Genomic DNA, 115343 nt, shown 5'->3' with positions numbered 1-115343 from the left:
TCCTGTGGAATCAGACACAACATTCAGTTCCGCAGCACGCCCTAGTGTTACCGCGCCGCTGCCTGCCTGAAGAAAAACAGGGCCTTTACGATCATCCACCTGAATAGATGTTTTGCCTGTGCTGGTAATAGCCAATGGCATATTTGGTGCGGTGGTGAGTGTAAGATTGGTATCTGCCCGACAGTTTTGCCCTGTAAGGGATAGGCTGCCGTCTGCGTTGGTGGTCAGTTGAATGCCCGCAGGCCATTGGCCATTTTCCGGTTCAGGCCGCGTTACGCCTTTTTGGGCCCGGATATGCAGGCTGTTCAGGCAGGGTGCTGCAATATCAAGCGTTGGGCTTTGAGTGTTTTCTGCCCCACAGGCAACAGAGGGCAGAAAAACAGCTAGGCAAAGAGCCGTTGCAGCGCAAACTTCTGAACGAAAAAAAGAATACAGCATGCTTTCTTTCTGCCAGTGCCTGAGGGGTGCGTCTATCCTGTTTTAATGGCGTAGCCCACTACCACCTGTGCCACCCATAAGTGCATCGTGCATACGGTCCAATGCCTCAGTAAGGGTATCATGCGCGCGTTTGCCCTTGCTGCCCACAACAGTCACGGTGCTGGTCATGCCTGCGGCCAACTGGGTGCCGGGGGGAATGCTGTCTATTTGCACACGTACGGGAATGCGCTGTGCCAGACGCACCCATGTATAAACCGGATCAACCGATGGCAGGCCTTGTGTTGAGGTTGCCGCGTTGGCCGTTGCAATGCCACGCGTCAGGCTCACAACATGCCCCCACATGGGTTCACGATACCCCATAAGGTCTAGCCGCACGCGGTCTCCAACATGGATGGAGCGGATTTTGGTTTCCTCAAAATATCCATCCACCCAGTAGGATGAGGCATCAATCACCTCAATATTGGATTTACCAGCCGTTGCGTAATCACCCACACGCATGATGAGGTTGTTGACATACCCCGTTACCGTGCTGCGCACATACGTACGATCAAGGTTGATTTTGGCTTGGGAAAGATTGGCCAATGCCTGTGCATAAGCGGCTTTGGCAATATCTGCCGTGGCTTGATAAACCTGCTTTTCTTCCCGGGAGGCAGCGGCATCTGTCAGCTTGTCACGCCTAAATTCCTGTGTGTCTTTCAGCGCCATATCCGCCTTGCGCTGGTTGACTGCGGCTGTTGCTGTTGCCAGAGCTACCTTGAAGTCAAACGGATCAATTTCGTACAGAATATCCCCAGCGTGAACGAACTGGTTATCCCGCACGCGCACAGCAATAATCTGGCCCGAAACACGTGGGGCAATATCTGCAACCTGTACACGTACTTGTCCGTTTCGGGTCCAGGGGGCGGCTGTGTAGTAATCCCACAGTACGAAGCAAACAACGGCTGCAATGGCAAGAATGGTCCCCGTTGTGATAAACTGCAGGACGCGGCGGGCGCGCTCAAACACGGTCGGAAAGCCCTTTCACAACAAAATAGTGTAAAGGCCGATAAGGCATATAAGAATGCCAAATTCAGCCAGAGGCAGGTTCCATACCACGCGGCGGGCACGTACTTTGGATAGAACCGGGTTAAGAGCCAGCAGGGTGGCAATAGCCAATCCGGCATGGACAACAAAGGACGAAACAAGCAGCCCGCCTATGTCCAGAACAGGGCGTAATTCCATGTTAGCGGGCCTTCCATTGCTGATCTGGCACAGGGACAAGATCGTACAGATGCAAAGCGGAACGGTTGTGTTCCAGCAGATGTATGGCACCAACCATGGCAGATACGGCGGCAAGGGCCGTTGCCATCTGGCCGTGTGGCAGGTTGATGGAATGATCCAGCAAAACGCGTGCTTTGCGCTTCATGCGGTAAAGGGCTGAATCCACGTTATAGATAATGGTGGCGCGGTAGGCAGATTCCGCATCCAGCCGAATGGCAGGAATGGTGGCGGCACGTTGCAGATGGCGGCGTGCGCGTGCCAGTTCCACGTTCAACTCATCTAGGCTGGCAAGGCGGGAGAAAACGCGCTGCTTTGCCTTGTTGTTGGGGAGGTAGCGGTTCCATTCCAGAATGCGGCATAGCCGATCATAATGGCGGCTGATCAGGGCAGAACCGGCTTGTTCGCCATGTCCTTCAAACTGAAGCAGCAGATCGTGCCCAATGGTAATGCCAACCCTAAAGCGCCTGCCCGTAGCGGAAGGTGGCAGCAGCAGCACCAGTGAAATAAAGATGATAATAGCTGCAAACAGATACAGCACGTTGCGGTCTATAAAGGCTGAGGGTTCGTAGTTTTGCTGGTTGGCAACGCCCAGAATAACAAAGAAGAAAACGCCCGCGTTAAACCCGATCGTGGCTGTTTTGGGGTTCATTAACAGCAGGCAGCCCCCAAAGATAATTGGGAGAATAGCCATTGCCAGAAAAGGCATGTCTGCGCCGTGGGGCAACACGCCAAAGTTCAGCACCGCGGCCACGGCAATAGCCAAAGGTGTGCCGATAAGGGCCCCCATGCCAAAACCGCGCGCATTATAAGTGGTGGCCGCCAAAGTGAGAATAATGGCCACCTGAGAAAGCGCGCTGTAGGTGGCAGGAATATCAGAGATAATGCAAAGCCCGGCGGCAACGGAAAACCCAATCAGGGTTCTCAGGCCGTTGAGGAGGGCCGCAATAACATCATGATGCTGATCGATCTTGAGTTCCGGCGCCTGTGTGCGGGCCCGCTGCCCATGCTGGAGCGCATCTATACCATCTGCCGCCCATCGCGCGTCAGACAGAAGCGCCATGGAGCGCTCAATCAGCCACGCTTCATCCAGCGTTGGCCCAAGCGAGGCTTCCTCAGCATGGGCTTCCTTGGCCAGATCTTCCAGATCATGCACGGCCTGAAGTGGGGATTCTACTGGTGTACCATCCCCAAACGATGTGCGGATGTGTTTGAGTATGGGGCCGGAGATGTTGCCGCGGCGCAGCACGTTGGCAATGGCACGGCTACAGGTTAGCATTTCCAGTAGCGCCACCATGGCAGAACGTGCACCGGCAAGGCGCAGCTTGGCATCAGCAAGCTCGGTTTTGGCGAATGAGACCTGAGATGTCAGGGCAATAATTTCGCCCGCAAGGCCAGCGCATGTCATGTCATCCGGCACGCCGTGGCCGGCTACGGCATCACGCGCAATGCGTTGCACCATTTCACCTGTGCGGCGCAGGTTGGCTGCCAGTTTTTCAAACGCGGTGGGGGAGCCAAACACATCGTTAATGGCTGCCGTGGCCGCAATGCCCACCACAATGGCGGACACACGGTTAACGGTAACATCAAAGATGGAAGCCGGGTTATCAATGCAGCTAATGCCCACAATGGCTACGGTGTAGCCAGAAAGCATGGCCGCATAGGCACGGAAGTCTCGCTCCAATGTGCCCATAATGGTGCATAGGGTGAGCCATAGCGCCACACCGCCCAGAAACACCCCTCGTTCCTGATTAAAGCAGGCGGTTAGAAAAAGCGCGACAAACGCGCCAATAATTGTGCCAGCCAGCCGGTAAAGTGCTTTGGAGAGCACCTGCCCACGTGTGGGCTGTGCCAGAATCATAACCGTAACGGCAGCAGAACCGGGGGAGGAAAGCTGGAGCCAGAAAGCGGTAGAAAGTGCCAGAACAGCAGACAGCCATGTGCGCAGACAAAACAGAAACCAGCCATGTGCGAAGATGCTGCATGGCAGGGGAAGAAACAATGTCTTCCAAGATCCCATACGGAATGCTGCCGGTGTTTCTGTTGTCATGTCTGTGCTGTCTTTAACCTCTTTGCTTCACATCAGGGGCATGCCACTTCCAGCCAGACAGGGCGGGTTTAAGCGAATCTCGCAGTATCAGCATGCTTCTTAAAATAAAATATAATATTTGGCGTGATGCCACGAGTGACGAGGGGGGTTGCGCTTAACGCGGGGCAGGCCAGATGGCGAGGGTGTGAATTATATCTAACCTAATGATAAGATAAGATGAAGTGAGGTTAAGGGATGGCTGCTCACGATCTGGGTATGTCATGGAAAAGTGAAATTTTTCTGCCAGTTGCGTGATGGAGTGCACCAGAGTTCATGAAATTTATTCACACATCAGACTGGCAGATCGGCAAGACATTCAGTTTTGCAGATGATGATACCTTGGGCGCGCTACAGGCCGCACGTGTAGATGTTGTGCGTAATATTGGCACACTGGCCCGGCAGGAAGGTGCAAGTTGTGTGCTGGTGGCGGGTGATATTTATGAACACGAAACGCCAGAAAGGCGCACATTGCACCAGCCTATGGAGCGGATGCGGCAGTTCCCCGATGTGCAGTGGCATCTTATTCCCGGTAACCATGATGCAGATACGCCAGAAGGTGTGTGGGCACGTTTAAGGCGAGAAGATGCTGTGCCGGATAATGTGCATCTGCACACATGCCCGCAGGCGGTAGAGATAGATAAAGCCCATAATGCGTGGTTGTTGCCTGCCGTGCTCAAGCGCCGCCATACGCTTTCTGATCTCACAGATTACATGAATGATGAGGTAACGCCGCCAGATGCCTTGCGCATTGGGTTGGCGCATGGGTCTGTTGTGGGGTTTAGCAATGGGCAAGAGGCTGAGCATAATCCTATTGCGCTGGATCGGGCCAAACAGGCCGGGCTTGCCTATCTGGGGTTAGGGGACTGGCACGGCTTTTGCCAGATTGATGCCCGCACCTGCTATTCGGGCACTCCAGAAACAGATCGCTTTGTAACAGGTGGTGCAGGCGGTGGGGAAACACTGGTGGTAACAGTGGATGGCCCATGTGCGCAGCCCGTTATCTCCCGGCATCGCACGGGTAAATATATCTGGCGCAAGCTGGAAGACATTGTGCTGACCAATGATGAAGATATTGAAGCCCTGGAAGCGCGTGTAAGAGGCATAAACCCTGATAACCCCAGCGTTGTTATGGCATGGCTAGAAGTTTCTGGCCTGCTGGGTGTGGATGATTTGCGTAAATACGAAAGCGTTATTCTCACGCGCTTACAAAGTGCCGTGGCGTGTTTGCGCATAACCGGCGCACCTCAACTGGCCGCAGGAGCGCAGGATCTGGAGCGACTTGATGCCTCAGCAACCGTAAAAGTGGCTGCACAGGAACTGTTGCAGATGGTGGAGCAAGGGGGCGAGGAAGGTGTTGTGGCAAGGGAAGCCCTGCAAAGGCTGTTCCTGTTCTGGCATGAAGTAGAAGGTGGCGCAGCGTGATTCTGACAGATATCCAGCTTGAATGTGTGCGTCGGTTTACCTCTCCAGTGCGTCTGGAAGGTTTGGGCAAAGGGCTGAATGTGCTGGCTGCCCCGAATGAAGCCGGTAAATCCACTTTGCTGATGGCCCTGCGCGCTGCGCTAACCCTGCGTCATGGTTCCAAAGCTCAGCCTGTTAAAGAGATGCAGCCCTATGGCGGAGGTGCGCCCCATATTGGTGTGGGGTTTGAATGGAGCGGTAAGCCTTGTTGGTTGGAAAAACGCTTCATGAAAGGTGCTTTTGCGCGCCTTGATTTGGGGCAGGAACGTTTTGATGGAGACACGGCAGAAGAACGTCTGAACGCGCTGTTAGAACTGGAGAAAAACGGCAGAACTGAAGCAACGGGTTTGTGGAATGCCCTTTTGGTGCGCCAAGGGGAGAGTTTTGTTGCTCCGGTTTTAAACAACGCGGGCCGTTCGAGTATTCAGAATTGTCTGGAGCAAGGTGTTCAGGAAGTAACGGGCATTGCTGCTGCGGGGGCGTTGCTAGAGCGTGTAAAGGCGCGGTTGGGGCAGTTGCAAACAGCCGCGACCGGCAGACCGACAGGGCGTTATAAGCAACTTCTGGATGATCAGGCCCAAGCTGCGGAAAATCTGAAACATCTTCACGCCAAGCGTAAGGCGCTGGAAGAAGATCTGGTTCTGCTTGAGCAAACCCGCCGCATGTTGCGTGAGCAGGAAAACCCAGAACGGCAAAAGCAGGAAGAGCAGGAACTGCATAAGCTGCGTGAAGAGCGTGACCGCCTGCGCAATTTGGATGCAGAAGAAAAAGCTGCTCAAGCCAGAAAAGCCGCAGCGGTGCAGCAGTTCCAGAATATTCGGGATGAAGAGGAACGGCGAAAAGAATACCGGGCCGAATGTGCCCGGCTGGAGCAGTTGATTGCAGCCAGTAAGCAAGAGCTTGCAGAACTGGCAGAGCACGAAAAAGCTGCCAATCTGCGGTATCAGGCTGCACAGGCTGAATGCCAGAAGGCCGTGCAGCAGCATCAGGTGCGGCGTGCTGTTTTGCACCATGTCATGCAGCAGCGCGAAGTGCAGCACATGGAAGCAGCGCTTTTACGCCAGCGTGAAAATTTAAAGCATGTGCAGGAAAGCTTTGCCCAAATAGAGCAGGCACAGGCAGCGTTTGATGCGTTGCCTATGGATGAGGCCAAAATTCAGCGCCTGCGTAAGGCAGCCCAAAAAGTGGCAACGTTGGAGCAACAGTTGCAAGCGCAGGCAACTGTGTTGGAGATGGATTTGCTGCCACAAGCGCAGCAGCGTGTTGTGTTGAATGGCAAAGCCTGCGCATCGGGTAAAAGCCTGTTACATGCTCCTGCAGAAATTCAGATAGAAGGCATCGGCCGGTTTATTATTACCCCTTCCGTTGGCGGGGATACGGTTGAATTGCAGCAGGCGTTACAGACAGCTCAAGCTGCATTAACCGATCTTTTGCAACAGGCTGCATGCCTGAATGTAGAAGATGCCGAACAACAGTATGAAAAGCGCTGTTTGGCAGAACGTCAGCTTAAGGAAGCCAAAGCCGTTTTTGCCGCCACGGTGCCCAATAAAAAGGGCGTAAACCCGGATCAGGTTTTGCTGGAATTGCGGCATGTTCTGGCGAAGGAGGAAGCCGCTTACACGCAGAAAAAACAGACGCTGACGCAAAATCTGGCCAGCCAGATTGGAAGTGTTGATGAGTATGCCCTCAACCGCCTGCCAGAGGAAGCCGTACAGCAAGAGCAGGAAGCGGCAGTAGCAGTAGAGCGCGCCAGAGAAAAAGAGCGCGATACGCAACAGGTGTTTATAACGGCCAAAGCTGCATTGGATAAAGCCAATGCAGCCCAACAGCAGCAGGAAGCCGGGCTGGCCCGTGTGCAGCGAGAGTTGGCACTTTGGCAGGAGCGTGAGCCAGATGCGGCACTGGCCCAACGTAAGCAGCTATGCCAGCAGGAGCAGGACGCCGCACAGGCAGCCGTGGAGCATTGTGAGCACGCACGCCAAAAAGAACGGCCTTTGGCTGTGGTGGAAAGCGGTATTCAGCGGCGCGAACAGGCCCAGAAAACAGACGGAGAAACTATAGCCCGCCTGCGTGAAGATATACGTGAGCGCGAAACCCGTGTGCGTGGCGCAGAAGGTGAAGGGCTGGATGAACGTATAGCCGAGGCAGATCGGCTCCAGCAGCGCCTGAATATGGAAGTGGCTGCCTGCACGCGGGATAGGTCTGCCCTTGTTTTGCTAGATCAGGTTTTAAGCAAGGCAGAGCAAGAGCAAACAGCACGCTATATGGGGCCACTGGTAAAAACCATGCAGCCCGCATTTTCAGCATTGTTTCCCGGTGCTGAACTGGAAATGGATGCAGATTTCGGGGTGGCTGCTCTTTCACGCAATCAGCGCGAAGATGTGGTGGATCTTTCTGATGGTACGCGCGAGCAGATAGCTGTTCTGGTGCGTCTGGGCTTTGCTGAAATGCTGCATGGGCGCGGTGTGCCGGCCATTCTGGTGCTGGATGATGCACTTACTTTTGCAGATCCAATGCGGCTGGAACGTTTGTTTGATGTGATGGCAGAAGCTGCAACGCGCTTTCAGATTCTTATTTTTACGTGCCATGCGCAACTGTTCGCGCCATTGCGGGGCAGGATGTTAAGCCTGCGCCCGCAAGAAAGTTTTACATCACCACGTTAAACTGAAGCGCCATCACTGCGGCATCATGGAACACGGTGGAACCGCCCGGACGGTTGATATACTGGAAGTCTGGCTGCAAAGACATGCCATTGGCAACATGTGCGTTGTAAAACACTTCGTAGATGTTTTCGTGGGTCTGAATGCCCCATACCTTGCCCCACTGGTTATCGGGGAAGGGCACGCCAGCAGCTAATGCAGCTTCCTGCTGCAGAACAGAGGCGCGGCTCATGGTCATCCACTGGAACATGGCGCCAACGCTATCATTCGGGCGGCCCCATGCGGCACCGGTTTCCGTCATGCCGGCCCATACGTGGTGAGACATGGCGGTGGTTTTACCATCAGACCACATCCAACCCGCCAGAGCGATCAGGCCATTGGTGGGGCCATCACCATTCCGCATCAGCATCTGGTCAGCCATAAACCATGCGCTTGCACGGCCTGCCTCGTATTGCGGCTGTGCGCCTGTCTGCACCCATGCATTGCCGTTTACATCGTTCAGCAGGTTTTTGTATTTGGAGTTGTCGTAGCCAAACCCAGCCTTGTAGTGGCCAACCAGATGGTTGCGCCCAAAGGAAGGAAGCCAACCAATTTCCACCGGGGATGAGAACTTGCCCAAGCCATCCTGCGCCCATGCCCAGCCAGAAATGCCACCGTTATAAGCGTGCGGGGAAACAGCAAACAGGCCAGCCATAATATAGGTTTGTTTTGTGGGCATAACACGGGCAACAAAACCGAGGTTACCGGATGGCCAGTCTCGGGCGCCTTCTGTGTATTTGGTGGGGGCCGGGTTCCCGCACATGGCAACGTTCATGTACATACAAAACAGTGGTGAAGCGGCAAAAAAGCTGCCAACCGGAATCCAGCCCGCGCTGATATCTACATGATTGTGCAGAAAAGCGTGTTCACCATACAGGTAAACAAGATGGGCCACCACGTTACCACGTGCGCCATAAATCTGCTGCACGCCGCCCAGTGAATCCCCAATGTAATCTGTGCTCAGGTTACGGCCATGTCCGTTCACCACCATCATGTGGGTCCAGAACCCTTTCATGATGTCGGCATTGGTCAGCTTGCCCCAGTCCACATCCAGTTCAACACCCACCTGTCCGGCATTATCCACGCCTTTCCTGCGGCCACCACGAAAGTTGCCTGCAAGTTCTTCATGCACGTCTGCCAGGATATGGATGCCGTGGCTTAGCAGCCAAGGCTGTGCGCCCCACCAGTTTCCAAAGAAATGATCCTTGCCATACGGTGCAGAAAAAAAGGGGCCAGGATCTTCAACCTGATCGGCTTCATTATCCACCTGCAAGCTGGGCCAGAGGCCTACGGCGCTGTTTCCACCTGTCAGCAACTGTGCGTGCGCAGGTAAAACAACGAAAAGAGATAGAACAAGCAGGCAGGTCGGCCATAAGGCGCGAAAAGGAAAATGGAGGTGAAGGCGTTTAATCATGTTCCCTTAATTTTTATTTCTTTCGGCCACCTCATATTTCAGCAGAAAAAAGTGTGGCCTTGGGTTTCGGGATACTGCGGTTCCCGTTTTCTAAAGCATTTTTTATGCGATTGTAGTCGCTGTTGTGCAGTTTAATGGATTTTTTATATAAAAATAGGCCATTATTACGGCCATATGGTGCAGTTCTGCATCAGAATTATGGAGATAAGATTCTCTCAATGTCTAAAATCGATACCAACCTGCCGTTTCTTCCTGTTCGTATTGCAGTGCTTACCGTTTCGGATTCGCGCACGCTGGAAACAGATACCTCTGGCGCAGCGCTTGTTGCGCGGCTGGAAGGTGCGGGCCATGTTCTGGCTGATCGGGCCATTATCTCAGACGATGCAGACAAGATTTCCGCACAACTGCGCAAGTGGATTGCTGACCCGCAGGTGGATGTTGTTATTACAAATGGCGGCACAGGCGTAACCGGCCGTGACGTAACGCCCGAAGCGTTTGAAAGCGTGCTGGAAAAACGCATTGAAGGGTTTGGTGAGCTATTCCGTATGCTGTCTTACCGCAAGATTGGCACATCCACCATTCAGTCTCGTGCGTTGGCAGGTGTGGCTGGCGGCACGTATCTGTTTGCGCTGCCGGGTTCTACTGGTGCGGTGAAGGATGGTTGGGATGATATTCTGGTTTTCCAGCTTGATAGCCGCCACCGGCCCTGTAACTTTGTGGAGTTGATGCCGCGTTTGCGCGAAGGCTTGAAAGGAAACGGTCATCATGACTGATGATGTCAAACTGCTGATGCTGGCAGGTGATTACGTAGAAGACTATGAAATCATGGTGCCTTATCAGGCTCTGCTTATGGTGGGGTATAAGGTGGACGTGATCTGCCCCGGTAAAAAAGCGGGCGATAAGGTGCTGACGGCCATTCATGATTTTGAAGGCGCGCAGACATACAGTGAAAAGCCCGGCCATGCTTTTGTGCTGAATGCAGATTTTGATGCCATTGATACGGATGAGTATCTGGGGCTGATTATTCCCGGTGGGCGTGCGCCTGAATATCTGCGCCTGAATGCGCGGGTGTTGGAAATTGTAAAAGCATTTGCCGATAGGCCAATTGCCGCTATTTGCCACGGGGCACAGCTTCTGGCTGCTGCAGGTATCATTAAGGGGCGTGAAGTCTCGGCTTACCCAGCCTGCCGCCCAGATGTGGAACTGGCTGGCGGCACTTACGCTGATATTCCGGTTACTGAAGCCGTAACGGATGGGGAACTGGTAACGGCCCCAGCATGGCCTGCACACCCAGCGTGGCTGGCTCAGTTCCTTAAGGTGCTGGGTGCAAATGTGAGCATCTAAGGCCCAAAGGCTTTTTCTCTCCCATCATGATTGGATGGGAGAGAGTCTTCTTTTAGAATTCGCAGGCAGCAGGGCGGTTCAGCATCGCCATCAGCTCGCGCCGCGTGTCTGAGTTTTCCCGAAAAACGCCAAGCATGGTGCTGGTGACCATGGAAACACCGGGTTTGTGCACGCCGCGTGTTGTCATGCATTCGTGGGAAGATTCAATAATAACGGCAACCCCGTGCGGTTCCAGTTCATCATTGATGGTGTTGGCAATCTGGGCTGTCAGCCGTTCCTGAATTTGCAGGCGTTTGGCATAGGCATCCACCACACGTGCCAGTTTGGAAATGCCTACAACGCGCTGGCGCGGCAGATACGCAACATGTGCACGCCCGATAATGGGGGCCAAGTGGTGTTCGCAATGGCTTTCAAAGCGGATATCACGCAGCAGCACAATTTCATCATACCCTTCCACTTCGGAAAAGGTGCGGCGTAGCAAGGCTGCGGGGTCAATCTCATACCCACAGAAAAACTCGGTGTAAGCGCGGGCAACACGGGCAGGGGTATCGTGCAGGCCTTCACGGTCCGGGTTGTCGCCAGCCCAGCGCAGCAGGGTGCGTACGGCCTGTTCTGCTTCGGCTTGTGTTGGGCGTTTGGATGTATCAGACGGAGGCACGCTCATGCCACACTCCAGAAAAAGTATAGGGATATGATGGGGCGGATTAGTGGATCTGGCGGAGCAGAAAGGGGCTGTCCAGACTGAAAGCAGGAATGCTGACATCAAACCGTCTGCCGCTGCTTTTGTCCTGCATAAGATAATGCCCGCTCATAAATCCGCCCGGCGTGGCAAGAGATGCCCCGGAGGTATATTCATACAGCGCACCGGGCTGAATAACCGGTAGTTCTCCCACTACGCCAGAACCGTGCACATATTCTGTATGCCCGGCGGTATCTGTAATGTGCCACGTGCGTTCCAGAAGCTGCACAGGCTGTGTGCCATCGTTACCAATGCGGATACGATAGGCCCAGCAATAGGAATGCTCATCTGGTTCGGATTGGTCTGGCAGCCAGAACACCTGTACCTGCACGCGCACATTCTCCGTAACTGCCTCATAGACAGGTAGTGAGGAAAAGAGCTCGTTCATGGCTTCTTCTGGATCTTGCAAAAGGGGAGAAGTGGCCCAGTCGGGCATGGAATATCCTGTTTGTGGTACGGGATGGTGCTTGCACCTATCACGAACCCATCTGTTATGCCAAGCATTGCCTCTCCCGATACCTTAAAGGTGGCTTGGGAGAGGCAATGAGGGTTTTATTTAGATAGCCTGAAGGGCCGCAACACCACGGGCCAGATCGTCAATCAGATCTGCGCTGTCTTCCAGCCCGACGGAAAAGCGGATGGCGCCATCTGTAATGCCGAGTACGGCGCGGTCTTCTGCGCTCACCTTGGAATGCGTAGTTGTGGCTGGGTGCGTTACCAAAGAGCGTGCATCCCCAAGGTTATTGGAAATGGCAATCAGCTTTAGTGCATCCATAAAGGCGAATGCCCCTTTCTGGCCACCCTTTACCTCAAAGGCAATCAGGCTTCCGCTGCCGCTCATCTGGCGTTTGGCCAGTTCATACTGCGGATGATCGGCCCGGCCGGGGTAGCGCACACTTACAATACCGGGGGCAGATGCCAGATAATCGGCCACAGCCGCAGCATTGGCTGCCATGGCGTTAACGCGCAGGGAAAGTGTTTCCAACCCTTTAAGCATCACCCATGCGTTGAAAGGTGAAAGCGCATTGCCCGTATTGCGGGTGAAAGGCTGAAGCGTTTCCGTAATCCAGTCTTTGCGGCCCAGCACAGCTCCACCCAGCACGCGGCCTTGGCCATCAATGTGCTTGGTGCAGGAATAGACAACAACATCCGCACCCAACTGAAGAGGCTTCTGGAAAACAGGGGAGGCAAATACGTTATCCACCACCACAATTGCACCAGCCTTGTGGGCTAGGTCTGAAATGGCCTTGATATCCAGGATATCAAGCATGGGGTTGGATGGGCTTTCCAGCAGTACGGCGGCTGTGGGTTTGGAAAGTGCTTTTGCCCATTCGTCCGGGTTACAGCCATCTACAAAAACGGTTTCTACGCCATAACGGGGCAGAAGGTTGGCAACAATCCAGTGGCAGGAGCCAAACAGCGCGCGGGAGGCAACAACCCGATCTCCTGCTTTAACGTGGCTGAGCAGGGCGGAGGAAACTGCACCCATGCCCGTAGCCGTTGCTACGCAAGCCTCTGCGCCTTCCAGATCAGCCAACCGGCGTTCCAGAGCCGCAACTGTGGGGTTGCCAAAGCGGCTATACTGATAGTGCTCTTCTTCACCACGGAAGGTGCGGGCAGCTTGTTCAGCGTTGTCATAAACAAAGCCGGAGGTCAGAAACACGGCTTCGCTGGTTTCACCATATTCCGTGCGTTCCACACCAGCATGGAGCTGACGGGTTGCGGGGCGCCACGCTTCAGAAAATGCAATCTTGTTGTCACTCATGGGTCTTTGTATCCGGTTCTGGCGTGTCAGACCAAGCAGCAGACAGGCCCATGTGCCTGCCAAAGCAGCTCAATCTCTTAAATTGACCGTGGAAACCATGACAGCCGGCCAAATGCCGTGTCAGAGCCTCTTTAGCGCGTTTCTTTTACCTCGCCGCAAGCCGGCCTTACAAATCACGAGGGCAGGGCGCAACACCTTGCTGGCAGGCAGGGTAAGCCCGGATATTGGCTATCGTCAAGTTCTGTGCAAGCAGCCTTCACAAAACAGGCTTGCGGTGATTTAACTTGGATGAATATTTCAAAAATCTGATGGATTTATGCATGTCCGGCAAGAAAGAATCAGTCACTTCTGTTTATGTAGACAATGCGCAGGAGGTTGTGCCTGTTATTCTTTCTGGCGGTTCTGGTAGCCGCTTGTGGCCGGTTTCTCGCGGGAGCTATCCCAAGCAGTTCTGGCCGTTGCTGACAGAAAAAACCCTGTTGCAGGAAACAGCCCTGCGTGGTGTGACAGCCAAGCTGTGCGGCCCGGTGGTGATCTGCAATGCTGAACATCGTTTTATTATAGCGGAACAACTGAGGGATGTAGGCGTGCAGGACGCCCGCATTGTGCTGGAACCTGTGGGCCGCAATTCAGCTCCGGCTATTGCCGCCGCAGCTTTTTTGACAGCAGAAAAAGATTCCGATGCCGTATTGTGGGTTATGGCCGCAGATGCCGCCATAACGGATACGCAGCGGTTATATAAGGCATTGGAAAGTGCTGTTCAGGCCGCCCAAGCCGGATACGTTGTGACATTTGGTATGAAGCCCTCCCGCCCTGAAACAGGGTACGGATACATAGAGGAAGGCGCGCCACTGCCCGATCTTTCAGGCGTATGCCGTGTAGCGCGGTTTGTTGAAAAACCGGATGTGCAAACAGCGCATCAGTTTTTGGAAAGTGGCAAGTATTTGTGGAACTCAGGCATGTTTGTTACGCGTGCCGGTACGTTTTTACATGAACTCCAAAAATACGAACCCGAATTATATGAATGCGTGCGTCAAGCTGTAGAAAAACGCCAGACAGACATGGATTTTGAACGTCTGGATGTGGAGAGTTTTAAAAAATCTCCTGATATTTCAGTTGATTACGCGGTAGCAGAGCGCACGGACAAAGCAGCTGTGGTGCCTGCTGATTTTGGGTGGTCCGATATCGGAAGCTGGGATTCCTTATGGGAACTCAGCGCGAAGGACGAAAACGCCAACGCGGTTTATGGCAACGTGATGCTGGAGGATGTGCACAATTCTTACATTCGCACAGATGGCACGCTGACCGTAGCACTGGGTGTTGAAAATCTGACCATTGTGGTGACACAGGATGCCGTAATGGTTGCGCATAAAGATCGTGCGCAGGATGTTAGAAACATTGTCCAGCGCCTGAAGGCAGAAGGCCGCACAGAAGCAACAGATCATGCCCGCATATATCGGCCGTGGGGGTTTTATGAGGGCCTTACGCAGGGAGACCGCTTTCAGGTTAAGCGCATTGTGGTGAACCCGGCGCAGAAGCTTTCTTTGCAAAAGCATTTTCATCGGTCAGAACACTGGGTGGTGGTGGAAGGTACAGCGCTTGTAACCCGTGGAGATGAGGAAATTCTCGTGCGGGAGAATGAAAGCGTGTACCTGCCGGTTGGTATGCTGCACCGGCTGGAAAACCCTGGCCGTATCCCGCTTACGCTTATTGAAGTGCAGTCTGGCCCCTATCTGGGTGAAGACGATATTGTGCGTGTGCAGGATTTGTATAGCCGGGAATAGGCATGACAGGAGGCCTGCAGAAGGCCAAATCTGTTCCTGATAGTTTTTAAAGTAATGCCTGAAGCAGCGGAATAAACGGCAGGTCGGCTTCGGGCATGGGGTATTTGCGCAGATCCTGCGGGGCAACCCATGCCAGCTTTTGCCCTTCCTTGGGGATGGGCGTGCCTTGCCAGCGCCGACAGACATAAAGCGGCATCAGCAGGTTAAATGTCGGGTAAGAATGGGAGGCAAAGGTAAACGGCGCCAAACAGGCGCGGGACATATCAAGCCCCAGTTCTTCATGCAGTTCGCGTACCAAAGCGGCTTCTGGCGTTTCCCCTGCTTCTATTTTGCCACCCGGAAATTCCCATAGGCCTGCCATGCTTTTCCCTTCCGGGCGGCGAGCGAGCAAAATGCGGCCTTGTGTATCAATAAGTGCTGCGGCGGAAACCAGAACCAGCTTTTTGGGAGCAGATGATGTGGGAGTTGATGCTGAGGCGCGGCGTGCATCCTGCATGTGGCGCGTGGTTTCAAAAACCAGCATGGGCTGTTCGCTCCCGCGGGAGGCAAAAACCTGTTTGTCTGTTCCGATTTTCTGAAAACCCACATGTTCCAGCACACGGGCAGAGGCAACATTATCTACGGCCACATGTGCGCGGATACTGGAAATTTCCAGATGCGCCAGCGCCCAACTGGTAACGCGTTCGGCAGCGCGGGTGGCAATGCCTTGCCCCCAGTAGGGGCGGCCAATCCAATACCCCAACATGCCAATACGTGCAGAATTGGCTGGGGTTTGAATACCCAAGCCAATACAGCCAATAAAAGTGCCATCCTTATCCAGAATGGCAAAATGATACCCTTCTCCTTTTTGCTGCATCTGCTGTGTGGAAGCTATCCAGCTATCTGCCAGTTCTCGCGGGTATGGAAAAGGCAGACGGCTGAGCATCCGCACCACTTCCCAGTCATTCACCAGATGGTGGAGAGCAGGGGCATCCTGCGCACAAAGTGGGCGTAGGTGATAGGGCGGGGCTTCCAGTTCGGTCGGGGCAGTATCAGGCATTGGGTTTAGGCGTTTGCGCTGGTTCTGGGGGAATACCGCATTCGGTCAGAAGTTCACGCAGGGCATTGATAACGGGGAAAACCTCTACGTTGTGGTCACCACCCAGTTCGCGCCACGCGTTCTGCTCCAGTTCCACAATTTCGCGGTCTTCGGCAAAAATGCGGTTGGTAAAGGCTACAAGGAAAGGCCACGCAATATCCAGCAAACTACCAATTTTGGGTCGCTTGACGGAAAGCAGGCCAAAGGTACGGTTGGTGAGTTCATCTGCGCTTTGCGGCACATAAACAATCCACAAATCCATCACCGGATCTTCATCTCCGGTCTGGATGCGCAGGGTTTGATACGGATATTCCGTACGAATGGTCATGACATCGCGATGCTGGAACTTTTCCGAAGAATCGCGGCGTTCACCAAAAATCAGGGCTTCACCAAAAGGCTGCTTGCCGCCAGTACGGGCAAAGCTGTAGCGGGCTTCCACCAGCTTTGGCTCACGTTTCTGGCCCAAAAAGCGAGGCTTCATCTGCCCCATCTGTTTGGAGTGCATGAACTGATGATTCATATCCATCAGGTTTTCATGCATGAAGCTGTAATGGCACCCAATGGTAGTGCCAAAGTAACGGGTTTTGTAGGCCGGATTGCTGGCACGGGCCAGATGCGCGGGCAGGGGTACGGTGTCTGCTTTTTCCGGGTCACCGGGAAAAACAAAGATCATGCCGTCCTGTTCCCGGCAGGGGAAAGTGCGCACGCCGTTAGGAAGTTTGCCCTTGCCCAGATAGGGCACATCAATGCATCGGCCAGAGCGTCCATACGCCCAGCCATGATAGCAGCATTTAACAGAGGCGCCTTCTACCGTGCCTTTGCTAAGAGGCACCTGCCGGTGGGCGCAGCGGTCTTCCAGTGCAAATACGGGGCCTGCATCCGGGCGCACCAAAGCAATAGGTGTGCCAGCATAGCGCGTGCCAATGGTTTTGCCGGGCTTAAGCTCCCGAGACCACGCAACAGGGTACCAGTAGTCCGGGTTGGATCTGACGCGCCGCAGATCTATTTTACCCTTTCTGGCTTCAACAGCCAGTTCTTGGGTGGAGGAATCGGTCTGAGCGGTCTGATCCATTTCGCCTCAAATCACAAAGAATACCTGTGCGGCGCCGTTTTGATGCCGCTGTTGCGAATGCTATCTCAACTCATCGTGACGCAAGAAGCAAGACAGGAGCGCATGGCTGACAGAAATTAATGTTCTGCCAGCTCTGCCGTCAGGTCCTCAATAAACTGGAAAGCCACACGTCCGGAGCGGCTCCCGCGTGTAATTGCCCACTCATTGGCGCGGGCCATCAGGTCCGCATCGGCAATGGGCAGGTTACGTTCACGCGCATAGCTCTGCACCATGTCTGCAAACGTATCCTGTTCACAAGCATAAAAACCAAGCCAGATGCCAAACCGGTCTGAAAGCGAGACTTTTTCTTCTGTGGCTTCGGAGGGATTGATGGCGGTTGCGCGTTCATTTTCAATCATGTCCCGCGGCATCAAATGGCGGCGGTTGGATGTGGCGTAGAACAGAACATTTTCTGGCCGCCCGGCAATGCCGCCATCCAGAACAGATTTCAGCGCCTTGTAATCCCGGTCTTCCTTTTCAAAGGACAGATCATCGCAGAACAGAATAAAGCGGCGCGGGTTTTCCCGCAGCAGGCTGAGCAGCAGTGGTAGGGTTGCCAGATCTTCGCGCTGAATTTCAATTAGGGCAATCGCGCCCTTACCGGGGGTGCATGGTTTGCCATTAACCTGATTGGCCAAGGCGTGTGCGCCTTTTACCAATGAGGATTTACCCATGCCGCGAGCACCCCAGAGCATGGCGTTGTTGGCGGGCAGGCCACGGGCAAAGTGCTCTGTGTTTTCAATCAGGATCTTGCGTTGCAGATCCACCCCGCGCAGCAGATCAACCGGCACATGCGCAACATGAGGCACAGGCAGAAGGCGCCCGCGTTCTGGCAGCCAGACAAAGGCATCGGCGGTATCCACCCCTTCCAGCGTGGCTGGTGGAGGAGAAAGCCGCTCCAGAGCAGAGGCAATGCGTTCCAGAACAGGGAGTGTCGGTGTATCCATCTGGGTATCTATCCTGTTTGTCGCCGGTCGTTGGTTATAAAATTACGGGCCGTAAGGCGTTTTCATCCGTGCAGGTGCTTGACGCACGAGGATTGAAAATTATGGTCACTTTCTCTGTTTTCGCAACACGCCTTTCAGGAAAGTCTGCTTGATGTCCAATTTCCTTATTCCCGCCGCCTATGCCCAAAGCGCTGGAGGTGCTGGTGGGGGCTCTAGCCTGATGTCCTTCCTGCCGTTTGTGGCTGTTTTTGCGATTATGTATTTTTTGCTGATCCGTCCGCAGCAAAAACAGCAGAAGCAGCTTAAGGCAGAACTCAAAGCCCTCCGCCGTGGAGACCGGATTGTAACGGCTGGTGGCGTTGTGGGTATTGTTCAGCGCGCCAAGGAAGATTCGGAAGAAGTGGAAGTGGAAATCGCGCCAAACGTGCGTGTTATGGTGCTGCGCGGCACAATTTCCACAGTGCTGACCAGCACCGCCAAGCCCGCAAACGATACAGCAACCGCAAAAAAGTAAGCTTTTCTGGCTTAATGTGCAGAAACGTCAGAGAAAGGAAACGGGGTCTATATCTACGTCCACTTTGGCGTTTCTGTTCAGGTTTACCATACCCAGCCAGCGGCGCAGGATAGGTTGCACCGCAATATTACGATGTGTGCGTAGCAATAGCCGCCTGCGGTGCCGCCCACGCAATACGGCCAGCGGGGCTGGGGCCGGGCCAAGCACCTGTATACCCTCTCCATAAGGGGCGGTGCGGCCCAGTTGGGCGGCGGCTTCATCTGCTGCAACAGGTGTATCTGCACTTACAATTAAAGCAGCTAATCGCCCGTAAGGAGGCCAGAACCCCGGTTTACGCTGTGCGGCCTCCTGCTGCATGAAGGCATCAAAATCCCCCGAAAGCAGTGCCTGCATCACCGGATGTTCAGGGGCATAGCTTTGCAGAATAACCCGCCCGGGGGAGGACGCTCGGCCAGCACGGCCTGCCACCTGATGTAAAAGTTGGATCGTACGTTCTCCAGCCCGCAGGTCTGCCCCGCTAAGCCCGAGGTCTGCATCCACCACGCCAACCAGAGTAAGGTGCGGAAAGTGCCACCCTTTGGCAACAATCTGCGTGCCGATAATCAGGTCCACTTCCCTGCGCGAGATTTTGGCAACAGCTTCCGCTGTGGCGGCTGGGCCGCCAAGTGTATCGCTAGACATCACCAGCAAACGGGCATCAGGGAACAGTTGGCGTGCTTCTTCCGTAATGCGTTCAATGCCCGGGCCTATGGCGGTCAAACTGTGGTCAGATCCGCATTGCGGGCAGGTGGGGGGCATGGGTTCTGTGTGATCGCAATAATGGCAGGAAAGCACCTTGCGGTTGCGGTGCTCCACCAGCCATGCCGTGCAATGCGGGCACTCCATACGGTGCCCGCAGGATCGGCACAGTGTCAGAGGAGCATAGCCGCGCCGGTTGAGAAACAGCATAACCTGCTCCTGCCGTTCCAGCGTGGCGCCAATATCTTCCACCAGTTCGGGGGAGAGAAAAAGCCCTCTGGGCGGGGGATGATCACGCAAATCCAGCACGCGGGTTTCTGGCAATTCTGCCCCTCCGTGCCGGGTGGGCAGAACAAGGTGCCGATACCGTCCAGCCTCTACGTTTGCCAGTGTTTCCAAGCTGGGGGTGGCGGAAACCACAACCACAGGAAAACGCGCCAGCCGCCCACGCACTACGGCCATATCTCGCGCATTGTAGATGACGCCTTCTTCCTGCTTGAACAGGGCTTCATGCTCTTCATCCACAATAATCAGGCCGAGATTATGGAAGGGCAGAAACAGGGCAGAGCGGGCTCCCACAATGACAGAGGCAGAACCATCTGCTGCCCCAAGCCACGTAAGCCTACGCGCGCGCTGCCCGATTTCGGAGTGCCATACAGCAGGTTGCACGCCAAAACGGCGGGAAAAACGTTCCATCCATTGGGCGGAAAGAGCAATTTCGGGCAGAAGGATAAGGGCTTGTTTGCCCTGTTCCAGACATTCGGCGATGGCTTCTAGGTAGATTTCTGTTTTGCCAGAGCCGGTAACCCCTTCCAGCAAGGTTACGGAAAAACGATTTTCCGTAACAGTTTGGCGTAAGGCCACAGCGGCACTTTGCTGCTCACCTTCCAGCACAGGTGGGTTGTAGTGGGCATCGGGGTGGCCAAATGGGCGTTCTGGCCCAAGGGAAACAGGACGCAGCACGCCTGCATTGGCAAGCCCCTTTACCACGCCAGCACTTACGCCCGTGGCATTGGTAATATCTGTGGTGGTGCGGTGGTTGCCATCTGCCAGAAGGTCCAGCACCTTTTGGCGTGCAGGGGTAAGGCGCAGAGCGTTCAGATCAGGGTTTTCTGCCAAGGCCCAACCCATTGTGGGGGTAGGGGCTGCGCGCATATGCAACCGTAAGGTCATGGCCAGCACCATACCCGGAGGGGTAAGCGTATAAGCGGCCACCCAATCTATGAACTGGCGCAGTTCTGCTGATAAAGGCGGCAGATCAAGCCGGCAGACCACCGGGCGCAGGCGTGCCGCATCCACCTTTTTTTCTGTGGCTGGTGGGGCCAGATCGGCGGGAAGTGAAGATGTTGCATCCCATACCACACCGGTTTCCTGCCGCTTACCCAGTGGGGCGACAACAATATCACCGGGTTGCAAATCCATATCTGCTGGCGCGCGGTAATCAAAAGGCCCGGCAAAAGGCATAGGCAGCAGCACGGAAATACGTGTGGTGCTGCAAGCACTGGCCGTTAAGTTGCCAGAATCCTGCATAGGTATATTGGGGAAGGGTTTCTGCGCCATCAGGATTTGGTTGTAATGCTGCCCACAAGGAAAGAACAGGGGAGAAAAAGCGCATCAAGCTTTCTGCCCGACAGAGGAAGATCATGACTGCTGAAGAAGCTGTTCAGAAATTTCTGGAGTGGATGGCTGTAGAAAAACAGGCATCTCCCCTGACAATTGAGGCCTATCAAGGCGATCTGGCCCGTTTTTTAGGGTTTATGACCACGCATCTGGATGGCCTGCCGGATATGATCGGCTTGGGCTTAATAAGCCTGCGGGATTTTCGTGCATGGTTGGCTTATGAGCAGGCCGAGGCCAGCAAACCAACAGCACGCAAAACGTCATCAGATCAGGCCACCCGCACACGTGCACGCCGTGTTTCTGCCGTCAGGTCTTTCTTCAAATATCTGGCGCGCAGGCAGGGAGTAGAAAACCCGGCCATTCAATTACTCAGCACACCGCGCACCAAAAAGCCTCTGCCACGCCCTTTGGCTAAAGATCAGGCTTTGGCAGCCCCGGAAGATATTTCTGATTTGGCGCAAACACCCATGGAACAGCAGCGAAATGCCGCGTTGTTTCTGCTTTTATATGGGTGCGGATTGCGTATTTCTGAAGCTTTGAACCTGAATATTGCTGATCTGGATGTTATGCGCAGCAGCAATGTACTACGTATATTGGGCAAAGGCGGCAAGGAACGTCTTGTGCCGGTGCTGCCCGTGGTGCAGCAGGCGCTGGAAGCGTGGCGCACACGCCATCCAGCTCCAACCCCAGATGCCCCTTTGTTTGTAGGAATAAGGGGCAAGCGCCTCCAACCTGCTATTGCCCAGAAAGCCATGCGGGAATGGCGACATCTTTCTGGCTTGCCAGATTATGTAACACCCCACGCGCTACGCCATTCCTTTGCAACCCATCTGATGGAAGGTGGGGCGGATTTGCGCGTTATTCAGGAGTTGCTGGGCCACGCCAGCCTCTCCACCACACAGCGTTACACACTGGCAGATGAGGCCCGCTTGCTGGATGTCTGGACGCGGGCGCATCCGCGTGCACAATGAGGCCAGAATGCAAAATAAGGAACACACCGGCATGATACAGGCGTTGCGTGCACCGTGGCCCGAAATCGAACCCTATGCCCATGGTTATCTGGATACGGGGGAAGGGCATCAGATCTATTGGGAGCAGTGCGGCAACCCGGATGGTGTGCCGGTTGTGTTCCTGCATGGTGGACCGGGTGGGGGGTGCTCACCCTCCCAACGGCGACTGTTTGATCCGGCGCGTTACCGCATTGTGCTGTTTGACCAGCGTGGGTGTGGCCGTTCGCTGCCTCATGCTTCGTTGGAAGCAAACACAACATGGCATCTGGTTGCAGATATTGAACGCCTGCGTGAAATGTGCGGGGTAGAGAAATGGGCCGTATTTGGTGGCTCATGGGGTTCTACATTGGCGCTGGCTTATGCCGAAACACATCCAGACCGTGTAACTGCGCTGATGCTCCGCGGCATCTTCACCCTGCGGCGGGCCGAATTGCTGTGGTATTATCAGGAAGGTGCCTCCTGGCTTTTCCCTGATAAGTGGGAGGATTTTCTGGCACCGATTCCACCCGCAGAGCGTGGGGATATGATGGCTGCGTACCGCAAGCGCCTGACATCTGATGATCTTGCTGTTCGTCTGGAAGCGGCTCGGGCCTGGAGTTTGTGGGAAGGGCGCACATTAACCTTGCTGCCATGCCCGGAAATGGAAGTGCAGCATGATGAAGCCGATTATGCGCTCGCATTCTCTCGTATTGAAAACCATTACTTTGTGCATGGGGGCTGGCTGGAAGAAGGTCAGCTTATTCGGGATGTCGGGCGGATCCGCCATATTCCTACAGTGATTGTGCAGGGGCGTTACGATATGGCAACGCCGGTACGCACAGCGTGGGATTTGCACAAGGCATGGCCGGAAGCCGATTTCCACTTAATTGATGCCGCAGGCCATGCTTTGTTTGAGCCCGGTATTTTGACGGCGTTGCTGAATGCAACAGACCGTTTTGCGCGGGAACTGGCATGAAACGCCAAATAATTGCGTGCGTCCTCATAATAGGTGGCGGAGCCAGTGCGTCGCTTGGTGGTATTTCCGCAGCTTATGCTGCAGATGGATGCCATAAGCTGGTAGCACGCGTGGCGTTGCGGAATGATCAGGGCTTTCTGAACATTCCTGTTAGCGTGAATGGCCATGCTGTCAGTATGATTGTGGATACAGGTTCGGAGGGGAGCCTTATCTCACCTGAGGCTGCCTCACTTTTTGCCGCCCAGCGGGATAAAAGTGTGCACACGGTTGTGCGGGGCACCGGGGGTATTGGGCGGATTGTGCCCAATGCAATTGTCAGATCCTTTCGCGCGCAGAATGTCGAGTTTGGCCCTGTTTCCATTCCGGTGGATACATTGCCCGCAGTGCCTCAAACAGAGCCTGAAGTGGAGGGCCTGATGGGGGGAGATCTGCTCTCCCGCTATGATGTGGAATTTAACGTGGCGGGGGGCACTCTGTCTTTCTGGTCTGCCAATTCAGCAGATTGCACTGGGCCGGAAGGGTGGCGTTACATTTATCGTGCGGTGCCGTTGCAGGCAGCAGGCCAGCGGGTGGTGGCGGAAGTTACGCTGGATGGTACAAAGCTTAAGGCGCTGGTGGATAGTGGGGCACGTTCACGCATTGTCTCAATAGGTGCGGCGGAGCGTATTGGTGTTTCCCGCCAAGCCTTGGCGGCTGATCCGGGGGGAATGACAACCGGGGTAGATGGGCACCAGCAGATTTATCACTGGCATAAGTTTCATCTGTTCCAGATTGGGCAGGAACAGGAAAAATCTCCGGTTCTCACGGTTGCTCCCGTGCATGATACCGTAGATATGCTTTTGGGATCAGATTGGTTTGCTGCGCATCGTGTCTGGATATCTTACCGCACACATACGCTGTATGTCATGCCGGCACCGCAGGCGCACCGTTAATATAAAAAACAAAAGGCAGAAGAACATAATTTCTTCTGCCTTCTGAGCGTTAGATTATTCGCCTTTCAGGCGCTTGTTGCATTCGCTGTAATAACCGCCGCCTTTCTGAATCCATTTCATGTTGCCATTGGCATTGCTGGATTTGTTGGTGTGGTACTGATCCAGGCAGGTTTTCATGCGGGCTTTACCAGCACTCAGCTTGGAATACTGAGGATCGACCGCAGAAGGGAAGGTAGCGCCAGAAGCACTTACAGCAGCAGGTGCAGCCGGTTTGGCAGCTTCTGGTGTGGTTTCTGCTGGTTTGCTGGTGGCGGCAGGAGCAGCCTCTGCCGTGGTGGCATCACAGTTGGCGGCTTTAAATGCTTTAAATGTCTGGCCGTTAAGCGTGTTTTCCGCTTTGGCTTCCTTGAATTTTGCGTGGCATTCCTTGGCCGTCAGTGCATGGGCGCTAGGAGCGGTAAGAGCAGTTGCGCAACCAAGCAGTAATGCAGCCAAGCCGGTGCGTGCAGAAAAGTTCATAAAATAAAACCTCATGCAAAGGGGCGAATCAAAAAACGACCCGATGCCGTTTTTTACTCCCGTAAATAGTATCGCAAACTGTGGCAGCGAAATGAATGGGGGATGATATTTTTATGAGAAAAACAAAAACCCCCTCCCGAATAAACGGGAGAGGGCTTTGTATAACGGGTAGAACCCGACGTGTTTGAGAAGGGTTAGTCGTTAATACGTTCCCCATGCAGGGACATATCCAGACCTTCCAGTTCTTCATCGGGTGTAACGCGTAGGCCGATAACCAGATCAACCACTTTCAGGATGATGAAGGATACAACAGCACACCATACAATGGTCACCAGCACGGCTTCTGTCTGCACGATAAGCTGATGCACAGACCCCGTAATGCCGGAGGGGTTTGAATCTGTTGCAGAGAGCGGGCCATAGGCAAACAGGCCGGTTAGCAGTGCACCAACAATACCACCTACGCCATGCACGCCAAAGGCATCCAAGCTGTCATCATAGCCCATCATGTGCTTCAGAGATGTGGCACCCCAGTAGCAGACAACGCCTGTAATCAGGCCGATAATCAGTGCGCTGCCCGGCAGCACAAAACCAGCAGCAGGTGTGATAGCCACCAGACCACCAACAGCGCCAGAAATAACACCCAGCACAGTTGGTTTGCCAGAGCGCAGCCATTCAACCAGCATCCAGGATACGCCAGCACCAGCAGCGGCAATCTGGGTAGCGGCCATGGCCATACCTGCGCGCCCATTGGCACCTACGGCAGAACCGGCGTTAAAGCCAAACCAGCCAACCCATAGCAGGGAAGCGCCAATAACGGCATATGTCAGGTTGAAGGGAGAGAGATCATCCTGCCCGTAACCTTTACGGCGGCCCAGCACTAGAGCGCACACCAAGCCAGCAACACCAGCGTTAATATGCACAACCGTGCCACCGGCAAAGTCTGCTGTGCCAAGGCCACCCAGCCAACCGATAGGGCTCCAGACCCAATGTGCGATAGGGGCATATACGATTAGGGACCAGATGATGGAGAATACGCACATGGCGCTGAACTTCATGCGTTCAGCATAGGCACCGGAGATCAGGGCCGGGGTGATGATGGCAAATGTCATCTGGAACATCATGAAGATGCTCTCAGGAATGGTCATCGTTGTGGCGTTGGGGGAATCTGCACCAAGGGTAAAGCCGATATCCGCACCATTATGAATGTTGGCACCGATACCGTTCAGGAACATACGGCCCAATCCGCCAATCCACGGAGAGCCTGTGGTGAAGGCCAGAGAATATCCAGCGATCATCCAGACAATGGAAATAATGCAGCACAGCGCAAAAGATTGCATCAGTGTTGCCAGTACGTTTTTCTTGCGTACCATGCCCGCATAAAACAGGGCCAAACCAGGTATTGTCATCATCAGCACAAGGGCAGTGCTGACTAGCATCCATGCTGTATCACCGGTATCAATTGCTGGTGAGGAATCAGCTGCATGGGCTGGAAGAGCTATGGTACAACAAGACAGAGTAAGAACTGCTAATCTTGCCAAAGGGTTGCGTAAAAGCTTGGAACAATATTGCAGCATGCAGCGTTGCACTCCCGTGGATATAAACCTAGGCGATGGATAAGGTTATATAATGTTTAGAATTATGCGATTTTCTGCGTATATAAGCAATAACATATCGTGTTCGGAATAATTTATTTTCTGAGTTGGGATGTTGCTCGGAAATGTCATCAGTTCATTATAATGGTAGTAGTAAATTAGGGCTTGACCCAGTCTGCTGCGGCAGAGATGAGCATGACCGCGGGGAAGAGTGTTGCTGTTTTTTCGTATCTGGTTGCGATAGCGCGCTTCGCCTTAAGGCGAGGCTAGAGGTTCCCAGATCGTCCATGCCTCGTCCGTAAAGGTTGCCTGCTCTGTTCCCCCGACAATATAGAAAGAATTTCAAGATATAACAGGTCCTAAGGTTTGAGTAGTGGCGAAAGAAGTTTAATTTTCGACTTGCTATATGAGATTAACATGTTCGCGAAACGTATCGACCTTATGAATAAAGCATTCAATTCCATTCTTCTTTGTGTAAAGTGAGAAGCAGATATTGTTTTGGATTGTAGAAAATAATTTCTAGATTTTGACCGAAAGTAAATTTCTGTGATTACAGTGCTTTTCCTTTCTTTAATCTTGGCTCCGTCGCCTTGTTGCTGATGGGGGATACGCTGGTGGAAACTTGCGAGAATCCGCAGGAAGGAGAAGATAAACTGGTCGCTGGTTATTATGAAACGTTCATCATTCTCAAGGGTTTTATGTCCCTGATAACGGTGTTTGATAGTAAAAAAAGTACTTTATTTTACTTGGATCATGTTTATGCACCAATAGAAAGGTCGAGGTAACAATCAGAACTTCTTGAACTTGGCTCACCATTACATTTATCCACGCGCAGAATGCTGCGAAAAAGTAATCAGACTCTTTTTCGCAGGTGGGCTCTCAGGCTAAAGCTTCAGTTTTGCGCAAAGAAGTTTTCCCCTTATTTTACTAACTGCAGTAAAAAGGCGAGACACAGAGGCTCGTCAACCGGGCAAAAATCTGGCATATTTTGACGGCAGAAGATGCTAAGAAATGTGTAAATTAAATAACGGAAGGTTTTTGTTAGTGAACTCAATCGAGTTATCCGAATGAAGGTCGGTGAGACCTGAAATAAAGCTTTATAATATTTTGAGGTTTTGTTTTCTTCTCATTCTTAGGAATAAAGTGATTTTCCTGTAACATCATTGAGTTTATATAATACATTTAATAAAGAAAGCTAACATTTCTGTCAATCTTTAACGGGAGTTAACAATGGCTGTATTTGATTGTTTTTCGTTTTTTAATGAATTTGACCTTCTTGATATACGATTAGCAGAACTTGATGAAGTGGTTGATTACTTTGTTATCTGTGAATCATCTTATAATTATATGGGGAAAAAGAAAAATTTATTTTTTCAGGAAAATAATAGTCGCTATAAAAAATATGCTCACAAAATCATTTATTTACCTATACTATCATTTCCTGAAGGTTTAGATCAGTTTAAAAGAGATGCATATCAACGTGAACAAATGATGCGTATTGTGCAGCGTGCGCAGCCTGATGACCTTATCATTCATACAGATATCGATGAGATTCCAACACTTGATGCGATTCGTTTTGCAAAAAAATTTGATGGTATTACATATTTTTCAATGAATATGTATCAATATTATTTTAATCTTCTTGAGCGAAAAGGATGGTGGCATCCATATGCTATTCAGAAAAAATATATTAATATCTTAGATTCATTGAATAGAGAAAAAAATATTACAGAAAATGACTGGAATTTTTATTTATTTACTTACATGCGTTATACTCTACTACATGAGGCTTACCATTTATCGATTCCGGTTACGGTCAGAAATGACTCTGGCTGGCATTTTACCAATATGGGTGGGCTTGATGCTTTAGAAAAGAAATTTCACGCTTATGCACATTCAGATGATCCTTGGCCTAATCTCATGAAAGATCGGAACCGTCTGAAGCAGCAAATTGATATTGGCACTCGTATCTTTCGTTTCGATGAACTGGCGGAATATGTGCCAGTTGATAAAACATTCCCGAAATACATTCTTGAAAATGTCGAGTATTTTCAAAAAAATGGTTATATAAGAAATATTTATGATGCTCACAAAACTCTGCAAGAGTTATTCGTGAAAGTTCGTCGTTCTTATGCTCTTAGAGAGGTTGGAAACCCAGTTCCTCAAGAAGAACTCAATTATCTTTCGGCTTTGCGCTTCTTAGAGTTCGCTCTCTGTGATGAACATCCTATTCCTGTTGACCAAAATCGTTTACCTCAACCACTTCCCAAAGGTATGCTTGTTAGTGAAGGGAAGCAGGCAACTCAGAGTTCTATTTGCGCTTGGTCAAAAGGACGTACCTGTGCTGAAGATGCTACAAATGCCTTATCGGGTACTCCAACCGGTCTTTTTAGTTGCCATACAGAACAAGAACAAAATCCTTGGTGGATGGCTGATTTAGAAAGCATTTATGATATTTCGGAAATACGTGTGTTTAACCGTATTTTTCCAAATTCATCTGACCACGAAGTTTTGAAACGTTTGAGCACCCTTCAGATTTCCGTATCCGAAGATGGGAAAATTTTCAAAACTATCTATCTCCATCAAAGTGACTATCTTATTGGTGGGCTTGATGGAAAACCTTTAATATTTTCACCGAAAACGGCAACAAAAGCTCGGTTTGTAAAACTTTCCCTGAATGATTTTCAGTGCCTTCATTTAGATAAAGTTTATATCTACAAAAAAGTATAAGAAATTAGGTTTTGATATTAATTTCCCTTTTCTTGTTCACATTCTGTGGCAAGAAAAGGGAAAGTTAAAAAATATTTATTATTTTATTAGGAAAGTAAGATGTATTTATTGAATTGTATTATTTTTAAAAATGAAGGTTTCGAAAATTCTTCTGAGATTGATATCGTATCTGCGAATCGGACTTATCCCGTAATGATTGAAGTTCTGTTCAATCGGTTTAACACGATCTTGCGAAGTATCCATTACCTTCCGATGTCAAGACCATATGTTGCACGCAATATTGGTAGATGCTTCAAAAATATCGCAATACCAGTAGAGGAAAGATAGATTTCTGAATATAATATAATTCCTCGATCTTGGTGAGACAAAGACCTGTTTTTTCATGAAAATCTCGCTGCTCTTTGAGCGATGTTACTGTGTCTGCTCAGGCATCAGATGCAGTATTGCTTCGATCGAGTAGTCTCTCCTACAATGCGGCAATCAACGTTGCGTCCAAAATCTGATTCGACATCAGGATATAGTTCGGGTAATCCTTTGTTTCTCGGCCCATGAAACTAACGTATGATTGCATATTTCGGATCATTATCCATTCTGATAGCCTCTGGCCTGCCGCGCTACTCGATAATCTGTTCCAGACCGCAAGCAACCCGATAGGCAAGGCAGGCAAGGGAAAAACAACCACAATCGCCAGTCCTTCACGATTGAAGTCATTCAGAATGTCCAGGAACCGAAAAGCGCGACTATCCAAAAGTTTCTCCGTTATCAACTCTATGGGCCAGATCGTGTTGAGAAGGACTGGAACCGACAGCTTTCCAAGCTTTTCGCGAACCAGACGCTTGCAGGTTGAAATCCCGATCCCGATCCCGATCCCGATCCCCATCCTAATAGATCCGAAAACCCGCTAATGATTCCTGATATGTCCCTGCACATTGCGCAGATATACGGACAACATAAACCAAATCCCCATCTCCTGTGAGCTTGGGCCAATCGTACAACAAGATTAGAAATTCTGTCGTTTTCCGCTGTTAATCGCGGATGATAGCGAAAGCAGGTCTCAGATACCAAAAAAATCCAACAGGCCAGCGCAATGCTGACGCCATGATAGGCCACAGCTTGTGCGGCCAGTTCCCGGCGCTGGGCTGGTTGCTTAACTTTTTCCAAAGATTTTCTTCAAAACATCTATCTGCATGCTCCCAACACAGGTCAAAAAACAGAATACAGCCCTCAGCCTGGCGGATCACTCTATGATCAGGGCATCAGTAAAGCGATCATTCTTCATCAGAATCTCCTCATTCTTACGTTGAGAAAATTCTTATTCAAACGCCACTTTTTTGTGTGGGGATTACCATTGTGCGTGCTGCTGTTTTGATTTATTTTATCTTCAGTGAGATTTGAAAAAGTTGGTTTTATTATGAAGTTAAAGATTTTCAGGGTGACTCATTTTTTTGATGAACATGTAGATTATATGTCTAATGATATTTTTTCAGATTTTATCATAGGACAGAAATCTAAAGAAAATTGTTTTTTTGGAGACCTTGATCATGAGGATAATATAGCATTTGAAGATACTCATTCTGAAATGAGGGCACATTATTATATTTGGAAAAATCATTTGCAAAACTATGATTATATAGGATTTGAGCATTTTAGAAGGTTGTTGTATGTAGATTATCTTCCTTACTCTATTGTTAAGGATCAATATCCAAGTATTTTACTTTTAAGAAAAAAAATAGAAAAAGATCAATTAAAAGAAATTTTTCATGATAGTGTTGCGTTTGATAACGTAATGAAAGTAAGGCGAGAAAACAAAACGGAATACAATCATATTCTGAAACAAAAAGTTTCGGAATATGATATTTTTTGTGTAAGATCTCAAAATATCAGTACAAAAAGTGAATTTTGCGATGATAATATATTAGAACATGTTCTCACATCATGTTCTTATTTTTCAAACAAACCAATGTTCGTAGATTTTAACCATACAACCACAAATTATAGATGTTCGTTTATTATGAGGAGAGATTACTTTAATGAATATATGGAATTTTGGTACGAAATTGTTAAGAATTTAGGGAAAATACTTCACAATCATCCAAGAGAGTTAGGGTATTATTCTGAAAAAATATTCTCATACTATCTTTTTCAGAAAAAAATGGAAAATCCTCTTCTCAGGGTGAATTACGTACCAATGTTATCATGGTCCTAGCTTTAATTTAAAGAAAGCTAGGCGCTTCTTAGCGCTTGATATTTTCTATATATTGTATGGATGGCACACGAAAGTGAAACAGGCATTTTCACAGACGAGGCATGGGCGAATAAGGGATCAATGATTGAGGGTATCCGCCCATATGGCAAGTTCCATCATAAACTAAAGGGTTCGAAAAACATCTGATTTTGCGCTCGACAAACAGATTTTGATGGTTCTGCGTGATGACTTACGGTCTGCGTTGCGTCCAAGAAACGATCAAACAGAGCCTCAATCGTACTGGCCTTGTCAAGCACTCGCGAAACAGCCAGATTGTCGTGGCACACGATTCGATGACCCCAGACCTAGAAAGCGCATAAAATACAGGAGGCTATTAATCAGGCATTCTGTCCGTTCATAGGTCAAATTATTCAGCACCTGGATCATGTTGATCATCAAGACTGCTCAGGCGAGCTAGTCACTCTTAAACATTGAAGAAAGTAAATTGCTTCATCTCACCATTCTCTCCAATCAACGCTTGGAGAATAGAAGCAGAGATAGAGTCTTAGAACCAAAAGGTTTTTAGAACCCTTCAGTTTTGATCTGGACAATAAGGACTACTTTTTCTTATCTTGATTGCAATAATAATCAATCATAAATAGATTAAATTATAATAAGAGTTGGAGAAAAGTTGATGGGACGTTTGCACTTAAACAAAAAACAAATCTTCGATTTATTAACGCAGCAGCATTGGATATGGGGGGCTGTAAATCAACCTCCTATGACCACAAGTTTAAGGTTCGATCCAAGTGGAAAAATACTAGGATATGAACATCCAAATGAATGCTCATGGCGTATAAATGATGAAAATATTTTAGAAATACTTTCGCATGATGCTTCTCCAACATGGAAATTTGAAGCATTTTTCATATTTCAAAATAAAATATATTTCTTTAGTGGGCCGTCACAGGATCCTGAATGGGGAGTTATTTTTAATTTAATAGGAAGCAATAATAATATCATAGAAAAATCTGATATTATCCCTCCAGAATACGATTTGAATAACTTGGTTTTAACTGAGGATCAATATTTGTCTGGAAATATATTGAGTCGATTGTCTGAAGGGAAAAACCAGCAGCAAGAAGGCATTCGGCTGGTTATTTGGGATTTGGATGACACCTTCTGGAAAGGCACTCTCTCTGAAGGGGAAATCTCCCCCATTCAGCGCAATATTGATATTGTAAAAACATTGAATGCCCGAGGCATTGTGAATGCCATTTGCTCACGCAATACGTTTGAGGACGTTAAAGCGCGTCTGGAACAGCTTCGGATATGGGATGATTTTGTTTTCCCACGCATTTCATGGGGGCCGAAGGGACCACTAGTTAAGGACATTATCGAAAAAATCCAGCTTCGCCCTGAAACCGTGTTGTTCATTGATGATAACGTTACAAATCTGAACGAAGCCAAGCATTTTGTACCAGAGTTGAACGTGGCTGAACCCGCTGTTTTGGAAAACTTGCTGGATAATCCACGATTTAAAGGCAAAACAGACCCAGAGCATAGCCGCCTCAAGCGCTATCAGGTTCTGGAATCCAAACACAAGGATATGGCTGCCACTGGCGGCGATAATGAAGCTTTCTTGCGTAAAAGCGATATTCGCGTCAGCTTCCATTCCGATATTGAAGCCGAGTTCCCGCGTATTCATGATCTTGTGAACCGGACAAACCAGCTCAATTTCACCAAGAACCGGTGGCCAGAAGATATTGAAGAAGCACGCCTGCGCTTTAGAGAAGAAGTGGAAGCCGATTTTGATACAGACGTTGGCTATGTAAAAGTTGCCGATGCCTACGGGAATTACGGCATCTGCGGATTTTACCTTTCACGTAAAGGGGAATTTCTACACTTCCTGTTTTCCTGCCGTACAATGAACATGGGGGTAGAACAGTTTGTGTGGCGCAGACTGGGGGAACGCCGCGTTCCTATTCAAGGCAAAGTAGGCTCCAAACTTGAAGATCCGATTGTGGACTGGATTAATGTCGTTGAAGATGTAGATAAAGCAACAGACGCATCATCATTTTCTGCAAACCGTCTTAAAGTGTGTATTCGCGGCGCATGCGATATGATGATGACCTCCAATTTCTTGCGCACGAAAGTCGATACAGTTGAAGAATTTAATTATCCTTATGAGGGATGGGAAATCGTAACTACACCTCGTATTGTATATGTTGCTGGAGAAGATTTAAAAGATCAAAGAAATCGGGAGATAGTTGCTCGTTTTCCGGCTATGCCGCCTCATCGTTTTGATACAGATATTCTTGAGGAAACATCAGATGTATATGTTCTGTCTTTTTCTCAAGAATCTTTTCATGGTTTGTATCAATCCAAAACGACAGGCATGATTTTACCATTAGGGAATGTAGGGCTTCCATGGTACTATATGCCAGGTGGGCATGCGTGGGATCCATATTCCAAAAATGATTATACTAAATTAACATATCAAGAAGTCTTAGATTGGGGAATTACAACAGGTTGCACAAAGGATCAGTGGGAATTTTTTCGAGAAGAATTTATATTTTTTGGTGGGTTTAATAAAGAACTTTTTGAAAATGATATTCATTATATTTTTAATAGGTTAAGAAATGCTAATAAAAAAGTTATTATTTTGGGATTGAATTCTAAGATTGGTAAAGATATTGATCTTATGAAATTTAATGAGAAAATAAATATTATTGTCGAGCCTATTGTTGCAAAATATGGCTTCCATTATTTGAAAATGGAAAATTTTGTTAAATCAGAAGATGACCTTGCTAATGACGGTGCATTGGGTGGTGCGCATTTTGATCGGTTAGTATATAAAAATATTTCTGATAAAATTCTAAATATTACCATCAATTATTCGGAGAAATTAAAGAACAGTTGATTGATATTTAGGAGACTTGTGAAGGACGGGGCGGTCTTGTCGTAGCGGGTTGCGATGCTTGTAACGCAGCAGGTCTGTTTTTCGTGGAGTGCTAGAGCGTGTCGTCAGTTAACGGGTAGCGATACTGACCTTGTACATTGCCGCATTTTATGATGTTTTCTCCCTATTTTTCGAGGAAGTATATAGATGCGATAAGGTCTGAGTGGGAGCGGATAAAAAATCCTCTCCCAGGTCGCGAAGGTGGAGGGGTCGAAAAACTCTCTAGTTTTGAGACCTGCTCTGTGATTCCATTTCTTCTGCGTTGATTGGAAGGATAGATGATGAAGAGCGGCTTGCTCGGCTGAGTGGGCTTGGTGGCCAACTCGAAGCGTTTTTTCGGACTGTGGATTTTGAAGTGTGCCGCCCTGACCTGGACAAGATACGGGTGTATTCGGACGGGAGAGGCGGGCGTCCACCGTTTGATCCAGTGCTGATGTTTAAAATTCTGGTCATCCAGCCCCTGAACAATCTCTCCGACGAACGGACGGAATACCAGATCAACGACCGTCTCTCCTTCATGCGCGCTGGGCACTGAAGTTTACCAAAGCGAAGCATCAGGATGACGAAACGATTCCCGCAACGGATCTCGCCATCCCGTTCTTTGGCGGCAAATCGCATGTTTCCATCGACCGGAAGTTTCGTCTGATCCGCAAATGGAAAACAACCGATGCCGCCACCAGTGATGGAGCGCGAGAGAGAGAGGGACTTCTGTATAAAACCAATACAGCCTCAACGGTGTGGGCAGACACGGCGTATCGTTTAGAGGCTAATGAAGACTTCATGGAAAAGCAGGATTTGTCTCGAAAGTTCACAGGAAAAACCACATCTCAAGCCCACGCTCCGGCATGTCCAGAAATCAAATTCTGGAAAGTCGGTGATTCGATCCCGCGTTGAGCACCTCTTTGCCGGTCAAAAGTCACAAACGGGACTGTTCATCTGGATAGTAGGCATCACCCGGGCCGCAATGAGGGGCGGGCTAGCTAATATTGTCTACAACATGCGCCGCTTCTTCTTCATGGAGCGGATCAGCGCCACAGCATAGCAATCCAGTGGATGGCACCTTCCGATCTGCTCAAAACGCAGATCGAATGCCACCACGGCAACCATCAATCAAAACGCCAAAAGCCCAAAATCCAAAAAAAGGCGCATCAATCAACGGTTCTTCGATCCCTCCAGATTGTGATGCTTTCTCTGATGCCTGAACAAAGGACCGACATCACTGAAGCAGAGCCACTGCTTGATGAAGCCGATCCGCTCATTGAAAAGCGTGAATAACGATAGATCACACCGGTTATTCCTTCAAGAAAAAACAGACGCAATCCCCGTAAAACCCTATTCCCGCTTTATAAACAACGAAACATCATTGAACGGTTTTTCGATTGTAGATCCTTCGCATTTCCGAAAAAAAATCTCCAAGTTTCTGTCGAAATATATCTCAGTATGAGCACGACTTTTACTTCTCAATTAGTTCAGAGGGGTAGAACTTTATTAAATACAGAAAAACTTTTTCTGCGACGTTTTTCCATTTCTTCATGAGAAGAATAACGAAATCGACCAAGTATATTCAAAATAAAACTCCCGTTTATCAAAATTATGCTTAAGAAGGTATTTTAGAAAGGGATAATAATTTCCAATCTTTTCCTGTATAAATAGCTATAGCATCGTCATCCGTATCATATATTTCCATTCCCTTTTTAGGAAATGGGAATACCAGAATCTCACGTCGTGAGAAAAGGGGGAGTGTTGCAGGTGCTTGCGATTTTATTTGCCCATTATCGCTAATGGAAAAAACGGTTTTCCCAGAAACTTTGTAATTGAGCGCACCATTATCATAATCTAAAGTATGATTATTACGATGATCTAGGGCTCCATTACTACTAAAATCGATTGACTGTCCCTTACTCATTCTTAAAACGGCTGCTTCTTTAGCTAATGTCGCTAATGTAGAATCAATAATGGCATTTGATACGGTATTGTTTTTATCGACCGCAAGAATTGTATCGTATGTATCCCCACCGCTGAAAAAAATCCCAGATGAAACTGTCATGTTCAGTTCTTCACCAAATTGCCATATGACATCATTGTCATATATTCGAGGAGCAACATAAAAAGGCTGAAGATTATCAATTTCGCCTGAAAAATTTTCAAGTTCATACAATCCTTCTTTTCCTTTTATTCCTCTTATCTGTTTGTTGATTTTTACAGGCGTAACAGGTAGAGAGCCTGTGATATAATCGCCCGCGTTAATGTTGCCAGAAACGATCTTTGTAACTTTCATAATGCTATGATGCAATGTGGCGACAATTTTAGCTGGAGCTGGAAATAAGGGGGGATTTGTCCCAGTAGTCCCCGAAGATATTGCATACCATATATATTGCTGATGATCTGGTGCTGTCGTATTAATAACTTTAGGCACAGGTAGAGATCCTTGAATAAGAGGATCAACTTTAATCGGGGTAAGAGGTTTCCAGTCTGGCCACCCTAAATGATGAGCATTAATGAAGAAGATAGACCTGTGACCTGCCTGAGGAAGACCATAATTAGGATCCCACGTTTGAATATCACTACCATTTGCCCATACGTCATATTCATTCCACTGAGCGAATGCTCCTGGTGATTTTGCTGAAAAATCTGTCTGATCAATCACAAGTCCCCAGTTGGAGTTTTGCCCATACTTGCTCATATTAAGAGAAAGACCTACATCATATGAAGCACTAGGATTTTGACCGTAAGAATTCAAACTAGCAGTAATCGCACTGGTATTTCCAGAACTGACGGGACCACTAATGGCTCTGAAATTGGCGGGTGAATATTGTTGCCAATGGTAGTTCCATGGTCCAAGAAAATTAGGATCATCGTTCCAGAGGAAAAAATCTGCTGGATATAAAAAGTGTTTATTTTTTAAGAAACGTGAGCTAACTTCTAAGCCACTATTGTATTGTATTGACAAATCACCGTCCCCAGCAGGGGCTGGCCACCAGCCACTAATTTTGTCATCGAAAATCCACGAGATACGTTTTTGAGGTTCTGGTTTGGGTATATACCCATTCCAAGATAAATATTTTGGAATCTCAACGACGGAACCATCTGGTAAATCATCGTAAAATTTCTGTATTGAATCCGCATTAATGTTATTCTGATTGAAGACATCACCTAAATTCAGCAGATGTTTGGGGTGATCATAAATAGATGAAAAGTCTTGTGCTTCACATAAGGAGTAGGAAAATAAAAAAAAAGATAATCCTAAAAATATATCGTTTTTTATCTTCCGATAGGAGAAAAAATTTAATAGCATTTAAGCTTCCTTCTTATCAAAAGTGTTTTCCTGAAGATTTTTCACCAACTCTTTCAAATCATAAAAGAAAGAACAGTTGAAATAAAAAATCTTGATTTCAAATTTAAGATTATGTATTTAAAAATTGGTATATTTAATGACTTTTGAAGGAAAAGCAATGGAAAATTTTTATAAGATAATTGATCATTTTGGGCGAGAGATAGGCCTTAATACCGATGGAACGTTAGCGCCTAAAAAAGACAATAAGGATTGTAGCGATGTTTTCCTTTTTATTTCAAGTCGCAATCAGAATATTGGTTATATAATACCAGAAAGTAAAAGAAAAGTATTTTGCGCAGATGACCCTTTTGGGGAGTGTGTTTATTCACTCAATGTTTTTTACGCAAATGTTAACCAAGTTGCATTTACCGATGTGTCTAATGGTTTTTTTCTGACGAGTGTTGATTGGGGTTGGTTGACTTTTGAAGCACGTAATATGCAAGAGTGGGAGCTCTTTACATTACGAAAAATTGAATATTCTTGTATTGCGGAAAAGAAATATGTTGTTGAGGTCGTGCACTCCATAGAGAATTTTTTGGAAAATTATTCGTGCTTTTCAGAATTATCCAGTGAGCAAGAAAAAAAATCTATTATCTTAGGATTTTTTGCACATATCAGACATATTAAATTAGAAGAATTGGAACAAATATGCTCTCACATTTCAAGAGATACTGAGTGGGTTAATATTATCTGTGATCAGGATCAGTCGATTTGGAGTTCGTTTGGCCTGAAACCGTTAACAACCTGGCTAAATAACCGAAATACAAAACCTACATCCTATATTGTAGGTAAAGACTTTGATTTTCTTAGTGACGAAATTGTTCCGTTCGATGGTTATGGCACGCGATCTGCCTCTGCTACCGAAACGATTGTGCGCACGATACGTGCACTGGTCAAGCCTACGCATGATTTCTGTGTGTTAGCAACTGCCCGAAATGAAGGAATTTATTTGGCAGAATGGGTTTCTTATTACAAATCAATTGGATTTGATGGTATTTATCTCTATATTAATGATTGCGAAGATAACTCGAGAGGTATTCTTTCATCTTTAGAGCAAGAAGATTACTTGGAATTCTTTGAAACGGTATCCAAAGATGGTGTAAATGTTCAAGGTAAAGCTTATGCACACGCGTTGAGTTTTTTACCACAGATATTAAATTACCGTTGGGTTTTAATCGTAGATTTGGATGAGTTATTTGTTTATGATAAAAAACAATTTAAGGATCTCAAATCTTATTTCGAATTTTTAGAAAAAAAGCAGGTTGATACCGTTGCTTTTGACTGGATTAACATAGGAAGTAATAAACAAATAACTTGGAGTGAAGAGCCTTATTTTGATAGATTTTCAAATAAAGGATTTCTGGAGCATGAAAAATTAAAAACAATTTTTCGTCCGGCGAAGGCTGCAAAATCTTATCCTCATTTTCCAGTGGAATTTGATAATTATTCGTTTATCAGACGTAATAGTGTGGGTAATCTGCTTAAGACACGACAAAATGAAGAAAAACATGGACCTTTAGGAAAGCATCTGAATGACGCACCGGATTCACGTTTTGCAGTCATTTATCACTACTATTTTAAGTCTATAGAAGAATTTATTTGGAAGTCTGCTCGCAATCGTGGCGATCACCCCAAGAATACTGACTTTTTAAATACGTCTTTCAATGAAATACTAGTAACATGGTTTTTAGAACATTTTGAAGCGGAGAATACAGTTACATCTGATAGTTTGTCATTCCCAGATATATCTTTTTTACGTGATCATTTTTATGAAGAATATGAAAAAATGTTATCGATTCCTACAGTGAAATATGAAATATCAATCAATGTAGATATCTTCAAAAATAAACTTGATACCTTGTTGCAAAAAATCTCCCAAAGAAAAGAATTTTTGGGAGAAAACCAGATAAAAATGCTTTCTATGTTGGAGAAATAACACAGAGGTCGCGAGATCGAGGAAGTTTATATTGAAGTCTATTGAACATCGTCGGTCATTTGATGTGTCTCTGTAACGCTAACGGACTGTGTTTTTAGTGGAACTCGGTCGGCTACTAGCACTACTTTGGCAGAATGCGTTTTGCGGTCTGGCATAGAAGGTTTCTACAATGCGGACATTGCCCGGTGGGTAGTCGCAGGATGCGATCAAGGGAGGCCTGTCGTATTGCTGGCAGGATAGGCTGTAGAAGTGGGGCGGTGACTCTTTTTTCCGCCCGACCACTGTGAAGTGCCGGCACTGGAAAAAGGCGTAGGCCATCATGACATCAGTGCGTGTCGGTTCATGATCGCCCTTCAAAGTGATCAAGGTCCAAGTTCCCCTTTAAGTTGCTGGTGCGTCTGTTCGTAGACCCATCGGGTCTTGATCGCAGAGCAGCTAGTAGCCTGAGGGAGGTGCTTGCACATTAAGCATCGGATTAAAGGGTAGGATACCTATGTCGTTGCTTAGATAAGCAAGACTTGTTTTTACATCAAAAGTAACCCTCAATTATTCTCAAATTAGATGAAAAGAGAAAAATAATAAAAATATATAAATTCATAAACATTATTAAATAATACGTAAGTACATGGAGAGTTTTAACCCTCCATGTATAATAATATTTTTATTTAGTATTTTTTGTAATGTGCAACGGTATGAATGGAACTTCATCACTGTCCAAGACAAAAGTTCTCATATTGTTAGATGATAAAAGTTCTCGGAATCCAGTACGTAAATATACTTCTCGGCATGGAGTGTTGTCAGGAGTTTCTTTAAGCAGTGCGATAATATCTACGTTACCATTATGATCTGAACGGAGGAGTTGTACAGCTTCGGCAACAACAAATTCTTCAATTTCCATGCCCAACACACGGCAACTCATAACGTATTGAACAATCTCTGTGCCCTTGACATAGAGAACACCTACTAGCCCGTAGTCGGTGAATCTATCTTTTACGCGGAAGCACAGGAGCTTCCCGCCTGCTTTCAGGAAATCGGCAACTTCTTCAAAAGACCAACGCTTGCCAGTTGTATTGAACTGGTTGGTCTTGTTGGTCAGTTCCAGGGCGCGGCCAAATTCTGGCTGGTCCGTGTTGGTAATGATCGTAAAGCTAACCTCGCAGTTAAGAGAGGCCAGAAAGTCATCTCTGTCCATAGACGAGCGTGTTTCTTCACGGTCTATCTGGCTACGGATCATTTCTTCCCGACGGCTGGATTCCTCTGTAAGGCGCGCCACCTGTGTTTCAGCAGCCCACAAAAGAATGCGGCGGGTAAGATAAGGGTTACCCCCAATAGCTCTGATTTCGGGGAAGGCAGATGTAACAGCAGCGCGCTCAACAGGGTTATCATCTACAAACACAACACTTTTGGGCTTAATGTTGAATTCTTTGCAGATTTCAGAAATATTTTGCGCTTTCGGGGTCCAGTTGATTTTCACCGATGCAAAATCATCTAGTGAAACAAAGTTTGGATCAACAACGTCTGCCCATCTTTCTTTTACATAGTCATAATCATTTTTGGAGCAGATAGCGACCAAGATACCACGCGCGCGTAGGTGGTGGATTGTTTCCCATATTCCCAAGGGCCAGCCATCCGTACGGGGCCATGGGCGTGCTTCTGGGCGGTAGTGTTCGGCAATCTGCCCACGCCACAATGTATTATCCAGATCGAATATAACGGCCTTAACCTGATCAATCTGCTTTACGCTGCGGTAAGTGCACACGGCTTGGCGGAAAACCGCATCTACAAAAGCATCTCTTTTAATGGGGTAAGACTGTTCCAGCGGGGGAATGGGCTCATTTCTGGCAATGGATCCAAAATCATCCCAATCTTGATATGCCACAGCACCATGAGAGTAGAAGTAGATCATATCATCCAGCACAAATCGCTTTCCGATAGAACTGGCAACAGCATCTATATCTACAAGGTACGCGTTATTATATTCGGCAACTTTTGAGCTGAGATATTCATTGAGCCGGCGTACAAGGGCAGCAATATCGTTCATGCTACCGCGCCCGTGTATGCTGGAAGCGCTGTTCATCTGCGGCACAATGAAGTTGGATACAAAGGCCAACAGCCCATGCTGTTTATTATAGACCATTGCTGCATCCAGCATGACATCAATAACAGCAAAAGCATCTTGCAAGAGTGTATTTGCAAACCCCGCTTCATTAAAGCGGAAGCCCCATATGATACGATCTGTTATGACAGAGCGTAGGGGGATCTGGATGTATTGGAAGTCATATTCTCCAACAGGAGCTGGAGGAGCAGGAGGCAGCACGCTCACAAAGTTATAGGGAACGTAATCAAAGGCAGTGGCTGGGTAGCGTTTCTGAAACTGTTCCAGGTAAAGCGCAGTCAAGCATGAACCAATGAGCAGCACCTTTTTAACTTTTGTTGGTGTTACTTCTAGATCGGCAGGGAAAAGGTATTCTGCATCAGGAATGCCAGAAGGCTGTGCTTGAGCAGGTGCAGGTGCTGGCATAGCAGACCCGGCAGAAGCCTGTTCTGGCGCTGGTATTGGCGCGCTATTGGCCGGATTTTGCTGCAATATAAAATGTGTATTTGGATCTTCAGGCGTGTCTAACAACATTGTTAGAAGGCCGTCCTGATTTTTAACAACCTTTGCGGCACGCCACATCAGTTCTCCATTTTCTTTTAGAAGCAGGAGTTTGTGGTTTTCTATTCTCCAGAAAGATTCATTGGGATGAGAATAACCAACAATCTTTCCATCAGGAGTAAGTTTGAGAGTTGTCGTGAGAGGAAACTGTCCTTCCGCACCAAAAGTCCAAGTCATTTCAGTAAGTTGCGGTGACAGAATGGTAGATTGCCCGCGAAAAGTCTTAGTTTCTATCATGATAGTCTCGAGGTGCCTTGATAGTGGAATTTATGGTGATACTTTACGCCGCAGACGTAGGTAACAGAGAGAGAATTTTATCTGATATTGTTTTGTAGGCTGGACGGTCAAAATGAGCTCCGCCAAACATGCCATCTTTCGCTAAATCATCTTCAGACCGAACGATATCGTTTACATCAATGTAATCAAACTTATATTTTTCAGCCAGAGGGCGCACAATGGAATTGATTTCAGCAAAAAATTCCAAAAGCTTATGATCGCGCCCAACAGCCTGATTTAGCCCAATGATGATAACTTTCTTTTGCGCGGCCATCATGCGATTGAAAATATAACGCAAATCTTTCAAGAACAGATTTTTGTTAAAACCACCCAGGAAAACAAATTCTTTTCTAAAGAAGTCCCACTGTTCTTGCGAGACGTGTTCTACGCCATATTTATTCACAAGATCATCGTAGGAAACAGACGTGTAATCAAACTTATCTTTCGGCCCACCAGGCAGATGATAGGGCAGGCCAAAATGGCCCATTGGCACAATCATGCCTGTGGTTTTGGACTGATAAAGGCCGTGGAAAGATTCCTGAGAAAAAGACAGAACATACACATCTGATGTTTCTTCAAGAATATCGGTTTTAAAGCGTCCATCAGGCATGCCAGGAAGATGCGCAATAATTTCCCTGTTCCGATCGTCTTTCAGATCACGCGTGAGGGCAACAAAGCGAGGGGAGGCGATAATTTCCCAACCTTCGTAGGCGTAGTTCAGCTCTTCAAGCGTATCGACTTTTGTACGCAAGAAATTGGAGGTCATCATCATATCGCATGCGCCGCGAATACACACTTTCAGGCGCTTTGCAGAGGCTGATGATGTTTCCGTTGAAGCATCTACATCTTCAACAACTTTAATCCAGTCAACAATCGGATCTTCAAGTTTGGAGCCTACTTTGCCTTGAATAGGCACGCGGCGTTTCCCCAACTTCTGCCATACAAACTGTTCTACCCCCATGTTCATTGTGCGGCAGGAGAACAGGAAGTGCAGAAATTCATCCTTGCGTGAAAGGTAAAATCCACAAATGCCGTAGTTCCCGTAGGCATCGGCAACTTTTACATAGCCAACATCTGTATCAAAATCGGCTTCCACTTCTTCTCTAAAGCGCAGGCGTGCTTCTTCAATATCTTCTGGCCACCGGTTCTTGGTGAAATTGAGCTGGTTTGTCCGGTTCACAAGATCATGAATACGCGGGAACTCGGCTTCAATATCGGAATGGAAGCTGACGCGAATATCGCTTTTACGCAAGAAAGCTTCATTATCGCCGTCAGTGGCAGCCATATCCTTGTGCTTAGATTCCAGAACCTGATAGCGCTTGAGGCGGCTATGCTCTGGGTCTGGTTTGCCTTTAAATCGTGGATTATCCAGCAAGGTTTCCAGAACATCGGGTTCAGCCACGTTAAGTTCTGGCACAAAATGCTTGGCTTCGTTCAGATTTGTAACGTTATCATCAATGAACATCACTGTTTCTGGGCGAAGCTGGATTTTTTCGATAATGTCCTTAACCAGCGGTCCTTTTGGGCCCCATGAAATACGTGGGAAAACAAAATCGTCCCATATACCAAGCTGTTCTAGGCGCGCCTTAACGTCCTCAAACGTATTGCGTGAGCAAATGGCATTTACAATGCCTCGGCCATTTAATGTTTTTACAATATCAATATTGCGCTGAATGGGGGAGATTTCCCCTTCAGAGAGAGTGCCTTTCCAGAAGGTGTCATCCAAATCCCAGATAACAAGCCGAATGCCTTCTTCCTTTGCCTGAGTAGAAGAAGACGCATGATCTTTTTTAGCAGAACTAGGCTTCTTGGGCGCGGGAGCTGGAGCAGTAGATTTCTTAGGCTGTGCCGAAATAGCTGGTTTAGGCTCTACCGGAAGGGAGGGAGCAGGGAGTTCGCTCATTAAAACAAGCTGAGGCGGAATGTTTGCTTTTTCTGCCTGAAGCGCGAAGAAAACCCCCCATTTCGGATCGTTATGAGGAAAACTGATCAGGGTAATAGAGTCCTGATTGTTAAATATTCCTTCAAATTTCCAGATCATTTTCCCATGGATATCGAAAATCTCTAAAAGATCTCCAGTCAATTTCCATGAATGTTCGTTGGTATGTGTGTAATCTTTGATGAGACCATCAGATCCAAATCGAAGAGAAGTCGTGAGAGGGGGATGGTTAAGAGGTCCCCAAGTCCATGCTGTGGATTCAAGTAATGCTTTGGTTACCTTAAAATCAACTGCCACGGTTACCTCTCATCTAAACTAATTTCTTCATATTATCGATATTACAATTAGTATACTGTAATTCAGTAGAGACCGAAAGTTGCAAAAAAAAACTGCCCTCTTTTCAGAGAGCAGTTTTCTTGAAACTGGTGATACGGCAAGTTTATTGCCGTATCGATGGGTTGAAAGGACTTAGAAGTCCATGCCACCCATACCACCCATGTCAGGGCCGCCAGCCGGAGCAGCTTTCTTTTCCGGGCGTTCAGCAACCATGGCTTCCGTGGTGATCAGCAGGCCAGCAACAGATGCTGCGTCCTGCAGAGCCGTGCGGACAACCTTGGCCGGGTCGATAATACCGGCTTCAACCAGGTTCTTGTATTCGCCAGCCTGAGCGTCGAACCCGAAGTTGTAGTCGCTGTTTTCCAGCACCTTGTTTGCAATCACAGCACCGTCTTCACCAGCGTTGTGAGCGATCTGGCGCAGAGGAGCCTGCAGAGCGCGGCGGATGATGTCCCCACCAACGCGCTGGTCATCGTTGTGGTAGTGCAGGCCTTCCAGCTTCAGCGTAGCGCGGGCTAGAGCCGTGCCACCACCCGGAACAATGCCTTCTTCCACAGCAGCGCGGGTTGCATGCAGGGCATCGTCAACGCGGTCTTTGCGTTCTTTTACTTCCACTTCGGTGGAACCACCAACGCGGATCACGGCAACGCCGCCAGCCAGTTTGGCCAGACGTTCCTGCAGTTTTTCGCGGTCGTAGTCGGAAGAGGTTTCTTCGATCTGTGCACGGATCTGCTTGACGCGACCCTTGATGTCATCGGCTTTGCCAGCACCATCAACAATGGTGGTGTTTTCTTTGTCGATGTGCACCTTCTTGGCGGTGCCAAGCATGTTCAGGGTAACGGTTTCCAGCTTGATGCCCAGATCTTCGCTGATGACCTGACCACCCGTAAGGATAGCAATGTCTTCCAGCATAGCTTTGCGGCGATCACCAAAGCCCGGAGCCTTAACAGCAGCAATTTTCAGGCCACCACGCAGCTTGTTGACAACCAGAGTTGCCAGAGCTTCACCGTCAACGTCTTCTGCAATGATCAGCAGCGGACGGCCGGACTGAACAACAGATTCCAGCAGCGGCAGCATGGGCTGCAGGGAAGACAGCTTCTTTTCATGGATCAGGATGTAGGGGTTTTCCAGATCTGCTGTCATCTTTTCCGGGTTCGTCACGAAGTACGGAGAGATGTAGCCGCGGTCAAACTGCATGCCTTCAACAACATCCAGTTCTGTCTGGAAGTGCTTGGCTTCTTCAACCGTGATCACGCCTTCGGAGCCAACTTTCTGCATGGCTTCGGAGATCATCTGACCGATTTCAGATTCACCGTTTGCAGAAATCGTACCAACCTGAGCGGTTTCCGCCGGGGTGGTCACTTTCTTGGCGTTCTTCTTCAGCTCTTCGATAACAACGGCAACAGCCTTGTCGATCCCGCGCTTCAGATCCATCGGGTTCATGCCAGCAGCAACTGCCTTATGGCCTTCACGCACAATAGCCTGAGCCAGAACCGTAGCCGTTGTGGTGCCGTCACCAGCAATGTCATTGGTTTTGGATGCTACTTCACGCAGCATCTGAGCGCCCATGTTTTCGAACTTGTCAGCCAGTTCGATTTCCTTGGCAACGGAAACACCGTCCTTGGTAATGCGGGGAGCACCAAAGCTCTTGTCCAGCACCACGTTACGGCCTTTGGGGCCCAGCGTTACTTTTACAGCGTCAGCCAGAATATCCACACCGCGCAGCATGCGCTGGCGTGCGTCTGCACCAAACTTTACGTCTTTGGCAGCCATTGAATTTCTCCTGTGAAGATCGTTCTGAAATTAAAATGCGGATCAGCGCAAAATTAGGCGGTTACCACGCCCATGATGTCGCTTTCCTTCATGATCAGCAGCTCTTCGCCGTCGATCTTCACTTCCGTGCCGGACCATTTGCCGAACAGGACGCGGTCACCAGCCTTAACATCAAGCGCCACAATCTGGCCCTGTTCATTCCGGGCACCCGGACCAACAGCAATCACTTCGCCTTCCATAGGCTTTTCCTGAGCTGTGTCAGGAATAATGATCCCGCCAGCGGTCTTCTGTTCGCCTTCGAGGCGACGGACAACTACCCGGTCGTGTAAGGGACGAAACTTCGTCATTATGGATCGCTCCACATTCATTTTTGGGATGGTGCCCTTAACAGAAAGCAGCCCCATCCGCTTTGTCGCGCGTAACATAACGCCGCGTTACGTTAGCACTCCCACCCCGGGAGTGCCAGAAAAGGAGATAGGTCTGCCCAAAGGCAGAGTCAAGGAATGTGGATAAAGTTTCTTTTTGCTGTAACCTGAGAGCACATAGGAGGTGCTCATATGGGTCATATCACAACACTTCAGGCTGCGGACGGACATGAGTTTTCCGCATGGGAAACCGAAGGTAGCCATCATCCTTACACACTTGTGGTGCTTCAGGAAATTTTTGGTGTGAACCACCATATCCGGCAGGTATGCGAAAACTTTGCCAAGGCAGGATTCCACGTGATTGCGCCGGCCTTGTTTGACCGCGTACAGCGTGGGGCGGAACTGGATTATTCCGCAGAAGGCGTGAAAGAGGGCCTGGCATTGCGGGCGCAGATCCCGCTTGCCAAAACATTACTGGATATTCAGGCTGCCGCCTCAGTGCTCAAGCCTCGTAAAGTCGGCATTATCGGTTATTGCTGGGGTGGTACACTGGCTTGGGAAGCTGCATGCAGAACAGATGATTTTGCGGCTGCTGTTGGCTGGTATGGGGGCGGTATTGCCGCCAGCCGGAACGAGACTCCGCGCTGCCCGGTACAGCTCCATTTTGGTGAACAGGATGCAAGTATCCCGCATACCGATATTGCAGCTATTCGGCAGGCGCATCCGGAAGTTGAACTTTACGTGTACGACGATGCAGGGCACGGATTTGGTTGTTCGGAAAGAAGCTCTTTTAATGCCAAAGCTTATCAGGAAGCGCAGGAACGCAGCATTGATTTCCTGAAAAGCAACATGAATCCGTAGGCCTATTTCCCTGTCCTAGCTGTGGTCGGTTAGCGAATTATGATTGACAATTGCGGCTGGTCATGGGGGGATGGGGTATATCCTGAACCGCACACGGTGTGCAGCAGGACAAAACGTTGAGAAGAACAAGGACTATCCCGCTCATGCCGACCGGTACAGTAAAATGGTTTAACGCCACCAAGGGTTATGGCTTTATTGCCCCAGATGATGGCGGTAAAGATGTGTTCGTGCATATTACCGCAGTACAGGCAGCGGGTTTGCGTGGCCTGAATGACGGACAGAAAGTTTCTTTCGATCTGGTTGAAGAACGCGGCAAGCAGGCTGCAACCAATCTGAAAGTAGATTGATTTTTCAGGCAGGGCCGATCAGTTTTGATCGGCCCTTTCTGTATCTGCCAAAAAGGCAGCAAGTTCTCGTGCTGTATCAGCTAACCCAAGGCGGCGAACTTCCACCCCTTCGGGAAAAGCACTGAGCAAGCGGGTAGGGGTGCGTCTGTCTAACAAGACAAAGACCCCGCGATCAGACTGACGGCGAATAAGCCGACCAAAGGCCTGGCGTAACCGCAGGCGTGCAATCCGTTCATCAAAAGATTTCGGGTCACCTCCAGAAAGGTGAATCCGGCGTTCACGATGCAGAATATCTGGCCGGGGCCACGGCACACGCTCAAAGGCCACCAGCCGTAGCGCATTTCCGGGCACATCCACGCCATCGCGCATGGCATCCGTGCCTAGCAGGCAGGCGTGTTCTTCTGTCCGAAAAATATCGACCAGCGTATTGTTGTCCATCGCATCTACATGCTGGGCGTAAAGCGGTAGACCGTTTTCTTCCAATGTAGGCGCAATACGATCGTACACACCGCGCAAGCGGGAAATGGCCGTAAATAGCCCCAAGCCCCCACCGCCAGAGGCTAAGAAAAGCGTGCGGAATGCGGCTGCCAGATCAACAATGCTGCTGTTGTCTATGTCCGTTACAATATAGGCGCGCGTCTGGCGGGCATAATCAAACGGGCTGGCCAGACTGGCACGCAGAGGAGGTGAGGGAAAGTGATTAGCCCCGGTGCGTGCCTCGGCGGCTTCCCATGCCTGTTCTGCGTTATCGCTATCTGGTTCGTTCGTTTGCTGGTCACGCAAGGTGGCTGATGTAATCAACATACCCTGTGCAGGTATGGCCATGATGCCAGCAAACGGAATGGTGGGGTCTAACCAATGGCGATAAAGGCCCACATCCTGCTCCCCCATGCGCTGTTTTTCGCGCCGCTCAACCCGGATAAAGTGCACGTGGGAAGGTGTGGTATCGGGCTCAGGGGGTGTGTCCAGAGCGCTCAGCATGGCAATCCACGCATCTAGCCGAGAGATAGCTCTGCGGCGTAAGGCGCGCGTCATGGCCTCTATGCGCCCGCGAGTTGTGGAATCCAGCGTTTCGGCATCTTCTTCCAGGCGTGCGTGCAGGCGCTCCACTAAGGTGCGCAAAGGTTCAACAAGACGTGTTAAGGCGCGGGCCAAAAGATGCCCAGTTTCTGCCAAGTCTGGCATCAAAGGGTGCAGATCACATTCAAGGGCAGCATAAACGTGCTGTTTTCCGCCTTCCTGTGTTCTGGCAAAAGCCTGCTGCCGCAGGAGCCGTAGAAAAACTTCTGTAGGATTTTCCAAAACCGGCTGAGGGGCTTCTGGTTCAAGTGGAAACAGCCCGATATCTTCTGGGGGTTCTGGCGGCGGTAGTTCATCCGCCTGCTCTTGCCCTAATCGTGAAGACCAGCCGGGGGCGGGAAGGGCCGTTGCTGCCATAAGCGCCGCTTCCAAGGGTGTTTCCAGTTTAGGATGGCCAATAACCAGATCATCCAAACGGCGCTTTAAGCCGCGCGCGCGGGAACGCCTGCCTTCTGCCCCCAGCAGCCAACGCCGTAGCTCGGCGGCCTCCAGCCCTGAAAGTTCAGCAGAAAAGGCGCTATCTGCGGCATCGGCCAGATGATGGCCTTCATCAAATACATAGCGGGATGGGGCAGAGGGATCATCCGTTTCATCTGCATCATCACTCATACCTGCCTGCGCGTAAGCAGCCTGCGCCATAACAAGAGCATGGTTGGCAATAACCAGATCAGCTTCACGCGCGCGGCGGATAGAATGTTCAACAAAGCAATTCTGATAATGGGCACACGCGCCGTGAATACACTCGCCGCGCCTGTCTGCCACGCCTATCAGATTCCCTTGGCCGAACAGATCACCAAACCAGCCGGGCAGGTCTCCGCCAAACAGATCTCCATCTGCGGTGGCCAAGCCCCAGCGGGCCAGCATGATAAGGGCGATGGTAATACCAGCCGGGCGAGAGGCCGCAGTGTTAACGGCTTCTTCCATGTTCAGCAGGCACAAATAATTTTCCCGCCCCTTGCGCAGCACAACGCGTTGCCGGTGTGTGGCCTGATCTGGGTAGAGCCTACGGGTTTCCTGCTCAATTTGCCGTTGTAGGTGGCGTGTATAGGTGCTGACCCAAACAGCCCCCTTGTTCCGTTCTGCCCAAAGGCTGGCGGGAGCAATGTAGCCTAAGGTTTTGCCAGTTCCTGTGCCAGCCTCTGCCAGCACAATGGCGGGGTCTCCACGCACATTGCGTGGCTCAAACGCTCCTGTAGCAACTGATGCGAAGTCGGCTTGTCCGGCGCGGATTTCGGCATCCTCGCCCAGCATTTTGGTAAGCTGCTCGCGTGCCTCTACGGGGGAAATGGGGTGAGATGCTGGGGGAGGGGGAAGAGGTGTCTCCTCCCATTTTGGCAAAAAACGCCAGATACGCAGAGCATCCCCTGGCTGAAGCATTGTCTCGGGTAATCTGCCTTGTGGGGTGAGTTTGTCATGCAGCCCCAAGGTTTCGGCAACTGTACCGCTCCAAATCCATCCAGCTTGGCCCAACCTTACAGTGAGAGCAGCAAGATGTTCTGCTGTTGCGCCGTTGTTCTGGCGTGCCAGATTGGTAAGGAGAAGAGAAAGAAGGCGAGGCAGAAGATCAGCCTCTGCCGCGCCTATGTCTTCATCCTGCATCCCCAAGGCCAGTGCCAAACCGCGTGGGGTAGGGGCTACAGGTGTGGCAGGGTGCACAAAGGCAAACAGTTCTAGCAGATCCAGCCATGGCGCAGGTTGCCCCGGAGGCGGCAGATCTAACCGCCGCGCCAATGCTGGCGCATGAATAACAAGCGGGCTAGGCATGTTTTGCAGGTTTTGCCTAACATCCTGCGCAGACAAATGGAGAACCTCTCCATCTTCCGTAAGAAGGGAATAGGCTCCCTTATATGCAGCCAGTGCTGGGGCATCGTAAGCGGAGGGGAAGGATGTCTGCATGATAAATACTAGATGATCCATTCCGGCGCGGAATGCCAGAGCTAGAAATCAAAAAGCAACATATGAAGAACAAAAAAGCCCACCTCACTTTAATGAGGCAGGCTTTTTGAAAGCTAATATGGAGCAGAAGAGTTAGTTGCCGTCTTTAAGGCTATCTGCCACCACTTCCAGAAGTTTGCTGTGCAGGTTGCCGTTGCCAGCAACAATCATGACATCATCAGGCAGATCATCCAGATCAACGCCTGCGGGGTCTGTTGCCTGGCCGCCGGCTTCACGCACGATAAGGGCACCGGCAGCGCAATCCCACGGTTTGATGCCGAATTCCCAATACCCTTCGTAACGTCCGGCAGCTACCCATGCCAGATCAAGCGCTGCGGCACCAAAGCGGCGCACACCAGCAACACGCGGCATAAGGGCACCCAGCACGCGTGCAAACGGCAGGCGCATACGTGCAGGCACCTTGGCGAACGGAATGCCTGTGGCAAACAGGGATTCCTGCATGTCACGCCGTGCGGATACACGGATACGCCGTTCGTTCAGATAAGCGCCGGTGCCTTTTTCTGCCCAGAACATTTCACCTGCTGCCGGGTTATAAACCAGCCCTGCGGCCAGTTCGATACGCCCATCTGGCAGGCGGCGCTGCAAGCCAATGGAAATAGCCCAATGCGGAATGCCGTGCAGGAAGTTGGTGGTGCCATCCAGCGGGTCTACCACCCAACGCCATGTCCAGTTATCGCTGCCGGATTTGCCGGATTCTTCCATGAAGAAGGCATAGCCGGGGCGGGCGCGTTCCAGCTCTTCCCGCAGGGTCTGTTCTGCGCGTAGATCAGCTTGGGAAACAAAGTCTCCCGGCCCTTTGATGCTGACTTGAAGCTGCTCGACTTCGTTAAAATCGCGCAGGAGACGCTTGGCCGCCTTCTGGGCTGCTGTTTGCATCACCATCATGACGGGGGAGAGACGCATGGCCACTGTAGTTTTGTCCTGCTCTGGAGAGAAAAACGGAAGGGATCAGTCTTTGGCGCGTTCGACGTAGGAACCGTCTTCCGTCCGAACCACAATACGTTCACCCGATTCAATAAAGGGCGGCACCATGGTTTTGACACCATTGGAGAGTTTTGCGGGCTTGTAGGAGGAAGAGGCTGTCTGGCCTTTTACAACCGGGTCAGCTTCCACAACTTCCAGCGTAACCTGCGGCGGCAGATCAATACCAACCGGATCACCTTCAACCAGATGCAGGTTGATGGTCATGTTATCCTGAATGAACGGAGCCTGATCACCCAGCAGATCCACAGGAACTGTCAACTGGTCATAGGTTTCCGGGTCCATCAGAACCAGCAGTTCGCCATCGGTGTAGGAATACAGGTATTCCTTGTCTTCCGTCATCAGGCGTTCAACGCTATCAGCGGTCCGCCAGCGTTCGTTGGTTTTGTTGCCGGTTTTCAGGTCGCGCATTTCAACCTGAATGAATGCTCCGCCCTTGCCGGGGGTGATGATCTGCTGTTTCAGCACCGTCCAGCGGCGGCCATCATGCTCAATCACCTGACCGGCGCGGATCAGGTTTGCCTGCTGTTTCATAATTCGTCCCTGAAAGGAATGTCCATTAAGGATGGGGCTTGTACAAGCCTGACGCCCGAAGAGCAAGTTTACTGCGTTTGATATATCGTGTTTTCTCCCGCTGGACAGGGTGGCCATATCCTGTTTATAAGGCGGCAGGTCCTCAGATGGATGAATTGAGGATGGGTGTCCGAGTGGTTTAAGGAACTGGTCTTGAAAACCAGCGTGCGGGGAACCGTACCGTGGGTTCGAATCCCACCCCATCCGCCAGCACTTTAATTTTATCCCACAAAAACAAGGCACTTTATCCAATGTGTGCCAATCCGTGTTTTGTGTGTGCCAATCTGTTTTTTTTGCTGGCTCCTATTTGCGAAGCCGAGCTAGAAAAAGTGCATAATTTTTGTGAAATACAGCTCAGCTTAAGCAAAGAAGAGCACAGGGAACCTGCAATTTAGATTATACGAGCCATACAGGTTTTGCGGGTATTTGTTTTTAATTGGTTTCTGCGGCTTTTTTCTCGGTAGCCAAGCATCCATGCCGCAGGCAGTGGCGGTGCAAAAATTCAGTCTTGTTGCCCCATGAATTTTCACGCTGCCAAGGTGACCATTTGTGGCCAAGAAGGCGGCATATCAGGCGGGATCTAAACCATCTCATCTTATGTGCTTTCTTTACCTTACGTGTTTGCCAATGGCTTTTGGAAAGCGTGCAGAGGTAAAGGCGTTTAAGGTAAAAATTTATAATTTTCTAGGGCAGTTTCCAATAGCATATACTGTTTATGCAGGTGGAAATTGCCCCGTCTTTGCTTCAGTAAGGGCGCGCTGCATGAGTTTCTTCTCATTCTTTTTAAGGAAGATGGCGCTCCCGATAATAAAGATAAACCCTATAACGCCAACACATGTTCCGACTGTTCCAGACAATTTGGTAATCTGATTGCCCAGTATGTATGTGCCAATAGCATAGCCGCCAGCCCAGCAAGTGCCGCCAAGGGCGTTAAACAGCATAAAGCGTGGCCAGCGCAACTGGCATGCACCCGCCAGCAATGCCACAAACACACGCGCAACAGAGATAAAGCGGCCAAAGAAAACAATGGCATCGCCATGGTGGTGAAACAGATATTCCCCCACCAGGAGGCGATCAGCCGTTAGGCCAATTTTGGCGCCGTGTTTTTGTAAAAGCGGCAGCCCAACATGGCGCCCGATCAGATAGCCCAGATTATCCCCGATAATGGCACCCAGAACTGCGGCTGCAGTAATGCCTTCAATACCCAGATGGTGGGTTTTAAGGCTGTAAAGCGCAGCCGTGATAATGCAGGTTTCCGCCGGTAAGGGCAGGCCCATGCTTTCCATCATAACAATGATGGTGACAATTCCATATCCATAATGCTGCAGCAGATAGTCGAGATGCTCAAGCAGGGGGAATAATCCTTAGAGTGTGTGATGAAAGTAAAAAAGCTGGCAAACCATGATGGAATCCAAAAAAGCGGGCTAGTGGCTTTCGTGCATGGCAAGATTGCACCTTCAGCTATTATGGCTTTTCTGGTAAAGATTTTTAGGTGAACCTAACTCTCTGTAATTTCATGTCTTTTCTGGTTGTTTGATACAAATTCATTACAAGAGTAAGGGGCTGGTGTATAGACTGCCCTGAATTGGAGAAGATGCGCCCTAAAAGTGCGGCGCTTATGAGCTAAGGAACGAACCTATGCATCAGACAGCCCATGCCGAGCCCGCAGCGGCAGCACACGCGCAGATGCCCATTGCAGATGTAGATGTCTGCATTATTGGAGCTGGGCCTGTTGGGGGAACCTTGGCGTGCCATTTGGCGCAGGCAGGTATCAAGGTAGCTGTGGTGGATAAGGCAGATCTGCCCCCCATGGAGGATCCAGACTTTGATGGCCGGGCTTATGCCATTGCTGCTGGGCCAAAAGCGTATCTGGAAGAAGCCGGTGTGTGGGAGGCTCTGCCGCTGCCGTCCTGCCCGATTGAGGATATTCTGGTCACAGATGGTCGGCCGGGTGAGCCTGCATCTCCATTGTTTTTGGAGTTCACGCGTGAAGATGCCAATCAGCCATTTGGGTGGATGATTGAGGCACGTTCTTTGCGCGTGGCGTTAAACGCCAGCCTGCATACTACGCCAGAAATTACGCTGCTGGCCCCGGCTGAAGCCACGATTGTGCGCCGTAAGGAAGGGGCAACAGTAACCCTGCATGATGGGCGCAGCTTTCAGGCAAAGCTGATTGTTGCTGCTGATGGACGCAAAAGCCGTTTGCGGTCTCAGGCCGGTATTCCGCTTACACGCTTGTCTTATGGTCAGACAGCTATTGTTTGCGCCATTGCGCACGAATTTCCGCATGATAACAGCGCGCTTGAGCATTTCTTGCCCGCAGGGCCGTTTGCGCAGTTACCTTTGCCGGGCAATGAAGAACATCCTTACATGTCCGCCATTGTATGGAGCGATCACGATGGCTTGGCAGAGCGTTTTGCTGCCTTGCCGGATGATGTGTTTGCTATGCAGCTTCAGCGCCGGATGGGTAATAATCGCTTGGGGCAGGTGAAGCCTGTGGGGCGGCGCTGGACGTATCCTTTGTCTGCCCAATATGCCCAGCGTTATACAGATACCCGCATGGTTCTGGTTGGAGATGCCGCACATGGTATCCACCCCATAGCCGGGCAGGGGCTTAACTTGGGCTTTCGTGATATTATTGCGCTCAGCAAGATTTTGATTGCGGCACATCAACGCGATAAGGATTTGGGAGCGCCTGAGTTGCTGGCGCGTTATCAGGCGGAATGCCGTCCGGCCAATATGCTTATGCTTGCCGCAACCGATGTGCTGGATAGGCTGTTCAGTAACAATAACCCAGTTTTAAGGTTTGCGCGTGATGTGGGTATTGCGGGCGTGAACCGCTTGCCCGCTTTGCGTAAAGCTTTTGTAAAGCACGCTATGGGATTGTGAAAATGGATGCAGCAACGCATGACGGTGCTCAGGCTGCCGTCAAAGCCAGCCATTTTGATGAAGATAGTTCAATCTGCGCGCCTCAGTTAAACGTTCTGTGGCAGCAGATGACGCAGCAGGCCTGTGTTTGCCATGATCCGTTGGTGAAAGGCTTGTTGGCAACAGGTGTGCGCAGTCATTCAGATTTTTCATCCGCGCTGGCGGCGTTGATCGGGCGCAAGCTGGGGGATCGGTCTGTAGCGTCCGATGCTTTGGCGGAGCTTGTTAAAGAAGGGTTTGATGCAGAGCCGGATATTGTATGCGCTGCTGCTGCCGATCTGCTGGCGATTCGAGAAAGAGACCCGGCTTGCCCAGATTTTGTAACGCCATTTCTGTTCTTTAAAGGCTATCAGGCTGTTCAGACGTACCGGGTAGCCCATTGGCTATGGGCGGAGGGACGGCGCCATCTGGCCTTGCATCTGCAAAGCCGTGCATCAGAACTGTTTGCTGTGGATATTCACCCATCAGCGCGCCTTGGTCGGCGTATTTTGTTTGACCACGGTACAGGCATAGTTGTGGGGGAAACCTGCATTATCGAGGATGATGTTTCCATTTTGCAGAACGTCACCTTGGGCGGGACAGGCAAACATTCAGGAGACAGGCACCCTAAGGTGCGGCGTGGCGTGCTTATTGGTGCGGGCGCCAAGGTTTTGGGGAATATCGAAATTGGTGAGGGCGCTAAAATTGGCGCTGGTTCCATTGTGTTGGAGCCTGTGCCGCCCTTTACAACGGTTGTAGGTAATCCAGCCCGTAAGGTGGGTGTGCGCCATACCGGGCGTATGCCTGCCCTGAATATGGATCAGACTCTTCCACCGATTGACTATATTATCTAAAAAGCAAAAAAGAATTACTGAAGGAAAGTTACGTTTCCTTCAGTAATGTATTTCTTAAAGTAACATAGCGCGTGAAAACTGGCTTATAGGGCGCTTTCGCCAGATTCTTTTGTGCGGATACGCACAGCGCGTGAAATATCACTTACAAAAATCTTGCCATCACCAATTTTGCCAGTGTGCGCTGCTGTAGCAATGGCTTCTACAACCAAGTCTTCCATGTCATCTTTGATAACAATTTCAACCTTGATCTTGGGCAGAAAACTGATGCGATATTCTGCTCCACGGTAGATCTCGGTCTGGCCACGTTGCCGGCCAAAGCCTTTTACTTCAGAAACTGTTAACCCCTGAATACCTAAAGGAGCCAGAGCTTCGCGCACGTCATCAAGTTTAAAAGGCTTGATAATCGCAGTAACCAGTTTCATGCGCTTTTTACTCCAATATAAATGTCCGTCTATTCCGTTTCGATAGTGACATATTAAACCGACTTGCGCTAGGCGAATATTCGATGAGCGAAAATGTGAATGCTCAGCTTTACGGGTAAGGGCTCTCTTTTAATTTTGAGGGCTGCAAAACAGATCAAAATAAGACGCCAAAACCAATATTCACCTTTTCACATTGCGTATGTTGTCTGCACAGGGCATTGATGCCGCAGTTGAGTTCATCTGATGTTTGTACATAAAGCAGGTGATGACCTTATGGCAGGATGGGAGAGTTGCTCGTGCGTATAGCCATGATTGGTGGCGGATATGTTGGACTGGTTTCCGGTGCATGTTTTGCTGAATTTGGGCTGCATGTGGCCGTGGTGGAAACAAATCCAGACCGCCTTTCAGCTTTGCGCGAGGGTCGTATCCCCATTTATGAACCGGGCTTGGATGTGTTGGTTGAAAACAATGCACGCGCCGGACGCCTGACTTTTGGAGATGATATTGCGCAGGCAGTAGCCGGGGCAGAAGCTGTTTTTATTGCCGTAGGCACTCCGCCACGCAATGGAGATGGTGCGGCAGACCTACAATATGTTCATGCTGCAGCCCGTCAGATTGCGCAGGCTCTTACTGGCTATGCTGTTATTGTTACCAAATCTACCGTGCCAGTAGGCAGCAGTCGCAGAATAGCAGAGATTATTCGTACCACGCGGTCGGATCTGGATTTTGATGTAGCGTCTAATCCTGAGTTCCTGCGTGAGGGCAGCGCAATTGATGATTGTATGCGCCCTGATCGGGTTATTATTGGGTTGGATCAAAAACAGCCAGAACGTGCACGCCGGGCAGAAGCCGTTATGCAGCGGGTTTATGAACCGTTGAAGAAGATTGACGCCCCGTTGGTCTTTACCGGTCTGGAAACAGCAGAACTAACCAAATATGCTTCCAACTCCTTTTTGGCCATGAAGATTTCCTTCATTAATGAAATGGCCGATCTGTGTGAAAAATTAGGGGCCAACGTGCAGGAGCTGGCTTACGGCATGGGGCTGGATGACCGCATTGGCAGCCGCTTTTTGAACCCTGGTCCCGGTTATGGTGGTTCCTGTTTCCCCAAAGATACGCTTGCACTTTCCCGTATTGCGCAAGAAGCTCAAAGTGGATGCCGTTTGGTGGAAACCACGGTACAGGTGAACGAAGCCCGTAAAGCAGCCATGGCTGGGCGTATTATTGCGGCATGTGGTGGCTCGGTAAATAATAAGACCGTGGCAGTGCTGGGCCTCACCTTTAAGCCAGAAACAGATGATATGCGGGAATCCGCCTCTATCCCCATTTTACATCGTTTGGCCGAAGCCGGGGCACGTTTGCAGGCTTATGATCCGGTTGGCATGGCTGCAGCCAAACCACTTTTGCCGCCAGAAACGACATATTGTGAAAGCGCGCTAGATGCCGCGCAGGATGCTGATGTTTTGGTGGTTTTGACGGAGTGGGAGCAATTCCGTTCCATTTCACCAGATGCCTTGGCTCAGCGTATGAAAAACAAGATTATTGTAGATTTGCGCAATATTTTTGATCCCGCAGTTATGCGCGATTCTGGTTTTTCATATCTGTCTGTCGGGCGTCCATAACTTTACTTAAAGTCGGATTACGCTTGGAAAGCCGTGGCCTAGTGGAGGTCACGGCTTTTTTTATTGAATCTCTTTTGATTGCGCTTGCATTTTTAAAAGGAACAAATATAGAACATTTAAGAGATGAGGAGGTTTTCATGTCTTTGTCTGAACGTATTGTTTTTCAGCCATTTGTATGGCGTGGCACTAGGTTGGAGGGTGGGGCTGCCATTCTCTGCCGTAACCCGGAAGATGCGCATCGCCGGATAGAAAAAGTGCGGGCGGGTATTCTTTCTGTGGCGGGTGCGCTGGTGGTGCGTATGCAGGTAGATGAAGAAGCTGGTGATTATGGAGAACCAGAATTTCTGGAACGCATTGGCTGTGTTCCAGAAATGGATGAATAAAATATCGTGCTGAATAAATGCCCTATTCCTGTAAACGGCAGAATATGCAGGAATAGGGCATTATAAAAAGTGTGGTGGATTGCAGTGTAAAGCGTTGAGATATTACGGTGAGCCGCCAGCGCCTGTTCCCATATAAGGCCCGCTTGCCTTGGAAGGTGTAGGGCGATAGCCATCATTTTCATCTAAGGCTGGCCCACCATGTGGGTTTTCGTCTTCATCCTCAATGATAGGCGGAGGAGCCTTCTGGTGCGCCTTGTCATGGAACAGGGGAGCGCTGTCTGATGCCGGCTGCTCATGGCATGCAGTCAGTGCAAGCAGAAGGCCGGCAAGAACAGTAGCGGATTTCAGTTTCATATCACGGATCCACAAAAATGCGTGCCAAATGGCAAGCGCTTAACGTGTGCCAAAAAGGCGATCCCCAGCATCACCTAGGCCGGGAACGATATAGCTGTGTTCATCCAGGCCGCGATCAATAGAGCATGTCATGATCTGCACATCAGGATGCGCTTTTTGCAGGCATGCAATGCCTTCTGGGGTGGAAAGTAGGCAGGTAAACAGCAGCTTGCGCGCGCCTTTTTCTTTCAGCCGTGTAATGGCTGCTGCCGCGCTGTGCCCGGTGGCCAGCATGGGATCAACAACAATGCAGCGGCGAGAAGAAACCTGAGAAGGAAGCTTAAGGTAATATTCTACGGCTTCCAGTGTTTCAGGGTCGCGGTACAAACCAATATGGCCAACTGGTGCAAAGGGAACCAGATCCAGCATGCCATCTAAAAGCCCATTGCCAGCCCGCAGGATGGAAATAAAGCAAACATCTGGGCCAGCCAGTTGTTCACCTTGCATGGGTTCCAGAGGCGTCTGAATTTCTATTGGCTCTAATGGCAGCTCGCGAGTGGCTTCGTAGCACATCAGCAGGCTAAGTTCGCGCACCAAGCGACGAAAACCAGCCGTGGAGGTTTCTGCGCGCCGCAAATGGGTCAATTTGTGCTTGATAAGCGGATGATCCAGCACAAGGGGAGGGAGGGGAGTAACAGCATGACTTGTCATGCAACCCTCTATAATCATGGAAAAGCGGGTCTGCCACGTTTTCTTGCAGATGCAGAATATGTTTTATCCAGATCGTGCGGATAGAGAAAAAGGATGGCCATCATGAAGCGTATCTGGATGGATGTGGAAGATCTGTTTGCCTTTGCACAAGCCGGCGCTCGGCTAACAGGCATTCAACGCGTTGTGCTGGAAATTTGCGTGGCTTTTATGGGTGATCCGCATATGTCTGCCCACATTGGTTTTGTGCGGCACAACATGCAGGGCACAGGCTTTGTGGTGGTATCGTGGGCGCAGGTGCAGGCTGTGTGGCAGGCCCTGAGCGGGCAGGGTACAGAGCAGCCGGAAAGTATGCAGATACGCAGCCTTTCAGCCTCACACAGTACAAATCAAAGTTTGCTGCAAAAATGCGGGCAGCATGTGCCTGTTTCTGTGCGTGTTCCGGCCGGTAAGCTTATCCGCAACACCCAAAGTGCGGTGCAGGCCGGAGGCGCACTTGCGTGTGGCCTGTGGGAGCTTGTTTCTCACAATTTGCGTAAAAAAGACGATTTAAGCGCACAGGAGCGGATTTTTTCTCCTCAAAAAGGAGATATCCTGCTTTCTCTGGGGGCATCATGGTCTCATGCTATGTACCAGAAGCTGTTGCGGCAGTGTCGTCAGCAATATGGCATGCGTATTGGGGTTTTGGTGCATGATCTGGTGCCGCTTTTGTGGCCAGAATGGTGCCAGCCGGGTTTGCCTGCAGTATTTCGGCGTTGGTATGAGCATGTTGTGCCGGAATGTGATGTTATTTTTGCTAATTCCGAATCTACCCAAAAAGATGTGCTGGCTTATGCGCAACAAAGCGGCAAGCTACTTTCTGTGCCCGTTATTGTTGTGCCTATGGGGTGTGGGTTTTCTAAAGCAGATTCAGCCAATGCATCTACTTCTGTTCAAGAGCAGATAAAACAGCTCGGGCCTTATGTTTTGTGTGCAGGCACACTGGAAGTGCGTAAAAACCATGCACTTTTAATCAGAGTTTGGCGGCGGTTATTGCTTGAGCGGCCCGCCAATACTGTACCGAAGCTGGTGATTGCCGGCGGGCAGGGGTGGCTGGTGGATGACCTGTTGCAGCAGCTTGAAAATAGCGCGTGGCTGAATGGCCATGTTGTGTGGATAGATCGGCCGTCTGATAGCTGTATGACACAGCTTTATAAGCAGGCACAGTTTACAATTTTCCCTTCATTTTATGAAGGTTGGGGCCTGCCGGTAACAGAAAGCCTGTATTGGAGAAAACCCAGCCTGACGTCATCAGCGTCTTCCCTGCCAGAAGCAGGTATGGGGCTGACAGAAATGTTTGACCCTGATAACGCATCGCAGGCATTGGAGCTTGTACGTAACGTTCTGGATCAGCCACAGCGTCTGGCAGCCATGGAGCAGCAGATAAAGGCACATTTTCAGCCTATCAGCTGGAGCCGGGCGGCTGAGACTTTGTGGCAGGCAGTCATGTAATGGCCCGACGGCACGACAGAAGCATTGTTGCGGAATGGATGGAAAAGGGAACGCTTGAATGGCTGTGAATTATGCCACGGTAACATGGGATCAGTTGCACCGTGATGCGCGTGCATTGGCAGAGGCGCTGATGCCTAAAATGCCCATTAAAGGCATTGTGGCGGTAACACGCGGAGGTTTGATTCCCGCAGCCATTGCGGCGCGTGAACTGGGATGCCGTCTGATAGAAACCATTTCTGTTGTGACGTATGATGAAGAAAATATGGGCAAACCCCAGATTATCAAAGAGCCCGTTGCAGCAGGGGATGGTGAGGGCTTCCTGATTATTGATGATCTGGTTGATTCTGGCGTAACCGCCCGTGTGGTGCGTGAAAAACTGCCCAAAGCCTTTTTTGCCTGCCTGTATGCCAAACCAGCGGGCAAGGAACTGACAGACCTGTTTATTACAGAAGTGCCGCAGGATACCTGGGTTTTGTTCCCGTGGGATACGGCACCGTTGTTTGTGCCGCCGCTGGCAAAAAGCAAAAAAAGCACGGTTGACTGATTTTTTACAATCAGAGGGTTGCCATACTCCGAATAGACGCTTAAACAAGCGCTCAGTTCGGGGCGTGGCGCAGCCTGGTAGCGCGCGTGTTTTGGGTACACGAGGCCCCCGGTTCGAGTCCGGGCGCCCCGACCATAAATAAAGCGGGAGGCAACATCATGCCGGCGCGTATTTATAGACAGTCAAAGCCTGCTGGTCAGTCCGGTTTAGCCGGAACCAGAGAGTGGGTTTTTGAATACGGTCAATCTGCTCCACGTAAGCAGAGCGCTCTTATGGGGTGGACCGGTAGTGCTGATCCACAATCTCAAATATATCTGTATTTTGATAGTCGTGAAGCCGCAGAGGCTTACGCACAGCGCGAACATATTGCATATGTGGTGGAAGAAACTGCACCGCGCATGCGTCGCCCTAAAGTGTATGCAGATAACTTCCGTTATGATCGCATCCAGAACTGGACGCATTGATTTTCTCGCTTTTCTCTATTATGCGTAGGGCGTAAAGCGCCCTTAGCTCAGTTGGATAGAGCAACAGCCTTCTAAGCTGTGGGTCGCTGGTTCGAATCCAGCAGGGCGCGCCAATCTTTTTAATAGTTTGGATAGATTTTAGGGAAAGGCAAAAGTCTTTCCCTCAGGCCGGTACAGCACTAAACGGTCGATGTCTTGATTTTATCCATAGTGGCTGCGATTGATTTTTCAGGAAAGCTGGAAAATCAGAAAGCTCTGTAGATTCTACCTATTAGGCATCTTGTTATGTCTGGCAGGGGCGAGAAGACAATACGCACTTTTTGTGTTCTCTAACAAACGCCGCAATAATCTAAGCACACTCTTCGCAAATATCAGGCTGATGAAAACCCAAGCCTAAAGCAGAATTATGGCCACACATCATACCTGTTCCCGGTGTTCTCACGGAATAGTATCGTTTTAAGGCCTTTTCGTTCGACTATGTAATCCCATTTTGCGGCAGCAGCCTCAATGTATTGTGCTGCGGCACCAGGGACTAGATGCAGACGAGTGTCTACTTCTGCAAAAAAATAGCATGGGTATTGTCTTGTGACGATCGTGCTCCCATCCAAGACTGTATGACGGCGATGATGTCATTGGGGTCGCTGATGAGTTCGGAAGCGGCTTCTGTGGTAATCTATGTGCCTGATATGACTTCGTCCGTAGCAGTCAGGATAGAACCCAGTTGCGTCATGCGTTTACGGATTTTGTTACAGGCGGGCCCTAATGCTGCTACGAGGTTGCCCTCAATATCGAATGTGGCGACTACAGCTACGCCATCGACATCTCTTATTAGAGTTGTCGAACAATAAAAATATCTCTTGCTCTCCCTTTAATCGGACAAACGAAAAACAAGAGACGGCTCAATTGTAAGGGGATGTCGTAGAGAGCCCTTACTGACAGGTTATATAAGTAAGTAGGGGTATCTATTTTTCAGGATATTATTAGCTGGAAGGAGCTAACTTGCCTGTCTCTTTAGTATTCTATATTTAGGATATTTATATGGTATTTCTGTCTGAATTTAATGCATTCAGACAGAAATACTACAATCAATATCGGTTGGTGGTTACAAACAATATTAAAATTTCATAAATAACCACTGATAAAAGTTGTTGGAATAGAGCTTACACTTTTGCAATGCAGTCTGCGATTACATCAGAGAACTTTTTATATATAGACCTTTTATAATGTGCTCCTCCTAGCTCATCAGTAAGATCTGCGTCTGTTTTTACGTAATCATTAATGTCAATATAATCATATTCATAAGCCTCAGCTAGCGGCTTGACGATAGAATTGATACTACTCCACAATTTAACAAGCTCAGGAAGGTTGCCGATTTTTTCATTCAGGCCAAGAATAATAACTTTTTTCTGAGCATGCTTTAATCTTGTAAAAATGTGTATCACATCGTTTTGAAATTGCTCTTTAACAATATCGCTATTTCTAAAACCGCCGATGAATTCGTAATTTTCTTTGAAATAAGTCCACTTTTCTTCAGTTGTATCTGTTAAAAAGTCTTTTACATCATCATAAGCAAGAGAAGTGTAATCAGCATCACATGCGTCTGTTCCAGGAAACATATGCATGCAACGTAGGCTCAAAATCAGGCCTGTTTCTTTATGTCTGTATGAACTCATAAAGCCTTCTTGGCTGAAGGAGATAACATACACATCTGATTTTTCTTGTATAATATCGCTATTATAACGATTGAAATCCGGCCCAAGAGTTTTCTCTAGGATTGTGCGGATATCCAAATCACTTTCTTGATCTTTATAAAGACCTAAACTGCGGGCATTTGTATGTACTTCCCACGGGTGCACAGAATAATTAAATTCTTCAATCGTCTCAAATTTTGTCTTGAGGAAGAAAGAAGTCATTGCAAGATCACAAGCACCACGCAGGCAAACCTGCAAAGAGTTTAGTGATGAATCGTCTTTATGAGAATCTTGGGCGTTTGCATCATCGCATAAGGTAATCCAATCTACTTTTGAAGGATTATTTAAATCAGATGCTGTAGGTGGCTTTATGTCTATGTGTTTGCGGCCAAGTTTATTCCAGACGTATTGTTCAACGCCCATATTCATAATGCGGCATGAAAATAGGAAATGCTGCATATATCCAGGCTTTGCGAAATAAAAACCGCAAATACCATAATCACCATAACTATCGGAGACTTTTATGTATCCAAAATCTGAAAAGAATTCTTCAGAAACTTCTTTTTCAAAAAGTTTACGCGCTTCTTCAACGTCTTCAGGCCATCTGTTTTTGGTAAAGTTTAATTGGTTTGTGCGGTTTACCAATTCATGAATACGAGAGAATTCTTTTTCTACATCTGTATGAAAACTGATTCTTATATTGCTACTTCTTAAAAATTCTTCATTATCGCCGCCAATTTTTTCTTTATCGCTTTGTTTAGATTCAAGTATACGATAAGCTTTCAGTCGTTTGTGCTTTAGATCTGGCTTGCCGCGGAAAATTGGATTTTCCTGCCAATTTTTAATAATGTCTGGTTCAGCAACTCTAATACCAGGAACGGCGGCCTTAACTTCATTGAGATTCATTAAATTATCATCAATGAACAAAAACAAAATCGTCCCATACCCCCAGACGTTCTAGCATTTCACGCGTATCTTTATATGTATTTTTTGAACATATTGCGTTTACAATACCGCGGTTATTAAGCTCTCTGATCATATGAAGGGTATCAAGTCGAAGTTTAACTTCCCCTTCAGACAATGTTCCTTCCCAGAAAGTATCATCTAAGTCCCAAATAACGAGACGGACAGTTTCTTCTTTCTCGGAATCATCTTGTTCTGTTTGTTTTTTGCTTATTTGAGTAAGGTAAAAGCATTGATCTTTGAAATCTTCATGCTTGGCAAAACTACGAAAGAAAAACTTTCCATTTTGCTTTTCAAGAACCTGAAAATTCCACATCAAAGTTTTATCACTACGGAAAATCTTCAGCCCATCGTCTGAAAGGCTCCAAGTGCTCTCGTTTGCTGAGTAAAAACCTTCTATCGTACCAGTCTCAGAAAATTGGAAATTAGTTGAGCAAACTCTTCCATCGGCATAACGCCATTCCCACACGGAATCTATTAGATCTTTTTCAGAAAAAAATCTTTTATAGATGGGATAACAAACATTGGCCTATAATCTCCAAACAGTATCTACTAAATACCTATAGACGTTACCCAAAAGGCAGGAAAGAAGGAAATAAACCCTACCATGATCCAAGGTCTAGTAGGGGGCAGGGTATGTTGGCAAAAGATCAGTTCCACAGCTTGCGGCGGCGAAATTGCGGAAGCTCATGAAGGGCCGGGCGGTCTTACCGGAATGAGTGGCAATAAGGCACATTTGCTAGAACCTAATGCACAACAGAATTTAATCTTAACAATTATATTATGATTTCTTTAAAATTTCTGGATGATGCATTTTACGCATAGCGTGAGACTTTTCATGGTGAGCAATGTGACGTGTGGTCTTTGCGGCAGCTCTCGCAATTATCGGGGCTAGGAATAAGACATGACGCATATTTCTGTGGCTTTATTTGTTAGAGGGTCTCTCTGATCATGGGTAGTAAGTATCCAAGCCATTTTTTGCTCATTGGAAATGAAGCGCGAACACGACACACTATCGTGGAGTTTTAGCCTTCTAAGCTGTGGGGCGCTGGTTCGAAACTAGAAGAGCGCGCCAATTTTTTCCTAAAATACAAGGTGCGGCAGGCGTTTGTGTGCGCTAAAGCCGGATGTGTCTTTTCTTACTTTGTTTGAAAGTGCTGCCATGCTTACGGTTTTGCATCGTCTTATCCTGCCAACAGAAGGGCTGGAGCAATGCGATGCAATGTATGCGCGTCCTGCGCTGCCAGAGCGTGTGGCGAATACATCTTCCCAAGCTTTTCGGCTACAGGCCGGGCAGACATCTACCTTTGATACATTTTACAATGCGTTTTCCGTAAAAAAATGGAAGCAGGCGGGTGGTGTAAGCCGCTTATCATTGAGCGTGCACATACGCGGGCAAGGTGAGGTCACACTTTTTCATCGTTCCACTGCTGATGTTGTTACTCCTCTTTGGAGCAAAGAAATTGAAGGCGAAATACGCTGCTCGGAGGAAATATCGGCGTGGCCTGCATTATCTGAAGGTTTGCTATATTTTAGCATAACGGCCAAGGCAGAGTGCACGGTAGAGACAGCATATTTTGCAACATATTCACCCATGGTGCAGGTGCCGCAGTTGGGCGTTGTCATTACACATTTTAATCGGCAGCAATATGTGCGTAATTCCATCCAGCGGGTGCAAAAGGCGCTCTTGCAAGATCCTGTTTATCAGGATGTGATCCATTTTATTGTTATAGATAATTCAGCTAACCTAGATCCGGCAGAGGTGCCGGGGGCCAAGGTTATCAAAAACCACAATTATGGCGGCAGCGGGGGTTTTGCGTGTGGCCTCTTATACCTGCAGGAGCAGGGCACATTTACCCACAGCCTCTTTATGGATGATGATATTTCCTGCGAGGTTGAAGCCATTCGGCGCTGTTACGCCATGTTGGCCTATAGTGTGGATAAGCACATAGGTTTGGCAGGCACTTTGTTGGATGATCACAAACCATGGAGCGTGCAGGAAAAAGGAGCCGAATTTTCTGGCGGTGTTTTCCGTCCATTGCATGAAGGTGCGGATGTTAGGCCAGTAGAAAACCTGCTCAAGCTAGAGCAGGATATTGGCAAGCCCGTTTATGGTGGCTGGTGGTTTTTTGCGTTTCGGTTGGATGCCGTATCAGCCTACCCATTTCCCTTTTTTGTAAGGGGAGATGATGCGCTCTTTGGCCTGATGAACCATTTTAATATTGTCACGGTAAATGGTATTGCCTGTTTTTCCGAGCACTTTCTCAGCAAGGAAAGTGCTTTTACCCGCTACCTGGGTATGCGTGCGTCCTTGGCTATTTATCTTATGGTGGGGCAGGGGCGGACTTTAGCTGCTTTGAAAATGATGGGGCTGGCCTTTTTATGGTGTGTGCTGTCATGCAGATATCAGAGTGCGCATGCTATTTTGCTGGCATTTCAGGACGTCAGCAAAGGGCCGGATTTTTGGCAACAAAATCTGGATTTTATGCCCATTGCCAAGCGTATCCAAAAAGAAACCCTGCAACGTAAAGAACCTGTATATTTTCAATCAATGCCTTTCCGTTATGAAGGCAAGCCAGAAACACGCATACGGAAGTATATCAGGCTTATAACCCTGAATGGGCATTTGTTGCCGCAATGGTGCTTACGAAAAACGCCCGTATATGTTGGAGAATATACACGTGGTTTGCTGGGGTTGATTTTTAGCTACCAGCATATTGTTTATCGTAAATATGAAACTCAGGATATTTTTGAGGCCCAACTTAACAGGTCCCAATTTTTCAGTCTTTTAGGGGCGTTTGTAAAAGCTAGCCTTGCTTTTATTTTACGATCTTCTGTTGTTAGGCGTTCCTACCGTAAAAAACTGCCAATGCTGACAAGTAAAGTATTCTGGCAAAATGTCTATCGTGCTCAGCCCAAGAGTGATTCAGATCATTAATTATTCTTTCATCTCTATTTCTGTGTCGCAGTATAGCTTCTGTTCAGTAAATTGTTTATCAGTGAATCATAAAACTAAAGCACGGCAAGGCTAAGTACTATACCGTGTAAAAAGACTGAGGAAAAGGCTGTAAACATATGACCTTCTGTGTTGTGGGCGCTGGATTTAGTGGTGCTGTTATTGCCCGTCATTTGGCAGAGCGTGGCCATAAAGTGGTGGTTGTGGATGAACGTTCCCATATTGGCGGGAACTGTTATACAGAGCGCGATGCTGAAACCGGTGTTATGGTGCACAAATATGGGCCTCATATTTTCCACACCGCTGATGAGCGCACATGGGCTTATGTGCAGAAGTTTGGCACGTTCAAGCCTTATGTAAACCGTGTGAAGGCCATTTCTAACGAGCACGTTTACACGCTGCCTGTTAACCTGCTGACCATTAACCAGTTCTTCGGTACAACAATGGGGCCGAAGGAAGCGCGTGCTTTTATTGAAAGCAAGGCGGATAAAAGCATTACAAACCCTCAGTCCTTTGAAGAACAGGCGCTGAGCATGATTGGCCCGGAACTATATCGGGCATTCTTTTATGGATATACGCGCAAGCAGTGGGGGTTAGAGCCTACGCAGCTTCCCGCATCTATTCTCAAGCGCCTGCCTTTGCGTTTCAATTATGATGATAACTACTTCAACCATCCGTATCAGGGCATGCCGGAAGAAGGTTATACTGCCATCGTGCAGAATATCCTGAACGTTGAAGGTATTGATGTGCGGTTGGGCTGTTCTTTTGAAAGCCTGAAAGAAGATTTTCAGCACGTCTTCTATACAGGCCCGATTGATCGGTATTTTGGTTTCCGTTTGGGCCGCTTGGGCTATAGAACGCTGGATTTTGAACGCTTTGTAGATGATGGTGATCATCAGGGTACAGCAGTTATCAACTACTGTAATGAAGAAGTGCCCTATACGCGTATTTCTGAGCACAAACACTTTGCCCCGTGGGAACAGGACAAGTTCTCTAAAACTGTTTGTTTCCGTGAATACAGCCGTCTGGCAGGTGAAAACGATATTCCTTACTATCCTATCCGCTTGGTAAACGAAAAGAAGATGCTCGAAAGCTATATCGAGCTCGCACGTGCAGAAAAAGGTGTGTCCTTTATGGGCCGTTTGGGCACGTATCGTTATCTGGATATGGATGTAACCATCAAGGAAGCTCTGGCTGCGTGCGATGTCATTGATACGGCATTACAGGCACCTGCGCTCTCGCTTCCAGCGTTTTTTGTTGACCCTACCTAAAAAACAAGAGGCCCGTTTTTACGGGCCTAAACTGCTCCATAAAGGTGAATCATGGCTTCTTTTGTCGAAAATATAAAAGATGCCTTTTCAGCATCTTTTAGGGTTAAGGGGGTTTATTTTTTATACTTACTGTCTTTTTTGTATGTATTTCCTATTTTGTTAAGTGATGTCTATTACATGGATGACTATGATAGGGTCATTTATGGATATGGTTGGTCACAGGATGGTCGTTTTTTTGCAAATGCGATTATGTGGCTTTTGAATCTGAATTTTGCATCGATTAGAGTAAAACAAGTAGATTTATTTCCTTACACAACAATAATTTCATCATTAATTCTTGTTTTTTCAGGAATATTAATATGTGATTCAATGAAAATATTAAGGAGAAATTGTTTTTCTATCGCACCTTTATTTATAATGATTTCACCTTTTATGCTTGAAAATTTAACTTATAGATATGACTCTTTGATTATGTCGGTATCTGTATTTTTGGTGGTTTTCCCTTTTATTTTTATTGAAGATAGAAAGCTTTTTTTTCTAACTTCTGTTATTTCTCTTATGTTGGCTTGGATGACATATCAGTCTACCGTAGCTGGATATGTTTCTTTATGCGCTATTTTTGCGACGAAGTTTGTACTTGAGAGAAATTTTATAAAATCAGTTTCCATATTAGCTTATGGAATGGCTGCATTTGTTGGCTCAACTCTTTTTTATGAAATTATTTTAAAGTTATTCCATGTGCAGATTTCATTTGGAAGAAGTGTAAGCATTTTTCAAGAACCTGAAGTCTTTAAGAATTTCTTATTTAATATCAAAAATGGCTTAATTTTCATTAGGCATAATATTGATTTTAGATTTTTTATGTCCGCTCTTCCATTGTTCTGCATGTTTTTGTTTTCTGCATATAAATATATTTCAGTAGAGAAAATAAAACTCGTTTCTGTTTTCTCTATATTTTTTCTGGTTTTCTCTATATTTCTTTGCGGTTTGGGTTTGAATGTTTTCATATTTTATCCACCATGGTGGCTGCGGATATTGATAGCTTTCCCATTTGTCTTTTTGCTTCTTATATTCGGAGCCCAAAAATATGTTCGTTATGAATACATTAATATAGCTGTTGCCTGTATTGCACTCTATTCTTTTAGTCTGTGCGCTACATATGCCTCAGCGTTAAAAGAGCAAAACGAATTTACAAATCAGATTTTGGCGCTAGCTAACCCTTATTTGGTTTCAAATGATCATACGAAAGTCGTTATTGACGGTGAAATTCCTTATGCTCCTCAGGTGGAGTATTCTCGGAGTATTTATAAAATCATAGGAACATTGGTTGATAAATACATACGTGATGGTTGGTATTGGGGCGAACGCAGAATTGGTATGTATGGGTTTGTTGATGAAGTTTTTATTGAGGGGGCAGAGCGTAACGATATACTGGCGGAAAAATGTTCATACAATGTATTAACCCGTAACAAGTTTTTTGTTTTGCGCGCCAGAGATAAAATGGCGATAGTCGATTTTACAAAAGCAGCCTGTAAATAGTTATTTTATAGATAGATAAAAGGAGGCTCTTTAAAGGTGGAGAGTTCTAAAAAACTTGTGGTTTTGAAGAACTCTCTGTGATTCTGTTTCTCCGGTTCTGGTTGGCGGAATAGTGATATGAAACAGCCCGATTTCTTTGATGTTGAAGATCGGGCTTGGCAAGACAAACCGGCAAAGCTGTCGCACAAGGGCGGGCACGGCCTATCGCTTAAAAGCCAATGAAAATTTCATGGAAAAGCAGGGCTTTGTCTCAAAGGTTTACAGGAAAAAGCCGCATCTCAAACTCAATCAAGGGCTTTTCGATCTCTCTAGGCTCTGAGGTCATGTTGTCCCTGAAAGAGAAGATATTAGAAGTAAATTAACATACTCTTTGTAATTTTCTTCTAAAGCTATGCGGGCCTTGGAATAAAAGAGTATTACAGATTTATTTCCTGCTGTTGCGTATTTGACAACATTGGGGGTGAGAAAACATGTTATCACTATATTTAATGTTTTTGTATTTACCTATCTCATATAGAGTAAATGCTTAAAGGTGCTTCGGTAAGCAAGATATATTGCTTGATATGGAAACCTTTGGTTGAGTGCAGAATTAAAGGAAAAAACTTTGCCAACTGGTTTTTCGCCAGCGTTCAGCGTGGTTGTGCCCTGTTATAATGAGCAGGAAGTTCTAAGGACTTTTCATCAGCGGTTATCTGCCGTTATGGAAGGTGTTGGCGCACCGTGGGAGGTTGTTTACGTCAATGATGGCTCGCGGGACCAAACGCTGGCGGGTATGTATGCTTTGGCAGAGCAGGATGGGCGGGTAAGTGTTGTTAATCTCTCCCGCAATTTTGGTAAGGAAATAGCCTTAACAGCTGGGTTGGATCATGCACGGGGTACGCGTGGCATTATTGTGATTGATGCCGATTTGCAGGACCCGCCTGAAGTTATTGCAGATCTGATTGCCGCATGGACAGATGATGTTGATACCGTTTACGCCCGCCGCAATACGCGGGAGGGGGAGAGTATTCCCAAACGGCTGACAGCATGGATGTTCTACCGTGTGATGAAGCGGCTGGGCAATAAGGTGGTTATTCCGCCAGATACGGGTGATTTTCGGCTGATGAGCCGCAGGCTGGTAGATAACCTGCTGCTGCTGCGTGAACGCCATAGGTTCATGAAAGGGCTGTTTGCCTGGGTTGGCTTTCCATCCCGCGCCGTTTTGTATGATCGCGCCCCACGTTCTGCGGGAAAGAGCAGTTTTAATTACTGGTCTTTATGGAACTTTGCGCTAGAGGGCATTACCTCGTTTTCAGTGCTGCCGCTTCAGTTAAGCACATATATGGGGCTTGGCATTTCCATACTGGCCGTGTGCTACGGTATCTGGATTGTTGGGTGCACCCTGTTGTTTGGCAATCGCGTGGCAGGTTATCCCAGCCTTATGGCTGTTATCCTGTTTTTAGGCGGTATCCAGCTTATGACGGTCGGCCTGATAGGTGAATATGTCGGTCGTATTTTTAATGAAACCAAAAAACGCCCGCTATATTTGGTGGAAGCTTATCGCCCCGCGCAGGAAAAAGAGCACACGCCTGAAGCATAAAGCTGTGCCCTGCCTATTTTGAGGCTTGACGGACAAGGCTGCCCGCCGCATTGCTTCGTGCATGCGAGTAGCCGCCATTCTTTTGGCTGCCGGTACGGGCAGTCGTTATGCCGCCACCACGGGTTCTTCCATTCCCAAGCAGTATGTGCTGCTGGCTGGACAACCCGTAATCCGTCATGCAGCGCAAGCCTTATTGCCTCATGTCACCTTTATTCAGCCGGTCGGAGATCCTGCCTCCTTGAACGAGGCGTTGGAAGGGTTGAAGATTCTGCCGCCAGTCGCGGGGGGTGAAACCCGGCAGGCCAGCGTGCGGGCAGGGTTGGAAGCACTGGACAAACTGCCAGAAGCTGAAAAGCCGGATATCGTGCTGGTGCATGATGGCGCCCGCCCATATGTAACCGCGCAGGTTATCAGCAATGTGGTTTCTGCGCTGGAGCAGCATCCCGGTGCTATTCCGGCGGTGCCGGTGGCGGATACCCTCAAGCGGGAAAAAGATGGTGTGATTGATGGCACCGTGCCGCGGGATCATCTTTATCGCGCCCAAACGCCACAGGGCTTTCGCTTTGGCCTGTTTTTAGATCTCCACCGGGGTGCGGCATCCGTAAGTGCAACGGATGATGCCAAGCTGCTGGAAGATGCAGGGTTCAGCGTAGCACTGGTGGCTGGCGATGAAGACAATATCAAGCTGACATATGAGGGTGATCTGGTGCGTCTGGAACGACTGATCGGCCCCACGCTCCTGCCGCGCGTAGGGCTGGGTTACGATGTGCATGCGTTTGAGGAAGGGCGTCCGCTCATCCTGTGCGGCATTACGGTGCCACATACCAAAGGGCTGGCCGGGCATTCCGATGCCGATGTGGGCATTCATGCGCTGTGCGATGCCATTTACGGTGCGTTGGCTGAAGGTGATATTGGCCGCCACTTCCCGCCCAGCCAGAATGAGTGGAAAAACGCAGATAGCGCCCGCTTTCTGGTGCACGCAGGCCAGCGTATCCGTGAACGCGGCGGCATGCTGGTGAACGCTGATCTTACCCTGATTTGCGAACGCCCCAAAATTGGCCCGCATTCCGAAGCCATGCGCAAGCGTCTGGCAGATTTGCTGGAAGTGGATGTAGATCGGATTTCCGTGAAGGCCACAACATCCGAACGTCTGGGCTTTACCGGGCGTGAAGAAGGTATTGCCTGCACGGCCACGGTTTCTGTTCTGGTGCCATAAGCGGGCGCCATTACAGTTTCTTATGTTGCGTAAGGCGCAAGGTGGCTGTATTTTTGCCTAAATCATAGGCAAACGGAAATAACAGTGCATACGCAACCCACCCTGCGTCCCATTAATCTGGGCGGTATTGTTTTGGATACCCCCGTCATTCTGGCCCCCATGTCTGGCGTAACAGATCTGCCGTTCCGGCGTCTGGCACGTAAGTTGGGGGCTGGTCTTGTTGTTTCTGAAATGATCGCCTCTTGGGCGATGGTGCGTGAAAACGATACCACCCTGCGTATGGCGGAAGTGGCGGATGCTGGCGGCCCCAATGCCGTGCAGCTTGCCGGGTGCGACCCAGACGCCATGGCAGAGGCCGCACGTATTGCCGTAGGCCGTGGGGCAGATCTTATTGATATCAACTTTGGCTGCCCGGTTAAAAAAGTGGCCGTTGGCCAGATGGCCGGTTCTGCCCTTATGCGGGACGAAGGCGCTGCCGAGCGTTTGTTGGCGGCTGTGGTAAAGGCCGTGCCAGTGCCCGTTACCCTTAAAATGCGCATGGGGTGGGACCATGAGCATCTGAACGCACCGGTGCTGGCTCGGATTGCGCAGGATGTTGGTATCCGCATGATTACAGTGCACGGCCGCACGCGCCAGCAATTTTACAACGGCACAGCCAACTGGGCCTTTGTGAAAAATGTAAAGGAAGCGGTAGATCTGCCCGTTATCGTGAATGGTGACATTCTTACCGTTGGAGATGCGCGGGAAGCCTTGGCCCAATCTGGTGCAGATGGGGTGATGATCGGGCGCGGCTGTTACGGGCGCCCGTGGTTTTTGGCGCAGGTGGCACACGCTTTGCGCACGGGGCAGGAAATTCCAGACCCCGCTTTGCCGGAAGAAAAAGCCATTGTGCTGGAGCATTATAATATGATGCTGGAGCACTTTGGCCAGCGCCCCGGCCTGCGGTTGGCACGTAAGCACGTGTCTTGGTATTCGGCTGGGCTGCATGGCTCGGCCTCATTCCGTGCCGCGTTTAACCGGGTAGAAACGCCACAAGAAGCCATTGCCATGATTACTGGTTTTTATGATCAGCAAATTGCGGCTGGTGCTGTGCGAGAACCACGTGTTTCCCGCCACGCTATGGCGCAACAGCAAGATCAGGTTCAGGCGGCGTGAAGCAAAAAGCAGCGCATGGGGTTGCTCAGCCCGATGCGGCGCTTGTTCTGGACAGTCTGCCCGTTCCGGTTTTGGAAATAGGGCCACAAAATACAATTCTTGCGGCCAATATGGCGGCGGAAGAGTTTTTTGGCATGTCTCGCCATCAGTTGCGGCATGGCGGCTTGGTAGAAGTGGTTGCTCAGGATCATCCGGTTTATCTGCTGCTTGAACATGTGCGCACCCGTGGCGGGAGTGTGACAGAGCATGAACTGCTGTTCAGTTCCCCGCGCTTTCATCATGAGGGTGTGAGTGTTCAGGCTGCCGATGTGCCGGATTATCCAGACATCATTTTGCTGACATTTCATGAGCCCGCCGCAGCCCGAATGTTGGACCAGCAGCTTGCATACCGTTCTGCGGCACGCAGTGTTTCCGGGCTGGCCGCCATGTTGGCGCATGAGGTGCGTAACCCCTTGTCTGGCATTAAAGGGGCCGCACAGTTGCTCGAACAGGCCGTGACGGAAGCAGACCGTGATCTGGCCACCCTGATTTGTGATGAAGTTGACCGGATTGACGCACTGGTTGACCGCATGGGCATGTTTGGTGAAGCGCAACTCGATTTCCGGGCGCTCAATATTCATAGAATACTGGAGCATGTGCGCCTGCTGGCCAGCAATGGGTTTGCCAAGGGCATCAAGATAGTCGAGCGTTATGATCCCTCTTTGCCTCATGTGTGGGGGGATAGGGACAGGTTGGTGCAGGTGTTGCTCAACTTGGTAAAAAACGCGGCCGAGGCCATACGCAATACGGATAAAGAAGGGGAGATTACGTTGCTTACCAGCTATCGCCCCGGTATTCGGGTGGCTGTGCCCGGTACGGCGCAATGGCGGCATCTTCCGTTGGTGGTTACTGTGCGGGATACAGGGCCGGGTATTTCCGAAACAGTACGCCCGCATTTGTTCGAACCGTTTGTCTCTACAAAGATAAACGGGAGCGGGCTGGGGCTGGCCTTGGTTGGTAAGGTGATGGATGACCACGGCGGCGTTATCGAAGTGGAAAGCCGCCCCGGCTGCACGGAAATCAGCTTATTTCTGCCGATTGTCGATCATATGAGCCATTCGGGGTGATACGCCCCTTTGCTCAATAGTTCTGTTTTTCAGCTTTTATCTGGTTTGAGACGTCATGACACCGCTGCCCACTATTCTTGTTGCTGATGATGACCGTTCTATTCGTACTGTGCTGGGGCAGGCATTGGGTCGGGCTGGCTATCAGGTGCAAACCACGCCTTCCGTCAACACGCTCTGGCAATGGGTGCAAGAAGGTGAGGGCGATCTGGTAATTACAGATGTGATCATGCCAGATGGCAGCGGGCTGGATCTGGTAACGCGTATTCGCCAATTTCGGCCCGATCTGCGCGTGATTGTCATGAGCGCACAATCAACCCTGACAACAGCCGTAAAAGCCACGCAGCGGGGTGCGTTTGAATATCTGGCCAAACCGTTTGATTTGAAGGAACTGCTGGCGGTTGTGGCAAGGGCGCTCACAACACCAGTGCAGGAAGCCGAAAAACCTGTAGCAGATCAACCACCAGAAGAACGCCTGCCTTTAATCGGGCAGTCTGTTGTCATGCAGGGGATCTATCGCAGCATTGCCCGCCTGACTACGTCTGACCTCACGGTCATGATTTCGGGGGAAAGCGGTACGGGTAAGGAGCTGGTCGCCCATGCGCTGCATGAATACGGTCGGCGCCGGAGCGGGCCTTTTGTGGCCGTTAATATGGCGGCTATCCCGCGCAAACAGATTGAAAGTGAACTGTTTGGATATGAGCGTGGGGGTACGCAAGGCCGTATGCCCGGGCGATTTGAACAGGCCACAGGCGGCACACTGTTTTTAGATGAAATTGGAGACATGCCGCAGGAAGCGCAAACCCGTTTGCTGCGTGTCTTGCAGGAAGGTGAGTTTACCACGGTAGGGGGTACCACGCCCTTGCGTGCAGATGTGCGTATTATAGCCGCCACGCACAGAGATTTACGGCAGGCCATTCAGGCCGGTACTTTCCGTGAAGATCTCTATTACCGCCTGAATGTGGTGCCCTTGCGTTTGCCACCCTTGCGGGAAAGACTGGAAGATATTCCGCTGCTGGCGCGGCATTTTCTTTCCCAGTGTCGAGATGAAGGAGGAACGTACAGAATACTGGACGAAAGTGCCATTACACGGCTTCAGGCTTGGCGCTGGCCGGGCAATGTGCGCGAACTGGAAAATCTCATCCGCCGTATTGTGGCCCTGTATTCTCAGGAAACCATTACAGGTGACGTGATTGATGCGGAACTGGCCGAGCCTTTGGCGCATGATCCGATTCCCAATAGCGTGATGGCAGCGGAGCCTTTGTCTGAATCTGTTTCTCGCCATATCGCACGTTATCTGGAAGCGGGGCGGGATGGCGTGCCGCTGCATGATCTGCACGCCCGGATTATTGCAGAAGTTGAACGGCCGCTTATCCAGATGACATTGGCCGAAACACGCGGCAACCAAATCAAGGCGGCAGCCATGCTGGGGCTAAACCGAAATACATTGCGTAAAAAAATTCGAGACCTTGAGATTCCTGTCGTTCGTGGCGTAGTCTGACGTTCAGGCATGAAGCAGTTTCTGTTCTCCCTCAGGCACCTTCTTTCTCGCACACGCCTGCATTGGCTTTTGCGTTCTCTGGAACGTAAAACCGTTGCCATTACACTTGCCGCATTGGCTTTGTGTTTGGGGTTTGCCACATTTGTGGTGCTTTCGGGCGGGATGTCCTTCGGGCATTATTCCCTGATTGAGCCTTTATTGCTGTTTTTAAACGGTATGGTGCTGGCCCTGCTTGTGGTGGCCTTGGCTATCCGTATTGGCCCTATGGTGCGTGAGCATCGGAAAGGGTTGGCAGGGGCGCGGCTGCATGTGCGGCTGGTTACGCTGTTTGGTATTGTGGCTGTGGCCCCCACACTGGTTGTGGGTGCGTTTGCAACGCTATTTTTCCATTACGGAATTCAGATCTGGTTTTCAGACCGGGTTAATACAGCCCTGAACGAGGCCTTACAGGCTTCTCGCGGTTATCTGGTGGAGCATAACGCCAATATCCGCACAGATGCGTTCTCGATGGCCAATTACATCATGAGCGCCCAGAACGAACTGGCTGCCAGCGGTATGGATCTGTTTCAGGATCACGACGCCTTGGCGCAAATGCTGGACAGTCAGGCCACCATGCGCGGGCTGACAGAAGCCTTGGTGTATGACCCCATCACCAACAAAGTTGTGGCGGCTGGCGGGTTGATGAGCCGCACCGGATATTTGCAGGAACTGCCTCCACCCGCAGCCACGGTTATGGCGCGCTCAAACGATGTGGCCATTCTGGATTCTCCAGATGAACGCACAGTGCGCGCTGTAGTGGAACTTTCCCAAACGCCAGCGCTTATGCTGGTGATTACCCGGCTGGTTGATCCAACCATTCTGGAGCACATGCACCGTACGGAAAAGGTGGTGTCGGATTACAAGCGGCTGAGCAACAACCGCGCCAAGATCCAGCTGACATTTGTCATGATCTTTGCGTTGGTGGCGTTGCTGGTGCTTGCGGCCGCAGCCTTGATCGGGCTGGCATTGGCAAACCAGATTGCCCGCCCGCTGGGTTTGCTGAGCGTAGCTGCACGCCGGGTGAGTGAGGGGGATTTGGGTGTTCATGTGCCTGAAAATGACAGGGATGATGAAGTCGCCAGCCTTTCCCGCGCCTTTAACCGCATGACAGAAGAACTGGCCAGCCAGCGTTCGGAATTGATGGCTGCATATGGCCAGATCAATGAGCGTCGACGGTTTACGGAGGCCGTGCTTTCTGGCGTTTCAGCCGGTGTGATCGGGCTGGATGTGAAGCAGAATATCGAACTGCCTAACCGCGCCGCCTGTGTTTTGCTGCAAACCGATCTGATGGATGCCATTGGTGAACCTTTGGCCCAACGTGTGCCAGAGTTTGCCGAGTTTTTGCAAGAAGCGCGCGCAACGCCAGATGCCGTGCTTACGCGCGAGATCCAGATAGGCCAGCAGGCCAGCCAGCGCACCTTGCTGGTGCGTTTGGGGGCAGAACTGCGCGGTACGATTACTGAAGGGTATGTGATGACATTTGATGACATTACGGCCCTGCAACAGGCGCAACGTAAAGCCGCATGGGCCGATGTGGCGCGGCGTATCGCGCATGAAATCAAGAATCCGCTCACGCCCATCCAGCTTGCTGCAGAACGGCTAAAGCGGCGTTTTCTAAAAGAAATTACTTCCGATCCCGATACATTTTCGCAATGTGCAGATACAATCGTGCGGCAGGTGGGGGATATCGGGCGTATGGTGGATGAGTTTTCGGCCTTTGCACGTATGCCGCAGCCTGTCATGAAAGATGAGGATATTTCGCGTATTGTGCGTGAGGTGCTGGTTCTGCAAAGAAACGCACACCCCGAAATTGCCTATCATCTGGATATTCCAGACAGAGGCCCCAAAGCACGATGTGATAGAAGGCTGATAAGTCAGGCACTTATTAATCTTTTGCAGAATGCGGCGGATGCCATTGCCATGACGGCCAGACAGGGCGAAGCTACAGATCAGGCACCTGCGAGCAAGGGTGAAGTATCGGTTCGGATTATAGAAGGGGCAGAAGATATCGCCATAGAAGTGGCAGATAACGGAGTTGGGCTTCCATCGGATGACAGAAATCGTCTGACGGAACCTTATGTGACGCACAAAGCCAAGGGTACTGGTTTAGGTTTGGCTATTGTGAAAAAGATCATGGAAGATCATGGTGGAACAGTGCGTCTGGAAGACAAAGCGGGAGAAAGAGGAACTGTGGCTACTCTGATTTTGTCGGTGAAAGACAACCATGGCGCATGAAATCCTGATTGTTGATGATGAACCCGATATCAGAATGCTGATTGAAGGCATTCTGAGTGACGAAGGTTATGATACGCGCGTAGCTGCCAGTGCTGATACGGCATTGGCTGCTTTTAGGGCGCGTAGGCCATCACTGGTTATTCTGGATGTCTGGCTACAGGGTTCGGATATGGATGGCTTGGCTATCCTGCAAGCCATGAAGGCCGAGGAACCCTCGGTTCCGGTTGTCATGATTTCTGGCCATGGCACAATTGAAACAGCCGTGGCAGCGCTCCAGCATGGTGCTTACGATTTTATAGAAAAGCCATTTCAGGCAGACCGTCTGCTGGTTATTGTGCGGCGTGCGCTGGAGGCCTCGCGGCTGGCGCGTGAGAACGAAGAGCTGCGCATAAAGGCCGGGCAGGATACGGAGCTGTATGGAAACAGCGCCCAGATTGCCGCTGTGAGAAACCAGATAGAAAAAGTGGCGCCCACAGGTTCCCGCGTGTTGATTAGCGGAGGGCCGGGGTCTGGCAAGGAAGTGGCCGCCCGTATGATTCATGCCCGCTCCAAGCGGGAGGATGGCCCTTTTGTAGCGCTTAACTGCGCCACTCTTGCACCGGGACGGTTTGAGGAAGAACTGTTCGGGCTTGAAGGTGGCACGGAAGGTGTGGGGCGCCGCACCGGGGTGCTGGAGCGTGCGCATGGTGGCACGCTGTTGCTGGATGAAGTGGCAGACATGCCGCTGGAAACGCAGGGCAAGATTGTAAGAGCCTTGCAGGATCAGACATTTGAACGTCTGGGTGGTGATGCCCGCGTTAAAGTGGATGTGCGCGTATTGGCAACCACCAACCGTGATCTGCAAGCCGAAATTATGGCCGGGCGTTTCCGGGAAGATCTGTATTACAGGCTGGCTGTTGTGCCGCTGCGTATGCCTGCGCTGCGGGAAAGGCGGGATGATATTCCCGGTCTTGCGGCAATGTTTTTACGCCGGGCTGCAGAAATGGCTGGCTTGCCCACGCGTGAACTCTCGCCCGATGCTGTTGCAGCCCTTCAGGCCTATGATTGGCCGGGCAATGTGCGTGAACTGCGCAACCTGATGGAACGCGTGCTGATTATGCAGCCCGGTAGCAGCCAGGAACCCATTCGGGCAGATATGCTGCCCTCTACTGTGGGCGAAAGTGCGCCCGCGTTGCTGAAGTTTGATGCTTCAACAGATGTTATGGCCTTGCCTTTGCGAGAAGCCCGCGATCTGTTTGAAACCCAGTATCTGCAAGCCCAGCTTTTGCGTTTTGGTGGAAATATCAGCCGCACGGCGCTGTTTGTGGGTATGGAGCGCAGCGCTTTGCATCGCAAACTTAAGCAGCTTGGTGTAACATCTGAGGAACGAGGCGCGGGCTGACATGTTTCAAGGTTGCAGGCTTTAGGCAGGCAGTCCGGCTAAAATATAATAATGAGAACGGAATAGGGCCTCCACTGTGGAAAAAGAGAGTGCATATAACGTGCAGGATGCGTTCCTGAACCAGATCCGGCGCTCACGCGCGGCTGTTACTGTGTTTTTGGTGAACGGCGTTAAGTTACAGGGGTTTATTACATGGTTTGATGATGAGGTTGTTCTTTTACGGCGTGATGAACAAACCCAGCTTATCTACAAGCATGCCATCAGCACGGTAATGCCCAGCATTCCTGTCAATATTTCCGATTCCAACACTGCCGATGCGCAGGCAGACAGGGACCTTTCTCTTGGCGACGAGTTTCTCTGAAAAGAAAAAGAAAGTAGCAACCCGCGCGGCAGTTATTCTGCCGTGGGAGCGTTCTGCCCACGGGCAGGATGTGCGGGCCGCAGAAGCACGGTTGGAAGAAGCCGTGGGGCTTACAGCCTCAATCGGGCTGGTTATTGTGCGCAAGGATGTATTACTTCTGCGCAGCAGGCGTTCCGCCACCCTGTTAGGCAAGGGGCAGGTAGATTCCTTGCGTATTGCCGTTAAGGCAGATCAGGTTGATGTGGTGGTGGTGGATGCAAAGCTAAGCCCCGCACAGCAGCGTAATCTGGAAACAGAATGCGGTTGTAAGGTTATAGATCGTACCGGCCTTATTCTGGATATTTTTGGTGCCCGTGCCGCCACAAAGGAAGGCACCTTGCAGGTTGAACTTGCGCATCTGGAATATCAGCGTTCCCGCCTTGTGCGGTTGTGGACCCATCTTGAACGCCAGCGCGGTGGCTTTGGCTTTCTTGGCGGCCCCGGTGAAACCCAGATTGAAGCTGACCGGCGTATGATCGGTGATCGTATCGTGCGGCTTAAAAAAGATCTGGAGCAGGTGCGGCGTACACGTGGCTTGCACCGGCAGGCGCGTAAACGCGTACCTTTTCCGGTGGTGGCTTTGGTGGGCTATACCAACGCCGGTAAATCCACACTGTTCAATGCACTGACCGGTGCCACCGTATATGCGCAGGATCAGCTTTTTGCGACGCTGGATCCAACCATGCGCGCGATTGATCTGCCCTCTGGCCGCAGAGTTATTCTGTCTGACACGGTAGGATTTATCAGTGATCTGCCAACGGAGCTGATTGCGGCCTTCCGTGCCACGTTGGAAGAAGTGGCAGAGGCAGACATTATCCTGCATGTGCGCGATGTGGCGCATCCAGATAGCGCATCCCAGAAAAAAGATGTGCTTGGCGTGCTGGAAGGCATGGCAAAGGATGACATGCTGGAGCAGGATTGGCCGGAACGCATGATTGAAGTGCTGAACAAGGTTGATCTGCTGGGCGGCCCAGAAGCCATTCCGCAAACAGAAGATACCATTGCCATTTCCGCCATTACGGGGGATGGGCTGGAAACGCTTTTGGCGCGTATTGATGCGCGTATTACAGAAGGCATGGAAACGGTGCGTTACCGTTTACCATTGGCAGACGGAGCAGCCTCGGCCTGGCTTTACCAGCACGGTGAAGTGGTTGCGCGGGAAGACAAGGATGAACAGACAGACATTACTGTTCGTCTTTCAACAGAAGATCGTGCGCGGTTTGAGCGCCAGTTTTCCCACATCCAACCGATGATTGCTTAAAAAAGAAAAGTTCTGACATCAGGGTTTTGAAAATATCTATCCTGATGTCAGATTTTTTATTCAGTCAAAATCTGTAGGCAGTTCCGGATTTGCGTGATGTGCAAAAAGCCGGGTTATTTCGTGCGGTGTAATCCGCCCGGTTGAAATATCCTGCGGGATATTGTCCTGCGCAAAAAAGCCGACCTCGCTTGTTTCAATACTTGTGGTTGGCGAGCCGCCCGTTATTTCACCCAGAAAAAAGAGCTTGGTTACAGAAAAAGGTTCTGGCGGCATATGCCCTTGGCGGGCCCGATCCAGCGCCATGGCCAATTTGGTAATCTGCACTATATAGCCGGTTTCTTCCCACACTTCTTTGGCTGCACATTCAGATGCTGTCAGGTTCACATCAGTCCAGCCGCCGGGTACGGTCCAGCGGTTGCTGTCCAGCACTTCGCGCACCATCAGCAGGCGGTTCTGCGCATCAAAAACACCAACACGCACTTCCAGTTTGGGTGTGGCGTAACCGGATTGCTGGCCAAACAGGTTTTCTATTTTCTGCACATCAACATTGCTGCCTTCGGCCATCATCTGCGCGGCCAGATTACGCAGCATTTCATAGCGTTCTTTATCGAACGGGTCTTGCACGTAGGTAAGCCCTGTCTGGGCAATGGCCTGAATTTCTCTGGCCCATACCAGCCAAACAGGTTCCGACATTTTATAGTCCTTCTATAACCAGCTTTCATAAAAAACGGGAAGGCACTGGGCCTTCCCGTTTTGTGTAACACACTCTGCCAAGACAGAAATTACATGGCGGCTTCTGTCTGTGCTGCGGTTTTACCGTTAATTAGCAGGCCATCACCATTGGCGGAGATATTCACTGTTTCTCCATCAAGGATATTGCCTTCCAGAAGCTGCTCTGCCAGCGGGTTCTGCAGCGTGCGCTGAATAACCCTTTTAAGCGGGCGTGCACCGTAAATGGGGTCATACCCTTCATTCGCCAGCCAAGCTTCGGCCAGCTTATCCAGATGCAGGGTGATCTTGCGATCTTCCAGCAGCTTTTGCAGGCGTGCAATCTGGATATCCACAATCTTGGTCATGTCCGCTTTCTGCAACCGCGAGAACAGGATGATTTCATCCAGACGGTTCAGGAATTCAGGACGGAAGTGCTCACGCACAACCTTCATCACCTGCGCCTGCACCATATCGGGAGATTCACCATCCGGCAGGTTGGCCAGATATTCAGAACCCAGGTTACTGGTGAGAATGATAAGAGTGTTGCGGAAGTCCACAGTGCGGCCCTGACCATCGGTCAGGCGGCCATCATCCAGCACCTGAAGTAGAATGTTGAACACATCTTCATGTGCTTTTTCCACTTCATCAAACAGGATGACCTGATAGGGGCGACGGCGCACAGCTTCTGTCAGCACACCCCCTTCTTCATACCCCACATAACCCGGAGGGGCACCAATCAGGCGGGCCACTGCGTGCTTTTCCATGAACTCACTCATGTCGATACGCAGCAAGGCTTTATCATCATCAAACAGGAAGCGGGCCAGCGCTTTGGTCAGCTCTGTTTTACCAACACCCGTCGGGCCGAGGAACAGGAAGGAACCAATCGGGCGGTTAGGGTCCTGCAAGCCTGCACGGGCACGGCGCACAGCGTTGGAAACAGCTTTAAGAGCCTGTTCCTGACCGACCACGGATTTACGCAGTTCGTCTTCCATCCGCAGCAGCTTGGCGCGTTCACCTTCCAGCATCCGGTCAACCGGCACACCTGTCCAGCGAGACACAACAGAAGCAACACCCTGATCTGTAACAGCTTCGGAAACCAGATCATCCTTTTTGGCGGTTTCTTCTTCTGTTTTCTGGGCTTCTGCAATCTGAGCCTGCAGGTTGGGGATAACGCCATACATCAGTTCAGATGCACGCCCCAGATCACCCTTGCGCTGCGCCACTTCCACATCGGAACGCGCCTGATCAAGCTGTTCCTGTAGTTTCTGAATGGTGTTCACGCGGTTCTTTTCTGCGTGCCATGCAGCGCTGAGCGTGTTGGACTTTTCTTCCAGATCGGCCAGTTCAGCTTCTACGGCTTCCAGACGATCCTTACTGGCGGTATCGTCTTCTTTGCGCAGGGCTTCACGTTCGATCTTCAGCTGAATGATGCGGCGGTCCAGCTCGTCCAGTTCTTCTGGCTTGCTGTCAATCTGCATACGCAGGCGGCTTGCGGCCTCATCAATCAGGTCAATCGCTTTATCCGGCAGGAAGCGATCCGTGATGTAGCGGTTGGAAAGCGTTGCCGCTGCCACCAGTGCACCATCGGTAATACGCACACCGTGATGGAGTTCGTATTTTTCCTTAATACCGCGCAGAATAGAGATTGTATCTGCCACAGAAGGCTCACCCACAAATACCGGCTGGAAGCGGCGGGCAAGGGCTGCGTCTTTTTCAATATACTTGCGGTATTCATCCAGCGTGGTGGCGCCAATGCAGTGCAGTGTGCCGCGGGCCAGTTCCGGCTTGATGAGGTTGGAAGCATCCATTGCACCATCGGTACGGCCAGCGCCAACCAGTGTGTGCATTTCATCAATAAACAGGATGATCTGGCCTTCGGCGGATTCAATTTCTTTCAGAACAGCTTTCAGGCGTTCTTCAAATTCACCGCGATATTTGGCCCCGGCAACCAGCGCGCCCATATCTAGGGAAAGCAGCTTTTTGTTTTTCAGCGCCTCAGGCACATCACCATTCACAATGCGCTGGGCCAAGCCTTCCACAATAGCGGTTTTACCTACACCGGGTTCACCAATCAGAACCGGGTTGTTCTTGCTGCGGCGGGCCAGAACCTGAATGGCACGGCGGATTTCTTCATCACGCCCAATAACGGGGTCCAGCTTGCCTTTAAGGGCAACTTCCGTGACATCACGGGCATATTTTTTAAGCGCATCAAAATTGGCTTCAGCGTTTTCGCTGGTCACTGTGCGTCCTTTACGAATGGTCGTAATAGCTTTTTCAAGTGCATCAACCGAGGCACCGTTTTCTTTTAGCGCGCGGCCTGCTGGCGTGTCAGATGCAGCAATGGCCACAAGCAGCCGATCCTGCGCAACAAAGCTGTCTCCGGCTTTCTGGGCGGTTTGTTCTGCATTATCCAGAATACGCACCAGTTCCGGTGTTGCTGCGGGTTGGCCTGCGCCGCTGCCCTGAACTTTTGGCAGTTTTGCTAAGGCTTGCTCGGTTGCGGCTTTTACGGCTTCCGGGTTGCCACCAGCACTGCGAATAAGTGAGGAAGCTGCACCTTCATTATCATCCAGCATGGCCTTGAGCAGATGCTCTGGCGTAAGCTGCTGGTTAAAATCACGTAAAGCTATTGTTTGCGCAGCCTGCAAAAAGCCGCGTGAACGATCTGTAAATTTTGCAATATCCATTATAATCCCTCTTGTCCCTTTTACATCAGGCGACTGAAGGCCCTGCTGGCATCCCATGCAGGCAATGTCAGCGTGGTCTCATTCTTCACAAATTGAGATTGGAATGTTGAGAGAGACAATCAAGGGGGTGTGATGCGTTTTCGTGCATGGGTGGTAGATGGTGCAGGCAGAACACCCTTGAAACGGCAGGGTTTCCAATAAAAAAGGCAGCACCTTAACGGGTGCTGCCTTTTGCGTTTTCCCGATAAGGAAAAACTTATGCCGCGTTCAGCTGGGCTTCAGCGAATTCATAATTCGCCAGCTTGTCCAGGAAGTTGGTGACGTAGTCCGGACGACGGTTGCGGAAGTCCAGGTAGTAGGAATGTTCCCACACGTCCACGGTCAGCAGGGCCTTGCCCTGGCCTTCGGCCAGCGGGTTGGTGCCGTTAGGGGTTTTGGTGATGGCCAGCTTGCCATCCTTACCCAGAACCAGCCATGCCCAGCCAGAACCGAACTGAGAAACAGCAGCCTTGCGGAATTCTTCCTTGAAGGTGTCAATGCTGCCGAAATCGCTGGCAATTTTTGCAGCCAGCTTTTCTGGCATCACACCGCCATTGGGGGAGAGGCAGTTCCAGAAGAAGGAGTGGTTCCAATGCTGGCCGGCATTGTTGAACAGGCCCGTAAGGTCTGCTTTGCCATGAGCTGCCAGAATGATTTCTTCCAAAGACTTACCCTGAAATTCGGGCTTGTCTTCCAGCAGCTTGTTCAGGGTGTTGACGTAGGCCAGATGATGCTTGCCATGATGGTATTCAAGCGTTTCCGGGCACATGCCACGTGGGGCCAGTGCGGTGGGAGCAAAGGGGAGGGCAGGCAGTTCAAAAGCCATTTTAATACTCCGTATTCTAAAGGCGGGGCGTGTGAGGGAACACACCTGAGTTCCAGAGCTATGGGCGCGGGGCAGATGCGTCAAGGGAAAGGCGCATGACAAGAGCCTTGCGCAGCCATACTCACGGAAACTTGCCTTGCCAGTAGGGCGTATAATGAGGGCCTTCCGTTAGGAAAGCGGGATCATTCAAACGCATGAACCATGCACAGGTTTCCCGCACATCAAGCTACGTTAGGGGTAAGGGAGATACTGGGGTTTATGGCGCAGCAGGAACATCATCCTCTTGTAATGGAGGTGCAAAAAGCTGTGCAGGCAGACCCGGATAGGGCGTTGTGTCTGTGGTTTTTGCCTTCATCTGTGCGTGATGCCGCTTATGTTCTTCTGGCTTTCCATAACGAGCTGATTCGCGCTTTGGCCCCGGCGCGTTCTGCTGCTGTAGCAGGGCCAATGGCCGGGTATATTCGCCTGCAATGGTGGCGAGAGCTGCTGGAGGAGCAACGCAAGCCAGAGCACGTGCTGGCGCCAGCGCTTATGGCGCTTGTACAATCAGGCCGAGTGCAGCGCGAAACGTGCCTGAAAATGATTGCTGCCCGGGAAATGGAGCTGGAACCCACGCAAGATGTAGAGCGCTGGACGCAGATGATGCGTGATGGTGCCGGTGCCTTCCAGCAAGCTATCGGAGAACTGTTAGGTGTGCAGGATACAGTTACACTGCAACGCTTGGCCGCCGGAGGGGCAGCTTATGGGGTGGGCAGCATGTTGCGGCATTGGCCATTGCTTGCGGGCAGTGGCCGTTTTTTGTTTCCCGGCACGCAGGAACAGTTAAGGCAGGTTGGAAAGACGTTTCTGCAAGAATGTCATTTTGAGGTTTTGGAGCCGCAGTGCCGTAAAGCTGCGTTACCAGCCGTATTGGCAAAGCGTGATCTGGTGCGTGGAAGTGAACAAGCTGGCCTGCCCCGCGGAATAGGGGACAGGCTTGCTGTGTGCCGCGCTGGTATTCAGGCGTCGTTGGCGACAATTTTTTCCATAACGCCAATCAGAACCGAATAATCAGCATTTTCTGCCGCGCGGCGGGCAAGAGAAAGCTGTTGTGTTACAGCAGCTAAAGTGGGTGCGGGCACGGCCAGACGTGCTGCGGCATCCATCAGCAGGCGCATGTCTTTTTGCATCAGGCGGGCAGGAAACTGAGGAGAGAAATCTCCAGCCTTGGCCATCTTGATCTTGCGCTTGTGGTGCGGGGAAATCACAGCCATTTCATCCAGCGCATCAAACAGCATGGAGCGGTCCAAGCCAGCGGCCAGGCCGTAAGCTATGCCTTCTGCCACAGCGGCCAGACCGGCCCCCATAATGCCATTGATAACCAGCTTAAGGCGTGCCCCGCTGCCAGATGGTCCGGCATGAATGGTGATACGACCAATTTTATCAAAAATAGGTTGAGCCCGTGCAATAGCGGCATCATCCCCACCGGCTAGAATAACCAGATTGGCGGATTCTGCCTCAGGTGTGCTGCCAGATACCGGACAATCTATAACGCAGATATTTTTTTCCTGCCCGGCCTTTTGCAGGGCATCTGCGGCTTCTGGAGAAACAGAGCTGGTGTTTAGCAGTAAACCATCGGCTTTTATACCAGCCAGAACACCCTGTGGGCCGTACATGCTTGCTGCAAGGGCCTCATCATCCGGCACACAAACCAGAACAATATCTGCCTTGCTGGCAACTTCTGCAGGGGTGGGCAGAAAATGGGTTACGCCATCACCGCCTTTGCCAGAAGGAGTATAGGCAAGGGTGGCATACCCGGCTTTTTCAAGATGCGCGGCCATGCGGCTGGCCATGGCACCAAACCCAATAAAACCGATTGTCTGCTGAGTTGTCATGCTGAATGAACCTTCTTGTTTGTATTAAAAGAATTATAAACCTGAATAATAAGATATGTCTTGGCCAGGTTGGGGAAGCATCGTTCGCGTTTGCGTGTCTGGGCGTTACGTTGTTTGTTACGGTTGCATAGTATTCTTGCGCAATAAGGCTGATTTTGTAAGGGTAATCCTGCACTCAGCGTACATGGCTGAGGTGCTTCAAACAGTGGAGAGCACAAAACCCCATGCCATCGCCCACCCCAGACCGAAGCCGGCGGTTTCGCCTTTCTCCCCTTACGCGGCAGGTGTTGCTGTATGTGTTGTTTATGCTGCCTGCTGTATCTTATCTGGCAGGTGCTTTTTCGGGTGATCTGGGGCCAAACCCATTCAAGACATGCTTGCATGAATTCGGACGCTACGCGTTTCGGTTTCTGCTTGTTTCGCTTATGATTTCGCCGCTCAAACGGTTTTTAAAAATTGATTTGATGGTGTATCGCCGCCCGCTCGGTTTGCTGGCTTTCAGTTACGCGGCTTTGCACGTAACACTCTATTTCTGGTGGGCTCGTGGGTTTGATATTCAGCGGATATGGAAAGACTTTTTAACGCGGCCATTCCTCACATTCGGGTTGATCGCTTTTTCTATTCTGGTGGTTCTAGCGGCAACATCCACGCGCAAATCCATTATACGGCTGGGTAAAAAATGGGCGCGTTTGCATCGTCTGGTTTATGTTGCCATGGTTTTGGCGTGTATCCATTACGCCATTGCATTCAAGCAGTGGTACATTGAACCTTTTGTATATGCAGCCGTAGCGGCATGTGTGCTGGGTTTGCGGTTTGTGCCAAAGCCCGGGCTTAAAAAATCCTGAAATAAAAAGGAGGCATGAATTTTCTCATGCCTTCTTTTTTAATGCCATTGTGGTTTGTGAATTGCCTAGGCCAGCAATGTATCATGTCCTAGAGAGGCCAGAAGTTTTTCTGCACGTTGATCTGCATGAATAATGGAAACTGTTTTCCCGCGTGCCTTCAGGCGGGATGCAATTTTTTCCAGCGCATCTGCTGCGCTGATATCCCAGATATGTGCGTCTTCAAGATCAATCACGATGTTTGAAGCTGTATCCTGAAAATCCACTGCATCGGCAAGAATACTGGCAGAAGCAAAGAACAGTTGCCCATGCACGTAATAGGTGCGGGTGTTGCTGTTTTCTGAAAACGTGCTGCTGACCTGAACAAGTTTCATAACCTGAAAAGAAAAGAACAACCCATTCAACAGCACGCCACAGGCAACACCAGCTGCCAGATCATGCGTTAACACCACCACCAAAACCGTGGCCAGCATAACGGTGGAAGAAAGGCGAGGGTGCTTTACCAGATCACGCAAGGAGGACCATGAAAATGTGCTGACAGACACCATGATCATAATGGCCACCAAAGCGGCAACAGGCACTTGGGCTACAAAGCGGTGCAACACAACCAGCAACAGCAGCAAAAATGCCCCAGCCGTAAAGGTGGAAAGCCGACCACGCCCGCCATAACGCAGGTTGCCAACTGTTTGCCCAATCATGCCGCAACCGGCCATGCCGCCAAACAGCCCCACCATGATGTTGGAAAAACCAAGCCCGGTGCATTCCATGCGTTTGTTGCTGTGTGTGTCTGTTAATTCATCCACCACAGTAGCTGTCATGAGGGATTCCAGAAGCCCCACCATGGCCATGGCAAATGCGTAAGGCAGCACAATTTTAAAAGTTTCTGCTGAAAAAGGCACATCTGGCAACGTTAGATGCGGCAGGCCGGAAGGCAAATCCCCCAGATCAGACACCACATGCACAGGCATGGGCACTGCAAAAGTAATGCCTGTAAGCACAAGAATACAGATTAAAGGGGAAGGCACAGCCGTGGTAACGCGCGGCAGAAGGTAAACAATGGCCAGCCCCAGCGCGATAAGCGCATAAGTATGCCACGTAACATGCAGCATCTGCGGCACCTGCGCAGAAAAGATAAGAATACCCAGCGCGTTTACAAACCCGGTTTCCACCTCGCGCGAGACAAAGCGCATCATGCTTTGCAGGCGCAGCAAACCGAAAATAATCTGGAATGCACCTGCCAGCAGTGTTGCCAGAAGCAGATATTGCAGGCCATGGCTATGCACCAGTTCAGCCGCAACCAGAGCAACAGATCCGGCAGCTCCGGAAATCATGCCCGGCCTGCCGCCCGTAATGGCAATGGCAATGCTGATAACAAATGAGGCAAATAGCCCCACAGAGGGCGCAACCCCGGCCACATAAGAAAAAGCGATAACTTCTGGAATAAGTGCAAAAGTGCCCACCATGCCGGCCAGAACATTGCGGACGGGCTGGTCTGTCCATTCATGAATATAGGTTTTAACTGTCACGAGAAACCGGGTGTCCCTTGGTTGAGTGTGAAAAGGCGCATTAATCGGGCACCAAAAGCGTTTCGGGGCAGGAAAGACTTTTGAGGCATTATTTGCAAGATATACATGCCTTATGGGGGATATCCTACCACGCTACACGGATAAGATGATTGTGCTCTGTGTGGCAGCGTTTTATGCGTGAGGCATGGTTTCTCCTTCTTCCTCTCCTCTTGTCTGGATTCTGGCTGGTGAGGCCAGTGGCGATGTCTTGGGTGCACGCCTTATGTATGCGTTGCGTGACCGTGTGCCCGATATGCGCTTTGCTGGGGTAGGGGGCGTGCGTATGCAGGAGGAAGGGCTGGTCAGCCTGTTTCCCATGCGGGATCTGGCCGTTATGGGGCTGGTGGAAGTGCTACCCCGTGTGCGCCAGCTTTCTGCCCGGTTGGATGAAGCCGCGCAGGATATTGCAACCCAAAAGCCGGATTTGGTGATCACCATAGATAGCCCTGGCTTTGCCCTACGGCTTCTTAAAAAAATAAGCGGTTTGGGCATTGCCCGTGTGCATTATGTGGCGCCGCAGGTTTGGGCATGGCGGCAGAAAAGGGTGAAGGAATTTCCCGGTCTGTGGGAAGAATTGTTGTGCCTTTTGCCATTTGAGGAAAAGTTTTTTGGCAAGCATGGCCTAAAAACCCGCTTTGTAGGACACCCGGTTTTGCAATCTGGCGCTAAGGATGGAGATGCAGCTCGGTTTCGCAACCGGCATGGGTTGCCAGATAGCGCCAAGATACTTGTGCTCATGCCCGGTAGCCGCCGCTCAGAAGCGCCGCGCTTGCTGCCTGTTTTTGGCCAGATGTTGCGTTTGCTTAAAACATCCATGCCAGACGTGGTGCCCGTGGTGCCGGTTTCTCCGGTTGTGGCAAATGTTGTGGAGCGTGCCACGCAGGATTGGCCCATAAAGCCGGTTATTGTCACAGATATTCATGACAAGCATGATGCCTTTGCTGCTGCTGGGGCAGCATTAACCAAATCAGGCACATCTACGCTGGAACTGGCTTTGGCTGGAGTGCCAATGGCTGTGACATATCGGGTTAACCCCATAACGGCCTTTTTTGCTCGTCGGCTTATTAAAGTGCCATTTGTGGCTATGGTGAATTTGTTGGCGGGCCGTGCTGTTGTGCCTGAACTTTTGCAGGAACAGTGCCGCGCAGATGTTCTGGCGCGTGAAGTGCAGATTCTGTTTGAAAATACAGATGTGGCGCAGGCTCAGAAACGGGCTTTTGCCACGGTTTTGCATGGGCTGGAAGGGCCACAGGGCCAATTGCCAGCCGATGCCGCAGCAGAAGCTGTTCTGGAGGTTCTTAACCGTAAAAATACGGCTAAGATACTCGGCTAAACGTGTTCAGTTGTGTTTGTGATAAAGCTGGTTGGGATCAATTTCCGGCTTTGTCAGTTCTTTCAGGCCATCTGGTGTAAAGGCGCGGTAAAAACAGCTACGGCGGCCCGTGTGGCATGCCACGCCAATCTGGTTCACAAGCACAAGCACGGCATCGGCATCGCAATCCAGCCGGGCTTCAATAAGATGCTGGATCTGGCCAGATGTTTCGCCCTTGCGCCAAAGCTTCTGGCGGCTGCGGGAGTAATAGCAAACGCGCCCGGTTTCCAACGTTTCACGCAGGGCTTCACGCGTCATCCATGCAATCATCAGCACTTCGCCGGTATCGTGTTGCTGGGCAATGGCAGCTACCAGGCCAGAGGCATCAAATTTTACAACATCCAGCATGGCATCCAGTTCTGCTGCTGGTGGGGCAATGTAAGTCATGATTTTTCCGTAGAATGAGAATCAGAAGGTGTTTGAGGTTTAAGGGCTGTTTCCAGCCAAGCAGGCAGCCGCACCACCAGCGGATGCGTGGCACAGGTCAGTTGGTTATTGGCGGCATCTGTTTTCAGTAATGCCAGCCCAACATGATCTTGGGATGAGCGCAGCGTGCCCACTTCCACACCATCGCACAGCACAGGGGTTCCGGGCGCTGGCAGGGGGGATGTGGCTGCAACAGGCATCAGGCGGCGCTTTACCAAAGTGCGGTAATGCATACGGGCGGTCACTTCCTGCCCCATATAGCAGCCTTTCTTCCATGATACGCCACCGAGCAGATCCAGATTGGCTTCGGCAGCCAGAGTGCGGCCAACCTCGCAATCCTGCACACCATCAGGCAGGCCCAGTATCAGGCGGTGCAGGTTATAGTCCTGCTCTGTAGCGGTTATGGGCGTATCTGGTGCGGCATCAATCAGCCGCCACCCGGCGTCTTCTAACCGAGGGTCCCGAAAGCTGATGGCGTTTTCCAGCACACTATCAGGCGGTGGGTTTCCCCATGCGACATGCACGGGCAGGGCGGTGAGTTCTAGCTGCACATCAGAGCGCAGGCGGAAACGCTGGAGAGTGGTCTTTAGGTTTTCAGCCTGTTCTGCGGCGCAATCTAGCAGCAGGCAGGTATCATCGGGGTCTGAGACCACAAAAAAGTCTGCTTGCCAGCGCCCCTGAGGTGTCAGGCAGGCGCTCCATGTGGCGTCTCCCGGTTCCAGCGCAGCAATATCCGCTGTGACCAGACCTTGCAGAAAACGCACGCGGTCAGCGCCAGAAAGCTTGAGAACCGTGCGGTTTTCAAGCCGGGTCATATGTGTTGGGGAAGGCATTTACATTCTCCCATAAAAGAAAAAAGGCTTCCCGCAGGAAGATAGAGGGCTTTTGGGGCCAGGAACAGAAACTGTTCAAAAACCTTACTGGCTTAGGGCAGAAAACACGTCGCCTTCTGGCGGAAGATTGCAAATATGTGTTCGATGCCACAGAGCGTAAAACAGAAGTGTCCATGCGGCAGCACCCGTTCTGCGGTTATCTGCTGCGCGAAACAGGGCTTTTACACGGTCTGGCCGGGCAATTTCCGCAATACATTCCTGCCGTGCCACCAACTCACCAAGATGAGTACCTTGCTGCCTGATCCATGTGCCAATCGGCACGGTAAAGCCTTGCTTGGGGGCAAAGGGGCGTGCGGCAGAATTGTGTTGCTGCAACCATTTGCGCAAAAGCCATTTTCCCTTGCCATCACGCAGGCGCATGGAATCGGGCAGGCGCCATGCCGTTTGGGCCACAACTGGGTCTAGCAACGGTGTGCGGCCTTCTAACCCATGTGCCATCAGGCACCGATCCAGCTTGATAAGCAGATCATTCGGCAACCATTCTGCAATATCGACAGCTTGCAAGCGGGAGAGAGGGGTTGTCGCATCTGCCGCGGCCATTTCTGCGGCGGCTATGCCATCCCGCCAATGGGCAGGGTGCTGGTGCAGAATATTCATGTTATCAAAAATGCCGCGCCGCCACATGCGCCGCTTGCCTTTCCACCACGGGCGGCTGGCCGAGCGATAACGCCCATAGCCACAAAACAGTTCATCTCCCCCTTCGCCGGAGAGAATGACGGTAACATCTTGCGCTGCTTTCTGGGCCAAAAACCATGTGGGAATAATGGCGTAATCTGCAACCGGATCATCCATACAGGCCACAATGGCAGGCAGATGTTGCCACACCATATCTGCCGTAATGCGCATGGTTTCATGCTCGGCGCGGGCATGTTGGGCCAAGGCATTGGCGGCTTCGGCTTCATCCGCTGCCCCCGGGGCATCAAAAACGGCTGTCCATGTGCGCAAGGGCGTGGTGCAGGGTAGGCGGTTCATGGCTGTTAACAGGCAGGCACTATCTATGCCGCCAGAAAGAAACAGCCCAAAGGGTACATCAGAACGTTCATGCGCATGCACGCTGTCCATCAGGGCTGCATCAAGGTGGTTTAGGGCGTCAGCTTCAGAAGTAAAAAAAGGAGCATGGGCGGGAATGGGGGATTGGCGCTGCCTATCCAGAATACGCCCTTGGTTGATGCGCAGGGTTTCCCCCGGCATGACGCGCTGAATACCGGGAAAGATTGTTTCCCACCCTGTGGTGAACTGAAGTTGCAGCAATTCATCCCGCACAGCAGGTGCAATGGCGCGGGGGGCAAGGCCGGAGGCGATTAAAGGTGCTGGCTCGGATGCAAAGGCAATGCCGCCCGAAAATTCGGTAAAATAAAGCGGTTTGATCCCAAACGGATCGCGCGAGAGCAGGAGTTCCTGCTGGGCTTTATCATACAGCCCAATGGCATACATGCCGCGCAGCCCGCGGGTATAGGTGCAGCCGTTACGCTCCCATAAAAGCAAGGGAGATTCGCAATCGCTTCCGGTCTGGAAATGCTCTGGCCCGATCTGCCGGCGAATTTGCAGGTCGTTATAGATTTCACCATTGGCAACAAGCGTGCCATCGCCGCTGGTTAAGGGTTGGTCTCCACTTTCCAGATCAATAATGGCAAGGCGTGTATGCACCATATCGGCGCGCCCCAACCGGGCAATATGCACACCATTGGGGCCACGATGGCCCAAGGCCTGCGCCATACGTTCCAGAACCGATTCGGAACATGGCTGCGTGCCGGGCGTATAAATCAGCCCTCCAATGCCACACATTTACCCGGCCTCCACCGTGGACAAGAACTTATGCCACGCATCCAGAACGGGTGTGACAGCATAGGTTGTTTCATAATCCCTGCGGCCTGCCTGCGCCATACGGGTTGCCAGGTCTGGTGTTTCCAGTGCAGTGCAGATTTGCGCGGCCAGAGCATTGGCATCTTCTACCGGAGCCAGCAGGCCGTTTTCACCATTTCGGATAAGTTCACTTGGCCCTTGAGAAGCGGCTGCAATCACCGGTTTGCAGGCCGAAAACCCTTCAATCACCACATTGCCCAATGGCTCGTGCCGAGAAGGGCAGATCATGGCAGAGCAGGCGCGGAGCAAGCCTCCGGGGTGGTTGGCCCATCCGGGCATGAATACACGCTCTGCCACACCTTCCTGCCGCGCAAGTGCTTCCAGCGCTGCGCGTTCGGGCCCTTCTCCGGCAATAACAAGCGGGATGTGTGGCACATGCTTCATGGCACGGATAAGAACATCAAAGGCCTTGTTCTTATGCAGCCGCCCCAATGCCAGCAGAAAAGGGGCGCCATGTGGCAAAAACTCTGGCCATACGGGTGGTGTGGCCGCCAGATCCGTGGCGAAGTTGGGGAGGTAATGCACGGCATTGGCAGGCCAGCCTTGCTCGCGCATCCAGCGCACCAAGCCATGCGTATTGCCAATGAGATGAGAGCAGCGGCGATAATAGGAAAGATCATAAAATCCCCCCAACCGCCCAGCCAGTACCCAGTTGCCTTGGGGGGCAAAGCGTGCGGCACGGTTCATCCATGCAACGGCAACGCGGGGAGAGAATTCTTTAAGAGCAGAACGAAGGCCCACGCGGGTGCGTATATCCAGCATGTTGCCAAAAGGCAGTTCAACGGGTGCAAGGTTGCCTGCACGTAAACGTTGGGCACGCTCCGGGTTGGTGCGGATAACTGGCAGAACAGAAAGTCCTGCAGCAGCTTGTGCAATACACAGGCGTTCAAAAAACAGCTCAGCCCCACCTGTGGGGGCTCCGGCCATAATGTGTGCAACTTTCAAAGGCTGTGTGTTCTGCCCGTTGGTGGTGCCATCCATCATATGCCGGTTTCCTTGAGAAGGGAGAGCGCTGCTGTGGCAACATTCGCAACATCCAGCCCAGCTATGGGGGCTTCACCCTCTGGGCCGGGGGCAGCAATCCACCGCGCATTTTTGCCAGAAGGCGCGTATTCCGATGCACGAGATGGCCCAAAAAGCCCCAAAGTGGGCGTGCCTGCGGCAGCGGCCAGATGCATCAGCCCCGAATCATTGCCGATATACAGGCGGCAGCGGGCCAGCATGGCGGCTACTTCCGTAAGGGAAAAATGGCCTCCCGCATCTATGGCGTGGGGCAGAGCTTGCAGAACAGGGCGGGCGAGTGCGGCTTCCTGCTCTCCCGGACCATAGAATATGGCGGGCCGAATCTGAGGGTATGCCGCACACAGGCGTTGCCATAGGGGCAGGTACCGTTCTGTTGGCCAGATTTTGCCTGTCCAGTTGGCGGTAGGGCCTAAGGCTATAATGGGTGCGGTGTCAGGAATAATCTGCTGTGCTTTTGCGCGATCAGCCGGGCTGACCCAAACAGTCGGGAGCGGAGGTGGAGAAAGGTTCAGAACGTTTCCCAAATGCGTAATGCGTGCGCCCGCCCGCCGCCCGCCGCGCATAATAAACCGGCGGCCCGAACGTAGAAGAAATGTAACGGCTGAGCCGCGCAGATCTACCGTGATATCCCATTTGAAAGGCACGCAGGCTTTCCACAGATCAAGCCAGTGCAGATCATAGGGGCGCTTTTCCATCACAATGGTGCGCTCGAGTCTGGGAAAGGCGCTAAATAGCCCGGCGGCAACAGGCCCGCATGCTATGGTGAACCGCGCATCTGGCCAGCGTTGGTGCAGATATGCCAGCAGGCCCGTAGAAAGCACGGCATCGCCCAGACGTGTGGCCGTGATGAAAAGAATGCGCATTATCGCGCCTATACTGTCTTCCGGTTTTTTTTCCAACCCAGTGCGCGCAGGTGTGGACATTTGCGCTGCCTGTGCAAGAAGCGTTTGCTGATGGTAAAGTTATAAATTGGGCAGAAAAACATCTCTGCTCTGAATCGGGGATACAGGAATGATTAGGAAAGGTTTTTATCTTATCGCCGGGCTTACAGCCGCCCAGTTGTGCTGCAGTGTTACCATGCCTGCACAGGCCGCAGACAAGATGTGGACAGCAAGCGCATGCGGCGCAGAACCTGTAGCGCCGTCTGTAGAAGTGTCTTCAGTTGATAAATATAACGCCAGTGTTGATAAGGTCAGTGTCTATGAAAAAGCAGCACGCACCTATAACAGCTGTGTGGCCAAGGCAGCCGTTAAGGAAGAAACGGCTATCAGTAACGAAGCGCGTGAAAAAATTGCCCATATTCATGAAGGCAGCAGCACCGTGCAAAAGCGTATTGCCGGTAATTTCACCAAATTGACCACGGCCCTTAAGGCCGGAGGGGCCAAATTACAGAAGGCAGAGCACTAAAATTTTCGGCAGGGCGGCTGTTTTCTGGTACAACAGTAAAAGAGCCGCCATCAGGCTGATTGCCTGCATGACTTGTATGATACCCCCGGCTGAGGCAGATAGACGGTAACACAAAGCCGTCAGGCAGAACGCCAGCAGACAGGAACAGGCCAGACCGTGGCAGAGGATCTTTTCAAGGAAGTTGATGAGGAAATGCAGGCCGAGCGCCTGCGTATGGCCGCAAAGCGCTATGCCGGTGCGGGTATTGGGCTGATTGTGGCCGTGCTTGCGGGCATTGGTGCGTGGTCTTGGCATGTTTCCAGCCAGAAATCTCAGGCGTTGGAAGCTACAGGAACGTACCTTACGGCCTTACGGCAGACAGACCATCTGCCCTCAACTCCTTCATCAGGCACGGTAGATCTTACTACTACCGCGCAGGCGGGTTTGGCCTCGTTGCAGAAATTGGCGTCTTCCGATGCAAAAGGCGTGGCTGTTCTGGCCCGTTTGCAGGAAGGGGGCGTGCAGGCAGCGCGGGGTGATGTAAAAGGTGCACTGGCTGCGTGGGATGCCGTGCAGAAAGACCCGAACGCAGATTCCGCACTGCGTGATCTGGCAACCTTGCTGTGGTGCCAAAAACAGTTGGATACCGGAGAACCTGCTACACTACGTTCTCGCCTTGCGCTGCTTACAGGCATAGGCAAGCCGTGGAATGGTCTGGCCATGGAAGCCTTGGCTGTTCTGGATGTGCGCGAAGGGCATGTGGCAGAAGCCCGGCAGAAATTTGCAGCGCTACAGGCTGCGCAGGATGTTCCTCAGGGCGTACGCAACCGGGCGCAGGATATGATGCAGGCCCTTGATCCGACAGCAGGCTAATAGAATGAGCAGCAACAAGAAATCCAGCGCAACCAGACGTTCCGGACTTTCACGCCGTGCCCTGCTAGGAGGCGCCGCTCTGGCTCCTGCGCTGGCCGGGTGCACCATGTTTGAGAGTGACAGAAAGCCCATTCTGGCCGGGCACCGCACGGATATTCTGTCTTCCGGATCTGGGTTGATGGTTGACCCGGACGATCATACGCCCATTACAATCCCTCCTACCATTAGCGTTTCGGAATGGCCTATTTGTGGGCGTGTTTCGGCCCATACCGGCAGCAATTATGCTTGGGGTGGGCTACATAAAAGGTGGAGCAAGGATATCGGGGCCGGTATTTCCCAGCCAGATTTCATGGCATGGGCGGCACTTGGCACTTTGGGCCGCGGGCTTATTCCTGCACCACCTGTTGTGCAGGATGGCCGCCTGTTTGTTATGGATGCCCAAGGTGTTGTGCGCGCTTTTTCTTGGCCCGGCATGCGCCATATCTGGACGTATAATCCGCGCCCCAGAAAATCTTATTCTGCCAATATGGGCGGCGGTTTGGCCGTAGATGGCGGCGTTGTTTACATTGTAGACGGCATTTCCCAAACCATGGCGGTGGATGCGGCAACCGGCAAGGTGAAGTGGAAAACCACCAACGGCGCACCGGGGCGTTCTGCCCCAACAGTTGCTGGTGGGCGTGTTTTCTTTGGCACGATTGATGAGCGGTTTTTCGCGCTGGATTCCGCCACAGGCCGCCAGTTGTGGACATATACAGCCACATCTGTGGAAACCACCGTGTTTGGCCAGCCTGCTCCCGCTGTAGATAACGGCATTGTGGTGGCCGGGTTTGGTGGGGGCGATCTTGTTGCTTTCCGAGTGGAAAGTGGTGAGGTTGTCTGGAGTGACATGATGGGTAACGTCAACAGTCAGGCCAGCACGCTGGATCTGTCCTGTGTGCGTGGGTTGCCTGTTATTGTTGATAGCATTGTGTATGCCGTAAGCATGGCACAGGTATTGGCTGCCATTGATATCCGCACAGGTCGCCGTGTGTGGGAACGCTCAGTTGCTAGCCAGAACAGCCTGCTATGCGTGGGGGATTGGCTTTTTGTGGTCTCGCTAGATCAGCAGATCGCATGTATTGACCGCCTTTCTGGCCATGTGCGGTGGATTACACAGCTGCGCCGCTTTCGGCGTGTGGATGTGCACAAAGATATCGTAACCTGGTTTGGCCCCATGCTGGTGGGCGGCGAACTGGTTTGTCTGAGTTCTCTGCCAGAAAATGGCATGGTGCGGATTAACCCGGCAACAGGTGCAATTATATCAGTAGACAGCATGGATACCGTTTCTTTCGTGCCGCCAATTATCGTAGATAACCAGATGCTGATCGTGACAAACGACGGGAACCTTTGCTCTTATGGCTGATCGCCGCAAATCCATGCGCCCACCTCCGCCGCTTCCTACGGGGGATATGCCTGTTGTTGTTATTGCAGGTCGGCCAAACGTTGGTAAATCCACACTGTTTAACCGCCTTGTAGGGCGCAGGCAGGCCCTTGTGGCGGATACCCCCGGCGTGACCCGAGACCGCAAGGAAGGTGTGGCCCTTATTCGTGGGCGCTACGTGCGGTTGATTGATACCGCCGGGCTGGAAGAAGCAGCCCCCGAAAGCCTGTTCGGGCGGATGCGCTTTTCTTCTGAGAGTGCTGTGCGTGAAGCAGACTTGGTGCTGTTTTGCGTAGATGCGCGCGCAGGTATTACGCCAGCAGATGAGCATTTTGCACAGTGGATCCGGCGTCAGAACCGCCCTGTATTGCTGATTGCCAATAAATCCGAAGGCCGGCTTGGCGCAGCTTCCGCAATGGAGGCCTATGCTCTGGGCTTGGGCGAACCTTTGGCGCTTTCTGCCGAACACGGTGAAGGTGTGACGGACCTGATGTGGGAAATTGCCGATAGGCTGCCCGCAGAGCCGGAGCATGAGGCAGAACCTGAAATTGAAGCAGCAGATGATTTTGCTGTGGAAGAAGGGGAAGAACCTCCGCGCCCGACTGGCCCATTGCGTGTGGCTATTGTGGGCCGCCCCAATGCAGGTAAATCTACGCTCATGAACGCCCTTTTGGGTGAAGAGCGTATGATTACCGGGCCGGAAGCAGGGCTTACGCGAGATTCCATTGCCGTTACGTTGAAAGATGGCGATGATACGTTTGAAATTGTAGATACGGCTGGTTTGCGCAAAAAAGCGCGCATTGATGAATCTCTGGAAAAAATGTCCGTTTCAGCTGCTATCGAGGCGCTGAAAATGGCAGAGGTGGCCGTGCTGGTGCTGGATGCGACATTGGGCGTGCATGAGCAGGATTTGCAAATTGCTCGCCTGATTGAGCGTGAAGGCCGTGCCTGCGTATTGGCCCTGAATAAATGGGATGCCGTGCAGGATCGCACAGCCACACGTAATGCTATTCTGGACCGTTTGAGCATTTCTCTGGCCCAGATGCGTGGCGTACCAGTTGTTACTTTTTCTGCACTTACCGGTGCTTCCATTCACAAACTGCTGCCAGCGGTGCGTGATGCATGGACAGTCTGGAACGCACGCGTGCCCACAGGTGCCCTCAACCGCTGGTTTGAGGAAATGCTGGAACGCCATCAGCCACCATTGGTGCAGGGGCGCAGGTTGAAACTGCGGTATATCACGCAGGTGAAATCTCGTCCGCCAACGTTTGTTATATTCGGCACGCGGGCTGAACAACTGCCGGATGATTACAAGCGCTACCTTGTAAACGGCCTGCGTGAAACGTTTGATCTGCCGGGTGTGCCTATTCGCTTGCAAACGCGCGGCACCAAAAACCCTTACGCAGATTCCTGATTGAATAGGCGCAGACACTTTCTTTTTGTCAGAACACCATTCGTTGCATTTGGCAGTAAGCCATTACAATGGTGTTCTAACGAGAGAATATGAGGGCACGGAGCACACCGTCTGGCGGTGCTTAAATTGTTTGTCTCAGGTGTCCGAGGCGGCGTGCAGGGCTGTCACTCAATATATTAGCTGCACAACATGAGGTGGGAGCACCACGCCCGCGTGCGTTCTGGATTTCCAGAAAAGGCAGGTAGGTCACTCCTTGCAGGCAAAAGAAAGCTTTGCTCCATGACACAAATCCCCAATTCTCAGTCAGCACCGGTTGCAGATGGGCTTCATGGAGCAGCCCGCAATATGGCCATGCTGGCTGTGGCGCTTTCTGTTTTTCTGGCATTGCTGGACTACGCCATTGCAAACGTTGCACTGCCCGATATTGCGCGGGATTTAAACGCTTCCTCATCTTCGTCCATCTGGGTTGTAAATGCCTATCAGATGGCCAGTCTGGTTTCCCTTCTGCCGCTGGCTGCGTTGGGTAGTCGGGTGGGGTTTGCCAGGCTTTGTCAGGTAGGGATCATCATTTTTATGGTGTCATCTCTATTCTGTGCCACGGCCACCAGCTTGCCTATTTTGGCGGGTGCGCGTGTGTTGCAGGGTATTGGTGGTGCATGCATTATGAGTGTGAATATCGCGCTAGTGCGGTTTATTTACCCTCATGCAGAAATTGGGCGCGGTATTGCTCTTAATGGTGTTGTGGTGGCGCTTGGTGTGGCCTTGGGGCCTACGGCTGCTGCTGCCATTCTTACCATAGGGTCTTGGCCGTGGCTGTTCTGGATTAACCTGCCATTTGGGGCTTTGGCCTTGGGCATGGCCTTTTATGCGCTGCCTAAAGTACCACGCACTTCTGGCGCGTTGGATATTACAGGCAGCATATTGTGCATGCTGGCTTTTGGGGCCTCCGTAATGGGGGGAGATGGGCTGGCACATTCCCAAAATACAGCCATTTCCTGTGCATTACTGCTGGCAGGGCTTGCAGCCGGAGTGCTGCTGGTGCGGCGTGAGGCAGAAGTTTCACAACCCATTTTGCCTGTTGATTTGCTGAAAAATCCAGAATTCGCAGTGGCCTTTATCACCGGGTTCTGTGGCTTTGTGGCCTCTAACTTCTACATCGTTTCCATGCCGTTTACGTTGCACAACACTCTTGGCCTCAGCTCAGCCGCCACGGGTTTGCTCATTAAGCCTTGGCCGTTGGGCATTATGTGCGCAGCGCCACTGATCCGGCGCGTAGCAGATAAGGTTTCTGCGGGCGTGTTGTCTTCCATTGGTCTGAGCACAACGGCACTGGGTTTCTTTTTGCTGTGGCTTTTGCCGGCTCATCCTTCTGTGTGGGATATTGCATGGCGCACCGGCGTGGCAGGTTGGGGGTTTGGGTTTTTTCAGCCTCCCAATAACCGAGCCATGATGGTGGCCGCGCCTCATACACGGGCTGGTGGTGCCAGTGGTATGGTGCAGGTTGCACGCCAAGCGGGGCAGACCTTGGGGGCTATGGGGGTTGCGGCCTTTTTTACATGGTTTGCACAAGGGGCCACACAAAAGTGCTTGCTTATGGCCGGATGTGTGGCGCTGTTTGCCGCCATGCTAAGTGCCAGCCGTTTGTTTCTGAATACAAAAAAAGCAGCCTGAGGCTGCTTTTTTATTGGTCGCATTATGTCTGGCTGTTCAGACTTCAGCTTCAAGGAAGATACGGCTGACATCCCCCATCCACGCGCCATAATAACGTTCCAGCCAACGTTCAGCCTGTGTGGGCGCACCAGCTACCAAAGAGGTAAGGGGCGCAAGATAGACCCATTCGGTCTGTCCGCTTTCATCCGTCATATCCCGGCCCTGTAGGCCGTCCATGGCAATGGCAATCATCTGTGCAGCCAGATCACGCACTGTGCCTTCACCCCAAGGCGTATCCAGCCCCATAAGTGGCACAATCTCGCGCAGCTTTACGTAGTCTTCCCAAGGGTGAGATTTTACGAGTTCCCAAGCAGATTCCAGCGCCGCATCATCATACAAAACACCCGTCCACAAAGTGGAAAGAGCCAGCATCATTTCTGGTGATCCCGCATCAGCGCCACGCATTTCCAGGAACTGCTTGAGCCGCACATCGGGGAAGGCTGTTGTAATGTGGTCTTCAAAATCCCCAATGGTGGGGGTTACATCTTCCAGCCCGTCCTGCCGTTCACCATTCATCCATGCGCGGAAGGAGCGGCCAGCCACGTTGCGCATTTTGCCATCACGCATAATGAAATACATGGGCACATCCAGCACCCATTCCACATAGCGTTCAAAGCTGAAGTCATCTTCAAACACGCATGCTGGCATGCCGGAGCGGGCGTTGTCCGTATCTGTCCAGACCTGTGCGCGGTTGGAAAGAATGTTGTTGGGCTTGCCTTCTACAAAAGGAGAATTGGCAAACAGGGCCGTGGCTACCGGTTGCAGCGCCATGGAAACACGCATTTTGCGCACCATGTCCTGCTCAGACCCAAAATCCAGATTCACCTGCACGGTGCAGGTGCGCTGCATCATGTCCAAACCCATTGAGCCAACTTTGGGCATGTATTCGCGCATAATGGCGTAGCGGGATTTGGGCATCCACGGCAGTTCTGCCCGTGTGGCAGTGGGGTGAAAGCCCAAGGGCGCAAAGCCTAGCCCCAGTTCACGCGCAATGGGGCGCACGGCATCAAAATGGGCTGTCAGTTCTTCTGCTGTTTCGTGCAGGGTGCGCAAGGGCGCGCCAGAAAGCTCAAACTGCCCGGCAGGCTCAAGGGAGATAGCAGCACCAGCGGCATCTCCCCGCCCTTTCAGGCCGATGATGTTGTTATTGTCGAGCACAGATGTCCAATCATCCGGCTCAAACTTCTGCAGGCCCTTAAGCAGGGCTTCAATGCCATTGGGGGCATAAGGTGGGGCAGAATAGGCTTTCTGCCCTTCCTTTACGGCTTCTGGGCGCAGAAAGCCGAATTTTTCGTGTTCCGTGCCAATCCGCCATGCGTCACGCGGCTTGCATCCCTGCGCAAGCACTTCGGCCAGCTGTGCAACGGTGCGGGCAGGGGTTTCATCTGATGCGCCGGGGTTGGACATGGGGTATCACAGATCCTTGAAAAACAGAGAAATCGCACTCTGCGCCAGCAAAGCGGAGATATGAAGCGTTATTGTGACAAAACAGCAGCCGAACGCAAGCCGCAGCCTATAAGTGCCAGCCCGGCAGCCACGGCCGTATCAGCCCGCAACACCAATGGGCCTAGGGATATTGGCGTGATGCAAGAATATTTTAGCATCATCTGGCATTCCCTATCACTTAGGCCCCCTTCAGGGCCAACCAAAAAACCATCCCCTGCATGGGCCTCGGGCAGCAGGGAAGGGGTATGAATAGCCCGGTCCTCTCCGCGTTCTATGGCGGCAAACAGCCGGTGCTCCTGCGGCCAGCTTGCCAGAAAATCTGTGAACGATTGCGGAGACTCTACGTGTGGCACATCAAAGCGCTCACATTGTTCTGTGGCTTCGGTGGCAATGGCATGCAGGCGGTCGGGGTTGATGCGATGTGTATTGGTGCGTTCGGTGATAAGAGGCACAAAATGCGTAACACCCAGCTCCGTGCCCATACGCAAGACCAAATCTGTGGCATCGCGTTTGAGCAAGGCAAAAGCCAGAACCAAGGCAGGCTGCTGCGTGGGAGCGCGAAGTTGGCGCTCCAGCTCAAAAAAGCCTTTGTCCTTCCGGATTTCCGTAATGCGTGCCAGCCATTCCCCACTGTTTGCATTGAAGATGCGCACGTGGTCTCCGGCTTTTTTGCGCAATACTGTGCCCAGATAGCGGGCCTGATCTGGCGCAATTTGCAGCGTTAGGCCCGTGTGGGCATCTCCCAGTATTTCTGGGGCATTATAAAGGCGCGGAAGGTGCGCGGTGGCATCTGTTACAACCATGGTTACCGGGTCTGTCTGAGCTGAAAGGTGTAAGTGGTTTCCGCTTTGTGGCATAGAACACCAGCCCTTAACACCATATGCCTTTCTGAACAGGATACGTGAACAGCCGTGTCAGTTTCTTCCAGCCATACAGATATCCGCATTACAGGGTGGATTGCCCATCTGCCTCCGGCGTTGCAGGCTTATGCTTTGCTTGCGCGGTTGGATAGGCCAATAGGCACGTGGCTTTTATGGTTGCCGGGCATGTGGGGTATTCTGCTGCCTCAGGGTGTTGCCACTTCCGAACGCATTCGGCTGGTTGTGCTGTTTGGCATTGGCAGCCTTGTGATGCGGGCTGCGGGCTGCGTTGTGAACGATATGTGGGACAGGGATATAGACCGGCAGGTGGCGCGCACGGCTGGGCGGCCATTGGCATCTGGCGCGTTGAGCATGAAGCAGGCCACACTCTTTTTGGTGCTGCTTTTGCTGGCAGGCTTGGCTGTGCTGGTGCAGTTGAACAGCCTTTCATGGATTTTGGGTGTGTCATCCCTGCTGCTGGTGGCGCTTTACCCATTGGCCAAGCGGTTTACGTGGTGGCCTCAGCTTGTCATGGGGTTTACCTTCGGCTTTGGCGCACCCATGGGATACGCGGCTGCGGCCGGGCATTTATCTTGGGCGCAGGCAGCTTTGTATGCGGCAACCATTGTGTGGCAACTGGGGTTTGATACCATTTATGGCTTTCAGGATATGGAAGACGATGCCCGCATTGGTGTGAAATCCACATCTCGCCTTATGGTCGGCCGGGCGCATGGGTTTATTGGCACCTGTTACGGGCTGATGCTTGTTTTGCTGGCTGTGGCTGCTGTTTTGGCGGGGGCTGGCCCACTTTTTTGGGTGGCTTTGGTGTTGCCTGCCATATTGTTGTGGCAACAGGCCCGTAAGGTAGACCCCACAAGCCCCGCTTTGTGTCTGGCCCAGTTTAGGGCTAATCGAGAAATTGGTCTGGCCGTAGCGTTGGCGCTGGTTGCCGGGTTGATAGCTGTATAAGCCTGCATGCTTCAGATGAAAGAAACCACGTTTATGAAATCCATTTTCCGGGCTGTTCTGCCAGCGGCTATGGGGTTGGTTCTGGCTGGCAGCCAGGCTTATGCACAGGACGATACCGGTGAAACGGCTATTCCCGTAGCATCTTCTTCCGCTCCGGCTGCTGTGGCGCTTTCTGCATCCGATAAAGCATGGCTGAAGCGGATTGAGCAGGCGCTCAACCAGTCCAAAACCTTTCAGGCCCGCATTCAACAGCTTGATGCAGAAGGAAAACGCACAACCGGCACCGTGTGGATGAAGCGCCCCGGCCAGATGCGCTTGGCGTATGATCCGCCTTCACCGCTGCTGCTGGTAGCCAACGGGGGTAAGGTTGTGTTCCGAGATAACCAGTTGGACCAAACCACGGTTATTCCCATTGAGCGCACACCTCTGGGCCTTCTGCTGCGCCCTCATGTCAGCCTGACAGATGATGTCACGGTAACGGGCTTTCAGCATGATAACGGGCTGGTGCAGGTTACGCTTGTGCGCACATCCTCCCCCGGTGATGGCAGCCTGACACTGGTTTTTTATGAAACGCCAGTTGCTCTGCGGTCATGGAGTGTGCTGGACGCGCAAGGGCGCGAAACCCGCGTAACCTTGTTTGATGTGCATGCGGGTGCAGACATTCCGGCAAGCACTTTTGTTCTGCCTGCCGAGGACAACTAAACTGTGTTGAAAGCAGCTTTTTCCGTGCTTCTTCTGGAAAAAGCTGCCGTGCAGGCCGATATATTCACACAGATTGAGACAGATTGAAGTGAGGCACGCAGGCTATGGCCGCAGAGCGTGAACCCCCGGTAATGGGTGATGATCTTTTTGGGCTTCCTCCCGAGCCATCGCAGGGAAGAAATGCGGACGCACGCAAAAAGCCAGCGCCCACGCAACCATTGGCGGACCGTCTGCGCCCGCAACGGTTGGAGGATGTGGTAGGGCAGGCGCATCTGCTGGGGCCAGAGGGTGCGCTCACACGTATGCTGGAACGAGGCTCACTTGCCAGTTTGATTCTGTGGGGTGGGCCGGGTGTTGGCAAAACCACTATTGCCCGCCTTCTGGCACAGGCTGCTGGGTTAAAGTTTGTGCAGCTTTCGGCTGTGTTTTCTGGCGTGGCGGATCTAAAAAAAGCCTTCGAGAACGCACGCAGGCAGGCAGAAGTGGGTGGCGGTACGCTGCTGTTTGTAGATGAAATCCACCGCTTTAACCGCGCGCAGCAGGATGGCTTTTTGCCGGTGGTAGAAGATGGCACCGTTGTGCTGGTTGGTGCCACAACCGAGAATCCATCCTTTGCGCTCAATTCCGCTTTGCTGTCACGCTGTCAGGTTATGGTGCTTAACCGGCTGGATGACCCAGCTTGTGAAGCCCTGCTGGTGCGGGCGGAAGAAGAAACAGGCAGGCCCTTGCCGCTTACGGAAGATGGGCGTGTAACCCTCCGCGCCATGGCAGATGGTGATGGCCGTTACCTGCTCAACATGGTGGAGCAGCTTTTAAGCCTGAAAACAGAAAAACCGCTGGATGCGCAGGCCCTTTCCCGCCTGTTGGCAAAACGCGCCATTTTGTATGATCGAGATAGGGAAGAGCATTACAATCTGATTTCCGCTCTGCATAAATCCATGCGCGGATCAGACCCGGATGCAGCCCTCTACTGGTTTGCCCGTATGCTGGAAGGCGGGGAAGACCCGCGTTATCTGGCCCGCCGTATGACACGCTTTGCCGCGGAAGACGTGGGCATGGCAGACCCACACGCCCTGCCATTGGCCGTGGCTGCGTGGGAAACGTATGAGCGTTTGGGTTCGCCGGAGGGGGAACTGGCCTTGGCGCAGCTTGTGGTGCACCTGGCTACTGCACCCAAATCCAACGCGGTTTATAAAGCCTATGGCGCGGTCCGCCGTGCAGCCAAGGCTACAGGCAGCCTGATGCCCCCGGCACATATTCTAAATGCTCCCACCAAACTGATGCAGGATATCGGCTACGGTAAGGGCTATCAGTATGACCACGATGCGGAAGAAGGCTTTTCTGGCCAAAACTATTTTCCCGACGGCATGAAGCGCCAGAACTTCTATAATCCAACGGGTAGGGGCTATGAACGGGAGGTTCGTCACAGGCTAGAAACGTGGTCCCGCTTGCGGGATCGGCGTTAGTCGTGAATATCGGCGCATGAGTGTTGTCAATCGTACCGTAAGCGAAGACGAAGCCGGTATTCGTCTGGATCGCTATTTTCGCCGCCATTACCCGCATCTTACGCAGGGGGCGCTTCAAAAACTGTGCCGCACGGGCCAGATTCGTGTTGAGGGCAAAAGGGTAGAAGCCTCCACCCGGTTAGAACCGGGGCAAACGGTGCGCGTGCCCCCCATTCCCATGGCCGCCAAGCCTGCGCGCGATGTGCCCCGCCCGCTGGATGAAAAACTGGCGCGCGAAATCCGCAAGATGGTGGTGTATCAGGACAAGCACGTTATTGTCCTTAACAAGCCCGCAGGGCTTGCCGTGCAGGGTGGCCCCGGCATTACCAAACATATTGACATGATGCTGGATGGCCTGCGGGAAGAAGATGATCCGCGCCCACGGCTGGTGCACCGGATTGATAAAGATACCTCCGGCCTTCTGCTGCTGGCGCGCACTCCCGGCGTAGCGGCCAAGCTGGCGGCATCTTTCCGTGGTCGGGACGTAAAAAAGATCTACTGGGCTGTTGTGGTTGGGCGGCCTGATCCGCTTTCGGGTGAGATAGATCAGCCATTGGCCCGTTTGGGTGCTGGCCCCGGTTCCATCACCGTGGCGGCTGACCGTAAGGATGCCGATGCACAATCTGCACGGTCTGTTTACGAAGTGCTGGATTCGGCTGCACGCAAGTTTTCTTGGCTGGAACTTTCACCGCTTACTGGTCGCACGCATCAGCTCCGTGTGCATTGCGAATCTTTAGGCACACCTATTTTGGGAGATCCGAAATACGGTGGAGCAGCAGCCCATCCTTCTGGCTTTACAGACAGGCTGCATCTGCATGCCCGGATGCTGGATATGCCACATCCGGCAGGTGGGCGCTTAACTGTAAGTGCCGAATTACCGCCTCATATGCGTGAAACCTTCCGAACTCTTGGGTTTGTGCCGGGCACCACACCGCCACCTTCACGCCGTGGTGGCCAAGGATAAGGACGGTTCAAGTTGAAACAGGAGAAACGCACATGCGTCTGAAATGGAAAATCGGCCTGCTGGCGGGGGCCGCTGTTCTGGCGCTGGGCGGTGGCACAATTATATCTGCCACGCAGGATGCAGACTGGCTAAAAACACGGCTGGCCGATGCTGTGGAAAGCAGCACCGGCCGCCGCCTGACCATTGGCCAGTTGCATGTGTGGATTCTGCCTTTTCCGTGGGTGGAAGCAAAGAACGTAAAATTGTCCAGCGTGGCGGAAGATGGCGTGAACATGCTGGATATCGGACAGGTGCGTGCCCGGTTGGCATTGTTGCCGCTGTTTTCTCATCGCATTGCGTTTGAAGATGTCAGCCTCATCAGCCCACAGGTGCGGTTGCGCCGTTTGGCAGATGGGCGGGCAGATTGGCATTTCACACCTCAGGAACGCCAAAGCGGCATCGGGGGCTCTTCGTCTTCCAGTTCTGGCAAGATGCACTGGAATCTGACGGTTTCAGATCTTTTGCTCACACAGGCGCAGGTCGCTTGGGATGATGCGGTGCATCATCGTTCTGGCGCTTTTCAGATTGCCGAAGGCAAGGTGAAAGGGCTTTCGGGGAACGCGCCTGATTTTGATGTAAAACTGCGTAAAGGAGCTGGGCAGTTAGCGCTTACAGGGCAAACAGGGCCTTTGTTGCCAATGTCTGCCCAGTTGCCAATGCAGCTGAGAATCTCCCTGACTGTGAATGGCCATCCTGCCGGGCTGGCGCATATAGATGGGTCCATTACAGATCCGCAGGGCCAAAAAGTCTATGCGTTGCAGATTGGTGGTTCTGTTGCGCAGCTGCGTGATCTGAATGTCTTTTTCCCACATGCAAATCTGCCAGAAGGTCGGAATGTTTCTGTAGATATGGCTGTTGGCGGGCAGGGCGCGCAGCCTGCACCCCAAAGCCTGCACGTGCGTGCTGAAAATGTGGATGTAGGCGCATGGTTGCCACAGGCCGCATTAACTCGGGTGGTAATAGATACGGCAGGCCCCACAGATCCGGTAACGGCTCAGATTGATGGTCAGGTGGGTGTGCAGGTGTTGAGCCTGCGTGGCACGGTGGGAACAATGCAGCAGTTGGCTGCTGCGCCCGAACACGTTGCACAGCAGATTGTGCCGGTGGATTTAACGCTCACGCAGGGTGAATCCAGCATACACGGTACAGGCACTCTAAGTGCTGGTGCTTCTGCGCTGGATGTGCATGGCCAGCTCGCGCACGTGGTGCCGGGGGGTGATCTGCCAGCCGCCAATGATCTTAAAGTAGATGGGCACATAGATGTTGCTGATACGGCATCTGTGGTGCGGCACCATGCCGTATCAGATGTGCTGCGTGGCGCACGGGGCGCCATGGATGTGCAAGCGCAGAGCGTAAACTGGCAGGGCGTAACATGGGCGCATGTCAGCGCACATGCCACGCTGCAAAATAGCAGACTGACACTTGAGCCCGTGCAGGCTGAAGGCAATGGTTTCCAGCAAGCTGGCCGTTTGGTGTATGACGTGGCCGGTGCTTTGCCCCAAATTGAATTGGCGGCGCACCCTGTGTTTTTACTCCTGCCTGTTGTTGAGCGCTGGCTTGGCCTTTCTTCCTCGCTTTCCGGCACTGTGCAGCTTGTGGGCGCAGTTTCCACGCAAGGGGAAACGCCGGAAGATCGGCGCAATAATCTGGACGGGCACCTTGGGGTTTCGGTTGTGGATGGTAGCATAAGTGGTGCCGCTATTCGCACGCTTCTGGGCCCACAGGTGCCGGTTAAAGGCAAAATGCCCGTAAGGTGCTTTGGCAGCCATATGCAGTTTGCGCAGGGCAATGCCAATATTGATATGCTGGGGCTGGAAACGCCGTTTCTGGTGCTGCATGGGCACGGCACGGTGGGGCTGGGCTCTCAGGCGCTGGATATGCACCTGTCTCCGCGCGTGTTGCTGGGTGGGGCTTCGGCTTCTTCCGATGTTGCGGTTACAGGTACATTGTCAGATCCCAAACCGCGTATGGATCCGGCTTACGAAGGCCGGTATGGCATAAGCATTGGCGGAAATGACGGGGAGGGAGATAACTGCCCCTCCATGCTTTCTGCTGCGCGTGAGGGTGTGGCTGGGCCAGATGCACCGCAGAAAAAAGCGGGCAAGGAAGGAAAGGTCATGAACATGTTGCGTGGCTTGGGGCTATTCCAATGAAAATGGCATCTACCGAACATAATGTTTCTGGCAATGCGCCGGTTGGCCGCAAACGGTTCTGGAAACAGGCAGACGTTGTGCCGGAAGGGCAGGGCTTTGTTGTGCAGCTTGATGGGCGCAGCATCCGTCTGCCACGCAAGACCCCGCTATGTGTCACGTCTCGCGCATTGGCAGATGCGCTGGCGGCAGAATGGCAGGCCGCCGGGCAAAATGCAGATGGTCTTTTTTCACCTGCAGATCTGCCCCTTACAGGTATTGCGGGCTCTATGATCGAGCGTATTCCTGCAGAGCGGGAAGGGGTTTTGCGCAGCCTTCTGGCTTATGCGGGCAGTGATCTGTTGTGTTACCGGGAGCCGGGGGAAGGCAAGCTGGCGCAGGCCCAGCGCAAGGAATGGGACCCGTGGCTGGAATGGCTGCGGAAGCAGTATGGGGTTACTCTGCACACATCATCTGGCGTGATGCCAATTGTGCAGCCCGAAGAGTCTTTGCAAAAGCTCTATGATGCCATGGAAAAGCTGAATGCGGCGGAATTGGCTGTGCTTGCTGTTTCCGTGCCAGCATTAGGGAGCCTTGTGCTGGGTTTGGCGCTGGTAAATGGCGCTGGTTCTGTAGATGAACTGGTGGCCAGCGCAACGCTGGATGAACGTATGCAAATGGCTGTGTGGGGTGAGGATACGGAAATAACGGACCGTATTGCCGGTATTCAGCGGGAAGTGGCCGATGCAGCCCGTTTTCTGCAATTGGCGCGCACGCCTGCGGTTTGATGTCAACCCGCATCCCCAAGCATTTATATGCGGCGTTACTCTTGGCAAGTTTGGAATCTTCCCCAAGTATGAAGCAGTTCAAGCTTTAAGGAGCATAGACATTATGAAAATCAAAAAGACCCTTCTGGCAGCAATTGTGGCTGCAGGTGTTTCTGTTGCAGGCGTTAGCGCACATGCAGAACCCGGTAATGGATTTAATGGAAACGGTTTTGGCCCCGGTATTCCGGGTGCAGGGCTGAATGCTCTGGACGGCATTGATCTTACCAAAAAGCAGCGCAAGCAGATTCAGACCATTCTGCAGGAAGCTCACCGTCAGGATCAGACGCAGGATCTCCGTGGTGATTTCGACAAAATTCACCGCCAGATTGAAGACGCGCTGACATCCCCCGGCCCGGTGGATAAAGACAAGGTTGCAACACTGCAGCAGGAAATGGCAACCCTGCGCGCCCAGCGTGAATCCCAGCATCTGGAAACGGCTTCCCGCATCCATGATGTGCTGACGGCTGATCAGTTGGCCCAGATTCATGCACGTCAGGTTAAGATTCATGATCTGCTGGATCAGCTTCATGCTGTTGAACATCCTGCTCCGGCAGCCGATGCAGATAAATCTGGCAAGTAAACCGCCAGAAGGTTCTTGACTCTCGCAGGGGTATCCCGTAACCCCTGCAACAAATCAGGCCCGCCACTCCGCGAGTGTTCGCGCAGTGGCGCGTCTTGTTATGGGGTGTGATACTTTTGTTCGAAGCTCTTTCAGGCAAGCTTTCCGGCGTTTTTGATGGCCTCGCTAAACAGGGGGCGCTGTCTGAAGCCGATGTTCTGGAGGCAATGCGGGAAGTCCGTCTGGCCATGCTGGATGCTGACGTTGCGCTGCCTGTTGTTAAAGACTTCGTTAATAAAGTTAAGGAACGAGCCGTTGGGCATGAAGTGCTGGAAAGCATTTCTCCCGGTCAGGCTGTCGCTAAAATCGTCAATGATGCTCTTATTGATGCCCTTGGCGGTGCCGGTGCTGTTCCCCTCAATCTAAATTCCACCCCACCTGTTCCCGTTCTGATGGTTGGTTTGCAGGGGTCTGGTAAAACCACCACTTCTGGTAAATTGGCTCTGCGCCTTAAAACGCGTGAACGTAAAAAGGTTCTGCTCGCTGCTCTGGATACGCAGCGCCCTGCAGCTCAGTTGCAGCTTGCGCAGTTGGCAGAGCAGGTTGGCGTTACATCCCTGCCGATTGTGGCTGGGCAGACACCTGTAGAAATTGCCAAGCGTGCCCTCGATACAGGGCGGCGCGAAGGTTATGATGTCGTTATCCTCGATACCGCCGGTCGTCTTTCCATAGACGAAGCGTTGATGGACGAGGTGCGGCAGATTCGTGATGTCACACACCCGGCAGAAACCCTGCTGGTTGTAGATGCCATGACCGGGCAGGATGCCGTAAATACTGCCAAGGCCTTTAATGAGGCTGTTGGTGTGACCGGTGTTGTCATGACCCGGATGGACGGTGATTCCCGCGGTGGTGCAGCGCTTTCCATGCGTGCCATTACCGGTGCTCCCATCAAGCTGATTGGTACGGGTGAAAAGCTGGACGGGCTGGATGAATTTTATCCAGAACGTGTGGCCGGTCGTATTCTTGGCTTGGGTGATATTGCCGGGCTTGTTGAAAAAGCCGCCGATACGCTTGATCAGGAAGAAGGTGAACGCCTCGCCCAGAAGATGATGGCGGGCAAGTTCGATCTGGATGACTACGCATCCCAGATCCGCCAGATCAACAAGTTGGGCTCCATTTCCGGTATTCTGGGCATGCTTCCGGGTATGGGTAAAGTTAAGGAAGCTTTGGGGGATAAGGATCTTGATACCTCGATCCTGAAAAAGCACCTTGCCATTATTTCTTCCATGACCAAGGCAGAGCGTAAAAACCCTGCCATTATCAAGGCATCGCGCAAAAAGCGTATTGCTGCCGGGTCTGGATCTACAGTTCAGGATGTTAACAAGCTGCTCAAGCAGTTTGATATGATGTCCTCCATGATGAAGCGCTTCAACAAACTGGGCTTGAAAGGTCTCATGCGCCAGGGAATGTCTGCGCTCATGCCGAAAGGAATGGGAGGGGGAGGGCCGCCGGGTGGACCTGGTGGCAATCCTTTCCGCTAAGGCGGTCTATTTCTAGAAGCAGTTTTTCGGGTTTTTTATTTTTGGGTCTGGAGTAACTCCGAATGAGTCTTAAAATTCGTCTTGCCCGCGCAGGTGCCAAGAAGCGTCCGTACTACCACATCGTTGTGGCAGATAGCCGCAGCCCGCGTGATGGCCGTTTCATTGAAAAGGTTGGCGCTTACAACCCAATGCTGCCGTCTGATCACGCTGAACGCGTGCGTCTGACAGAAGAACGCATCAAGCATTGGCTGTCTGAAGGCGCTCAGCCGACAGATCGCGTGGCTCGCTTCCTTGGTAACGCAGGTCTGGCTCCTAAGCCCGCTTATCGTGAACAGCCTAAAAAGTCTGCTCCGAAGAAGAAGGCACAGGAACGCGCTGCTGAAGCCGCTAAAGCTGCCGAAGCCGCTGCTGCCTAAAGCCTGAAACCATCATGTGCTCAAACCTCATTCTGATGGGCGTTGTTGGTAAACCGCATGGTGTGCGCGGCCTTGTGCGTGTGCGCGCTTATGCGGAAAACCCGCAAACGCTGGAGCAGTGTGGGGCATTGCAGGACGATCAGGGCCG

At 51.0% G+C, this 115343-nt stretch carries 94 protein-coding genes, 3 tRNA genes, 4 pseudogenes and 1 riboswitch (2 of these 102 cut by a window edge); of the genes and pseudogenes, 59 read left to right on the top strand and 42 right to left on the bottom strand.

Annotated elements, in window-relative coordinates:
- The 4 genes in view from EOV40_RS08600 to EOV40_RS08585 are tightly spaced (at most 42 nt apart) and all read right to left on the bottom strand, a layout consistent with a single transcriptional unit that may run on beyond the window.
- Window positions 1–438, bottom strand: the 5' portion of a protein-coding gene (locus EOV40_RS08600; protein ID WP_128105664.1) for a hypothetical protein. The gene continues 327 nt to the left of window position 1, outside the view; the window shows 438 of its 765 coding nt (coding positions 1–438); it begins with the start codon at window positions 436–438; the stop codon falls past the left edge of the window.
- A 42-nt stretch (window positions 439–480) separates the two neighbouring features.
- Complete coding sequence (locus EOV40_RS08595) at window positions 481–1443, bottom strand: efflux RND transporter periplasmic adaptor subunit (protein ID WP_087651893.1); 963 nt, start codon at window positions 1441–1443, stop codon at window positions 481–483.
- Between the two features lie 15 nt (window positions 1444–1458).
- A complete protein-coding gene (locus EOV40_RS08590) occupies window positions 1459–1659 on the bottom strand; it encodes a DUF1656 domain-containing protein (RefSeq protein ID WP_003624554.1) in 201 nt (66 codons plus the stop codon).
- A 1-nt stretch (window position 1660) separates the two neighbouring features.
- Window positions 1661–3745, bottom strand: a complete 2085-nt coding sequence (locus EOV40_RS08585; protein WP_128105663.1) for an FUSC family protein — start codon at window positions 3743–3745, stop codon at window positions 1661–1663.
- A 312-nt stretch (window positions 3746–4057) separates the two neighbouring features.
- On the opposite strand from EOV40_RS08585, the gene EOV40_RS08580 reads away from it, so the two are divergent.
- Window positions 4058–5206, top strand: a complete 1149-nt coding sequence (locus EOV40_RS08580) for a metallophosphoesterase family protein (RefSeq protein ID WP_128105662.1) — start codon at window positions 4058–4060, stop codon at window positions 5204–5206.
- The gene (locus tag EOV40_RS08575) at window positions 5203–7908 is read left to right on the top strand and encodes an AAA family ATPase (RefSeq protein ID WP_128105661.1); all 2706 of its coding nucleotides are present in this window, start codon (window positions 5203–5205) and stop codon (window positions 7906–7908) included. The genes EOV40_RS08580 and EOV40_RS08575 overlap by 4 nt, the downstream gene beginning before the upstream one ends.
- Here the strand turns inward: EOV40_RS08575 and EOV40_RS08570 are convergent.
- Window positions 7892–9358, bottom strand: coding sequence for a carbohydrate porin (locus EOV40_RS08570; RefSeq protein ID WP_050818261.1), 1467 nt, complete (start codon window positions 9356–9358; stop codon window positions 7892–7894). The genes EOV40_RS08575 and EOV40_RS08570 overlap by 17 nt on opposite strands.
- Window positions 9359–9492: 134 nt before the next feature.
- On the opposite strand from EOV40_RS08570, the gene moaB reads away from it, so the two are divergent.
- Both moaB and EOV40_RS08560 read left to right on the top strand, forming a co-directional pair.
- Window positions 9493–10131 carry a molybdenum cofactor biosynthesis protein B gene (gene moaB, locus EOV40_RS08565; protein WP_196332569.1) on the top strand — a complete coding sequence of 213 codons (639 nt, stop codon included), beginning with the start codon at window positions 9493–9495 and terminating at the stop codon, window positions 10129–10131.
- On the top strand, window positions 10124–10702 hold the full coding sequence (locus EOV40_RS08560; protein ID WP_003630066.1) for a DJ-1/PfpI family protein: 579 nt from the start codon (window positions 10124–10126) through the stop codon (window positions 10700–10702). The genes moaB and EOV40_RS08560 overlap by 8 nt, the downstream gene beginning before the upstream one ends.
- 52 nt (window positions 10703–10754) lie before the next feature.
- On the opposite strand, the gene folE is transcribed toward EOV40_RS08560, so the two are convergent.
- From folE to metZ, 3 genes are all read right to left on the bottom strand, one after another.
- Complete coding sequence (gene folE / locus EOV40_RS08555; RefSeq protein WP_003624543.1) at window positions 10755–11366, bottom strand: GTP cyclohydrolase I FolE; 612 nt, start codon at window positions 11364–11366, stop codon at window positions 10755–10757.
- Between the two features lie 40 nt (window positions 11367–11406).
- A complete protein-coding gene (apaG, locus tag EOV40_RS08550) occupies window positions 11407–11877 on the bottom strand; it encodes a Co2+/Mg2+ efflux protein ApaG (protein WP_050818258.1) in 471 nt (156 codons plus the stop codon).
- Between the two features lie 120 nt (window positions 11878–11997).
- Window positions 11998–13206 carry an O-succinylhomoserine sulfhydrylase gene (gene metZ, locus EOV40_RS08545; RefSeq protein WP_050818257.1) on the bottom strand — a complete coding sequence of 403 codons (1209 nt, stop codon included), beginning with the start codon at window positions 13204–13206 and terminating at the stop codon, window positions 11998–12000.
- A 110-nt stretch (window positions 13207–13316) separates the two neighbouring features.
- Window positions 13317–13396: riboswitch (SAM riboswitch) on the bottom strand.
- A gap of 94 nt (window positions 13397–13490) precedes the next feature.
- Here metZ and EOV40_RS08540 point away from each other — a divergent pair.
- Complete coding sequence (locus tag EOV40_RS08540) at window positions 13491–14990, top strand: mannose-1-phosphate guanylyltransferase/mannose-6-phosphate isomerase (RefSeq protein ID WP_128105660.1); 1500 nt, start codon at window positions 13491–13493, stop codon at window positions 14988–14990.
- Between the two features lie 46 nt (window positions 14991–15036).
- Here EOV40_RS08540 and mutT read toward each other — a convergent pair whose 3' ends face one another.
- The 3 genes from mutT to EOV40_RS08525 form a co-directional block, all read right to left on the bottom strand.
- Window positions 15037–16029 (bottom strand): 8-oxo-dGTP diphosphatase MutT, encoded by a 993-nt coding sequence (mutT, locus tag EOV40_RS15470; protein WP_128105659.1) that lies wholly within the window; start codon window positions 16027–16029, stop codon window positions 15037–15039.
- Window positions 16022–17140, bottom strand: coding sequence for an aromatic ring-hydroxylating oxygenase subunit alpha (locus EOV40_RS08530; RefSeq protein ID WP_087651897.1), 1119 nt, complete (start codon window positions 17138–17140; stop codon window positions 16022–16024). The genes mutT and EOV40_RS08530 overlap by 8 nt, the downstream gene beginning before the upstream one ends.
- A 116-nt stretch (window positions 17141–17256) precedes the next feature.
- Complete coding sequence (locus EOV40_RS08525) at window positions 17257–18126, bottom strand: ATP-binding protein (RefSeq protein ID WP_128105658.1); 870 nt, start codon at window positions 18124–18126, stop codon at window positions 17257–17259.
- 148 nt (window positions 18127–18274) lie between these two features.
- Between EOV40_RS08525 and yajC the strand changes: the two genes are divergently transcribed.
- Window positions 18275–18640 (top strand): preprotein translocase subunit YajC, encoded by a 366-nt coding sequence (gene yajC, locus EOV40_RS08520; RefSeq protein WP_014457073.1) that lies wholly within the window; start codon window positions 18275–18277, stop codon window positions 18638–18640.
- A gap of 27 nt (window positions 18641–18667) precedes the next feature.
- On the opposite strand, the gene EOV40_RS08515 is transcribed toward yajC, so the two are convergent.
- Window positions 18668–20938 carry a primosomal protein N' gene (locus EOV40_RS08515; protein WP_128105657.1) on the bottom strand — a complete coding sequence of 757 codons (2271 nt, stop codon included), beginning with the start codon at window positions 20936–20938 and terminating at the stop codon, window positions 18668–18670.
- An 83-nt stretch (window positions 20939–21021) separates the two neighbouring features.
- On the opposite strand from EOV40_RS08515, the gene EOV40_RS08510 reads away from it, so the two are divergent.
- From EOV40_RS08510 to EOV40_RS08500, 3 genes are read left to right on the top strand one after another with little or no spacing between them, the layout of a single operon-like run.
- Complete coding sequence (locus EOV40_RS08510) at window positions 21022–21969, top strand: tyrosine recombinase XerC (protein ID WP_087651900.1); 948 nt, start codon at window positions 21022–21024, stop codon at window positions 21967–21969.
- A gap of 7 nt (window positions 21970–21976) precedes the next feature.
- Window positions 21977–22963, top strand: a complete 987-nt coding sequence (pip, locus tag EOV40_RS08505) for a prolyl aminopeptidase (protein ID WP_026019237.1) — start codon at window positions 21977–21979, stop codon at window positions 22961–22963.
- Window positions 22960–23895 (top strand): retropepsin-like aspartic protease, encoded by a 936-nt coding sequence (locus tag EOV40_RS08500; protein WP_128105656.1) that lies wholly within the window; start codon window positions 22960–22962, stop codon window positions 23893–23895. Before pip ends, EOV40_RS08500 begins: the two co-directional genes overlap by 4 nt.
- Before the next feature lie 54 nt (window positions 23896–23949).
- Here the strand turns inward: EOV40_RS08500 and EOV40_RS08495 are convergent, their stop codons facing one another.
- Both EOV40_RS08495 and EOV40_RS08490 read right to left on the bottom strand, forming a co-directional pair.
- Complete coding sequence (locus tag EOV40_RS08495) at window positions 23950–24429, bottom strand: hypothetical protein (RefSeq protein WP_208729131.1); 480 nt, start codon at window positions 24427–24429, stop codon at window positions 23950–23952.
- Window positions 24430–24608: 179 nt separating this feature from the next.
- Window positions 24609–25988, bottom strand: a complete 1380-nt coding sequence (locus tag EOV40_RS08490) for an ammonium transporter (protein ID WP_408740478.1) — start codon at window positions 25986–25988, stop codon at window positions 24609–24611.
- Window positions 25989–27236: 1248 nt separating this feature from the next.
- Between EOV40_RS08490 and EOV40_RS08480 the strand changes: the two genes are divergently transcribed.
- The gene (locus EOV40_RS08480; RefSeq protein ID WP_128105654.1) at window positions 27237–28736 is read left to right on the top strand and encodes a discoidin domain-containing protein; all 1500 of its coding nucleotides are present in this window, start codon (window positions 27237–27239) and stop codon (window positions 28734–28736) included.
- Window positions 28737–29202: 466 nt separating this feature from the next.
- On the opposite strand, the gene EOV40_RS08475 is transcribed toward EOV40_RS08480, so the two are convergent.
- Window positions 29203–29616: a hypothetical protein gene (locus EOV40_RS08475; RefSeq protein ID WP_128105653.1), complete on the bottom strand. Its 414-nt coding sequence runs from the start codon at window positions 29614–29616 to the stop codon at window positions 29203–29205.
- Window positions 29617–30147: 531 nt separating this feature from the next.
- Here EOV40_RS08475 and EOV40_RS08470 point away from each other — a divergent pair.
- A complete protein-coding gene (locus tag EOV40_RS08470; RefSeq protein ID WP_128105652.1) occupies window positions 30148–30942 on the top strand; it encodes a DUF4422 domain-containing protein in 795 nt (264 codons plus the stop codon).
- Between the two features lie 239 nt (window positions 30943–31181).
- Here the strand turns inward: EOV40_RS08470 and EOV40_RS15275 are convergent.
- Window positions 31182–31374, bottom strand: a pseudogene (locus EOV40_RS15275) (transposase); the annotation flags it as partial.
- A 241-nt stretch (window positions 31375–31615) separates the two neighbouring features.
- Between EOV40_RS15275 and EOV40_RS08460 the strand changes: the two are divergent.
- The 4 genes and pseudogenes from EOV40_RS08460 to EOV40_RS15270 form a co-directional block, all read left to right on the top strand.
- Complete coding sequence (locus EOV40_RS08460; RefSeq protein ID WP_244296861.1) at window positions 31616–33844, top strand: HAD-IIIC family phosphatase; 2229 nt, start codon at window positions 31616–31618, stop codon at window positions 33842–33844.
- 301 nt (window positions 33845–34145) lie between these two features.
- Window positions 34146–34925 (top strand): annotated as a pseudogene (locus EOV40_RS08455) (transposase).
- Window positions 34926–34936: 11 nt separating this feature from the next.
- Window positions 34937–35158 (top strand): hypothetical protein, encoded by a 222-nt coding sequence (locus EOV40_RS08450; RefSeq protein WP_128105651.1) that lies wholly within the window; start codon window positions 34937–34939, stop codon window positions 35156–35158.
- A gap of 9 nt (window positions 35159–35167) precedes the next feature.
- Window positions 35168–35260, top strand: a pseudogene (locus EOV40_RS15270) (IS5/IS1182 family transposase); the annotation flags it as partial.
- Window positions 35261–35480: 220 nt separating this feature from the next.
- Here EOV40_RS15270 and EOV40_RS08445 read toward each other — a convergent pair.
- Window positions 35481–37178, bottom strand: coding sequence for a hypothetical protein (locus EOV40_RS08445; RefSeq protein WP_128105650.1), 1698 nt, complete (start codon window positions 37176–37178; stop codon window positions 35481–35483).
- 136 nt (window positions 37179–37314) lie between these two features.
- Between EOV40_RS08445 and EOV40_RS08440 the strand changes: the two genes are divergently transcribed.
- A complete protein-coding gene (locus EOV40_RS08440; protein WP_128105649.1) occupies window positions 37315–39153 on the top strand; it encodes a glycosyltransferase family 2 protein in 1839 nt (612 codons plus the stop codon).
- A 661-nt stretch (window positions 39154–39814) separates the two neighbouring features.
- Here EOV40_RS08440 and EOV40_RS08430 read toward each other — a convergent pair.
- The 4 genes from EOV40_RS08430 to groES form a co-directional block, all read right to left on the bottom strand.
- Window positions 39815–42046 carry an HAD-IIIC family phosphatase gene (locus EOV40_RS08430; protein ID WP_128105648.1) on the bottom strand — a complete coding sequence of 744 codons (2232 nt, stop codon included), beginning with the start codon at window positions 42044–42046 and terminating at the stop codon, window positions 39815–39817.
- Window positions 42047–42089: 43 nt separating this feature from the next.
- Window positions 42090–44126, bottom strand: coding sequence for an HAD-IIIC family phosphatase (locus tag EOV40_RS08425; RefSeq protein WP_128105647.1), 2037 nt, complete (start codon window positions 44124–44126; stop codon window positions 42090–42092).
- Window positions 44127–44492: 366 nt separating this feature from the next.
- The gene (gene groL / locus EOV40_RS08420) at window positions 44493–46133 is read right to left on the bottom strand and encodes a chaperonin GroEL (RefSeq protein ID WP_003625762.1); all 1641 of its coding nucleotides are present in this window, start codon (window positions 46131–46133) and stop codon (window positions 44493–44495) included.
- Between the two features lie 53 nt (window positions 46134–46186).
- Window positions 46187–46480: a co-chaperone GroES gene (gene groES / locus EOV40_RS08415; RefSeq protein ID WP_050820441.1), complete on the bottom strand. Its 294-nt coding sequence runs from the start codon at window positions 46478–46480 to the stop codon at window positions 46187–46189.
- A 210-nt stretch (window positions 46481–46690) separates the two neighbouring features.
- Between groES and EOV40_RS08410 the strand changes: the two genes are divergently transcribed.
- Both EOV40_RS08410 and EOV40_RS08405 read left to right on the top strand, forming a co-directional pair.
- On the top strand, window positions 46691–47359 hold the full coding sequence (locus EOV40_RS08410; RefSeq protein WP_128105646.1) for a dienelactone hydrolase family protein: 669 nt from the start codon (window positions 46691–46693) through the stop codon (window positions 47357–47359).
- 143 nt (window positions 47360–47502) lie between these two features.
- Complete coding sequence (locus tag EOV40_RS08405) at window positions 47503–47706, top strand: cold-shock protein (protein ID WP_003625755.1); 204 nt, start codon at window positions 47503–47505, stop codon at window positions 47704–47706.
- Between the two features lie 18 nt (window positions 47707–47724).
- Here EOV40_RS08405 and EOV40_RS08400 read toward each other — a convergent pair whose 3' ends face one another.
- From EOV40_RS08400 to efp, 3 genes are all read right to left on the bottom strand, one after another.
- Window positions 47725–50703 carry an ATP-dependent DNA helicase gene (locus EOV40_RS08400; RefSeq protein ID WP_208729121.1) on the bottom strand — a complete coding sequence of 993 codons (2979 nt, stop codon included), beginning with the start codon at window positions 50701–50703 and terminating at the stop codon, window positions 47725–47727.
- Between the two features lie 111 nt (window positions 50704–50814).
- Complete coding sequence (locus EOV40_RS08395) at window positions 50815–51645, bottom strand: inositol monophosphatase family protein (protein WP_080587156.1); 831 nt, start codon at window positions 51643–51645, stop codon at window positions 50815–50817.
- Window positions 51646–51690: 45 nt separating this feature from the next.
- Window positions 51691–52257 carry an elongation factor P gene (gene efp, locus EOV40_RS08390; RefSeq protein WP_003625750.1) on the bottom strand — a complete coding sequence of 189 codons (567 nt, stop codon included), beginning with the start codon at window positions 52255–52257 and terminating at the stop codon, window positions 51691–51693.
- A 159-nt stretch (window positions 52258–52416) separates the two neighbouring features.
- Between efp and EOV40_RS08385 the strand changes: the two genes are divergently transcribed.
- Window positions 52417–52506, top strand: a tRNA-Ser gene (locus EOV40_RS08385).
- 503 nt (window positions 52507–53009) lie between these two features.
- On the opposite strand, the gene EOV40_RS08380 is transcribed toward EOV40_RS08385, so the two are convergent.
- A complete protein-coding gene (locus EOV40_RS08380; RefSeq protein WP_244296859.1) occupies window positions 53010–53573 on the bottom strand; it encodes a DedA family protein in 564 nt (187 codons plus the stop codon).
- Between the two features lie 361 nt (window positions 53574–53934).
- Between EOV40_RS08380 and EOV40_RS08375 the strand changes: the two genes are divergently transcribed.
- Together EOV40_RS08375 and cysE are read left to right on the top strand one after the other, a co-directional pair.
- Window positions 53935–55185 carry a UbiH/UbiF/VisC/COQ6 family ubiquinone biosynthesis hydroxylase gene (locus EOV40_RS08375; RefSeq protein ID WP_128105644.1) on the top strand — a complete coding sequence of 417 codons (1251 nt, stop codon included), beginning with the start codon at window positions 53935–53937 and terminating at the stop codon, window positions 55183–55185.
- 2 nt (window positions 55186–55187) lie between these two features.
- Window positions 55188–56057, top strand: coding sequence for a serine O-acetyltransferase (gene cysE / locus EOV40_RS08370; protein WP_003625733.1), 870 nt, complete (start codon window positions 55188–55190; stop codon window positions 56055–56057).
- 83 nt (window positions 56058–56140) lie between these two features.
- Here cysE and EOV40_RS08365 read toward each other — a convergent pair whose 3' ends face one another.
- Entirely contained in the window at window positions 56141–56479 is a 339-nt protein-coding gene (locus EOV40_RS08365) for a P-II family nitrogen regulator (RefSeq protein ID WP_050820156.1), read from the bottom strand.
- A 281-nt stretch (window positions 56480–56760) separates the two neighbouring features.
- Here EOV40_RS08365 and EOV40_RS08360 point away from each other — a divergent pair, with 281 nt between their 5' ends.
- Window positions 56761–58101, top strand: coding sequence for a UDP-glucose dehydrogenase family protein (locus EOV40_RS08360; RefSeq protein ID WP_128105643.1), 1341 nt, complete (start codon window positions 56761–56763; stop codon window positions 58099–58101).
- A 137-nt stretch (window positions 58102–58238) separates the two neighbouring features.
- Window positions 58239–58484, top strand: a complete 246-nt coding sequence (locus EOV40_RS08355; protein ID WP_128105642.1) for a hypothetical protein — start codon at window positions 58239–58241, stop codon at window positions 58482–58484.
- Window positions 58485–58586: 102 nt separating this feature from the next.
- Here the strand turns inward: EOV40_RS08355 and EOV40_RS08350 are convergent, their stop codons facing one another.
- Together EOV40_RS08350 and upp are read right to left on the bottom strand one after the other, a co-directional pair.
- Window positions 58587–58838: a hypothetical protein gene (locus EOV40_RS08350; RefSeq protein ID WP_087651920.1), complete on the bottom strand. Its 252-nt coding sequence runs from the start codon at window positions 58836–58838 to the stop codon at window positions 58587–58589.
- A gap of 39 nt (window positions 58839–58877) precedes the next feature.
- Window positions 58878–59546: a uracil phosphoribosyltransferase gene (gene upp / locus EOV40_RS08345; protein ID WP_080986824.1), complete on the bottom strand. Its 669-nt coding sequence runs from the start codon at window positions 59544–59546 to the stop codon at window positions 58878–58880.
- A gap of 84 nt (window positions 59547–59630) precedes the next feature.
- On the opposite strand from upp, the gene EOV40_RS08340 reads away from it, so the two are divergent.
- The 5 genes from EOV40_RS08340 (at window position 59631) to EOV40_RS08320 (ending at window position 62137) form a co-directional block, all read left to right on the top strand.
- Window positions 59631–61016: a glycosyltransferase family 4 protein gene (locus EOV40_RS08340; protein ID WP_128105641.1), complete on the top strand. Its 1386-nt coding sequence runs from the start codon at window positions 59631–59633 to the stop codon at window positions 61014–61016.
- 58 nt (window positions 61017–61074) lie between these two features.
- Window positions 61075–61560: a xanthine phosphoribosyltransferase gene (gene gpt / locus EOV40_RS08335; protein WP_003629580.1), complete on the top strand. Its 486-nt coding sequence runs from the start codon at window positions 61075–61077 to the stop codon at window positions 61558–61560.
- A gap of 58 nt (window positions 61561–61618) precedes the next feature.
- Window positions 61619–61695: transfer RNA gene (locus tag EOV40_RS08330), tRNA-Pro, on the top strand.
- A 23-nt stretch (window positions 61696–61718) separates the two neighbouring features.
- On the top strand, window positions 61719–62024 hold the full coding sequence (locus EOV40_RS08325; protein WP_128105640.1) for an ETC complex I subunit: 306 nt from the start codon (window positions 61719–61721) through the stop codon (window positions 62022–62024).
- A 36-nt stretch (window positions 62025–62060) separates the two neighbouring features.
- A tRNA-Arg gene (locus EOV40_RS08320) sits at window positions 62061–62137 on the top strand.
- A gap of 1047 nt (window positions 62138–63184) precedes the next feature.
- On the opposite strand, the gene EOV40_RS08315 is transcribed toward EOV40_RS08320, so the two are convergent.
- Entirely contained in the window at window positions 63185–64621 is a 1437-nt protein-coding gene (locus EOV40_RS08315; RefSeq protein WP_128105639.1) for a phosphatase, read from the bottom strand.
- Window positions 64622–64631: 10 nt separating this feature from the next.
- Window positions 64632–65147 (bottom strand): hypothetical protein, encoded by a 516-nt coding sequence (locus tag EOV40_RS08310; protein ID WP_128105638.1) that lies wholly within the window; start codon window positions 65145–65147, stop codon window positions 64632–64634.
- A gap of 693 nt (window positions 65148–65840) precedes the next feature.
- Here EOV40_RS08310 and EOV40_RS08305 point away from each other — a divergent pair.
- The 13 genes and pseudogenes from EOV40_RS08305 (at window position 65841) to hflX (ending at window position 82314) form a co-directional block, all read left to right on the top strand.
- Window positions 65841–67616 (top strand): glycosyltransferase family 2 protein, encoded by a 1776-nt coding sequence (locus EOV40_RS08305; protein ID WP_208729323.1) that lies wholly within the window; start codon window positions 65841–65843, stop codon window positions 67614–67616.
- A gap of 137 nt (window positions 67617–67753) precedes the next feature.
- Window positions 67754–68905, top strand: a complete 1152-nt coding sequence (glf, locus tag EOV40_RS08300) for a UDP-galactopyranose mutase (protein WP_128105636.1) — start codon at window positions 67754–67756, stop codon at window positions 68903–68905.
- A 51-nt stretch (window positions 68906–68956) separates the two neighbouring features.
- The gene (locus tag EOV40_RS08295; protein ID WP_128105635.1) at window positions 68957–70444 is read left to right on the top strand and encodes a glucosyltransferase domain-containing protein; all 1488 of its coding nucleotides are present in this window, start codon (window positions 68957–68959) and stop codon (window positions 70442–70444) included.
- 154 nt (window positions 70445–70598) lie between these two features.
- Window positions 70599–70727: pseudogene (locus tag EOV40_RS15525) on the top strand (IS5/IS1182 family transposase); the annotation flags it as partial.
- 321 nt (window positions 70728–71048) lie between these two features.
- The gene (locus EOV40_RS08285; RefSeq protein WP_050820434.1) at window positions 71049–72023 is read left to right on the top strand and encodes a glycosyltransferase family 2 protein; all 975 of its coding nucleotides are present in this window, start codon (window positions 71049–71051) and stop codon (window positions 72021–72023) included.
- A 61-nt stretch (window positions 72024–72084) separates the two neighbouring features.
- A complete protein-coding gene (locus EOV40_RS08280) occupies window positions 72085–73239 on the top strand; it encodes a bifunctional 2-C-methyl-D-erythritol 4-phosphate cytidylyltransferase/2-C-methyl-D-erythritol 2,4-cyclodiphosphate synthase (protein ID WP_087652155.1) in 1155 nt (384 codons plus the stop codon).
- 84 nt (window positions 73240–73323) lie between these two features.
- Entirely contained in the window at window positions 73324–74394 is a 1071-nt protein-coding gene (gene dusB, locus EOV40_RS08275) for a tRNA dihydrouridine synthase DusB (RefSeq protein ID WP_128105633.1), read from the top strand.
- Window positions 74391–75500 carry a two-component system sensor histidine kinase NtrB gene (locus EOV40_RS08270; protein ID WP_128105632.1) on the top strand — a complete coding sequence of 370 codons (1110 nt, stop codon included), beginning with the start codon at window positions 74391–74393 and terminating at the stop codon, window positions 75498–75500. The genes dusB and EOV40_RS08270 overlap by 4 nt, the downstream gene beginning before the upstream one ends.
- Before the next feature lie 55 nt (window positions 75501–75555).
- A complete protein-coding gene (ntrC, locus tag EOV40_RS08265) occupies window positions 75556–76998 on the top strand; it encodes a nitrogen regulation protein NR(I) (protein ID WP_128105631.1) in 1443 nt (480 codons plus the stop codon).
- 9 nt (window positions 76999–77007) lie between these two features.
- A complete protein-coding gene (locus tag EOV40_RS08260) occupies window positions 77008–79272 on the top strand; it encodes a sensor histidine kinase NtrY-like (RefSeq protein WP_128105630.1) in 2265 nt (754 codons plus the stop codon).
- Entirely contained in the window at window positions 79262–80653 is a 1392-nt protein-coding gene (ntrX, locus tag EOV40_RS08255; protein WP_050820144.1) for a nitrogen assimilation response regulator NtrX, read from the top strand. Before EOV40_RS08260 ends, ntrX begins: the two co-directional genes overlap by 11 nt.
- Window positions 80654–80729: 76 nt before the next feature.
- Window positions 80730–81014, top strand: coding sequence for an RNA chaperone Hfq (gene hfq / locus EOV40_RS08250; protein WP_003624011.1), 285 nt, complete (start codon window positions 80730–80732; stop codon window positions 81012–81014).
- Entirely contained in the window at window positions 80968–82314 is a 1347-nt protein-coding gene (gene hflX, locus EOV40_RS08245) for a GTPase HflX (protein WP_196332563.1), read from the top strand. Before hfq ends, hflX begins: the two co-directional genes overlap by 47 nt.
- A gap of 60 nt (window positions 82315–82374) precedes the next feature.
- Here the strand turns inward: hflX and EOV40_RS08240 are convergent, their stop codons facing one another.
- The 3 genes from EOV40_RS08240 to EOV40_RS08230 form a co-directional block, all read right to left on the bottom strand.
- A complete protein-coding gene (locus tag EOV40_RS08240) occupies window positions 82375–83007 on the bottom strand; it encodes an NUDIX hydrolase (RefSeq protein WP_128105629.1) in 633 nt (210 codons plus the stop codon).
- Between the two features lie 89 nt (window positions 83008–83096).
- Window positions 83097–85712, bottom strand: a complete 2616-nt coding sequence (clpB, locus tag EOV40_RS08235) for an ATP-dependent chaperone ClpB (RefSeq protein ID WP_050820141.1) — start codon at window positions 85710–85712, stop codon at window positions 83097–83099.
- Between the two features lie 256 nt (window positions 85713–85968).
- Window positions 85969–86577: a superoxide dismutase gene (locus EOV40_RS08230; RefSeq protein ID WP_003629595.1), complete on the bottom strand. Its 609-nt coding sequence runs from the start codon at window positions 86575–86577 to the stop codon at window positions 85969–85971.
- A gap of 201 nt (window positions 86578–86778) precedes the next feature.
- On the opposite strand from EOV40_RS08230, the gene EOV40_RS08225 reads away from it, so the two are divergent.
- The gene (locus tag EOV40_RS08225; protein WP_244296855.1) at window positions 86779–87627 is read left to right on the top strand and encodes a squalene/phytoene synthase family protein; all 849 of its coding nucleotides are present in this window, start codon (window positions 86779–86781) and stop codon (window positions 87625–87627) included.
- Here the strand turns inward: EOV40_RS08225 and EOV40_RS08220 are convergent.
- A complete protein-coding gene (locus EOV40_RS08220) occupies window positions 87576–88451 on the bottom strand; it encodes an NAD(P)-dependent oxidoreductase (protein WP_050820139.1) in 876 nt (291 codons plus the stop codon). The genes EOV40_RS08225 and EOV40_RS08220 overlap by 52 nt on opposite strands.
- 224 nt (window positions 88452–88675) lie before the next feature.
- Here EOV40_RS08220 and EOV40_RS08210 point away from each other — a divergent pair, with 224 nt between their 5' ends.
- Window positions 88676–89296 (top strand): protein-methionine-sulfoxide reductase heme-binding subunit MsrQ, encoded by a 621-nt coding sequence (locus tag EOV40_RS08210; RefSeq protein WP_088364930.1) that lies wholly within the window; start codon window positions 88676–88678, stop codon window positions 89294–89296.
- Between the two features lie 65 nt (window positions 89297–89361).
- On the opposite strand, the gene EOV40_RS08205 is transcribed toward EOV40_RS08210, so the two are convergent.
- Complete coding sequence (locus EOV40_RS08205; protein ID WP_128105628.1) at window positions 89362–90819, bottom strand: SulP family inorganic anion transporter; 1458 nt, start codon at window positions 90817–90819, stop codon at window positions 89362–89364.
- Window positions 90820–91003: 184 nt separating this feature from the next.
- Between EOV40_RS08205 and lpxB the strand changes: the two genes are divergently transcribed.
- Window positions 91004–92191: a lipid-A-disaccharide synthase gene (gene lpxB / locus EOV40_RS08200; RefSeq protein ID WP_128105627.1), complete on the top strand. Its 1188-nt coding sequence runs from the start codon at window positions 91004–91006 to the stop codon at window positions 92189–92191.
- A gap of 6 nt (window positions 92192–92197) precedes the next feature.
- Here the strand turns inward: lpxB and hisI are convergent, their stop codons facing one another.
- The 5 genes from hisI to EOV40_RS08175 form a co-directional block, all read right to left on the bottom strand.
- Window positions 92198–92617, bottom strand: a complete 420-nt coding sequence (gene hisI / locus EOV40_RS08195) for a phosphoribosyl-AMP cyclohydrolase (protein WP_003623988.1) — start codon at window positions 92615–92617, stop codon at window positions 92198–92200.
- Window positions 92614–93489 (bottom strand): CAF17-like 4Fe-4S cluster assembly/insertion protein YgfZ, encoded by an 876-nt coding sequence (gene ygfZ, locus EOV40_RS08190; protein ID WP_128105626.1) that lies wholly within the window; start codon window positions 93487–93489, stop codon window positions 92614–92616. The genes hisI and ygfZ overlap by 4 nt, the downstream gene beginning before the upstream one ends.
- 84 nt (window positions 93490–93573) lie before the next feature.
- Window positions 93574–95334 (bottom strand): asparagine synthase (glutamine-hydrolyzing), encoded by a 1761-nt coding sequence (asnB, locus tag EOV40_RS08185; protein ID WP_128105625.1) that lies wholly within the window; start codon window positions 95332–95334, stop codon window positions 93574–93576.
- Window positions 95335–96396: a glycosyltransferase gene (locus EOV40_RS08180; protein WP_128105624.1), complete on the bottom strand. Its 1062-nt coding sequence runs from the start codon at window positions 96394–96396 to the stop codon at window positions 95335–95337.
- Window positions 96393–97298: a glycosyltransferase family 9 protein gene (locus EOV40_RS08175; RefSeq protein ID WP_167506862.1), complete on the bottom strand. Its 906-nt coding sequence runs from the start codon at window positions 97296–97298 to the stop codon at window positions 96393–96395. The genes EOV40_RS08180 and EOV40_RS08175 overlap by 4 nt, the downstream gene beginning before the upstream one ends.
- 148 nt (window positions 97299–97446) lie before the next feature.
- On the opposite strand from EOV40_RS08175, the gene EOV40_RS08170 reads away from it, so the two are divergent.
- The 5 genes from EOV40_RS08170 (at window position 97447) to EOV40_RS08150 (ending at window position 103199) form a co-directional block, all read left to right on the top strand.
- Window positions 97447–97842, top strand: coding sequence for a hypothetical protein (locus EOV40_RS08170; RefSeq protein WP_128105622.1), 396 nt, complete (start codon window positions 97447–97449; stop codon window positions 97840–97842).
- Window positions 97843–97998: 156 nt separating this feature from the next.
- Window positions 97999–98694, top strand: a complete 696-nt coding sequence (locus tag EOV40_RS08165) for a tetratricopeptide repeat protein (RefSeq protein WP_128105621.1) — start codon at window positions 97999–98001, stop codon at window positions 98692–98694.
- Between the two features lie 4 nt (window positions 98695–98698).
- Window positions 98699–100096, top strand: a complete 1398-nt coding sequence (locus EOV40_RS08160) for a PQQ-binding-like beta-propeller repeat protein (protein WP_128105620.1) — start codon at window positions 98699–98701, stop codon at window positions 100094–100096.
- 13 nt (window positions 100097–100109) lie between these two features.
- Window positions 100110–101528, top strand: coding sequence for a ribosome biogenesis GTPase Der (gene der, locus EOV40_RS08155; protein WP_035362253.1), 1419 nt, complete (start codon window positions 100110–100112; stop codon window positions 101526–101528).
- Window positions 101529–101807: 279 nt separating this feature from the next.
- The gene (locus EOV40_RS08150; RefSeq protein WP_128105619.1) at window positions 101808–103199 is read left to right on the top strand and encodes an MFS transporter; all 1392 of its coding nucleotides are present in this window, start codon (window positions 101808–101810) and stop codon (window positions 103197–103199) included.
- A 36-nt stretch (window positions 103200–103235) separates the two neighbouring features.
- On the opposite strand, the gene EOV40_RS08145 is transcribed toward EOV40_RS08150, so the two are convergent.
- Window positions 103236–104645: a glutamate--cysteine ligase gene (locus EOV40_RS08145; RefSeq protein WP_003629613.1), complete on the bottom strand. Its 1410-nt coding sequence runs from the start codon at window positions 104643–104645 to the stop codon at window positions 103236–103238.
- Between the two features lie 68 nt (window positions 104646–104713).
- Window positions 104714–105541 carry a 16S rRNA (uracil(1498)-N(3))-methyltransferase gene (locus EOV40_RS08140; protein WP_128105618.1) on the bottom strand — a complete coding sequence of 276 codons (828 nt, stop codon included), beginning with the start codon at window positions 105539–105541 and terminating at the stop codon, window positions 104714–104716.
- Window positions 105542–105595: 54 nt separating this feature from the next.
- Between EOV40_RS08140 and ubiA the strand changes: the two genes are divergently transcribed.
- The 10 genes from ubiA to rimM all read left to right on the top strand — a co-directional run.
- Window positions 105596–106513, top strand: coding sequence for a 4-hydroxybenzoate octaprenyltransferase (gene ubiA, locus EOV40_RS08135; RefSeq protein WP_128105617.1), 918 nt, complete (start codon window positions 105596–105598; stop codon window positions 106511–106513).
- A gap of 6 nt (window positions 106514–106519) precedes the next feature.
- Entirely contained in the window at window positions 106520–107215 is a 696-nt protein-coding gene (locus EOV40_RS08130) for a LolA family protein (RefSeq protein WP_003629618.1), read from the top strand.
- A 104-nt stretch (window positions 107216–107319) separates the two neighbouring features.
- Window positions 107320–108681 carry a replication-associated recombination protein A gene (locus tag EOV40_RS08125; RefSeq protein ID WP_128105616.1) on the top strand — a complete coding sequence of 454 codons (1362 nt, stop codon included), beginning with the start codon at window positions 107320–107322 and terminating at the stop codon, window positions 108679–108681.
- A gap of 16 nt (window positions 108682–108697) precedes the next feature.
- Window positions 108698–109684: an RluA family pseudouridine synthase gene (locus tag EOV40_RS08120; RefSeq protein WP_042787565.1), complete on the top strand. Its 987-nt coding sequence runs from the start codon at window positions 108698–108700 to the stop codon at window positions 109682–109684.
- A gap of 32 nt (window positions 109685–109716) precedes the next feature.
- Window positions 109717–111876 (top strand): AsmA family protein, encoded by a 2160-nt coding sequence (locus tag EOV40_RS08115; protein WP_128105615.1) that lies wholly within the window; start codon window positions 109717–109719, stop codon window positions 111874–111876.
- A complete protein-coding gene (locus EOV40_RS08110) occupies window positions 111873–112640 on the top strand; it encodes an ATP12 family chaperone protein (protein WP_128105614.1) in 768 nt (255 codons plus the stop codon). Before EOV40_RS08115 ends, EOV40_RS08110 begins: the two co-directional genes overlap by 4 nt.
- A 103-nt stretch (window positions 112641–112743) precedes the next feature.
- Entirely contained in the window at window positions 112744–113259 is a 516-nt protein-coding gene (locus tag EOV40_RS08105) for a Spy/CpxP family protein refolding chaperone (protein WP_050820122.1), read from the top strand.
- Window positions 113260–113375: 116 nt separating this feature from the next.
- Window positions 113376–114779 (top strand): signal recognition particle protein, encoded by a 1404-nt coding sequence (gene ffh, locus EOV40_RS08100; RefSeq protein ID WP_128106226.1) that lies wholly within the window; start codon window positions 113376–113378, stop codon window positions 114777–114779.
- Between the two features lie 62 nt (window positions 114780–114841).
- Window positions 114842–115195: a 30S ribosomal protein S16 gene (rpsP, locus tag EOV40_RS08095; RefSeq protein WP_042787560.1), complete on the top strand. Its 354-nt coding sequence runs from the start codon at window positions 114842–114844 to the stop codon at window positions 115193–115195.
- 14 nt (window positions 115196–115209) lie between these two features.
- A protein-coding gene (rimM, locus tag EOV40_RS08090; RefSeq protein ID WP_128105613.1) for a ribosome maturation factor RimM crosses the window boundary here: on the top strand, window positions 115210–115343 show its beginning. The gene runs 409 nt beyond the window's last position; 134 of the gene's 543 nt are visible here — the first part of the coding sequence; the start codon lies at window positions 115210–115212; its stop codon lies beyond the right edge, outside the window.

This window comes from Acetobacter oryzoeni (genome assembly GCF_004014775.2).
GTDB classification, from domain to species: Bacteria; Pseudomonadota; Alphaproteobacteria; order Acetobacterales; family Acetobacteraceae; genus Acetobacter; species Acetobacter oryzoeni.
The sequence above is the reverse complement of the archived record's forward strand: the minus strand, read 5'-3'. Positions and strand labels throughout refer to the sequence as shown.

Excerpts from the sequence above, each read along its gene's own strand:
- EOV40_RS08315 (WP_128105639.1), bottom strand. The coding sequence starts at position 64,621 with ATGAATCTCAATGAAGTTAAGGCCGCCGTTCCTGGTATTAGAGTTGCT.
- upp (WP_080986824.1), bottom strand. The coding sequence starts at position 59,546 with ATGATTATAGAGGGTTGCATGACAAGTCATGCTGTTACTCCCCTCCCT.
- EOV40_RS08110 (WP_128105614.1), top strand. The coding sequence starts at position 111,873 with ATGAAAATGGCATCTACCGAACATAATGTTTCTGGCAATGCGCCGGTT.
- EOV40_RS08530 (WP_087651897.1), bottom strand. The coding sequence starts at position 17,140 with ATGGATCAGACCGCTCAGACCGATTCCTCCACCCAAGAACTGGCTGTT.
- groL (WP_003625762.1), bottom strand. The coding sequence starts at position 46,133 with ATGGCTGCCAAAGACGTAAAGTTTGGTGCAGACGCACGCCAGCGCATG.
- EOV40_RS08305 (WP_208729323.1), top strand. The coding sequence starts at position 65,841 with ATGCTTACGGTTTTGCATCGTCTTATCCTGCCAACAGAAGGGCTGGAG.
- ntrC (WP_128105631.1), top strand. The coding sequence starts at position 75,556 with ATGACACCGCTGCCCACTATTCTTGTTGCTGATGATGACCGTTCTATT.
- EOV40_RS08115 (WP_128105615.1), top strand. The coding sequence starts at position 109,717 with ATGCGTCTGAAATGGAAAATCGGCCTGCTGGCGGGGGCCGCTGTTCTG.
- groES (WP_050820441.1), bottom strand. The coding sequence starts at position 46,480 with ATGACGAAGTTTCGTCCCTTACACGACCGGGTAGTTGTCCGTCGCCTC.
- rpsP (WP_042787560.1), top strand. The coding sequence starts at position 114,842 with ATGAGTCTTAAAATTCGTCTTGCCCGCGCAGGTGCCAAGAAGCGTCCG.
- EOV40_RS08510 (WP_087651900.1), top strand. The coding sequence starts at position 21,022 with ATGACTGCTGAAGAAGCTGTTCAGAAATTTCTGGAGTGGATGGCTGTA.
- EOV40_RS08105 (WP_050820122.1), top strand. The coding sequence starts at position 112,744 with ATGAAAATCAAAAAGACCCTTCTGGCAGCAATTGTGGCTGCAGGTGTT.
- EOV40_RS08515 (WP_128105657.1), bottom strand. The coding sequence starts at position 20,938 with ATGGCGCAGAAACCCTTCCCCAATATACCTATGCAGGATTCTGGCAAC.
- EOV40_RS08590 (WP_003624554.1), bottom strand. The coding sequence starts at position 1,659 with ATGGAATTACGCCCTGTTCTGGACATAGGCGGGCTGCTTGTTTCGTCC.
- EOV40_RS08230 (WP_003629595.1), bottom strand. The coding sequence starts at position 86,577 with ATGGCTTTTGAACTGCCTGCCCTCCCCTTTGCTCCCACCGCACTGGCC.
- apaG (WP_050818258.1), bottom strand. The coding sequence starts at position 11,877 with ATGCCCGACTGGGCCACTTCTCCCCTTTTGCAAGATCCAGAAGAAGCC.
- EOV40_RS08570 (WP_050818261.1), bottom strand. The coding sequence starts at position 9,358 with ATGATTAAACGCCTTCACCTCCATTTTCCTTTTCGCGCCTTATGGCCG.
- efp (WP_003625750.1), bottom strand. The coding sequence starts at position 52,257 with ATGAAACAGCAGGCAAACCTGATCCGCGCCGGTCAGGTGATTGAGCAT.
- EOV40_RS08405 (WP_003625755.1), top strand. The coding sequence starts at position 47,503 with ATGCCGACCGGTACAGTAAAATGGTTTAACGCCACCAAGGGTTATGGC.
- EOV40_RS08350 (WP_087651920.1), bottom strand. The coding sequence starts at position 58,838 with ATGAAACTGAAATCCGCTACTGTTCTTGCCGGCCTTCTGCTTGCACTG.
- EOV40_RS08460 (WP_244296861.1), top strand. The coding sequence starts at position 31,616 with ATGGGACGTTTGCACTTAAACAAAAAACAAATCTTCGATTTATTAACG.
- EOV40_RS08395 (WP_080587156.1), bottom strand. The coding sequence starts at position 51,645 with ATGCGTCTCTCCCCCGTCATGATGGTGATGCAAACAGCAGCCCAGAAG.
- metZ (WP_050818257.1), bottom strand. The coding sequence starts at position 13,206 with ATGAGTGACAACAAGATTGCATTTTCTGAAGCGTGGCGCCCCGCAACC.
- EOV40_RS08495 (WP_208729131.1), bottom strand. The coding sequence starts at position 24,429 with ATGAGGTTTTATTTTATGAACTTTTCTGCACGCACCGGCTTGGCTGCA.
- glf (WP_128105636.1), top strand. The coding sequence starts at position 67,754 with ATGACCTTCTGTGTTGTGGGCGCTGGATTTAGTGGTGCTGTTATTGCC.
- EOV40_RS08210 (WP_088364930.1), top strand. The coding sequence starts at position 88,676 with ATGCCATCGCCCACCCCAGACCGAAGCCGGCGGTTTCGCCTTTCTCCC.
- EOV40_RS08295 (WP_128105635.1), top strand. The coding sequence starts at position 68,957 with ATGGCTTCTTTTGTCGAAAATATAAAAGATGCCTTTTCAGCATCTTTT.
- EOV40_RS08470 (WP_128105652.1), top strand. The coding sequence starts at position 30,148 with ATGAAGTTAAAGATTTTCAGGGTGACTCATTTTTTTGATGAACATGTA.
- EOV40_RS08240 (WP_128105629.1), bottom strand. The coding sequence starts at position 83,007 with ATGTCGGAACCTGTTTGGCTGGTATGGGCCAGAGAAATTCAGGCCATT.
- EOV40_RS08130 (WP_003629618.1), top strand. The coding sequence starts at position 106,520 with ATGCTTCAGATGAAAGAAACCACGTTTATGAAATCCATTTTCCGGGCT.
- asnB (WP_128105625.1), bottom strand. The coding sequence starts at position 95,334 with ATGTGTGGCATTGGAGGGCTGATTTATACGCCCGGCACGCAGCCATGT.
- EOV40_RS08360 (WP_128105643.1), top strand. The coding sequence starts at position 56,761 with ATGGGAGAGTTGCTCGTGCGTATAGCCATGATTGGTGGCGGATATGTT.
- EOV40_RS08475 (WP_128105653.1), bottom strand. The coding sequence starts at position 29,616 with ATGGGGATCGGGATCGGGATCGGGATCGGGATTTCAACCTGCAAGCGT.
- EOV40_RS08180 (WP_128105624.1), bottom strand. The coding sequence starts at position 96,396 with ATGATGGATGGCACCACCAACGGGCAGAACACACAGCCTTTGAAAGTT.
- lpxB (WP_128105627.1), top strand. The coding sequence starts at position 91,004 with ATGGTTTCTCCTTCTTCCTCTCCTCTTGTCTGGATTCTGGCTGGTGAG.
- EOV40_RS08160 (WP_128105620.1), top strand. The coding sequence starts at position 98,699 with ATGAGCAGCAACAAGAAATCCAGCGCAACCAGACGTTCCGGACTTTCA.
- EOV40_RS08500 (WP_128105656.1), top strand. The coding sequence starts at position 22,960 with ATGAAACGCCAAATAATTGCGTGCGTCCTCATAATAGGTGGCGGAGCC.
- gpt (WP_003629580.1), top strand. The coding sequence starts at position 61,075 with ATGGCTGTGAATTATGCCACGGTAACATGGGATCAGTTGCACCGTGAT.
- mutT (WP_128105659.1), bottom strand. The coding sequence starts at position 16,029 with ATGCCTGATACTGCCCCGACCGAACTGGAAGCCCCGCCCTATCACCTA.
- EOV40_RS08260 (WP_128105630.1), top strand. The coding sequence starts at position 77,008 with ATGAAGCAGTTTCTGTTCTCCCTCAGGCACCTTCTTTCTCGCACACGC.
- EOV40_RS08150 (WP_128105619.1), top strand. The coding sequence starts at position 101,808 with ATGACACAAATCCCCAATTCTCAGTCAGCACCGGTTGCAGATGGGCTT.
- EOV40_RS08125 (WP_128105616.1), top strand. The coding sequence starts at position 107,320 with ATGGCCGCAGAGCGTGAACCCCCGGTAATGGGTGATGATCTTTTTGGG.
- EOV40_RS08425 (WP_128105647.1), bottom strand. The coding sequence starts at position 44,126 with ATGATCTGGAAATTTGAAGGAATATTTAACAATCAGGACTCTATTACC.
- EOV40_RS08120 (WP_042787565.1), top strand. The coding sequence starts at position 108,698 with ATGAGTGTTGTCAATCGTACCGTAAGCGAAGACGAAGCCGGTATTCGT.
- der (WP_035362253.1), top strand. The coding sequence starts at position 100,110 with ATGCGCCCACCTCCGCCGCTTCCTACGGGGGATATGCCTGTTGTTGTT.
- EOV40_RS08375 (WP_128105644.1), top strand. The coding sequence starts at position 53,935 with ATGCATCAGACAGCCCATGCCGAGCCCGCAGCGGCAGCACACGCGCAG.
- EOV40_RS08220 (WP_050820139.1), bottom strand. The coding sequence starts at position 88,451 with ATGACAACTCAGCAGACAATCGGTTTTATTGGGTTTGGTGCCATGGCC.
- clpB (WP_050820141.1), bottom strand. The coding sequence starts at position 85,712 with ATGGATATTGCAAAATTTACAGATCGTTCACGCGGCTTTTTGCAGGCT.
- EOV40_RS08280 (WP_087652155.1), top strand. The coding sequence starts at position 72,085 with ATGCGAGTAGCCGCCATTCTTTTGGCTGCCGGTACGGGCAGTCGTTAT.
- EOV40_RS08170 (WP_128105622.1), top strand. The coding sequence starts at position 97,447 with ATGATTAGGAAAGGTTTTTATCTTATCGCCGGGCTTACAGCCGCCCAG.
- EOV40_RS08225 (WP_244296855.1), top strand. The coding sequence starts at position 86,779 with ATGCACAGGTTTCCCGCACATCAAGCTACGTTAGGGGTAAGGGAGATA.
- EOV40_RS08445 (WP_128105650.1), bottom strand. The coding sequence starts at position 37,178 with ATGCTATTAAATTTTTTCTCCTATCGGAAGATAAAAAACGATATATTT.
- EOV40_RS08410 (WP_128105646.1), top strand. The coding sequence starts at position 46,691 with ATGGGTCATATCACAACACTTCAGGCTGCGGACGGACATGAGTTTTCC.
- EOV40_RS08400 (WP_208729121.1), bottom strand. The coding sequence starts at position 50,703 with ATGGATCATCTAGTATTTATCATGCAGACATCCTTCCCCTCCGCTTAC.
- EOV40_RS08140 (WP_128105618.1), bottom strand. The coding sequence starts at position 105,541 with ATGCCACAAAGCGGAAACCACTTACACCTTTCAGCTCAGACAGACCCG.
- ygfZ (WP_128105626.1), bottom strand. The coding sequence starts at position 93,489 with ATGCCTTCCCCAACACATATGACCCGGCTTGAAAACCGCACGGTTCTC.
- hflX (WP_196332563.1), top strand. The coding sequence starts at position 80,968 with ATGCGCAGGCAGACAGGGACCTTTCTCTTGGCGACGAGTTTCTCTGAA.
- EOV40_RS08355 (WP_128105642.1), top strand. The coding sequence starts at position 58,239 with ATGTCTTTGTCTGAACGTATTGTTTTTCAGCCATTTGTATGGCGTGGC.
- EOV40_RS08580 (WP_128105662.1), top strand. The coding sequence starts at position 4,058 with ATGAAATTTATTCACACATCAGACTGGCAGATCGGCAAGACATTCAGT.
- folE (WP_003624543.1), bottom strand. The coding sequence starts at position 11,366 with ATGAGCGTGCCTCCGTCTGATACATCCAAACGCCCAACACAAGCCGAA.
- EOV40_RS08440 (WP_128105649.1), top strand. The coding sequence starts at position 37,315 with ATGACTTTTGAAGGAAAAGCAATGGAAAATTTTTATAAGATAATTGAT.
- EOV40_RS08490 (WP_408740478.1), bottom strand. The coding sequence starts at position 25,988 with ATGCTGCAATATTGTTCCAAGCTTTTACGCAACCCTTTGGCAAGATTA.
- cysE (WP_003625733.1), top strand. The coding sequence starts at position 55,188 with ATGGATGCAGCAACGCATGACGGTGCTCAGGCTGCCGTCAAAGCCAGC.
- EOV40_RS08585 (WP_128105663.1), bottom strand. The coding sequence starts at position 3,745 with ATGACAACAGAAACACCGGCAGCATTCCGTATGGGATCTTGGAAGACA.
- EOV40_RS08325 (WP_128105640.1), top strand. The coding sequence starts at position 61,719 with ATGCCGGCGCGTATTTATAGACAGTCAAAGCCTGCTGGTCAGTCCGGT.
- EOV40_RS08365 (WP_050820156.1), bottom strand. The coding sequence starts at position 56,479 with ATGAAACTGGTTACTGCGATTATCAAGCCTTTTAAACTTGATGACGTG.
- moaB (WP_196332569.1), top strand. The coding sequence starts at position 9,493 with ATGGATTTTTTATATAAAAATAGGCCATTATTACGGCCATATGGTGCA.
- EOV40_RS08525 (WP_128105658.1), bottom strand. The coding sequence starts at position 18,126 with ATGGATACACCGACACTCCCTGTTCTGGAACGCATTGCCTCTGCTCTG.
- EOV40_RS08560 (WP_003630066.1), top strand. The coding sequence starts at position 10,124 with ATGACTGATGATGTCAAACTGCTGATGCTGGCAGGTGATTACGTAGAA.
- EOV40_RS08430 (WP_128105648.1), bottom strand. The coding sequence starts at position 42,046 with ATGATAGAAACTAAGACTTTTCGCGGGCAATCTACCATTCTGTCACCG.
- EOV40_RS08380 (WP_244296859.1), bottom strand. The coding sequence starts at position 53,573 with ATGGGCCTGCCCTTACCGGCGGAAACCTGCATTATCACGGCTGCGCTT.
- EOV40_RS08480 (WP_128105654.1), top strand. The coding sequence starts at position 27,237 with ATGGCTGTATTTGATTGTTTTTCGTTTTTTAATGAATTTGACCTTCTT.
- hisI (WP_003623988.1), bottom strand. The coding sequence starts at position 92,617 with ATGACTTACATTGCCCCACCAGCAGCAGAACTGGATGCCATGCTGGAT.
- EOV40_RS08145 (WP_003629613.1), bottom strand. The coding sequence starts at position 104,645 with ATGTCCAACCCCGGCGCATCAGATGAAACCCCTGCCCGCACCGTTGCA.
- EOV40_RS08340 (WP_128105641.1), top strand. The coding sequence starts at position 59,631 with ATGAAGCGTATCTGGATGGATGTGGAAGATCTGTTTGCCTTTGCACAA.
- EOV40_RS08450 (WP_128105651.1), top strand. The coding sequence starts at position 34,937 with ATGGCACCTTCCGATCTGCTCAAAACGCAGATCGAATGCCACCACGGC.
- pip (WP_026019237.1), top strand. The coding sequence starts at position 21,977 with ATGCAAAATAAGGAACACACCGGCATGATACAGGCGTTGCGTGCACCG.
- ntrX (WP_050820144.1), top strand. The coding sequence starts at position 79,262 with ATGGCGCATGAAATCCTGATTGTTGATGATGAACCCGATATCAGAATG.
- EOV40_RS08175 (WP_167506862.1), bottom strand. The coding sequence starts at position 97,298 with ATGCGCATTCTTTTCATCACGGCCACACGTCTGGGCGATGCCGTGCTT.